The sequence below is a fragment of the Streptomyces sp. NPDC057963 genome (assembly GCF_042887155.1).
Taxonomy (GTDB): domain Bacteria; phylum Actinomycetota; class Actinomycetes; order Streptomycetales; family Streptomycetaceae; genus Streptomyces.
On sequence record NZ_JBHVPX010000001.1, the window covers coordinates 698,343 to 802,518 of the forward strand.

At 69.9% G+C, this 104,176-nt stretch carries 101 protein-coding genes and 2 pseudogenes (1 of these 103 running past the window's edge); 53 read left to right on the plus strand and 50 right to left on the minus strand.

Annotated features, from left to right (window positions below):
* Window positions 1-1,042, minus strand: the 5' portion of a protein-coding gene (mshA, locus tag ACFVT1_RS03220) for a D-inositol-3-phosphate glycosyltransferase (RefSeq protein WP_389792015.1). The gene continues 311 nt to the left of window position 1, outside the view; 1,042 of the gene's 1,353 nt are visible here — the first part of the coding sequence; its start codon is at window positions 1,040-1,042; the stop codon falls past the left edge of the window.
* Window positions 1,043-1,262: 220 nt separating this feature from the next.
* On the opposite strand from mshA, the gene ACFVT1_RS03225 reads away from it, so the two are divergent.
* The 3 genes from ACFVT1_RS03225 to ACFVT1_RS03235 all read left to right on the plus strand — a co-directional run bounded on the left by ACFVT1_RS03225 (window position 1,263) and on the right by ACFVT1_RS03235 (window position 5,357).
* Entirely contained in the window at window positions 1,263-2,054 is a 792-nt protein-coding gene (locus tag ACFVT1_RS03225; RefSeq protein WP_389792017.1) for a class I SAM-dependent methyltransferase, read from the plus strand.
* 284 nt (window positions 2,055-2,338) lie between these two features.
* Entirely contained in the window at window positions 2,339-3,427 is a 1,089-nt protein-coding gene (locus ACFVT1_RS03230; RefSeq protein ID WP_389792019.1) for an NlpC/P60 family protein, read from the plus strand.
* 517 nt (window positions 3,428-3,944) lie between these two features.
* Window positions 3,945-5,357: a PP2C family protein-serine/threonine phosphatase gene (locus ACFVT1_RS03235; protein ID WP_389792021.1), complete on the plus strand. Its 1,413-nt coding sequence runs from the start codon at window positions 3,945-3,947 to the stop codon at window positions 5,355-5,357.
* On the opposite strand, the gene ACFVT1_RS03240 is transcribed toward ACFVT1_RS03235, so the two are convergent.
* From ACFVT1_RS03240 to ACFVT1_RS03250, 3 genes are all read right to left on the minus strand, one after another.
* On the minus strand, window positions 5,339-5,674 hold the full coding sequence (locus tag ACFVT1_RS03240) for a DUF2516 family protein (protein ID WP_389792023.1): 336 nt from the start codon (window positions 5,672-5,674) through the stop codon (window positions 5,339-5,341). The genes ACFVT1_RS03235 and ACFVT1_RS03240 overlap by 19 nt on opposite strands.
* Before the next feature lie 123 nt (window positions 5,675-5,797).
* Window positions 5,798-6,466 (minus strand): hypothetical protein, encoded by a 669-nt coding sequence (locus ACFVT1_RS03245; protein ID WP_389792025.1) that lies wholly within the window; start codon window positions 6,464-6,466, stop codon window positions 5,798-5,800.
* Window positions 6,467-6,493: 27 nt separating this feature from the next.
* Window positions 6,494-6,979 (minus strand): helix-turn-helix domain-containing protein, encoded by a 486-nt coding sequence (locus tag ACFVT1_RS03250; protein WP_389792027.1) that lies wholly within the window; start codon window positions 6,977-6,979, stop codon window positions 6,494-6,496.
* A 347-nt stretch (window positions 6,980-7,326) separates the two neighbouring features.
* Between ACFVT1_RS03250 and ACFVT1_RS03255 the strand changes: the two genes are divergently transcribed.
* Complete coding sequence (locus tag ACFVT1_RS03255; RefSeq protein WP_389792029.1) at window positions 7,327-9,003, plus strand: CBS domain-containing protein; 1,677 nt, start codon at window positions 7,327-7,329, stop codon at window positions 9,001-9,003.
* Between the two features lie 380 nt (window positions 9,004-9,383).
* On the opposite strand, the gene ACFVT1_RS03260 is transcribed toward ACFVT1_RS03255, so the two are convergent.
* The 11 genes and pseudogenes from ACFVT1_RS03260 to ACFVT1_RS03310 form a co-directional block, all read right to left on the minus strand.
* A complete protein-coding gene (locus ACFVT1_RS03260; protein WP_389792031.1) occupies window positions 9,384-11,165 on the minus strand; it encodes a serine/threonine-protein kinase in 1,782 nt (593 codons plus the stop codon).
* A 122-nt stretch (window positions 11,166-11,287) separates the two neighbouring features.
* Complete coding sequence (locus tag ACFVT1_RS03265) at window positions 11,288-13,225, minus strand: AAA family ATPase (RefSeq protein WP_389792033.1); 1,938 nt, start codon at window positions 13,223-13,225, stop codon at window positions 11,288-11,290.
* 1 nt (window position 13,226) lies between these two features.
* A complete protein-coding gene (locus tag ACFVT1_RS03270; protein ID WP_057663940.1) occupies window positions 13,227-13,799 on the minus strand; it encodes a hypothetical protein in 573 nt (190 codons plus the stop codon).
* Window positions 13,796-15,175: a dsDNA nuclease domain-containing protein gene (locus ACFVT1_RS03275; RefSeq protein WP_389792035.1), complete on the minus strand. Its 1,380-nt coding sequence runs from the start codon at window positions 15,173-15,175 to the stop codon at window positions 13,796-13,798. The genes ACFVT1_RS03270 and ACFVT1_RS03275 overlap by 4 nt, the downstream gene beginning before the upstream one ends.
* Before the next feature lie 130 nt (window positions 15,176-15,305).
* Entirely contained in the window at window positions 15,306-16,475 is a 1,170-nt protein-coding gene (locus tag ACFVT1_RS03280; RefSeq protein WP_389792037.1) for a TniQ family protein, read from the minus strand.
* Window positions 16,476-16,477: 2 nt separating this feature from the next.
* Window positions 16,478-17,155: a hypothetical protein gene (locus ACFVT1_RS03285; protein WP_389792253.1), complete on the minus strand. Its 678-nt coding sequence runs from the start codon at window positions 17,153-17,155 to the stop codon at window positions 16,478-16,480.
* A gap of 129 nt (window positions 17,156-17,284) precedes the next feature.
* A pseudogene (locus ACFVT1_RS03290) lies at window positions 17,285-17,707 on the minus strand (TniQ family protein); the annotation flags it as partial.
* Entirely contained in the window at window positions 17,704-19,005 is a 1,302-nt protein-coding gene (locus ACFVT1_RS03295) for an ATP-binding protein (protein WP_389792039.1), read from the minus strand. The pseudogene ACFVT1_RS03290 and the gene ACFVT1_RS03295, both read right to left, overlap by 4 nt.
* A gap of 1 nt (window position 19,006) precedes the next feature.
* A complete protein-coding gene (locus tag ACFVT1_RS03300; protein ID WP_389792041.1) occupies window positions 19,007-21,307 on the minus strand; it encodes a transposase in 2,301 nt (766 codons plus the stop codon).
* Window positions 21,304-22,122: a TnsA-like heteromeric transposase endonuclease subunit gene (locus ACFVT1_RS03305; RefSeq protein ID WP_389792043.1), complete on the minus strand. Its 819-nt coding sequence runs from the start codon at window positions 22,120-22,122 to the stop codon at window positions 21,304-21,306. Before ACFVT1_RS03305 ends, ACFVT1_RS03300 begins: the two co-directional genes overlap by 4 nt.
* A 405-nt stretch (window positions 22,123-22,527) precedes the next feature.
* Window positions 22,528-23,145, minus strand: coding sequence for a TetR/AcrR family transcriptional regulator (locus ACFVT1_RS03310; protein ID WP_389792045.1), 618 nt, complete (start codon window positions 23,143-23,145; stop codon window positions 22,528-22,530).
* Window positions 23,146-23,214: 69 nt separating this feature from the next.
* Between ACFVT1_RS03310 and ACFVT1_RS03315 the strand changes: the two genes are divergently transcribed.
* From ACFVT1_RS03315 to ACFVT1_RS03330, 4 genes are all read left to right on the plus strand, one after another.
* Entirely contained in the window at window positions 23,215-23,616 is a 402-nt protein-coding gene (locus ACFVT1_RS03315; protein ID WP_389792046.1) for a hypothetical protein, read from the plus strand.
* A 100-nt stretch (window positions 23,617-23,716) separates the two neighbouring features.
* A complete protein-coding gene (locus ACFVT1_RS03320; RefSeq protein WP_389792048.1) occupies window positions 23,717-24,211 on the plus strand; it encodes a hypothetical protein in 495 nt (164 codons plus the stop codon).
* A 448-nt stretch (window positions 24,212-24,659) separates the two neighbouring features.
* Window positions 24,660-25,334, plus strand: coding sequence for a class I SAM-dependent methyltransferase (locus ACFVT1_RS03325; protein ID WP_389792050.1), 675 nt, complete (start codon window positions 24,660-24,662; stop codon window positions 25,332-25,334).
* Between the two features lie 184 nt (window positions 25,335-25,518).
* Window positions 25,519-27,336: a glycoside hydrolase family 15 protein gene (locus ACFVT1_RS03330; RefSeq protein WP_389792052.1), complete on the plus strand. Its 1,818-nt coding sequence runs from the start codon at window positions 25,519-25,521 to the stop codon at window positions 27,334-27,336.
* A 69-nt stretch (window positions 27,337-27,405) separates the two neighbouring features.
* On the opposite strand, the gene ACFVT1_RS03335 is transcribed toward ACFVT1_RS03330, so the two are convergent.
* The gene (locus ACFVT1_RS03335) at window positions 27,406-28,245 is read right to left on the minus strand and encodes an SDR family oxidoreductase (protein ID WP_389792054.1); all 840 of its coding nucleotides are present in this window, start codon (window positions 28,243-28,245) and stop codon (window positions 27,406-27,408) included.
* A gap of 435 nt (window positions 28,246-28,680) precedes the next feature.
* Here ACFVT1_RS03335 and ACFVT1_RS03340 point away from each other — a divergent pair, with 435 nt between their 5' ends.
* Genes ACFVT1_RS03340 through ACFVT1_RS03350 form a run of 3 tightly spaced genes read left to right on the plus strand, consistent with a single transcriptional unit; the run spans window position 28,681 to window position 31,550 of the window.
* Window positions 28,681-28,929, plus strand: a complete 249-nt coding sequence (locus ACFVT1_RS03340; RefSeq protein WP_389792055.1) for a ferredoxin — start codon at window positions 28,681-28,683, stop codon at window positions 28,927-28,929.
* Window positions 28,926-30,317 carry an NAD(P)/FAD-dependent oxidoreductase gene (locus ACFVT1_RS03345; RefSeq protein WP_389792057.1) on the plus strand — a complete coding sequence of 464 codons (1,392 nt, stop codon included), beginning with the start codon at window positions 28,926-28,928 and terminating at the stop codon, window positions 30,315-30,317. Before ACFVT1_RS03340 ends, ACFVT1_RS03345 begins: the two co-directional genes overlap by 4 nt.
* Window positions 30,318-30,329: 12 nt before the next feature.
* Window positions 30,330-31,550, plus strand: coding sequence for a cytochrome P450 (locus ACFVT1_RS03350; protein WP_389792058.1), 1,221 nt, complete (start codon window positions 30,330-30,332; stop codon window positions 31,548-31,550).
* A 236-nt stretch (window positions 31,551-31,786) separates the two neighbouring features.
* On the opposite strand, the gene ACFVT1_RS03355 is transcribed toward ACFVT1_RS03350, so the two are convergent.
* Window positions 31,787-32,464 carry a GAP family protein gene (locus ACFVT1_RS03355; RefSeq protein ID WP_389792060.1) on the minus strand — a complete coding sequence of 226 codons (678 nt, stop codon included), beginning with the start codon at window positions 32,462-32,464 and terminating at the stop codon, window positions 31,787-31,789.
* Window positions 32,465-32,697: 233 nt separating this feature from the next.
* Here ACFVT1_RS03355 and ACFVT1_RS03360 point away from each other — a divergent pair.
* A pseudogene (locus tag ACFVT1_RS03360) lies at window positions 32,698-32,799 on the plus strand (tyrosine-type recombinase/integrase); the annotation flags it as partial.
* A 187-nt stretch (window positions 32,800-32,986) separates the two neighbouring features.
* On the opposite strand, the gene ACFVT1_RS03365 reads toward ACFVT1_RS03360, so the two are convergent.
* On the minus strand, window positions 32,987-33,472 hold the full coding sequence (locus ACFVT1_RS03365) for a hypothetical protein (protein WP_389792062.1): 486 nt from the start codon (window positions 33,470-33,472) through the stop codon (window positions 32,987-32,989).
* Between the two features lie 79 nt (window positions 33,473-33,551).
* Between ACFVT1_RS03365 and ACFVT1_RS03370 the strand changes: the two genes are divergently transcribed.
* Window positions 33,552-34,460 carry an oxidoreductase gene (locus tag ACFVT1_RS03370; protein WP_389792064.1) on the plus strand — a complete coding sequence of 303 codons (909 nt, stop codon included), beginning with the start codon at window positions 33,552-33,554 and terminating at the stop codon, window positions 34,458-34,460.
* Window positions 34,461-34,687: 227 nt separating this feature from the next.
* Window positions 34,688-35,209, plus strand: coding sequence for a DUF2199 domain-containing protein (locus ACFVT1_RS03375; RefSeq protein ID WP_389792066.1), 522 nt, complete (start codon window positions 34,688-34,690; stop codon window positions 35,207-35,209).
* Between the two features lie 79 nt (window positions 35,210-35,288).
* Here ACFVT1_RS03375 and ACFVT1_RS03380 read toward each other — a convergent pair whose 3' ends face one another.
* From ACFVT1_RS03380 to ACFVT1_RS03395, 4 genes are all read right to left on the minus strand, one after another.
* Window positions 35,289-35,972, minus strand: coding sequence for a TetR family transcriptional regulator (locus tag ACFVT1_RS03380; RefSeq protein WP_389792068.1), 684 nt, complete (start codon window positions 35,970-35,972; stop codon window positions 35,289-35,291).
* A gap of 253 nt (window positions 35,973-36,225) precedes the next feature.
* Complete coding sequence (locus tag ACFVT1_RS03385) at window positions 36,226-37,476, minus strand: GNAT family N-acetyltransferase (protein WP_389792069.1); 1,251 nt, start codon at window positions 37,474-37,476, stop codon at window positions 36,226-36,228.
* A 128-nt stretch (window positions 37,477-37,604) separates the two neighbouring features.
* The gene (locus ACFVT1_RS03390) at window positions 37,605-38,579 is read right to left on the minus strand and encodes an asparaginase (protein WP_389792071.1); all 975 of its coding nucleotides are present in this window, start codon (window positions 38,577-38,579) and stop codon (window positions 37,605-37,607) included.
* Between the two features lie 47 nt (window positions 38,580-38,626).
* A complete protein-coding gene (locus ACFVT1_RS03395) occupies window positions 38,627-39,283 on the minus strand; it encodes an ABC transporter substrate-binding protein (RefSeq protein ID WP_389792073.1) in 657 nt (218 codons plus the stop codon).
* 131 nt (window positions 39,284-39,414) lie between these two features.
* Here ACFVT1_RS03395 and dtd point away from each other — a divergent pair, with 131 nt between their 5' ends.
* Entirely contained in the window at window positions 39,415-39,864 is a 450-nt protein-coding gene (dtd, locus tag ACFVT1_RS03400; RefSeq protein WP_389792075.1) for a D-aminoacyl-tRNA deacylase, read from the plus strand.
* A gap of 105 nt (window positions 39,865-39,969) precedes the next feature.
* Here the strand turns inward: dtd and ACFVT1_RS03405 are convergent, their stop codons facing one another.
* The 3 genes from ACFVT1_RS03405 to ACFVT1_RS03415 all read right to left on the minus strand — a co-directional run bounded on the left by ACFVT1_RS03405 (window position 39,970) and on the right by ACFVT1_RS03415 (window position 42,110).
* Window positions 39,970-40,935 carry a YgfZ/GcvT domain-containing protein gene (locus ACFVT1_RS03405; protein ID WP_389792077.1) on the minus strand — a complete coding sequence of 322 codons (966 nt, stop codon included), beginning with the start codon at window positions 40,933-40,935 and terminating at the stop codon, window positions 39,970-39,972.
* A gap of 53 nt (window positions 40,936-40,988) precedes the next feature.
* Window positions 40,989-41,459 carry a Fur family transcriptional regulator gene (locus ACFVT1_RS03410; RefSeq protein WP_389792079.1) on the minus strand — a complete coding sequence of 157 codons (471 nt, stop codon included), beginning with the start codon at window positions 41,457-41,459 and terminating at the stop codon, window positions 40,989-40,991.
* Window positions 41,460-41,537: 78 nt separating this feature from the next.
* Window positions 41,538-42,110: an FABP family protein gene (locus ACFVT1_RS03415; RefSeq protein ID WP_389792081.1), complete on the minus strand. Its 573-nt coding sequence runs from the start codon at window positions 42,108-42,110 to the stop codon at window positions 41,538-41,540.
* Window positions 42,111-42,546: 436 nt separating this feature from the next.
* On the opposite strand from ACFVT1_RS03415, the gene ACFVT1_RS03420 reads away from it, so the two are divergent.
* On the plus strand, window positions 42,547-42,909 hold the full coding sequence (locus tag ACFVT1_RS03420) for a DsrE family protein (RefSeq protein ID WP_362206411.1): 363 nt from the start codon (window positions 42,547-42,549) through the stop codon (window positions 42,907-42,909).
* Window positions 42,910-42,972: 63 nt separating this feature from the next.
* Here ACFVT1_RS03420 and ACFVT1_RS03425 read toward each other — a convergent pair whose 3' ends face one another.
* From ACFVT1_RS03425 to ACFVT1_RS03460, 8 genes are all read right to left on the minus strand, one after another.
* Entirely contained in the window at window positions 42,973-43,230 is a 258-nt protein-coding gene (locus tag ACFVT1_RS03425) for a DUF3099 domain-containing protein (RefSeq protein ID WP_362206410.1), read from the minus strand.
* Window positions 43,231-43,393: 163 nt separating this feature from the next.
* Window positions 43,394-43,681 carry a DUF1416 domain-containing protein gene (locus tag ACFVT1_RS03430; protein ID WP_030925040.1) on the minus strand — a complete coding sequence of 96 codons (288 nt, stop codon included), beginning with the start codon at window positions 43,679-43,681 and terminating at the stop codon, window positions 43,394-43,396.
* A 66-nt stretch (window positions 43,682-43,747) separates the two neighbouring features.
* Complete coding sequence (locus ACFVT1_RS03435) at window positions 43,748-44,593, minus strand: sulfurtransferase (protein ID WP_389792083.1); 846 nt, start codon at window positions 44,591-44,593, stop codon at window positions 43,748-43,750.
* 159 nt (window positions 44,594-44,752) lie between these two features.
* Window positions 44,753-44,860: a putative leader peptide gene (locus ACFVT1_RS03440; protein ID WP_353782750.1), complete on the minus strand. Its 108-nt coding sequence runs from the start codon at window positions 44,858-44,860 to the stop codon at window positions 44,753-44,755.
* A 253-nt stretch (window positions 44,861-45,113) separates the two neighbouring features.
* Entirely contained in the window at window positions 45,114-45,803 is a 690-nt protein-coding gene (locus tag ACFVT1_RS03445) for a DUF2993 domain-containing protein (RefSeq protein ID WP_389792085.1), read from the minus strand.
* 144 nt (window positions 45,804-45,947) lie between these two features.
* Window positions 45,948-47,597 (minus strand): hypothetical protein, encoded by a 1,650-nt coding sequence (locus ACFVT1_RS03450; protein ID WP_389792087.1) that lies wholly within the window; start codon window positions 47,595-47,597, stop codon window positions 45,948-45,950.
* Window positions 47,598-47,607: 10 nt separating this feature from the next.
* Window positions 47,608-47,862, minus strand: a complete 255-nt coding sequence (locus ACFVT1_RS03455; protein WP_389792089.1) for a MoaD/ThiS family protein — start codon at window positions 47,860-47,862, stop codon at window positions 47,608-47,610.
* Between the two features lie 41 nt (window positions 47,863-47,903).
* Window positions 47,904-48,812: an alpha/beta hydrolase family protein gene (locus tag ACFVT1_RS03460; protein ID WP_389792091.1), complete on the minus strand. Its 909-nt coding sequence runs from the start codon at window positions 48,810-48,812 to the stop codon at window positions 47,904-47,906.
* A gap of 313 nt (window positions 48,813-49,125) precedes the next feature.
* On the opposite strand from ACFVT1_RS03460, the gene ACFVT1_RS03465 reads away from it, so the two are divergent.
* The 6 genes from ACFVT1_RS03465 (at window position 49,126) to ACFVT1_RS03490 (ending at window position 54,674) form a co-directional block, all read left to right on the plus strand.
* Entirely contained in the window at window positions 49,126-49,929 is an 804-nt protein-coding gene (locus tag ACFVT1_RS03465; protein ID WP_389792093.1) for a winged-helix domain-containing protein, read from the plus strand.
* Window positions 49,930-49,953: 24 nt separating this feature from the next.
* Entirely contained in the window at window positions 49,954-50,997 is a 1,044-nt protein-coding gene (locus tag ACFVT1_RS03470) for a LacI family DNA-binding transcriptional regulator (RefSeq protein WP_389792095.1), read from the plus strand.
* Window positions 50,998-51,212: 215 nt separating this feature from the next.
* Complete coding sequence (locus ACFVT1_RS03475; protein WP_389792097.1) at window positions 51,213-52,235, plus strand: S1C family serine protease; 1,023 nt, start codon at window positions 51,213-51,215, stop codon at window positions 52,233-52,235.
* A gap of 10 nt (window positions 52,236-52,245) precedes the next feature.
* Window positions 52,246-52,476 carry a hypothetical protein gene (locus ACFVT1_RS03480; protein WP_389792099.1) on the plus strand — a complete coding sequence of 77 codons (231 nt, stop codon included), beginning with the start codon at window positions 52,246-52,248 and terminating at the stop codon, window positions 52,474-52,476.
* Window positions 52,477-52,518: 42 nt separating this feature from the next.
* A complete protein-coding gene (locus ACFVT1_RS03485; protein WP_389792101.1) occupies window positions 52,519-53,250 on the plus strand; it encodes a response regulator transcription factor in 732 nt (243 codons plus the stop codon).
* The gene (locus tag ACFVT1_RS03490; RefSeq protein ID WP_389792103.1) at window positions 53,247-54,674 is read left to right on the plus strand and encodes a sensor histidine kinase; all 1,428 of its coding nucleotides are present in this window, start codon (window positions 53,247-53,249) and stop codon (window positions 54,672-54,674) included. The genes ACFVT1_RS03485 and ACFVT1_RS03490 overlap by 4 nt, the downstream gene beginning before the upstream one ends.
* A gap of 104 nt (window positions 54,675-54,778) precedes the next feature.
* Here the strand turns inward: ACFVT1_RS03490 and ACFVT1_RS03495 are convergent, their stop codons facing one another.
* Together ACFVT1_RS03495 and ACFVT1_RS03500 are read right to left on the minus strand one after the other, a co-directional pair.
* Window positions 54,779-55,672, minus strand: coding sequence for a phosphatidylinositol-specific phospholipase C (locus ACFVT1_RS03495; RefSeq protein ID WP_389792105.1), 894 nt, complete (start codon window positions 55,670-55,672; stop codon window positions 54,779-54,781).
* A 439-nt stretch (window positions 55,673-56,111) separates the two neighbouring features.
* Entirely contained in the window at window positions 56,112-57,962 is a 1,851-nt protein-coding gene (locus ACFVT1_RS03500; protein WP_389792107.1) for a bifunctional metallophosphatase/5'-nucleotidase, read from the minus strand.
* A gap of 647 nt (window positions 57,963-58,609) precedes the next feature.
* On the opposite strand from ACFVT1_RS03500, the gene mshD reads away from it, so the two are divergent.
* The 11 genes from mshD to pstB all read left to right on the plus strand — a co-directional run bounded on the left by mshD (window position 58,610) and on the right by pstB (window position 70,370).
* Window positions 58,610-59,533, plus strand: coding sequence for a mycothiol synthase (mshD, locus tag ACFVT1_RS03505; RefSeq protein WP_389792108.1), 924 nt, complete (start codon window positions 58,610-58,612; stop codon window positions 59,531-59,533).
* A 153-nt stretch (window positions 59,534-59,686) separates the two neighbouring features.
* Entirely contained in the window at window positions 59,687-60,097 is a 411-nt protein-coding gene (locus ACFVT1_RS03510) for a GntR family transcriptional regulator (RefSeq protein ID WP_389792111.1), read from the plus strand.
* Window positions 60,094-60,996, plus strand: coding sequence for an ABC transporter ATP-binding protein (locus ACFVT1_RS03515; protein ID WP_389792113.1), 903 nt, complete (start codon window positions 60,094-60,096; stop codon window positions 60,994-60,996). Before ACFVT1_RS03510 ends, ACFVT1_RS03515 begins: the two co-directional genes overlap by 4 nt.
* Entirely contained in the window at window positions 60,993-61,967 is a 975-nt protein-coding gene (locus tag ACFVT1_RS03520) for an ABC transporter permease subunit (protein WP_389792115.1), read from the plus strand. The genes ACFVT1_RS03515 and ACFVT1_RS03520 overlap by 4 nt, the downstream gene beginning before the upstream one ends.
* Window positions 61,968-62,257: 290 nt before the next feature.
* On the plus strand, window positions 62,258-64,513 hold the full coding sequence (locus ACFVT1_RS03525) for an RNA degradosome polyphosphate kinase (RefSeq protein ID WP_389792117.1): 2,256 nt from the start codon (window positions 62,258-62,260) through the stop codon (window positions 64,511-64,513).
* Window positions 64,500-65,498: a CHAD domain-containing protein gene (locus ACFVT1_RS03530; RefSeq protein WP_389792120.1), complete on the plus strand. Its 999-nt coding sequence runs from the start codon at window positions 64,500-64,502 to the stop codon at window positions 65,496-65,498. The genes ACFVT1_RS03525 and ACFVT1_RS03530 overlap by 14 nt, the downstream gene beginning before the upstream one ends.
* Complete coding sequence (locus ACFVT1_RS03535) at window positions 65,495-65,947, plus strand: NUDIX hydrolase (RefSeq protein ID WP_389792122.1); 453 nt, start codon at window positions 65,495-65,497, stop codon at window positions 65,945-65,947. The genes ACFVT1_RS03530 and ACFVT1_RS03535 overlap by 4 nt, the downstream gene beginning before the upstream one ends.
* 187 nt (window positions 65,948-66,134) lie before the next feature.
* The gene (gene pstS, locus ACFVT1_RS03540) at window positions 66,135-67,271 is read left to right on the plus strand and encodes a phosphate ABC transporter substrate-binding protein PstS (RefSeq protein WP_389792124.1); all 1,137 of its coding nucleotides are present in this window, start codon (window positions 66,135-66,137) and stop codon (window positions 67,269-67,271) included.
* Window positions 67,272-67,487: 216 nt separating this feature from the next.
* On the plus strand, window positions 67,488-68,483 hold the full coding sequence (gene pstC, locus ACFVT1_RS03545; protein ID WP_389792126.1) for a phosphate ABC transporter permease subunit PstC: 996 nt from the start codon (window positions 67,488-67,490) through the stop codon (window positions 68,481-68,483).
* Window positions 68,480-69,565, plus strand: a complete 1,086-nt coding sequence (gene pstA / locus ACFVT1_RS03550; RefSeq protein ID WP_389792128.1) for a phosphate ABC transporter permease PstA — start codon at window positions 68,480-68,482, stop codon at window positions 69,563-69,565. Before pstC ends, pstA begins: the two co-directional genes overlap by 4 nt.
* 28 nt (window positions 69,566-69,593) lie before the next feature.
* Entirely contained in the window at window positions 69,594-70,370 is a 777-nt protein-coding gene (gene pstB, locus ACFVT1_RS03555; RefSeq protein WP_362206384.1) for a phosphate ABC transporter ATP-binding protein PstB, read from the plus strand.
* A 148-nt stretch (window positions 70,371-70,518) separates the two neighbouring features.
* On the opposite strand, the gene ACFVT1_RS03560 is transcribed toward pstB, so the two are convergent.
* Together ACFVT1_RS03560 and ACFVT1_RS03565 are read right to left on the minus strand one after the other, a co-directional pair.
* Window positions 70,519-71,517, minus strand: coding sequence for an inorganic phosphate transporter (locus ACFVT1_RS03560; RefSeq protein ID WP_362206383.1), 999 nt, complete (start codon window positions 71,515-71,517; stop codon window positions 70,519-70,521).
* 5 nt (window positions 71,518-71,522) lie between these two features.
* On the minus strand, window positions 71,523-72,143 hold the full coding sequence (locus ACFVT1_RS03565) for a DUF47 domain-containing protein (RefSeq protein ID WP_114245730.1): 621 nt from the start codon (window positions 72,141-72,143) through the stop codon (window positions 71,523-71,525).
* A 200-nt stretch (window positions 72,144-72,343) separates the two neighbouring features.
* Here ACFVT1_RS03565 and ACFVT1_RS03570 point away from each other — a divergent pair, with 200 nt between their 5' ends.
* A complete protein-coding gene (locus ACFVT1_RS03570) occupies window positions 72,344-72,703 on the plus strand; it encodes a metal-sensitive transcriptional regulator (RefSeq protein ID WP_362206382.1) in 360 nt (119 codons plus the stop codon).
* A gap of 15 nt (window positions 72,704-72,718) precedes the next feature.
* Here ACFVT1_RS03570 and ACFVT1_RS03575 read toward each other — a convergent pair whose 3' ends face one another.
* On the minus strand, window positions 72,719-72,913 hold the full coding sequence (locus ACFVT1_RS03575) for a hypothetical protein (protein ID WP_362206381.1): 195 nt from the start codon (window positions 72,911-72,913) through the stop codon (window positions 72,719-72,721).
* Window positions 72,914-73,169: 256 nt separating this feature from the next.
* Window positions 73,170-74,087: a hypothetical protein gene (locus tag ACFVT1_RS03580; protein WP_389792132.1), complete on the minus strand. Its 918-nt coding sequence runs from the start codon at window positions 74,085-74,087 to the stop codon at window positions 73,170-73,172.
* A 132-nt stretch (window positions 74,088-74,219) separates the two neighbouring features.
* Here ACFVT1_RS03580 and ACFVT1_RS03585 point away from each other — a divergent pair, with 132 nt between their 5' ends.
* Window positions 74,220-74,408, plus strand: a complete 189-nt coding sequence (locus tag ACFVT1_RS03585) for a hypothetical protein (RefSeq protein ID WP_389792133.1) — start codon at window positions 74,220-74,222, stop codon at window positions 74,406-74,408.
* A gap of 155 nt (window positions 74,409-74,563) precedes the next feature.
* The gene (locus ACFVT1_RS03590; protein ID WP_389792135.1) at window positions 74,564-76,195 is read left to right on the plus strand and encodes an FAD-binding oxidoreductase; all 1,632 of its coding nucleotides are present in this window, start codon (window positions 74,564-74,566) and stop codon (window positions 76,193-76,195) included.
* Window positions 76,196-76,340: 145 nt separating this feature from the next.
* On the opposite strand, the gene ACFVT1_RS03595 is transcribed toward ACFVT1_RS03590, so the two are convergent.
* The 7 genes from ACFVT1_RS03595 to ACFVT1_RS03625 form a co-directional block, all read right to left on the minus strand.
* Window positions 76,341-77,072 carry a phosphatase PAP2 family protein gene (locus tag ACFVT1_RS03595; RefSeq protein WP_389792137.1) on the minus strand — a complete coding sequence of 244 codons (732 nt, stop codon included), beginning with the start codon at window positions 77,070-77,072 and terminating at the stop codon, window positions 76,341-76,343.
* A gap of 354 nt (window positions 77,073-77,426) precedes the next feature.
* Entirely contained in the window at window positions 77,427-78,437 is a 1,011-nt protein-coding gene (locus ACFVT1_RS03600; protein ID WP_389792139.1) for an NlpC/P60 family protein, read from the minus strand.
* Window positions 78,438-78,674: 237 nt separating this feature from the next.
* Window positions 78,675-79,280 (minus strand): hypothetical protein, encoded by a 606-nt coding sequence (locus ACFVT1_RS03605; RefSeq protein WP_389792141.1) that lies wholly within the window; start codon window positions 79,278-79,280, stop codon window positions 78,675-78,677.
* On the minus strand, window positions 79,277-81,634 hold the full coding sequence (locus ACFVT1_RS03610) for an alpha/beta hydrolase (RefSeq protein WP_389792143.1): 2,358 nt from the start codon (window positions 81,632-81,634) through the stop codon (window positions 79,277-79,279). Before ACFVT1_RS03610 ends, ACFVT1_RS03605 begins: the two co-directional genes overlap by 4 nt.
* A 285-nt stretch (window positions 81,635-81,919) precedes the next feature.
* Window positions 81,920-82,387, minus strand: coding sequence for a hypothetical protein (locus ACFVT1_RS03615; RefSeq protein ID WP_389792246.1), 468 nt, complete (start codon window positions 82,385-82,387; stop codon window positions 81,920-81,922).
* Window positions 82,388-82,458: 71 nt separating this feature from the next.
* Window positions 82,459-84,249, minus strand: coding sequence for an alpha/beta hydrolase (locus tag ACFVT1_RS03620; RefSeq protein ID WP_389792144.1), 1,791 nt, complete (start codon window positions 84,247-84,249; stop codon window positions 82,459-82,461).
* Window positions 84,246-84,635, minus strand: coding sequence for a hypothetical protein (locus ACFVT1_RS03625; protein ID WP_389792147.1), 390 nt, complete (start codon window positions 84,633-84,635; stop codon window positions 84,246-84,248). The genes ACFVT1_RS03620 and ACFVT1_RS03625 overlap by 4 nt, the downstream gene beginning before the upstream one ends.
* A gap of 307 nt (window positions 84,636-84,942) precedes the next feature.
* Between ACFVT1_RS03625 and ACFVT1_RS03630 the strand changes: the two genes are divergently transcribed.
* Window positions 84,943-85,125, plus strand: coding sequence for a hypothetical protein (locus tag ACFVT1_RS03630; protein WP_389792149.1), 183 nt, complete (start codon window positions 84,943-84,945; stop codon window positions 85,123-85,125).
* 77 nt (window positions 85,126-85,202) lie between these two features.
* Here ACFVT1_RS03630 and ACFVT1_RS03635 read toward each other — a convergent pair whose 3' ends face one another.
* From ACFVT1_RS03635 to ACFVT1_RS03645, 3 genes are all read right to left on the minus strand, one after another.
* Window positions 85,203-85,838 carry a GNAT family N-acetyltransferase gene (locus ACFVT1_RS03635; RefSeq protein ID WP_389792150.1) on the minus strand — a complete coding sequence of 212 codons (636 nt, stop codon included), beginning with the start codon at window positions 85,836-85,838 and terminating at the stop codon, window positions 85,203-85,205.
* A gap of 71 nt (window positions 85,839-85,909) precedes the next feature.
* Complete coding sequence (locus tag ACFVT1_RS03640) at window positions 85,910-86,281, minus strand: iron chaperone (RefSeq protein WP_389792152.1); 372 nt, start codon at window positions 86,279-86,281, stop codon at window positions 85,910-85,912.
* 76 nt (window positions 86,282-86,357) lie between these two features.
* The gene (locus ACFVT1_RS03645; RefSeq protein ID WP_389792153.1) at window positions 86,358-86,867 is read right to left on the minus strand and encodes an ATP-binding protein; all 510 of its coding nucleotides are present in this window, start codon (window positions 86,865-86,867) and stop codon (window positions 86,358-86,360) included.
* Window positions 86,868-87,082: 215 nt separating this feature from the next.
* Between ACFVT1_RS03645 and ACFVT1_RS03650 the strand changes: the two genes are divergently transcribed.
* The 12 genes from ACFVT1_RS03650 to ACFVT1_RS03705 all read left to right on the plus strand — a co-directional run bounded on the left by ACFVT1_RS03650 (window position 87,083) and on the right by ACFVT1_RS03705 (window position 99,337).
* Window positions 87,083-87,934: a Scr1 family TA system antitoxin-like transcriptional regulator gene (locus ACFVT1_RS03650; RefSeq protein WP_389792154.1), complete on the plus strand. Its 852-nt coding sequence runs from the start codon at window positions 87,083-87,085 to the stop codon at window positions 87,932-87,934.
* Between the two features lie 11 nt (window positions 87,935-87,945).
* Window positions 87,946-88,137: a DUF397 domain-containing protein gene (locus ACFVT1_RS03655; RefSeq protein WP_389792156.1), complete on the plus strand. Its 192-nt coding sequence runs from the start codon at window positions 87,946-87,948 to the stop codon at window positions 88,135-88,137.
* Window positions 88,138-88,558: 421 nt separating this feature from the next.
* Window positions 88,559-88,900, plus strand: a complete 342-nt coding sequence (locus ACFVT1_RS03660; RefSeq protein ID WP_389792158.1) for a PadR family transcriptional regulator — start codon at window positions 88,559-88,561, stop codon at window positions 88,898-88,900.
* The gene (locus ACFVT1_RS03665; RefSeq protein ID WP_389792160.1) at window positions 88,897-89,859 is read left to right on the plus strand and encodes a hypothetical protein; all 963 of its coding nucleotides are present in this window, start codon (window positions 88,897-88,899) and stop codon (window positions 89,857-89,859) included. The genes ACFVT1_RS03660 and ACFVT1_RS03665 overlap by 4 nt, the downstream gene beginning before the upstream one ends.
* A gap of 129 nt (window positions 89,860-89,988) precedes the next feature.
* A complete protein-coding gene (locus ACFVT1_RS03670; RefSeq protein WP_389792162.1) occupies window positions 89,989-90,921 on the plus strand; it encodes a phosphatase PAP2 family protein in 933 nt (310 codons plus the stop codon).
* Window positions 90,922-91,027: 106 nt separating this feature from the next.
* Window positions 91,028-91,669: a DUF402 domain-containing protein gene (locus tag ACFVT1_RS03675; RefSeq protein ID WP_389792247.1), complete on the plus strand. Its 642-nt coding sequence runs from the start codon at window positions 91,028-91,030 to the stop codon at window positions 91,667-91,669.
* A 285-nt stretch (window positions 91,670-91,954) separates the two neighbouring features.
* Window positions 91,955-92,263, plus strand: a complete 309-nt coding sequence (locus ACFVT1_RS03680) for a hypothetical protein (RefSeq protein WP_018101695.1) — start codon at window positions 91,955-91,957, stop codon at window positions 92,261-92,263.
* 179 nt (window positions 92,264-92,442) lie between these two features.
* Window positions 92,443-93,318, plus strand: coding sequence for a hypothetical protein (locus tag ACFVT1_RS03685; protein WP_389792164.1), 876 nt, complete (start codon window positions 92,443-92,445; stop codon window positions 93,316-93,318).
* Window positions 93,308-94,669 (plus strand): hypothetical protein, encoded by a 1,362-nt coding sequence (locus tag ACFVT1_RS03690; RefSeq protein ID WP_389792166.1) that lies wholly within the window; start codon window positions 93,308-93,310, stop codon window positions 94,667-94,669. The genes ACFVT1_RS03685 and ACFVT1_RS03690 overlap by 11 nt, the downstream gene beginning before the upstream one ends.
* Window positions 94,666-96,216 (plus strand): SCO6880 family protein, encoded by a 1,551-nt coding sequence (locus tag ACFVT1_RS03695; protein ID WP_389792168.1) that lies wholly within the window; start codon window positions 94,666-94,668, stop codon window positions 96,214-96,216. Before ACFVT1_RS03690 ends, ACFVT1_RS03695 begins: the two co-directional genes overlap by 4 nt.
* A 42-nt stretch (window positions 96,217-96,258) precedes the next feature.
* Window positions 96,259-97,677: an ATP-binding protein gene (locus tag ACFVT1_RS03700; RefSeq protein ID WP_389792170.1), complete on the plus strand. Its 1,419-nt coding sequence runs from the start codon at window positions 96,259-96,261 to the stop codon at window positions 97,675-97,677.
* 1 nt (window position 97,678) lies between these two features.
* Window positions 97,679-99,337, plus strand: coding sequence for a type VI secretion protein (locus ACFVT1_RS03705; protein ID WP_389792172.1), 1,659 nt, complete (start codon window positions 97,679-97,681; stop codon window positions 99,335-99,337).
* A 156-nt stretch (window positions 99,338-99,493) separates the two neighbouring features.
* Here the strand turns inward: ACFVT1_RS03705 and ACFVT1_RS03710 are convergent, their stop codons facing one another.
* Window positions 99,494-100,102: a GNAT family N-acetyltransferase gene (locus ACFVT1_RS03710; RefSeq protein ID WP_389792174.1), complete on the minus strand. Its 609-nt coding sequence runs from the start codon at window positions 100,100-100,102 to the stop codon at window positions 99,494-99,496.
* A gap of 220 nt (window positions 100,103-100,322) precedes the next feature.
* Between ACFVT1_RS03710 and ACFVT1_RS03715 the strand changes: the two genes are divergently transcribed.
* Genes ACFVT1_RS03715 through ACFVT1_RS03730 form a run of 4 tightly spaced genes read left to right on the plus strand, consistent with a single transcriptional unit; the run spans window position 100,323 to window position 104,048 of the window.
* Window positions 100,323-101,261, plus strand: coding sequence for an ATP-binding cassette domain-containing protein (locus tag ACFVT1_RS03715; RefSeq protein WP_389792176.1), 939 nt, complete (start codon window positions 100,323-100,325; stop codon window positions 101,259-101,261).
* Complete coding sequence (locus tag ACFVT1_RS03720) at window positions 101,258-102,085, plus strand: ABC transporter permease (protein ID WP_389792178.1); 828 nt, start codon at window positions 101,258-101,260, stop codon at window positions 102,083-102,085. The genes ACFVT1_RS03715 and ACFVT1_RS03720 overlap by 4 nt, the downstream gene beginning before the upstream one ends.
* Window positions 102,082-103,386, plus strand: coding sequence for a sensor histidine kinase (locus ACFVT1_RS03725; RefSeq protein ID WP_389792180.1), 1,305 nt, complete (start codon window positions 102,082-102,084; stop codon window positions 103,384-103,386). The genes ACFVT1_RS03720 and ACFVT1_RS03725 overlap by 4 nt, the downstream gene beginning before the upstream one ends.
* Window positions 103,383-104,048: a response regulator gene (locus ACFVT1_RS03730; protein WP_389792182.1), complete on the plus strand. Its 666-nt coding sequence runs from the start codon at window positions 103,383-103,385 to the stop codon at window positions 104,046-104,048. Before ACFVT1_RS03725 ends, ACFVT1_RS03730 begins: the two co-directional genes overlap by 4 nt.
* The last annotated feature ends 128 nt before the right edge of the window (window positions 104,049-104,176 follow it).

Consider the following 104,176-nt stretch of genomic DNA (forward strand, 5'->3'; position numbering starts at 1 on the left):
CGCTGTGCGAGGGCATGACCAGCACGGACGCGGCCCGGAACCAGTCGGCGAGCCGGTCCTGTCCGACCGGCGGCTGGAACCGTACGACATCGGCGATGCCCAGCCGCGCCGCCAGCTTCTGCAGCCCCTCCGGTTTGGCGAGCCCGCTCCCGCTGGGGCCGCCGACGACCGGTACGACCGTTCGGGAGCGCAGCGAGGGATCGCGGTCCAGCAGGGCGGCGACGGCCCGCAGCAGCACGTCCGGGGCCTTCAGCGGCTGGATGCGGCCGGCGAAGAGCGGGACCAGGGCGTCCTTCGGCAGTCCGAGCCGTGCCCGGGCCGCGGCGCGGCCGTCGGCGGGGCGGAATCGGTCCAGGTTGACCCCGGGGTGGACGACGGCGACGGACCCGGGATCCGCCTCGTAGAAGCGGACGAGCTCGGCCGCCTCCTCGGCGGTGTTGGCGATCAGCCGGTCGGCCGCCTTGACGATCTGCGTCTCGCCGATGACGCGGGCGGCGGGCTCGGGGGTGTCGCCCTCCGCGAGCGACGCGTTCTTGACCTTGGCCATGGTGTGCATGGCGTGGACGAGCGGGACGCCCCAGCGCTCGGCGGCGAGCCAGCCGACGTGGCCGGAGAGCCAGTAGTGGGAGTGGACCAGGTCGTAGTAGCCGGGGCGCTGGCCGGCCCACGCCTGCATCACGCCGTGCGTGAAGGCGCAGAGCTGGGCGGGCAGCTCCTCCTTGGCCAGACCTTCGTACGGTCCCGCGTCGACGTGCCGGACCAGGACACCGGGGGCCAACTCGACCGCCGGGGGCAGCCCACCGGTGGTGGACCGGGTGAAGATCTCGACCTCGATGTTGATCGCGGCGAGACGCCTGGCCAGCTCCACGATGTAGACGTTCATGCCGCCCGCGTCACCCGTGCCCGGCTGGTGCAGCGGTGAGGTGTGCACGGAGAGCATCGCGATACGGCGGGGTTTGCGGTGGCCGCCGGGGAAGGTGGTGGGGAACCTGAGGCGCGGCGCGACGCGGCTGCTGCCGAGCCGGGAGACGTACTGGCTCACGTCGTCCGGTCCTCCTCACTCAGGGCATGACGGCGAAGGGACTCGAGCCCCTTGCAAGGGGCTGCAACAGTGGAATACCTCCTTTCATTTCCGCTTTACCAAATCATTACGGTGAAGGGGCCGCGCACCGGGGCGGGGCGGCGGGGCGCACGCCGGGCCGGGCGGCGGGGCCTGGCCCCGCACCGCCTCCCGCCCCCGCGGCATCGTTACGCTCGGTGTCATGCGCCCCATCGGCACCGCGACCCGCGGGACCACCAACCCGAACCGGCTCCGCCGCATGGACCGCTGGATCGCCGCCACCCACGGCCCGGCCCTGCGCCGCGCCGACGCCCCCGTCGCCGTCGACCTCGGGTACGGCGCCGCGCCCTGGACCGCCGTCGAGCTGCTCCAGCGCCTGCGCACCGCCGAGCCGCGCACGCAGGTGGCGGGCATCGAGATCGACCCGGAGCGGGTCGCGGCGGCGAAACCGTACGAACGCGAGGGCCTCACCTTCCTGCACGGCGGCTTCGAGATCCCGCTCCCCGTGCGCCCCGACCTCATCAGGGCGGCGAACGTGCTGCGCCAGTACGACGAGGACGAGGTCGCCGCGGTGTGGCAGCGGCTGTGCGGCCGCCTCGCGCCGGGCGGGCTCCTGGTGGAGGGGACGTGCGACGAGATCGGGCGCCGGCACGTATGGGTGGCGCTCGGCCCGGAGGGTCCGCGCACGGTGACGTTCGCGACCCGGCTCGGCTCCCTGGAGCGCCCCTCCGACCTCGCGGAACGCCTGCCCAAGGCGCTGATCCACCGGAATGTGCCGGGCGAACCGGTCCACGCCTTCCTGCGGGACTTCGACCGGGCATGGGCCACGGCCGCCCCGTACGCCTCACTGGGAGCCCGGCAGCGCTGGATCACCGCCGTGCGGTCACTGTCGGCCGACTGGCCGCTGGCGGACGGGGTACGGCGGTGGCGCCAGGGCGAAGTCACGGTGAAATGGGCCGCCCTCCAGCCCGACCGACAGCCCAACACGCGCTGAACAGGTCCGGCGAACCCCTGTACGAGGAGGCGGGCGGGAACGGGGACGCGGCATCGTTCGTCCAGACGAGGGGGAGCGATTCCCGGGGTGTGGCGAGCAATCCCCGGGGCATCGGCCGACCCGTGTGACCGTCAGGACAGCAGGAGTGCCCCTCTGTTGCTTTTCGGTACGGCATGGCACGATCTCGTCATCGGCAAAAGTTACTGACGGTAAATCAGATCTATTAGGTCCATCTGATCCATCGCATTCATAGGATTCATCGGATTCATTCGGAGGGGGATCTCGTGAACCGACGTCACTGTGCCGCAGCCGCGATCACTCTGGTCTGCGCACTGACCGTACTCACCGCGCCGGTGCAGGCTTTCGCCGCGCCCGCGCCCGCGCCCCCGGCCCCCTCCGCGTCGCAGCCCGCCTCCGGGTCCGAGGCGGCGAAGCCGAAGAAGACCCTCGAAGAGGTGCGCGAGGAGATCGACGCCCTCTACCGCAAGGCCGGGGCGGCGACCGATGCGTACAACCTCGCCGAGGAGAGGTCCAAGAAGCAGTCCGGCGAGATCGTCAAGCTCGCCCGCGCCATAGTCGAGGGCCAGGCGAAGATCGCCGAGCTCAAGAACCAGGCGGGCGCCCAGGCCCGCGAGCAGTACCGCAACGGCGGACTGCCGCCCGGCGCGCAGCTGATGCTCAGCGACGACCCGCAGCTGTTCCTGGACGGGGTGAACCGGGTCAGGGAGGGCCAGCAGGCCGCTCAGGGCGTCCTCGGCGAACTGACCAGGACCCAGCAGGACTTGGAGACGTACACCCAGGACGCGAGCACCAACTGGAAGAAGCTTGAGGCCGGCCGCCTCAAGCAGGCCGCGGCCAAGAAGGAGATCAACGCGCAGATCGCCGCGGCGAAGAAGCTGGAATCCCGGCTGAAGAAGGAGGAGCGGGCCCGCCTGCTCGAACTGGAACAGGAAGCCGAGTACAAACAGCAGACGACCTGGCTGAGTTCCGGTGCCCTGAAGGACATCAACCGCGAAGCGAGCGCGAGCGGGAAGAGGGCGGTGGACTTCGCGACCTCGCAGATCGGCAAGCCGTACCGCTGGGGTGCCGAGGGTCCCCGTTCGTACGACTGCTCGGGGCTGACGTCACAGGCCTGGGCGGCGGCGGGCCGGCCGATCCCGCGCACCTCGCAGGAGCAGTGGCGGCTGCTGCCGCACATCGCCATCAAGGACATGCGCCCCGGCGACCTGATCATTTACCACAGCGACGCCAGCCACGTGGGCATGTACGTCGGCGACGGCGCGATCGTCCACGCCCCGCGCCCCGGCCGCAACGTCACCCTGGCGGGCGCGGGCTCGATGCAGATCCTCGGAGTCGTACGCCCGGACAAGTAGGGGCACCTTCCGGGCGGGCGGACCGAGCCCGGAGGGGCGGACCGAGCCCGGAGGGGCGGACCGATCCCGGAGGGGCGGACCGATCCCGGAGGGGCGGACCGATCCCGGAGGGGCGGACCGATCCCGGAGGGGCGGACCGATCCCGCCCGGCGGTCGGCGATCGAGGACGGAGCGCCCACGCGGACGCCCCTCCTCCCGGTACCCCGGCGCCGGCGGCCAGGGACGCCCCTCCGCCCCCTCCGCCCCTGGCACCCCAAAGCCCACACCCCGCGGGAGTGACCCGCGCCACCCGCCCCCACCGCCCCGCGTGACCTTTGTCATGCCCGGACATCCGCCCCCGCCCCCGCGCATCTCGCCGGATCCGTGACCTGACGCGGCTTATGCCGGTGCATAGGACAGCGGCCGGCTGCGGTACGCCATTCCGTTCCCCCGCCGCGGACCGCTATGGTCCCCGTCTGGCGGATCGTCGATCGTCGTTCCGCCGCGCCCTCGGGGGGAGGGAAGGAAACCCGAACCGATGCCCGTACCCGTACCGCGGCAGCACGCCGGTCCCGCTGCGGAGACCTCCCACGGCGCCCACCTCACCCTCCTGGTGATCGAGGACGACCCGGCGGGCACGTTCACCGTTCCCGAGCTCCCGGCGGCGGCCGGCACGCGGGTCCGCGTCCGCACCGCCCGCAACCTCACCGAGGCGGGCCGGCTCCTCACCGACGACGTGGACTGCATCCTGCTGGACCTGGCCCTGCCCACCGGCAGCGAGACGCGCTCCACCGGGCCCGAGGGGGCGCAAGGAGCCGAGCGGGGCGACGGGCTCGCCACCCTCGAGCACGTGCTGCGGATCGCCCCGCGCCACGCCGTCCTCGCCCTCACCGCGCAGGACGACGCCGAGCTGGCCGCCGAGGCGGTGCGGGTCGGCGCCCAGGACTACCTCTCGCGCGGCGAACTCGACGGACTGCTCCTCAGCCGCGCCATCCGGTACGCCGTCGAACGCAAGCGTGCCGACATCGCCCAGCACCAGCTCACCGAGTCCCGGCTGCGCGCCCAGGAGAACGCCCGCCTCGAACGCGGCCTGCTCCCCACCCCGCTGCTCGACGGCTCCGATCTGCGCTTCGCGGCCCGCTACCGCCCCGGCCGCAGCCGCGCGCTGCTCGGCGGGGACTTCTACGACACGGTCCGCACACCCGACGGCACCGTCCACGCGATGATCGGCGACGTCTGCGGACACGGCCCGGACGAGGCGGCCCTCGGGGTGGAACTGCGCATAGCGTGGCGGGCGTTGACCCTGGCCGGGCTCTGCGGGGACGAACTGCTCTCCACGCTCCAGCAGGTCCTGGAGCACGAGCGGGAGAGCGAGGAGATCTTCGCGACGCTCTGCACCGTCGACATCGCGGCCGACGGCCGAAGCGCCGGCCTCTGCCTGGCGGGCCATCCCGCCCCGCTGATCGCCCGGCACGGACGGGCCGCGCACCTTCTCCCGCACGAGGACGGCGGTCCGGCCCTCGGTCTGCTGCCACGCGACGCGCTGCCCCGAGCTCTGCGGACAGGGGACACCCCATGGCCGCGCCGGCAGGTGGACCTCGGCGGCTCCTGGAGCCTGATGATGTACACGGACGGGCTGATCGAGGGGCGCGTCGGGCCCGACAGCACGCAGCGACTCGGCCAGGACGGCATGGTCGCGATGATCAACCGCCGGCTGACGGAAGGGCTCACCGGCGACGCCCTCCTGGACGCGGCGGTCACCGAGGCACGGGAGCTGAACGGCGGCGAACTGACCGACGACGTCGCGGTCCTGCTGCTCGACCGCGACCAGGAGCACGGCCGCCGGGGCACGAACGGCGAACGGGGCCGGAGCATCCCGCGCCCCCGCCCCGAACCGGCACCGCCGACGCCCGCAGCGAGCGCCGCGAGCGCTCAGCGCCCGCCGTTGTAGGGCCCGTACGGCCCGTCACTGCTGGAACCACCGCGTCGGCCGCCGCCACCCGAGACCGCCTGCAGCGCGGGCCGTACGTCCACCAGGAAGACGATGGACGCGACGGCTCCGGCGAGTTGCAGGAACAGCATCGGCACGAAGAGATTCACGGCGACGGTGATACCGAGGATGATCAGCCAGAAGGACTTCTTCTGCTTGTCCGCGGCCCGGTAGGCGTCCTCGCGGGCCATCGCCGCCATGACCAGTGCGACCACGGCCAAGACGAGCATGGCCATGTAGAGCAGCCAGACGAGTGTGCTGAATCCTGTGAGCAACATGGTGTGCACCGCCTAATAAGTGGATGAGCGCCTCGCGGCCAAGGTACCGGGACAACGAGCCGGGCACCCCGAAAGGTGCCCACCCTGCGCCCCGGTACCCACGTCGGCCGGGGCGCCGGGCCCCTACTTCGCGGTCGGCGGAATGGTCTTCTTCGCGGCAGGCTTGCGCGCGGGTGCCTTCTTGACGGGCGCGGCCGGAGCCTTGCTCTCCGGCTTGGCGGCCCTCGGGGCGGGCGCGGGCTTGGCCGGACCGGGCTTGGCCGCCGGACCGGGCCTCGCCGCCGGACCGGGCTTGGCGGCCGGAGCCGGCTTCGCGGTGCCCGTCGGCCGGGACTCCTTGCGCGGCTCGACGACGACGGCGATCTCCACGATCTCGTCGGCCGTCTCACCACGCCAGTTCTTCACGGTCTGCTCGCCGCGCTCGGCGACCTTCTCGTACGTCTCCCGGGCCCGCACCGCGTACTCCGCGGCCACGCCCAGACTCCGCAGCGCCAGGTCCTGGGCGCTCTCGCCCAGCTTCCGCAGATCGCTGTCGAACGACCCGATCACCTCGGTGACCTTGGCCTGCACAGTGGCCTGCGCCTCCTTGGCCTGCGAGGTCACCTTGTCCTGCACGGCCTTGGGGTCGGTGTTGCGTACCGCCTCGAAACGCTCCGGCGCCTCGGCCCGCAGCTGCTCGATCAGCGCCGGGACCTTGCGCGCCTGCTCGACGGCGATGTCGGCCGTACCGGCGGCGAAGTAGAGGGGGGTCGGGTCGGTGAGGGTCTTGCGCAGGTCATCGGTGATGGCCATGACTGTGGTCCTCCCGGATCATCAGACTCAGTGTGAGGGTTTTGAAGGCTTTGAAGCCGTGTCGGCGTCGCTGCCGCCGGCCTTGCGGGGGCCGTCGGCACCGGCACCCGATGCGGACTCGCCGCCGGTCTCCGATCCGGCTCCTTCGCCGGATTCCGGTCCGGGCTCGAACCCGTTCTCCTTGCGGAAGGAGTCGTAGATCTGCAGCAGAACACTCTTCTGCCGCTCGTTTATGGACGGGTCGGCCAGAATCACCGCCCGCGTCTCCAGCTCCTCCCGCTCCCGCTCATCCAGGATCCCGGCCCGCACGTAAAGGGTCTCGGCGGAGATCCGCAGCGCCTTGGCCACCTGCTGCAACACCTCGGCGCTCGGCTTGCGCAGCCCGCGCTCGATCTGGCTGAGGTAGGGATTGGACACCCCGGCGGCGTCGGCGAGCTGCCGCAGCGACAGCTGCGCGTTGCGCCGCTGCTCGCGCAGGTACTCACCGAGATTGCCGACGTTGAGGGATGCCATGCCCCGATGGTGCGCCACCCTTGCTAACTTTTGCAAGCACTCGCTTGCAAAAGTGCGCCACACCACTCGGACGGCCCCTTGAGCCTGAGCACGATAGGTGTCGTATTTGCAGGACATCTGTCGTGCCGCTGCTGCGGCCTCAAGGCGATGCGGGACGCCGGTTGCCTGGCGCACGTGAGCGCCGGGTCAGCGCGTCGGCAAAGGTTCCTTTCCTCTGTAGGCGACGGTCCAGTGAGGAGCATCCTGCCTTCCCGGCTACTCCCATAGCCCAAGTACCCTCCCCCTGGCCAAGCCCGCGATACTCAGACGAGTACGTTTTCCAGTGACCTGCCTGAGGGGGCTGCGTAGTGAAGGCATGGATGATCCGGGCCGGGGCTGACGGCGAACGCGAGGACGCCTCGCTCAGCGAAGGCCTAACTATCGCTGGCTGGCCCGAGGTCGGTGACCTCACCCACTGCTCATCCTGGGACGACCTCCGCACAGAGATCGACAAGGCTTACCCACGCGAAAACCCGCGGGTCCTGAGCAACTGGCAAGGCCAGTTGTGGCGCTTTCGTGCCGTTCTAACTCCTGGCGACATCATCGTGCTCCCTCTGAAGGCCGGCAGCGTTGCGATCGGGTACCTCACCGGCGACTACCAATACCGGGCTGACTCGCCCCCCGGGTTGCGCCACGTACGCACTGTTACCTGGAGCCGTACCGATGTGCCACGCTCCGAGTTTCGTGCGGACCTGCGTGCCACGCTCGGCTCACTCCTCACGGTGAGCGAGCTGCGCCGTCTCGACGCAGCATCCCGGCTCACCGCCCTTGCCAATGGCAGCCCTGATCCGGGAAACCCCGACGCTCCCAAGCACTTGAGGCTCCTGGAAGGCCCGGCTGCCCTGGCCGAGAAAGTGGCTGAAGCAGCCAAGGGCCGCCCCATAGAACTTGCCGTACGCGACTTCCTAAGCATCTGGGACGTCGTGAGCCGCTCGTCCAAGGCCATAGCCACCATCCGGCGTGATCTGGCTGAGTTCGGCCTCTCGACCGTCCCGCCTTTTACCGAGGTCCCGATCGACCACACCATCCGTGTCATCCCCATCGGGCAGGCCCCGGAAGCCGAGCGGCAGCTCCTGGGGCAAGAGACGGGTGCCCTCGAACTGGAAACCGTAGAACCTGACGATCCAGGACCTGAACTCCTCGACGTTCCCGACGAGGACACAGCGACCGACGCTGGGACGGCGATCGGCGCTGTGGAAGGGGACGAAGACGAGGACGGAGATGAGCAGCAGGCTTCGCGAACAGTCCCGGTGGTGGTGACGGTGGGACGGCTTCCCTCAGCCCGCAGTCGCCTGAAGTCGGTCCGCCTGTCCGACCCGCTGAACCTCGCTATAGAGATCATGTCCGAGCACTCCTTCGATCAGCTACCCGTTCTCGACGATGACGGTCACCTACGTGGCTCCATCACCTGGCGGGAAATCGGCGCGACGAATCGCCCCACGAACGCGCTGGTCAAGGATGCTGCTGTTCTGAAGGTCCGATCGGTACGTACTGACGACCCCCTGGTGGACTGCCTAGTCAACGTCGCGGACCACGGCTGCGTGTTCGTCGTCAACCCGGACGGGACCCTGTCGGGCATCGTGACAGGGCACGATCTAGCCCACCGATTCGAACAGGAGCTGCGGCCCTACGCCCTCCTGGAGGAACTGGAACGCCGACTGCGCCGCGCCCTCATCCTCGCCCTGCGCCGGATCAAGGAGACGACCGGCGAGTACGGCCTGCCGGGCGACCCGACCAAGATCCAGAAACTCGCGACGAAGGGGATGAACTTCAGCGACTACGTGCAGCTGTTGAAACGTTCCGACGTGTGGGAGGCGACGGGCTGGCAGTTCCCCCAGGTGCGCTTCACCGAGCGCTTGGACCGAGTCAGAACGATCCGCAACGAGACGATGCACTTTCACGAGATGGATGACGACCGCGCCAGTGCGGTCGAAGAAATCCGTGTCGCCCTGCAGATGCTCAAGACGGTTCAGCCACAGGCCTGAACGCCGCGTCGCACAGTCGCTGGACGAGTGGGTCAGACGCTTCCGCGCTTCGGGCAGGTCGGCAGCTTGGAGAAGCTGCGAGGCGATGGATGTCCAGGACGGCCCCGGCGCCAGATAGCCGCATCGTCCCCGGTCGGCTGGATCTTCGAACGTAGCAGCAGGTCCAGCCCACCCAGATCGAGCGCGGCCTGCGCGCTCGCCCGACCCTCCGCACACGCCAGCACGATCCTCGACCGCAACACCAACGCCTGAGACGCCGTCCGCTTACGCAACCGGCCACGCAGCACCTGTCGTTCGCGATCGGACAACTCCAGCGACAACGGCTTCGAACCAGGCACCACCCCGCCCTATGACCGCCCTTGAACTTTGGACTCAGGACACTAGCGCGTGAGGGCGCCGAGGACCTTCCCGAGCGTGGTGGCCACGTCGAAGTCCCGATCCCATGTGAGTGCGACGAGGTCGTCGAACTCGGCCTCAGGGCGGAGCAGATTGAGGACGTCGGCTTCGAATACTGAGCCCGGTTCCGCGAGGCTGAGCGCCACGTCGTGGAAGCAGCGGTACGTGTTGCGTGACCGGAACATGACCGAGTACTCACCGTCTACGAGCTCTCCCACGGAGACATCCCACTTAGCTTCAAGCACCTGCAGTGTGCCAGCGACCCTGTCGGCGTTGAGCGGCTCGGTCAACAGATCCACTCCCACCGCTTCTCGGGCCGAATCCAACGGAAGCGTCTCGTCCCAGACCACCGAGAGGTGGCGCTCGAAACCGATTTCCTCGCGAACTGTTTTGTTGAACTCCAGGTAGTCGGTGTCCAGTTTCGTACGCATCCAGCGGGTGATCCAGAGGATCGGGGCGCTGATCAGATTCGCCCGCAACGATCCATTGCCGTCACCGTAGACAGATTCGCGGATGCTCGTCAGCAGCTCTTTGCAGTGGTAGTCCTTGCAGAACCGGAACAAGTGAGCCGACCGCCGTGGCAGACCGCCCCAGAGGGAGGAGCGGGGGAGGGGGAAATCAGCCAGAATCGTCTCCAGTTCGCGTTGGAGTCCCGGCTTGGCGGCCGACAACACGAGGGCGTCGTCGTTCTCGTCCCACCGCCCGGCGCCCTCATAGTCGAACTTCGCCTTGCACGAAGCATATATAACGGCTTGAGCACATGTATTGAACAGCACCGTGCTCACCCGGTACGCAACCTCGCAGTGATAGTTGAGGTTGAATCGGTCGAGCTCTCCGTCGGCAACCCGCTCGAAGATATGCTTCGCCGACAGCACGTCTCTGGCGGCACGGCCGAGGATCCGCTCGACCTCGCCGGACGAGCTGTCGGCGGACGCTTCGTTGGGGCGCAGATCATCGGAGACCTCCTCGATTGCCGAGTCGAGCCGCTGGAGGGTTACCCGAAGCATGCCGCGTACGGTGTCGATGCGGAGCCGCTGCGCCTCATCTTGGAGCAGCATCTGTTCAATGATCAGGTCAAGGTCGGCCAGGAAGGGGTAGCGGTCACGCACAAGCGCGTGTCGTCGCCCTCGGGCGTTCTGCTTCGTGAACATCTCGGTTATGACGAGGCCAAATGCAAAGATGTCCGCCGGCTTACCGATACCCAGGGCGTTGTTCCTCACCATCTGCTCGGGAGCGAGGTAGTTCCGGTTCACTAGGAGGTCCCCGCGATTCGTGAGCGAGGAGTCCTTGAAATGTGCGATGCCGAAGTCAGCCAGGACGAGCCGACGCGCATCAGGATCGACGAGGACATTCTCAGGTTTGATGTCGCGATGCACTATGCCGTCACCGTGCACGTACGCGAGCGCATCGCAGAGCTGACGCGCGTAGTCGAGAAGCACGTCAGCATCGGTTTCGTCGTTGATCACGTTTCGCAGCGTCATAGGGTAGAAGTCCATGACGTAGTAGAAGAAGTTCGCGTCCTCGGAGCGCGCGTGGATACTCACGACGTTCGGGTGGCTCGATGTCTGCCCGTACTCGATCTCCTGCTTGAAACGCTTGTTACGAGCGGAGTCCGCGTCGCGGGCCTTCTTAATCCGTTTGACTGCGAACACCTGACCGTCCGGCTTACGGCGAGCCTTCCACACCACGGCCGATCCGCCCTCTCCCGGAGCTGAATCGCGCTCGTAAGTGACTCCGTCGATGATGAACGGTTCGTTCTTCGGCATGAAGCCACCCTACTGACCCTCGGGGCGGTGACGTCGGCCAATTGCCGCCAGGCTCTCCCGCCGGTTCGCGGCGAACCGGGGACCGCCACTTGCGTACCGCCTCTCGCGAGACACCCAGAACGTCAGCTATCTAGCTGGCTCTCGATGCGAGTGACCTGATCAGGGCCGGGATGATCCACACCGGGCACCATGGGGTTCTCGTAGTCGAACTCCACCTTGCCGAAGGAGTCGCTGGTGATGGGCGGGGGGTCATTGTCGGCGATGATCAGTTGCAAGCGTTCGCCATATGCGTCAGCCAGCGTGCTGAAGCGACTGTAGATCTCGGCTGCGCGTTGCCGGTCGGAGGCGTTGTTACCAAATGCCTTGCGCGGTGAATCAATCACGAGGAGCGATGGAACGAGGACGTCGGAGTGGTCGAGTCCGAAGGCAAGGAGCGTGAGGCTGTAGGCGAGGTTGACGGAGGTGGCGATGCCCCCGCCGGAAGCCTGCAGGGTCTCGAATGGCCGACCGTTGACCACCGGCAGGTAGGTGTCGCGGTCGATGACGGCCGTGTCGACCCACGGCAGGTTCCAGCTGGTGAGCAGTCGGCTGAACTCAGTGCTGAGATCACCGAGCAGAGTCTGGTTGGCCTTGAGCTGCTCGGACTTCTCCTTGATGTCTTTGTTCACCTGCCGGCGGTCGGCCTTGAGTGAGCGGATGTCCGCGTCGATGGTGCGCACCCGTGCCCAGGATTCGCGCAGTTGGGTGATGGCATCAATGCTGGCCTTGAGCGAGGCGACGCGGGAGCTGGCCTCGGCGATGGCGTCGAAGCGCGGGGCGACCGCATCACGGGTCTGGGCGTCGAGCTCTCGGCGCAGGCTGGTGACGGCGAAGCTGAGTTGCTGCGACCGCTCCTGGACGGTCTGCAGGTGCGCCTCGTCCGACTGCTGGATGCGCTGTGCGTCCTCAAGCTGCTGCTGCAGGGCCGTGCGTGTCTCTTCGATGGCAGCCGGGTCGATGTCGGCCTCGACGGGGTCGGGTTGGAGACAGACGAGGCAGTGACCGTCCTCGACGGCCCGGGCCGCCAGCGACTGCATGCACCGCGGGCAGACGACGAACTCGAAAGGGGAGAGCTGGTCGATGGCTGTGACCGACCGTGCGAGACGGGAGAGGTCGAGCTGTACCTGAGCAACGACGGCATGCCGCGCCTCCACGAGGTCGGCGGCCGCGGACACTTCTTCTTCGGTCTGCCGCGCGGCGCGGATGGCGTTCTGCAGCTCGTCACGCACCGCGGTGTCGGCGGCGGTCTGTTCCTGAAGTTCGGTGCGGAGGCTGGCCAGGGCGGACGATGCGCGCTCCAGGGTGTCGCGCAACTGAGTTAATTCGGCCCGCAGTTCGTCGTCACTGCGGTGGTCGGAGGCTGCCAGGAAGGAGCTGACGTTGCCGTGCTCGGCGGTTCTGGCCTTCAGTGTGTCCAAGAGCTGGTTCCTGGTGCGTTTGAGCTCCATGAGCGCACTGTCGGTGAGCCCGAACATCAGGCGGAAGAGCTCTCTGCGCTTGGTCTCAAACCAGCTGTCCAGGTGACCGACGACCTGGCGGTCGATCTCGCGTGCCTGGAGGTAGGCGTAGGCGTACAGGTCGTTGAAGGTGAGGTTCTGCGGCCTCGCTGCTCCTTCTCGCCGTGCGGCGATCTGTTCGCGCGGGAAGCCGAGCGCGTCCAGGAGGTGGTCGGAGAGCGTGGTGACGCCTTCCGAGGCCCGCAGAGGCAGGGTGCGTTCCAGCGCGAGGGAGTGTGGATCGAGGAGATCCACAGAGTCGGCGGTGTCTCCCTCGATGGTCCGCCGGAGGACGACACGTTCGTCGCCAGCCGCGACCTCGGCCTGGACCGACAGGACGTGGTCGCGGACCGCCGGGGTGAGCATGGCACTGCCGCCGAGGGCGTGCTTGAAAAGCATCAGCAGACTCGACTTGCCAGTGCCGATGGGGCCGGTGATCACTGTGGCCGGACGGTCGAAGCGGTAGGTCTGCTCCGCCTCGGCGGTCGTGACGGTCAAAGAGACGATGCGCAGGTGGACGGCCATGTCAGATCTCCGTCCGCCAGGGCCGGTCGACAGCGTCGGGCAGACGGTCGTAGATGAGGTTCTTCAAGGCCGATCCTGACTTGTTGAAATGCCGCTTGAGCAGCTTGATCCGGCTGGCGACAACGGCCCATTCCGGCGTCGTGGCAAGAGAGGCCGCGGCGGCGGCGCCCTGCGGCGTGGCGCGGAATTCGGCTCTGGCGCTGTTGCTGTAGACGATCAGGCCGCGGGCGGCGAGCGAGCCGAGGACGCTGTAGTAGCGCTGGTCCCAGGGACCGTACTTGTAGCGGGTCATACGGCTTTCGACCGCGAGGCGCTCGGGTGATGTGGGGGCGGTTCCTGCCGGCCACGACGCCTCGCCAGCGGGCAGGAGACGTTCCAGCATCGCTGGATAGCGCAGCAGGAAGTCGAGTTTAGCGAGCTTTGTCAGGCCGTCGAGCCCCCCTTTGGGGGTGGTGAACTGCGAGATGAGCAGGAGAATGCGCGCCTCGTGGTAGTGGACCTCACGCTGCTCTGCCTGCCGCCGCTGCGTCCGCATGCGCGCTACCGCGGTCTCGAAGTCAGCGCTGTGGGTCATGAGGCTTCCTCATCCGTGTTGAAATTCACGGAGAAGAAGAAGAGGCACTCGTCGCACAACTGGTAGGCCAGTCCCCGCAAATGCAGGTTGCTGAGCAGGAACGGCGGCGGCGACGGTAGAGCGTCGACCTTCAGTCTCTCGGCCAGCAAGTCGTTCATCTTGTTGCCGAACTCGCTGCCCTCGGCGACCTGAGCGCGCGCATGGCGTCGGCACTCGAAGGCCATCTCCAGCACGTCCATGGACAGGTTCAAAAGGTCGGTTTCATCCCCGACCAGGCCGGAGCGGCGCTCGGACCAGGTCGTGTACCACGCGGAGCGGAGCCGTTCGGCGAACGCCGCCTCGTCCAAGGGAACCAGGCCCCGGCGCAGCTTGCGGCCGAGCTTTGCCCCTCCCGGTGCGAGCACGGGCGTCTGACCTCGGGGGAACGTGGGCAGCTGAACCGTCGTGTACGCGATCGCCTGGCGGACGATCTCGCGGGTGATGCTGCGCCGGCCGATGCGCTGCTGCATCCGCGTGCTGTGACGGACGCGGCTCGGGTCGGCGATGTAGACAGCAAGTTGGCTGCGGTCGCTCTCATCACGGTTGGCACGCTCGATCCGGTCCACGACGGCCCGGTAGGTGCTCTCAAGGTCGACATGCACCAGCTGCAGTTGCTCGACGGCAGGTACCAGAAGCCGTTGGATGTTGACGTCGGTGATGTGCGCTCGCTGGGGTGGATCGCAAGAGATCTCCAGGACTGCGAGGAAGCGAAGGACCCTCTCCACGAACCCCGTTGGCACCTGGATGTCAGCGAGCTTGCTCACCTGGGGTGTGTCCGGGACATTGGGATAGGGCTGTTTCCAACGAACTTTGAGCATCTGGCGGGCGATTGTCTCCGCCATAGAGGACAGCCCATCCGTGAGTTCCGGCTCCGGGCCGCACATCCGAGCCAGCGTGCCGGCATTACCCTTGATCGGACTGAGCGCCGCGTTCGTCGCCAGTCTGAGTCGGACATTGGCGGCACACTCGCATGCGCACCAGCGGTCAAAGAGATGGGTAAGGCCGCCGCTCTTGCACAACTCCGTAAGCGACCAGGTGCCCTGATTTTCTTCGCGATGCTTGACCGATACCAGTTCCACCGAACCATCGGCCCACGCCACGACGAAGTCCTCGTGCCACTCGCAGACGACGAAGTCAATTGCGTCCTCCGTGAGCATGGCGAGACACTCTCGGGCGGCTACCTCCGCCTGGTACCGGTAACGGCCCAGCGTGTCCGAGCCACTGTCTTCTTCCGGAGCCAGTTCGAAGATGGCGTGCGGTGAACCGTCCGGACCCTCCGGCTCAGCGGACGCTCTAGCGCCTCCAGCCCCAACACCCGTGCCCGCCGTGTCGACCATCGACGCCCCCGATCCGGCCCCGTATCAGGGCACGTCCCCCGCCGCTTCCATCCCGGCACCGGGATTGAAGATCCCTACCTTTATCACACTCCAGCATCGCTACGTAACAGTCCGTCGCAATTTGGCGCCTTCAGCAGTCGCCGACCGCAGCCCTCATGGGCGTTGAGATCCAGGCAGCGCGGCACAAGTAGGCGCTGAGCGCACGGTCGGCATCGCGAAGTCTGTGAACGAGCGGGGTCATCGACTCTCGCGCCTCGCAGGGATCCGATGCTCGGAGCAACCGCGTCGCGATCTGCAGAACCGCGCCCGTTGCCAAGGAATCGGTCGGCGGCGCGGTGTAGGGCTTGGAGGTCTTCTTCTTCCCGGCGGTGTTAAGCAAGGGCTGAGCCTCCGCAGTGCGGGAAGCATGCTCGTCATCGAGCACGGCGGCCAGGAACGATGTGCCGGCGCACGGGCGTGCTTCGGGCCAGGTTCGGAAGATCATGGCGACCGTCGCGCGCAGATCTGCGAAGTAGTGGGCGACGGGAACGGGCGCCCCCGCGCTCGTCGTGCTCTCAGGGCCTGCCGCAGCGAGCAAGCCCGCAAGGTGTCGTTGAACTTGGACGAGCACGGCCATAGTGGCCGAATCGAGTTCCCCGACGGGGGCGCTTTCCCGGGTCAGGTCGGCTCCGCAGGCATGTGCGGGATGCTCGGCCGGTTCCGAACGCGCCTCAGCCGACCGGCATTGCCACGGGTTCAGAGCATCGTCCGACAGGCGGGCGATGGCGCTGCCTGCGTGGGGGGACTGCGCGAGTGCGCCGCAACCGGGGCACTGGTGGGCGAGGAGTCGTTGGTGTCGGACACATAGGAAGGTCATGGGAAGGCGCCACAGCCGTTGCCAAGGACCGCCGTGCCGGTCCTGGATGGGGGTGCCGTTCCCGGTGAGACAGGGAGGACAGTAGCGCGTGGAGCGGGTCAGCACCCACGGGTTGTCGTAGATCATCCGGGCTGGGGTGCTGCGTGGCGTGAACGCGGGGTTCAGTGGCCCATACCGCTGCCCGAGCGGCACGAGGAGCATGTCGGCGACCTCGGCGGGCATCAAGAGGGTGGCGCGGGCAAAGGCCGCGAGGTGGGCGTCGTCCAAGTGGTAATGGAAGCTCAAGGGCAGGCGGGTGGGCAGACCAGGACTGCCGCCGGGTGCCAGACCGGTGCGGAGCAGGATCTCCGCGGGGGTGGTGCCCAGTCGATGAGCCAGGCGAAGCACGAATCCGGTGAGCGTCTCGTCGTGAAGCGGATCGAGGCTGCGGGGCAGGGAGCGCATGGTCAGCCGTTTCGTGGGCCGCGGACGTGGATCTCGAGGTTCGGAGTGTCCGATGCCTCCTTTGCGACTCCAAGCACCTGCTGCAGCGCAAGGGATGTGCCGGGGAGGCGTGCGAGGCGTCGGAAGGTGTCGCGGTTCAATGCAAGGGCGGTGTCGTAGAACGGGCGTAGCACTCGCTGTGTCCAATTCTTGTCGCGGGCTTCGAGTACGGACACAGCGATGCCCAGTACCGCGCCCATGGTCTGGGCTGAGTCCATAGGTGAGAGCAGCGAGTTGATCCCGTATGGGCTCTTCGATCCGCCTCGCCGCGTGCGGCGTCGGCTGTCGCGCATCCGCTGCACCGCTTCCCGTTCGATCGCCTGCGCCAGGGCGGGTGTCGCTGCGAAACGGCTTGCTTCCGGCCAGGAGGCGAGGATCAACGTGGCCACCACCCGCAAATCGATAAAGTATTGGGCGACCGGCACGAGTCTGCCGCAACTGCCCACGCTCTGAGGCCCGTTGGTGGCCAGCAGTTCGTCGAGGCGGCCTTGGAGGGCCAGCAGCGCCTTGAGGGAGTCGGCGTCCTCCGGGATACAAGCTGGGTCGACGCGTGAGAGGTCGGCCCCGCAGACCGACAGGCGGATACCGCCCGAGCCCGGAAAGGATGGCGATCGGCACTGGGCCGGTTGGAGTTCTTCCATCCCCGGGCGAGCGATCAGGCCAGCGCGGGCGAACTGACCAGGGGTGCGGCAAGCAGGACAGACCCGATGGAGGAGCTGCCTGTGCCGAACGCAAGCGAAGACCACCGGCAGGCGCCACGACCGTCTCCAGGCACCGCCGTTCAGAGCCTCTTGCGGACTTCCATCGCCCGCGAGGCAGGATGGGCAGTACTGGGAGGTCCGTACGAGGATCCATCGATTGGGACGGTCCAGCTGCCGGGGACTCGTCCACGGCCGGTATCTCCTGCTCACCAGACCGTATCGATGCCCTATGGGGGCGAGCAGTAACTTGTCGGCCTCCGCCACGGTCAGATGTGCCGCGCGTGCCGCCCGGGCAAGGCGTGGCTTGTCCATGTCCACCAGCAGCCAGGGGGAGACGGCGCTGGGGGTCTCACCCAGCCCATCCATCAACCCCAAACGGGCTGCGACTTGCTCCGGGGTCGTGCCGTTGTGACGGGCGAGGCGGAGAGTGAAGCCAACTAGGGTTTCGTCTTCGAGTGGGTCGAGGCTGCGGGGCAAGGGACGCAGGGTCATGCCTCGGCCGCCGGAGGTGTGCCGCGGTCGTCGAGAACCGTGTTGCGCCCTTTCCGGGCCTTCGGGATCTTCCGGGCTGCTTTCGCCTTCGGCTGTGGGGCAGTGTCCACGTCGGGGATCTCTCCGGCTTCGGCGTCGCGTACGCCGTCCTTGCCGGGGACGTTGCCCAGGTTGATGGCGATCTCGTCGAGGAGGTCGATGGTCAGATTCTCCAAGCCGCTCTCCATTGCCTTGGTCAGCCCATCCTCGATCAGGCGCCGCAGGAGACCGACGATGCCGTGGGTTCGGCGGTAGAGGTACTCGGGCATCAGCCCCTGGGACAGCGTGCCGGGGCCGGCGTTGAAGAGCCGAATCTGATTCTCGACACCGACGAGGTGGTCGATGAAAGCCGCGATGCCCGCGTCACTGCTGTAGTCGAAGGGGTCGAGTGTGATCAGGTCGAAGCGGCGCTCAGTCTGGGTGGAGGCGTCGGGGTTGTAGCTCTTGCCCTTCTTCAGTGGTGCGTAGACCCACTGGTTGGTGCGGGGGTCGTGCCAGCCCTCCCTGAGCAGGCCGGAGCGGGGAATGTTCACGCCGATGAGGACAAGCGTGACGTCCAAGTCCATAAGGCCGCGGATCAGGTCGAGGGTGTCCTGGTCGTCTTCCCGGTGCATCTTCAGGCGGGTGATGTCGTCGATGATCAGGACGGTGGTGGCGTGCGCCTTGATCGATTCGCGGGCGTTGCGGATCATGCCGCGCAGGTTCTTGCCGTAGGGGGCACCGTAGTAGTCGAGAATTGCCTCGCACAGGCCGATCGGAGTGGCCTTCACCGGGGTCTGGCAGTAGGCGACCGGCGCGATCAGGTCCCGGGTGCCGGGCATTGGATCGAAGTAGCACTCGGGGTACTGCTCGAACAGGTCACGCCAGGTGTCCTCGAACTCGGTGGCGGTCCGGCAGGCGGTCTCCGTCTTGCCCTGGTAGCCACCGCCGTTGATCATCAGCCCGTCCAGGGTGCTCGGACCGATACGCATCGCGTTGTTCTGGATCCGTGAACGCATCAGCGTGGTGACCACCTCGCTCATCGGGGTGTCCAGCATCTGCATGTTGACGTGCGTGGCCGCGCGGTGCAGGTCATGCAAGGACTTCTTGCGCGGGCTCATCAGCCCGTACTCAGCCAAGGAGATCTTCCTGACCGGCACAAACAGATCCCGTGTCCGGCGGAACTCCTGCCAACCCTCATACCGGGTCCGGTCCGGCCTCGGGCCGAAGCGCAGGAACGGCACGGGAGCGTTCCGCGGCTCCGGGGGCAGGTTGCTCATCTCACGTCTCCTCCGTCGGCTGCGGGTCCGGTTCGTCGGATCCGTCATCGTCGTCGGCGATGACGAAGAGGTTGCGGCCGCGGCGGCTCGATCCCAGCGGAGCGGGTGCCGACGGCTGCTGCGCTGGCTTGGCCGTCTCACGCCGTCGGCGCCGGTGCGCGTCCAGGCTCTCGGTGGCATCCCGGGCCCGTTCCCGCCACGGAGGCTCCGCATCCGGTGCGCCGAGGGCAGCCAGGCGCGGTGGCTTGTTCGGCTTCGGCGGCTGTTGCGGTCGGTCCGCAGCTGCCGCCTGGGCCTGGGTGATCTCCCGCGCGTGCTGCGTCCGCTGGGATTTGGTCAGCTGGGACGGCCACTTCGCGACCGGATCGACGGCCCCCAGCATCTCCAGGAGTTTGGGGACGAGCTCTCTGTCAGAGCGCGGCTTGAGGCCTGCTTCCCGTACGCGGGTGAGGAGTTCCTCGACCCGGGCGTCACCGAAGGCCGGCATCTCGCCCTCCGGCGGCAGGCCCGTCCAGCGCAGTTCGTGCCATTCATGGGTGTCGGGATCCTGGAAGTACACCACCCGCCGGTCGCGGGGTTCGCGGTGGATGACCCAGTGCTGCTTGTAGCGGCCCCCGCGCGCGGAGTTCATGTCGGGCTGGTGCAGTAACTCGGCGTCGTACCAGAGCCCCTTGACCTTCACGCCCCGCCGGTGGATCCGCTTCACGTGGTGCTCGGGCAGGAAGCGGTAGTACGTCTCCGGGGAGGGAATGTCCAGGTCGAAGCCCTCCTGGGCGAAGGAGGCGGCGAACAGGGTGTTGGGGCTGTGTTCACCGCCGGGATCCCAGCTGGGCGCGAACTCGCCGAGCCTGCGGTTCTGCCAGACCTTCACAACCCAGGTCGCGATGAAGTGTTCCATCTCGGCCAGGGTCAGCACCGCGTCGCTCTCCGGGTCCGCGCCGCGATCGGAGACGTCAACCCCCGTGTAACCGGCCAGCTTCTCGAACACCAGCGAGCGGATACTGCCGAAGACGCGCTCCACCGCGCTCTTGTCCTGCGGGCGCAGCACGCGCGCCGGAAGAATCCGGCAGCCCATCGCCTCTTGGACATCCACCAGATGGTGATTGCGGTAGACGGAACCGTGGTCGGAGGTGACGGTCTCGGGGGTGAAGAACGGCAGCCCGGCCACCTCGCACCCGGCGAACTCGGAGACCATGGCGGCTGGCAGCCCCGGATAGGGCCACTCCATGTCCTCGCCCCACTCCTCCCGCATGGGCAGCGGCAGCATGACGTCGCGCAGCACCATCGCGACGTCCACCGAGGAGTCCGACACCAGAGTGAGCCGGAACGCGCAGATGGAGTGGGTGTAGACGTCCAGCGCCAAAGTGAGGTGGACGGTGACCGGGTCACCGAAAACGTTCTCGCGGACCATCACCGGCAGGATCGTCGTGTCCAGCGCGACGACCTGGCCGGGGCGGGTCACGAGCACATGCCCGTTCTTGGTGGGCAGTTCGGCCGAGCGTTCGTACTTCTGTCGGGCGCCGCCCGGCCCGAACCACTCCTTCCACACCCGCAGCAGCGTGTGGTAGCTGGGGACCTCGATCTTCTCGCTCTCGTCCCCGTCCTCGTCTTCGTTCTCGAATGTCTCCCGCACATAGCGACGGATCATGATCTCGCGAGTGCGTGCGCTCACCCGGGACCGGTGGTGCTGCGTCTCCGCCCTGACCGCGAAGATCGCCTCGCGAACCTCCTCGCTGACGCTCGGGTGTCCCCCACTCGCCCGCATCCACCGGTGATCGGCACAGCCCACGATCCCGTACTTCCTGCGCCTGCACTCCCAGCGCTCCAGCGTGCGCACCCCGACGTGCGCGACGCCCAGAAGCAGCTTGGCCTCTTCGGGCCTCAGCGCCGACAACTCAGCGGCCTTCGCCGCCCGCCGCTCACTCAGCGTCGTACGGTCCGGGTCGTACTCAGGATGCGGCTCCCCCGGCGCGGGACGGAACGGATCACCACTGCGGAAACCGCAGCTGACCTCCATCAGATGCGCGAAGCGCTGTTCCATCAAGGGCCGCTTCTCCGGCTTCACATCACTCCACGAAGCTGGCTGCCGACCACGGTTGGCGCCCTCCGCCGCTGTACGCGACGACGGCCGACAACGCGGGTAGTTGACCAGGAAGCGGAAGCTCGCCCGCTGGCGCTCACCGTCCGCACGCACCAGGTGGACCCGCCCCAGATGCGGCTCCTGCCGTTCGACCAGCCACTCCACCTCGTCGAGCACCACGCCCGCTCCGGGCGAGAGATCCAGTGCCGCCGCCCCCATCATGAGAAGCCTCCCGCCAGCACCACCCGCGAACTGTCCGTCAACGGCTGAGCAAGGTCGATCCCGAGCCTGCGATGCCACAACAGGTGCAGCAACTGAGCCCGTGCCACGGGCCAGTACGTCTGCGCGGCCGCCAACTCACCGAATGTGAGGCCCTCTTGGGCATGAGCAAGCAGATCGGCCTGAATGCCGAGCACGTCGTGTGTCGGACGGCGCTTCCCGTACAACGCGCCGAGCGTGGGCCGCACATGCGGACGCCACTCGGCCGCGACCGCGTAGTGCCATCCGCAGACCAACGCCACTTCCTCCGCGGCCGCGAACGACTCCAGGTCCTCGGGCTCGATCAGGTCTCGGGGCCGCACGTCGATCAGCCAGGCCCCCACCCGCGTGACTGCGAAAAAGTCCGGGGTGTGGTTGCGCCACTTCTCCGCCGTACGGAACCGGATACGCAACGGCTGCGACAGCACTTCCGCCAGATCACCGGCAAAGTCCAGAGATACCAGCAGCTGATCCTCTTCGAGACTTTCGAACCCATGCAGGCGCCCCGTCGACACCAGGGACTCCAGACCGGGCCTGTGCCGCTGCTCTCGCCGCCAGGTGAACCCCCGCATCGGCCCACGGCTCGCCACCGGCACCTGCCCCAGGTGCCGGACCGGCCCCGCAATCTCGTCCCCGGCGTACTTCCACGTTGCCGTCCACCGGTCCGGCCAGCCATCGGACAGGTCTAGGCCGCCCCGCCCCGCGTCCAGCGAGACAGGGACCAGCAGATCTGTCCACGTACAGCTATGGGACCAGAAGGAGCCCCGGGTATCGCTCATAGTCCCAGGTAAACCGCGCGCATCCCGCCGGAGGAGCGATCTTCGAAGTTTGCGACAATTTGCCTGCAAAAAGCGCGGAACACGTCAACAACGATGCGAATTCGGCGACAGATGTCCTGCTCCGCGCATCAAGAAAGGCCAGATCGGGGCGGGAGGTTAACGACAGCTATCGTGCTCAGTCTCACCCCTGCGCCTCACCACCGTCCGCTTCTCCGAAGGCGAAGCGTTGTCTCCGAAGGCGAGGCGGTTGTCCCGTCTCACGCCGCCTGCTCCGATGCCGCTGAAGCTGGACGCCCCTGAGCCCTGTGCGCCGTCCTGCCTCTGCCCCGCAGCCTCCCTCTCCGAGGGCGAGGCGGTCCGAGCCCGGTGAGGCATCTTCGTGAGGCATCCGGTCGTGCGTATCCGTCACGTCCCGATGTGATCGACGAGGGACATGTCGGATGCCAAGGCGCAGGCAGCGGCGGCGAAGTACTGCTCGTCGGCACCATCGGCGAGACCGAGAGTGACGCCCTGGCTGAGGCCGACGAACAGCGCCCTGAGTGCGGTGGCCAGGCGGTGCGCCTGAGGCGACGTCACGACGTCCCCGTTGTGCGGCCTCCCGGCGAACAGCGCGATCAGGTGGTTCTCCTGCGACCGGACGGACGCGGCGAGCCGGGCCCCCAGGTCCGGGTCGTGCAGGGCCATGCCCAGCATGGTGATCTGGAGCGACAGGCGGGAACGCGCGTCGGGGTCGTCACAACTACGCCGGTAGTACCGGGCAAAGGCATCGACCGCTTCAAGCAGATCCAGCCCGGCGGGAACCACCTGCTCGATCTCGTCGTAGTGCGGCCGCAGGTAGTCGGCGACCAGGGCGACGACCAGGCCGTTCTTGCTCCCGAACAGCGAGTACACGGCACCGGTGGTCAGGCCCGCCCGTTCGGCGATCTCTTCGAGCCTGGCCCGGTGCCCGTCCCGGGAGACGACGTGGAACGCGGCATCCAGCAAGGCTCGGCGGTTGCGCTCCTTGGTCTCTGCTCTCGACATTCTCATAATGAAATTATTACCGTAATCTCGTTATCGAAATGGTCGGGACGTGCTCAGGGAGGAACGCTCATGGCCCAGATCGTGGCACCAGCAGTGACACTCCGGACGGTGGGGATCATCGCCGATGGCGTGGTCAAGGTGGTACTCGCCGCTGTCTACATCGCCGGCGCCGCCCCGCTCGGCCGTCTGCTCGGCGTGCCCGGCTGGCTGATGATCGTCTCCGGCGTGGCCCTGCTGATCGGGGGCGGGATCGAGATCGGGTGTGCCCGCAGCCGCCCGATGCGCACCTGCACGCGGCTCATGGCCGCCTACGACGGCGGCTGGGTGCTGGCGGCCCTTGCCGGCCTCCTGATCGCGTGGCAGGGCGGCAGCGCCGGGGGTGAGGTGTGGATCGGGTACCAGACAGCTGCCCCCGTCCTGCTCGCCGCACTGCTGGTCGCCGCCAAGCCGGCGCGGACCGCCTCGGACTGAGCGGGACAGCCGGCCCGCCCCCGTCCCGCTCCACCCTCCGCGACTGCGAACCGTGTCTGATCTACTGCCTGGCGACGATCCGGAGACTGGGAGAAGAGCGATGGGTGTTCTGACCGACTACTTCCGCGCGGCGGATGCCGCCTCGGTCGTGCGGGCGCTGGAGCAGACGGATGGCGGGTCCCCCCTCTGCGCAGCGCCCGCCGTGTTCGACGGAGTCGAGGCCAAGCGCGTGGATCCGGACGTCGTCCTGGCGCAGCTGATCGCCGCCATCCACCGGGTGGAGTGGCGGGTGGACCTGGTGGAGGAGACGACCGTGTGGCCGACCTCCCCGGTCCCCGGCCCGGACGGCCCCGAGACCGAGGACGACCCGTGGGTGACGGGTCCGTGGGTGTCGGAACTCCGTCCCCCCGCACGGGACACGCTGGCAGGAGTACGCGACTCCGAAATACCGGCCGCCGTCGCCAGGTGGGTGCAGGCGGAGGAACTGGAGGGAGCACGCGCCGAAGACATGCAGCCACTGGCCGAAGAGCTCGTCCTGCTTGCCAGGCGGGCGCGCGACGCCGGCGATCAGCTCTACTGCTGGATGTCGCTGTAAGGCTGTCCGGCCTGACCGTCCGGTCTGACCGTCCCGTGTGGCTGTCCGGCCTGACCGTCCGGTCTGGCTGCCCCGTGTGACTGTCCGGCCCGGACGTCCGGTCTGGCTGCCCGGTCCGGACGTCCGCGTCTTCGCCACCTCACCTGCCTGCTCGCCGCAGTGCTCGGCTTCTGCGTCCCGGTGCTGCGGCGCGCCGGACTCCGGCCGCCCAGGTCCGCATCGCCGGCCGGACGGTGACCACCCTGCGGGTCCCGCACCGGTCGGCGACCACGGCAGGGCATGCGTCTTCGGACGACTTCCGCAACGCCTGCGGCCACGGAGAGGGGTGCCCGTGCCCAACTCCCGGGCCGAGCAGGGCAGACGGAGTCTCGCTCCACCCGCGCTTGGCCGGAACTGCTACCGGTGTCGAGCGGCGGGAACGGGGGGAACGAGGCTACCGTCATCGGTCATGACCGAGACCGAAGCGACCTATCTGCACGCCACACGGACGGCCTACGACATCGTCGCCGTCGACTACGAGAGACTCCTCCGCGACGAACTGGACGCCAAACCGCTGAACCGCGCGATGCTCACCGTCTTCTCCGAGTTCGTGCAGGCGCAGGCGCCGGGCACCGGGCCGGTCGCCGACCTCGGCTGCGGCCCCGGACGCATCACGGCCCACCTCCACTCACTCGGAGTGGACGCGTTCGGCATCGACCTGTCACCCGAGATGATCGCGGTCGCCCGCCGGACGTACCCGGGCCTCCGGTTCGAAGAGGGGTCGATGACCGGGCTGGACCTGAAGGACGGCTCTCTCGGTGGTGTCATCGCCTGGTACTCCACCGTCCACACCCCACCGGAGCTGCTGCCGACCGTGTTCGCCGAGTGCCACCGGGTACTGGCCCCGGGCGGCCACATGCTCCTGGCGTTCAAGGCCGGGGACCGACTGCGGCACCTGGACCAGGCATACGGACACGAACTGTCGCTCGACGTCTACTGGATGTCCCCCGATCATGTCGCCGGCCTCATGAGCGAAGCCGGCTTCGGCATGACCGCCCGGATGATCCGCGAACCCGACGAGAGCGAGAAGCCCCGGCAGGGCCGGCAAGCCTTCTTCCTCGCCCGCAAGCCCGAGGGACCGTGACGGGAAGCCCCGGGTCGAGCGAGCCGGGAGGCCGCCGCAACGGGTGCACGCCTGCGCGCGGCGCTCTCCGAGGTCTGAGCGGCCGAGGCGTCGTGGGCGCATCGCCCCTCGTGCCGCACCCCGTGGCAGCCTCGTCGCACAGGGCGGACAGTGGGATCAGGGGCATCAGGGAAGCGAGATGGTCATGGACCGTTACCCGCCCATTGCCGACCACGGCCTCGTCGGCGACCTTCAGACCGCTGCTCTGGTGTCGTCCCAGGGGGTCGTCGACTGGTTCGCGGCTCCCCGGTTCGACTCGCCCAGTGTCTTCGCCGCCCTGCTCGACCACGACCGCGGCGGCTACTTCCTGTTCGCGCCGGACAGCCGGACCACCACCTGCAAGCAGCTCTACTACCCCGACACCGCAGTCCTGGTTACGCGGTTCATGTCGCCGGACGGGGTCGGCGAGGTATTCGACTGCATGCCACCGGATCGTCTCGGCACCCCGACGGACCGGCACGTACTGATGCGCGGAGTGCGGGCGGTGCGCGGAACGGTGCGCTTCATTCTGGAGTGCCGCCCGCGCTTCGACTACAGCCGGGCCACCCACCGTCTCGACCTGCAGGACGGTACCGCCACGTTCCGCGCACCGAACGTCACCGCCTTTCTGCAGAGCACCTTCCCCCTGCAACAGGACGGCAGGGACGTGCGGGGTGCGGTGACCCTGAGGCCGGGTGAGGTGGCCGCAGCGGTGTTCACCGTCGGCGGACCGGATGGTGACCCTCCGCCGCCGGTCACCCCGGACTCGGCGATGGAGCAGTTCTGGGACGTGGTGGAATTCTGGCAGCGCTGGGTGCGCTCCTCCCGGTATCGCGGCCGGTGGCCGGGGGTGGTGCACCGCTCGGCCATCACACTCAAGCTGCTCACCTACGCACCCACAGGTGCTCCCGTCGCCGCCGCCACCATGGGCCTGCCCGAGCAGATCGGGGGTGAACGCAACTGGGACTACCGCTACACCTGGGTCCGTGACGGCTCCCTGTCCGTGCGGGCCCTGCTCGACCTGGGGTTCGCCGAGGAGGCCGCGCAGTTCACGCGCTGGCTGAGCGACCGCCTCCAGGACCGGGAGGGCGTCGAAGGCGAGCCGCTGCAGATCATGTACCGCGTCGACGGGGACCCCGAGCTGCCGGAAGAGGTTCTCTCGCACTTCGAGGGCTATCGGGGTTCGTACCCGGTGCGGGCCGGGAACGCAGCAGCCGATCAGCTGCAGCTGGACATCTACGGCGAGGCGCTCTATGCCCTGTCGGAAGGGCGTGAGATCGCCGTGGGAGGCAGCTATCACGGCTGGAAGAACCTCGCGCGGACCCTGGACTGGCTCGCCGATTCCTGGGATCGCCCCGACGCAGGCGTCTGGGAGACCCGTGGTGGGCGCCAGGACTTCACCTTCAGCCGAGTGATGGCGTGGGTGGCCTTCGACCGGGGGCTGCGCCTGGCGAGAGAACACAGCCGTCCCGCCGACGCTCCCCGTTGGACCGCGGCTCGCGACGCGATCCTCGAACAGGTGATGGAGCGGGGCTGGAACGAGACGGAGCAGGCCCTCGTCCAGCACTACGGAAGCGACGTCCTCGACGCTTCGCTGCTACTCATTCCGCGCGTCGGGTTCCTGGCGCCCAGGACGGTTAGCTGGCTGTCGACCCTGGACGCGATGGAGCGCACCCTGATATCGGACAGCCTCGTCTACCGCTACGACCCTGCGGCCTCCCCGGACGGTCTGCGGGGCTCCGAAGGCACGTTCAGTCTCTGCACCTTCCTCTATGTGGACGCTCTCGCCCGCGCCGGGCGGATTCGGCCGGCGCGCTATGCCTTCGAGAAGATGCAGACCTACGCCAACCACGTCGGCCTGTTCGCTGAGGAGATCGGACCCAGTGGCGAGCAGCTGGGCAACTTCCCGCAGGCTTTCACGCATCTGTCCCTGATCATGGCCGCCACCACCCTGGACAACGCCCTCGATCAACAGCGGGACTGAGAACGAAGGTCGCGGAACGAAGGCCGCGGAACGAAGGCCGTGCCTGCCGCTCGCGGCCGCCGTAGCGGTTCAGCCGCCGGTGGCGAAGCCGGGAAAGAGGGTCATGCCGCCGTCCACGTAGAGAGTGGTGCCCACCACGTAGTCCATGAGGTCCGAGGCAAGCCCGACGACCGCGTGGGCGATGTCCTCCGGATCGCCGACGCGTCCGTAAGGAATCAGCTGCAACAGGTCCTTTTCGGCATCAGGGGTGTTCCAGGCGCTGCGATTGATGGGAGTCCTGATGGCTCCTGGAGCAATCGCGTTGACCCTGATCCTGTGGGGCGCGAGCTCCTGGGCGAGCGTCTCCATCATCATCTGCACCCCGCCCTTGGAGGCCGCGTAGTTGACGTGGCCGGCCCAAGGGATGAGTTGGTGCACCGAGCTCATGCAGATGATCTTCCCGGCCGCTCGCGACACCTCGGGGACGACTCCCCTTCTCAAGAACTCCTTCGTCGCCTCCCGGGCGCACAGGAACTGGCCGGTGAGGTTGACGTCCAGCACCTTCTGCCACTGGGCCGTCGTCATCTCGGTGAACGGAGCATCGCGCTGCAGCCCCGCGTTGGCCACGAGGATGTCGATGGTTCCGAACTCCTGCACCATCCGTTCGACCATCGCGACGACCTGGTCCTCCTGTGACACATCGGCCTCGTACGCCTTCGCGCGCACGCCGAACCCGGAGATCTCCGCGACCACCTGCTCGGCCTCCTCGCGCCCGGCGACGTAGTTCACGACCACGTCGGCTCCGGCGCGTCCCAGGCCGATGGCCGTCGCCTTGCCGATGCCGGAGTTCGCGCCGGTGACGAGTGCCTTCTGGCCCTTCAGAAGATGCGAGGGAACGACGCCCTGCGGGGCCCCTTGAGTCACGCTCACGCCGGTTCTCCTCCTCGACCGGCCGACCTCATGACCGCATGCGGGTCAGGTCGGCTCCTGTCGACACCGAACCATCCGAAAGCCCAGCCCACACGTCGGGCACGGACGGATTGCGCCGATCGGTCGAACGCGACCGGGCCTCGGGGACATGGGACTCCGGAGCCGATCGGCAGCGCGGCCCTTCCCGGAGTGCGGGCAAAGTACGCGCGGGATACGCTGGTTGGCAGGAAGGTCAGGATCTCTGGGCGGTTCCACCCGCCAGTCGCCTTGTACGCGACGACCAGCCTTCTGCGGCGACCCGACGAGCGCGGTGCGTCTCCTCGCGTCCGCGGAGCCGGACAACGGCTCCATGCCTTCTCTCGCGCCGTGCGCTCCGTGCGCATCGAGTGGCGTCGGCTTCCGGGCCCGCAGCTTGTAGTCCCTGTGGAGGTCGGGATGAGAGTTGTCGTTGATCTTTCCCGATGTGAAGGGTATGCGCAGTGCGCCTTCCTGGCTCCGGACGTGTTCCGGATGCACGGCGAGGAAGCGCTGATGTACCACCCGAACGCCGACGACGCCCAGCGCGACCAGGTGCTGCGCGCCGCGGCGGCCTGCCCGGTCCAAGCGATTCTGGTCGACCGGCTGGAGGGACCGGACGTACCGCTGGAGGGACCGGACGCACCGGCGGAGGCGTCGCCGTCATGACCAGCGCCGACAATCTGCAAGCGTTCAAGCGCGATGGCCGCATCGTGGTCGTCGGGGCGTCGCTGGCTGGACTGCGGGCCGCGGAGGCGCTGCGCAACGAGGGTTTCACCGGATCGCTGACCATGATCGGCGACGAGCTGGGCGAACCCTACGACCGGCCTCCCCTGTCCAAGCAGGTACTGACCGGGTGGGTGTCCGCCGAAAGCACCACACTGCCGCGACGTCGTGACATCGATGCGGAGTGGCTGCTGGGTGTGCCCGCCGACGGGCTGGACCTGGGGACCAACCACGTGCGTCTCGCCGACGGGCGCGACGTCCCCTTCGACCGGGTGTTGATCTCCACCGGGGTCCGGGCCCGGCCCTGGTTCGTCGAGAGCGAGGCGACTCTGGACGGGGTCTTTGTCGTGCGTACGCGCGAACACGCCGAGGGCCTGCAGCGAGCCCTCGCCGCCGGCCCCTCCCGCGTCCTGGTCATCGGTGCGGGATTCACCGGCTCCGAGATCGCCTCGATCTGCCGCGAACGGGATATCCCGGTGACCGTCGCCGAACTCGCGCCGACCCCGCTGGTCGGGGCGCTCGGCGCCATGATCGGTGAGGTTGCGGCGGACATGCAGCGCGCTCACGGTGTGGATCTGCGCTGCGGTGTCAAGGTGACCCAACTGGAGGGCGACGCGCAGGGACGGCTTCGCCGCGCCCACTTCGACGACGGCACCACGATCGACGCCGACGTGGCGGTGGTGGCACTCGGAGGCATCCGCAACACCGAGTGGCTGCAGGGCTCAGGACTGGCGGCGGGCGTCTGGGGAATCGCCTGCGACACGGGCTGTCGCGCCCTCGACCTCAACGGCCTCGTCACCGACGATGTCTTCGTCGCCGGAGACGTGGCACGCTGCCCGAACCCGGTCTACGAGTACCGGCTCATCTCGCTGGAGCACTGGGCCAACGCAGTGGAGCAGGCCGAGGTCGCGGCGCACAACATGGTCAGCTCCCAGGCGGACCGCTGGCCCCACCTGTCCATCCCCGTGTTCTGGTCGATCCAGTTCGGCGTCAATATCAAGTCCGTCGGCGTGCCGACCTTCGCCGACGAGGTGGTCGTCACCCAGGGGTCGGTACCCGACCACCGCTTCGTCGCCGCATACGGCTACCGGGGCCGCGTCACCGCGGCAGTGAGCTTCAACAACGCGAAGTGGCTGGACCACTACCGGACGCTCATCGAAACGGCCGCGCCCTTCCCGCCTCCCTGTCCCACACCCGACCGGCCCGCCGACATGAAACCGGTGCCCGTCGACTTCCCTGGGCCCGTCCTGCTCGCCCAGGGCGCCACCGTCGTCGTCACCGGCCACGATCCGAGCGAGCGACGCGTAACGGCCGCGCGCCAGCATCGGTAGGAGGGAAGCGAGATGACCACGACCGAGACGTCCGACATGCTGCGCCGGGTCCTCGACCACTCCTCCCGGGCCGACCCGTATCCGCTGTACGCCGAGCTGCGCAGGACACCGGTGGCCCGGCAGGAGGACGGCAGCTACGTCATCAGTACCTATCGCGAGATCACGGATGTCCTGCACAACCCGCACCTGAGCTCGGACACTCGCAATCTTTCGCATCCGACGGCCGGAGCCGAGGAGCAGACCACGCCCGCGTTCATCAACCTCGACCCGCCCGAGCACGACCGCCTGCGGCGTATGGCGATGCGCCATTTCGGCCCCCCGCACACCCCGGGGCTGGTGACCGGCATGGAACCCTCCCTGACCGCCACCGTCAACGGCCTGATCGACGACTTTGCGGGCAAGGAGCAGATCGACGTCGTGGACGACTTCGCCTACCCGTTCCCCGTCACCGTGATCTGCCACCTGCTCGGCGTGCCGCGCGAGGACGAACCGCGGTTCCATCTGTGGGTGAACGACATCATCAACTCGATCGACTACGACCCCAGGACCGATCCGAAGGAAAAACTGGACAACGGCGTGCAGGCCCGCAAGGACTTGCGCCAGTACCTCGGCGGGCTGCTGGAGCAACGCCACGGCCGGCCGGGCGACGACCTGCTGTCACGGCTGGCCAACGACGACGGGCCCGACGGGCGGATGACCGACGAGGAAATCGTCAGCACCGCCAACCTGCTGCTGATCGCCGGCCATGAAACCACCGTCAACCTCATCACCAACGGCATGCTGACGCTGCTGCGCCACCCGCAGGTGCTCCAGCGCCTGCGCGACGAACCGGGCCTCGTCATACCGCTGGTCGAGGAACTGCTGCGTTACGAGCCGCCCGTGCACATCATTCCCTGGCGGGCGGCGTACAGCGACATCGCCGTGGCCGACACCGTGATCGCCAAGGGCTCGCAGATCATGCTGATGCTGGCCTCGGGCAACCGCGATCCGGACCGCTTCCACGATCCCGACCGCTTCGACCCCGATCGGCGTGACAACCAGCACCTCGGCTTCGGCAGCGGCATTCACCTGTGCTTCGGCGGCCCGCTGGCCCGGAGGGAAACCCAGATCGCACTGACCGAGCTGGTACGCCGCCTCACCCGGCCCAGGCTGGTCGCCGACCCGCCACCGTACCGGCGCAGCCCCATTCTGCGCGGGCCGATCCATCTGCACATCGAGCAGGGCGACGGCTAAGGGCTGTCCCGTAATCCCTGGTGGATCAGCGTGCGGCGTCAGATGCGGTGCATCGCAAGGCGGAGGGACGCCCTCATACTGGATGTATTCGGGCGTTCCGACAACGCGGCGAGGTGCCGTAGCTGGCGTCGCACGCCCGCCAGGGATTACGGGACAGCCCTTTGGGTCTTTCGTTCGGATCGGGCCGGACCCCGCGAGCCCGGCGTGATCCGAACGAAGACCCCAGCGCGACGTCCTCACATGGCGAGGATGCTGATGCCGTCGCCCAGGAGCTTGAGGCCGAGCACGAAGAACAGAACGGCCATGACGGCGACGTTGTGCTGCGCGGCCCAGTCTCGCCAGTTGCCGAGGATGCTTCTGGCACGTTCGCCCATGCCCAGGTAGACGGCGAGTGGTGCGAGCACTCCGAGAGAGGCGATGACCACGAAGATCGCGAGCGTTCCGATCTGCTGCGGCACGGGGAGCCCGGCAGAGCTGATCGAGGCGCCCGCGGCGATGGTCAGGGGCGCGTTCTTGAGATTGGCCGCCGAAAGCAACAGCCCCAGACCGAGGATCTTGGCGGGGGTGAAGCGGTCGATCGCCGCCATCCACTTCGGGAGCTGCGCCTGGGAGGCGTCTTTGGGGCGGCGCCGCCACTGACGGGCGCCGAAGAGGGCGAGGAGTGCACCCAGGGCGAGTTTGAGGGCTCCGACCCAAGTGGCGGGGTGCTTGTGGGCCGAGGCTCCGCCCGTGCCACCGACGGCCAGCATGATCGCGCCGAGCGCTGCGAGCCCCAGCACCCAGCCGAGGGCGAACAGCAGTCCGTTGAGGCGCCCCTGCGGGGTGGCCAGGATGAGGATGATCGCCACGATCGGAAGGGGGCTGACCGCGACACCTGCGGCCAGGCCCAGCACATCACCGACAGCGTGTCCCACTGCGGCCTCCGGGGAGAGAGACGGATGATCCGGAGCGGACTGCCCATGTCGGCCGACTGGAAGCCGGCATGCCCGGCCCTGGTACGGACGCAGCCCTCTTCGCCATCGTGAGGGTTTCCGGGCCCGGCATCCATCGGCCGGTGGCGAACGGGTGATCTCTGACCACCGGCCTGATGGCCCTGTGAAGTGATCCGCACGTCGGATGACCTCTTGCTGCCGGAGATCGGCCCCCACCGATCCGTCTCCACGACCTCCGTCACGGCGCCGCACCCCCGGCTCACGCGGCTGGCGCCGATCTCAAGGACATCCAGGAGATGCTCGGCCACTCCTCGATCACCATCACGTCGGACACGTGCTCGAGCCTGCTCCCCCGAGGCGGACAGCGCGCTCAACGCCGGAGCCGGCCAGGGCTCGCGAGGAAGCCGAAGCCCCGCGGGCGCCCGTGCGAAGACGCCGTCGGTCCGGTACAGGTGTACATCCCGTCTACAGGTGTGCGCCCCGTCTACGGTGTGCGCCCCGTCCTCATCCGCGGCGGCGCTTGGGCCTGGGCGGTGGCCCGTAGGCCCGCACCAGGGCGTTGCGTACGGCGACGCGTCCGGCTTCCCGGAACGCCCCTCGGTGGGAGTCGGTTTCGTGCACCTTGATGCGCCGCAGGACGACGGCCACCGCGACGACCGTTCCGGACTCGCGGCCGACGAGGCCGGCGAGCTCCTCGCGTACGCCTTCGACGAAGCCCTCGTGGAACGAGGCGATCTCCTCCGCCGACCAGCCGTTGACGGACGCGGTGTCGGCGGCCTCGCACGCGACCCCCTCCTCCCAGGGCTCGAAGTCCGCGACGACCTGTGCGAAGTCGGAGGGACAGCCGGCCTGACGGGCGTACGTCGCCTGGACGCCCCGGATCGGGTGGGGCGGGAAGACCCGCGGGACGGAGACCGGTGCGGGGATCGGAGCGGAGACCGGTGCAAGGATCGGTGCGGGGATCGGCTCGGGGACCGGTGCGGGGACCATTGCCTCACGGTAGTCCCGGCCCGAAAGCCCGGAGGAAATGAATGTGCTGGCCCGGTCCTTCGTCAGCCATGCTGCCCCCATGACCTCCTCACCGATCGGCTCCCCTTCCGGCTCTTCCTCCGCTCCCGCCCCCGGCCCCGGCACCTTCGAGCTGGGCGGCACGGTCACCGTCCCGCGACTCGGCTTCGGCGCGATGCAGTTGCCGGGGCGGTGGAGCGGGCCCGCCGGTGACACCGCGAACGCCGTGGCCGTGGCCCGCCGCGCCGTCGAACTCGGGGCGCGGCACATCGACACCGCCGCGTTCTACTTCTCCAGCACCCACCGCGCCAACGACCTCCTGCGCGAGGCCCTGCACCCGTACCCCGCCGACGTCACCATCGCCACCAAGGTCGGCCCGCTGCGGGACGAGACCGGTGAGATGTACGCCGAGGCCCGCCCCGATCAGCTGCGCGGGGAGGTGGAGCGGAACCTGGAGGATCTCGGGGTCGAGGCCCTCGACCTGGTGAATCTGCGGGTGGGGCGGCTGGGTTCGGAGGTCGCGGAGTCGATCGGCGAACGGTTCGCCGTGCTGGCCGCGCTGCGCGAGGAGGGGCTGATCCGGCAGCTCGGCGTCAGCAATGTGACGCGCGAGCAGCTCGCGGAGGCGCGGTCGATCGCGCCGGTCGCCGCCGTACAGAACCGGTTCGGTGTGCTCGACCAGGCGGACGCCGCACTCGTCGACGAGTGCGCGGACGCCGGCATCGCGTACATGCCGTTCTTCGCGCTCGGCGGCGGGCACACCGAGCTCGCCGGCGCGAACCTCCGGAAGGTCGCGGACCGGCACGGCGCGACGGCGTTCCAGGTCGCCATCGCGTGGGGGCTGGCCCGCTCGCCCTCGATCGTCCAGATCCCCGGCACCGCTTCGCTCGCCCACCTGGAGGAGAACATGGCCGCCGGTCGACTGGTTCTCGACGACGAGGACATGACGCTGCTCGGGCGTCGCGAGTAGCGCCATGACCGCGCAGGACGTCACCGAGCAGAAGCCGGGTACCGGTCCCGCCCGCGCGTACTCACCGACCGGGAGCCGTCGCGACTGCTCGGGGAGCGGCGGTCGGGAACCGGCCGGACGCCCCGGTCGCCCCCGTACGTCCGTCACCGCGCGGCGCCCGCCGTCCCCCTGCGGCCGGGTGCGGAACGCCCGGCATCCCCGGGACCGCAGGGCCTAGGATCCCGCCCATGGCTATCGACCCCGGCTACACCTGCACCTGCTGCGGCGAACACCACGCGGAACTCCCGATGGGGTACTCGACCATGGCACCCGACGTCTGGGACGCGAGCCTGGAGAACGATCCCGACAGCATGCTCTCCTCGGACCAGTGCATCGTCAGACACGAGCACTACTTCATCAAGGGCCTGATCGAGATACCCGTCCTCGGCAGCGAGGAGCCGTTCTCCTGGGGCGTCTGGGTCTCGCTCAGCCGGGAGAACTTCGGCCGCGCCCTCGACGTGTGGGAGACCCCCGGCCGGGAGTCCGAGCAGCCGTACTTCGGGTGGCTCAGCACCGAGTTGGGGCTCTACTCACCCCGCACGACCAACCTCAAGACGAACGCCCACACCCGCCCGATCGGCCTGCGCCCCCGGATCGAACTGGACCCCACCGACCACCCGCTCGCCGTGGAACAGCGCACCGGCATCACGCGCGACCGCGTACGCGAGATCGCCGAGGCGGTGCTGCACGCCCAGGACGCTCGCCCCTGAGCAGCCCGGCGCCCCACGCCCCGCCGATCACTTGGCGGATCAATTGGCGGATCACTTGAGCCGCCCACCGTTCCGCCCGCTACTCCGCCCCGAGCCCCGACCGCAGCTGCACGAAGGCCAGCTCGGCGGCCTCGACCGCGCTTGCGTACACCTGGTCCGCGGTCTCCCCCGCGTCGATGCGCCGCCAGTTCTCCAGGGCCAGGATGCGCAGGACGGCGATGATCTGGCCCGCGGCCAGTCTGTCCCGCACCCGGTCGCCCAGCGCGCGGGCGAGCACCGCCTCCGAGCGGCCCTGGTAGGCGTACATGCGGGCCACCAGGGACGGCGTCCCGTACAGCAACCGCATGAACGCCAGCACCTGAGGCGCGTCGCAGAGCCCGGTCACCGGGTCGCGCCGTTCCAGGCCGTCCAGGTAGTGGCGGCGCAGGGCGTCCAGGGGGGATTCGCCGTCCGCGCGGGCGGCGACCACGCGGGCCGCCTCGTCCTCGTGGTCGGCGAACCGGTGCAGGGCCAGGTCCTCCTTGGCCGGGAAGTACCGGAACAGCGTCGGCTTGGAGATGTCCGCGGCGGCCGCCACCTCCGCCACCGAGACCTTGTCGAAGCCCCGCTCCAGGAACATCGCGATCGCGGCATCGGACACCGCCTGGTACGTCAGCTGCTTCTTCCGCTCACGCAGGCTCATCGGCGCGTGCGGCACGGGGTCCGCAGCGTGCGCGGGGCCCGCGTGCGGGGCCGTCCCGGGGCCGGGTGTCTCTCCGCTCATGACCCTGAAGCGTACGCCTTGACCTCAACCGGACTTGACGTCCCAGAGCGGACACACGGGCGCCGGACGGGGCCGGACGCCGGCGGCCGGAAGGGCACGGTGCCCGCGCAGAGGGTGCCGGCCGGCGAGCCGGGCGGGCCGAGCCGTCACCCCCCGCTCCCTCGGCCTCCGCGCCCCGGCCCCGTGCCCGTTCCCGCGCGTACCGCGTCCTGCTCACCCGACGTCGGGCGGAAACGGGCAGCCCCGGCTCGCCTCAGAACACGTCCGGGCACCAGGCCCGCCGAGCCGCCCGGAACATCCCCTCCGCCAGCGTCACGGCACCCGGCGTGAGTTCCTCGATCCGGCCCAGGGCCGCCAGCCGGACCGGAGACTCGTCACCCAGATAGAGCGTCCCCAACTCCCGTATGTCCAGGGCGAGATCGGCTTCGGCCGAGGTGGGGACGCAGGACGCGCCGGACGGGGAGGCCTCCAGGCGGTAGCGGCCCGCGGTCAGGCCGGTGGCGTCGTGGATGTCCAGGGTCAGCGCGCCGGATGCCGCGTAGGTACGCGCTTCCAGTGCGCGTACGACGTCCAGGACGCGCACCCACAGCCAGTCCGCCTGCGTCACGGTGCGGGCCGCGCGCGGGTCCGGGAGGAGGAGGGGCAGCAGGTCGTCGGGGGCGCGGCTGCCGGACCGGACCGTGGTGATCCAGTCGATCGAGCAGACGAAGTGCCACAGCGCGCGCTCCGCAGCCGGGGTGACGGCGATCTGCCCGAGCACCGTGGCCCGGTTCAGCGGCTGCTTGGCGTCACCCCAGTTGTCGTCGGCGCGGTAGGCGATCAGGCCGTCGGGCTCGCCGTCCGCGTTGTTGTAGACGGCGTAGAAGGGTTCCGTCCAGGTCGAGGGTCCCGGCAGGTTCTCGCCGGTGTTCAGTTCCCACCAGCGTGCGTCGCGGCTGACCACACCGTGCTGCCGGGCGCGCAGCCGGTCGTGGAGGGCCGGGCCCAGCTTGCGTACGTCCGCGCCGGTCACCAGGTCGATCCGGCCGCCGTCCTGCGCGGAGGGGCCCGACCAGCGCGGGTCGAGGCCCGCCCTCGGTACGTCGATCTCCCACTCGGTGGCCCATGCCGCCGGGCCGAAGCCGTACCGCCCGTAGATCGGGTACTCGGCGGCGATCAGCGTGGCGACGACCTCGCCGCGCTCCTTCGCCGCCGCCAGATCCGCGGCCATCATCCGGCTGAGCAGCCCGCGGCGGCGGTGCGTCGGCGACACCGTGACGTTGGAGACCGCGTCGGCCTGCACCGTGGCACCGCCGACGACCGTCAGCTCCTGCGCGAACGAGCGGAACGTGGCCACACACCGCCCGCCGTCGAACGCACCCTGCGCCCGGTCCAGGTCGTTGTGGGGGAGGCGGTTGGCGACCTCCTCGTCCGTCACCGCCGGCGGACGCAGAAAGCCGGTGTTCAGGGACCGCAGCCAGTCGGGGAATTCGGATTCGGTGATCGTACGGACGTCAGGACGCATGCACCCCACGCTAGGCACCGGCCCGCCGGATGTCGTCCGATTTTCTTGCGCCGCGGAATCCGGCTCCCCCGCCGCACAATCCGGTTTCCCGCGCCGCGGAATCCGGCCTCCCCCACCGCAGAATCCGGTCAGAAGGCCGCCCGGATCTCGCCCACCTCACCGTCGCCGCCCAGCAGCGGCGCGCGTCCGATCCGGGAGACCACCGGGGCGTCGATACCGAGCAGACGCAGCGACTGGGCCAGCACCGGGCCGAGCGCCCGCGTGGCTCCGTCGTCGATCTTGAAGGCCAGCGCCCGGCCGTCCGCCAGCGCCACCGCCTGCACCGCCTCCGCACCCATCTTCGAGAGCGTGCCCGGCACCTCCCGCATCAGCCAGGTGTCGGGGCGCCGCGTTCCGGCCACGTACTCGGGGTGGGCCCGCATCGCGTCCCCGACCCGGCGCTCCGCCGTCCCCGGTTCCGCCCGCACGAACGAGCGGAAGGCCCGTGCCAGGCCCACCAGGCTGATCGCCATCAGCGGCGCCCCGCACCCGTCCGTACCGACCGCCGCGACCGGCTCGCCGGCCGCCTCCTCGACCACCTGGTGGACCAGCTGCTGGAGCGGGTGCGCGGGGTCGAGGTAGGACGCCCGGTCCCAGCCGTTCAGCGCGCACACCGCGAGCATCGCCGTGTGCTTGCCGGAGCAGTTCATGGTGATCCGGTCCCGGACGTGGCCGGCGGCGAGATACGCCTCCGCCTCCGCCGGGTCCAGCGGCAGATCGGGCGGGGTCTGCAGATCATCCGGCGTCAGTCCGTGCTCGGCCAGCATCGTGCGGACGAGTTCGAGGTGGAAGCCCTCGCCGGAGTGGCTCGCGGCGGCCAGGGCCAGCCGCTGCCCGGACAGATCGAGGCCGGCCCGCAGCACGGCCGCGGCCTGCATCGGTTTGTTGGACGAACGCGGGAAGACCGGCGCCGCCGGATCGCCCAGGACCCGCTCCACACTGCCGTCGGCGGCCAGGACGACCAGCGAACCCCGGTGGCGGCCCTCCACGAAACCGGACCGTACGACCTCGGCCAGGACGGGGTGGGCGGGGGATATGGCGGAGGGGGCGGCGCTGGAGGTCATGGTGGCCTTCCGGGGACGGGTGGGAACCCGCCCCCGGAAGGATCGCTTCAGGCGAGCAGGTCGTCTACTTGTGCTTCACCGTCACGGTACCTGCGCGCGATCTCCGCACTGCAATCGTCAGCGGTGCGTTGCAGCTGGTGACGGCGCCGGGAGACCTGCTGCTCGGAGCGGACCAGGCGCCCCATCGCGGCGTGCAGCTCCTCGTCCGTACGGGCGTCGAGGTCGGAGAGCTCGACCTCGGCCAGCGTCTCGGCCGCCAGCCGGCGGTACTCGTCGCTGCGCGGCGTGGTGAGCGTGACGTGCCGGGCGGAGGAGCGGTGCCGGGACGGGGTGTCGGCGAGGATCTCCGAGAGCCGGTCCACCACCGGTGTCTCCGGATCCCGCCTGCGGGCCAGCTCGGCCCGCAGGATGTCGATCCGCCCCTGCACCAGCCGCCGCACATAGCTGAGATCGGCCTCGTCGCGCTGCGAATCGCGGCGCAGGGTGCGCAGCTCCGGCAGGCGCAGGCCGCCCAGCTCCGGCTGCGATCCCGCGGACAGGCCGTCCACACAGCCGTGGCCGGTTCGCTGCACGGGTGGGCGCATGATGCCGGTGCTGGTGCCGGTACTCGTACTGGTACTGATGCCGGTGCTGGTACTCGTACTGGCGCCGGTACACGTGACCGGCACGGCGCCGGGGGACTGCCCGGTTCCATAGGTACTCATGCTGGTGTCCATCCCCTCGACCGGTGCGTCGGCACACCGCCTTCCGAGCATGGTGCCACTCCAGTGGGGCATATGTGGATGCTCTGTACCCGTTCAGCCCAAGACAGGTTCGCCAGGATAGGTTGGGCCATATGCGTGCAGTGGTGCAGAGGGTGGACGGCGCGAGCGTCACGGTGGCCGACGGCGCGAGCGCGTCGGGCGGACCCGAGGTCGTCGGCGAAATCGTCGGCGAAGGACTGTGTGTGCTGGTCGGAGTCACTCATGGGGACACGCCGGAGAAGGCCGCGCAGCTCGCCCGCAAGCTCTGGTCGGTCCGCATTCTGGAGGGCGAGAAGTCCTGCTCCGATGTGAATGCACCGCTTCTGATGATTTCGCAGTTCACCCTCTACGGGGACGCCCGCAAGGGGCGCAGGCCCACCTGGAACGCCGCGGCGCCCGGCGAGATCGCCGAACCGCTGGTCGACGAGGTGGTGGCGCAGCTGAGGGCGCTGGGGGCGCAGGTGGAGACGGGCCGGTTCGGGGCGGACATGCGGGTCTCGCTCACGAACCACGGCCCGTTCACCGTCATCGTCGAGGTCTGAACCCGGTTCCGGCCCGCACCGGACCCCGGCCGCGCCGGGTACGGGTCGGAACGAGCCGTCGGTGCAGACGGGGCAGACGCTCGCGCGTAGGGAATCTGCGCAGAGCTACGGCTCCACGACCGTCTCCTGGGCGGCGGCCGTATCCCCCGCGAGCAGCTCCGCGTCCACCGCCACGTTCCGCTTGACCAGGGCCAGCGCGATCGGCCCCAGCTCGTGGTGGCGGGCGGAGGTCGTGATGAAGCCCAGCTGCCGGCCCTCGGCGCCGTCCGCGGCGAGCCGTACCGGTGTGCCGTGTCCCGGCAGCACGACCTCGCTGCCGTCGAGGTGCAGGAAGACCAGCCGCCGCGGGGGCTTGCCCAGGTTCTGCACCCGGGCCACGGTCTCCTGGCCCCGGTAGCAGCCCTTCTGGAGGTGGACGGCGGTGCCGATCCAGCCCAGCTCGTGCGGAATGGTCCGGTGGTCGGTCTCGAAACCGAGGCGCGGGCGGTGCGCCTCGACGCGCAGGGCCTCGTACGCCAGGATGCCGGCCACCGGGCCGTGTGCGGTCGCGTACGCCTCCAGGTCGGCGCGGGGCAGGAACAGATCCCGCCCGTACGCCGTCTCCCGCACCGTCACACCGTCCGGGACCTCCGCGATGGAGCCGGCCGGCAGGTACACGACGGCGAAGTCCTCGGTGCGGTCGGCGACTTCGACCCGGTAGAAGAACTTCATGGACTCCAGGTAGGCGACGAGATCGCCCTGCGTGCCCGGTTCCGCGTGCATCCACACGGTCTCGCCGTCGTCGACGAGGTAGAGGGCATGCTCGATGTGTCCGTGCGCGGTGAGGATCAGAGCCTCGGTGGCCTGTCCCGGGGCGAGTTCGCTGACGTGCTGGGTGAGCAGCAGGTGCAGCCAGGCCAGCCGGTCGCTGCCGGTGACGGTGACGACGGCGCGGTGCGAGAGGTCGACGAGACCGGAGCCGTCGGCGAGGGTGCGCTGTTCTCGGAACAGATCACCGTAGTGCGCGGCGACGCCTTCGTCGCGGCCTTCGGCGGGGACGGCGCCGGGCAGGGACAGCAAGGGGCTCTTCATGCGACCAGCGTACGACGCGATTTACGGCTCCGGCCCGGCCGCCTACCGCTCGCCTACGGCTTGGGACCGGCGGCGTCGGCCGGCCGTGCCGCGGCTTCGGACGCCGCCTTCGCCGTGCAGTCGGCGCAGCGGCCGAAGATCGCGAAGTGCTTCATGTCCGTCTCGAACCCGAAGCTGTCCTGCAGCTTCGCGGTGAATTCGGCGACGACGCCGACATCGGCCTCGATGACGTTCGTGCAGTCGCGGCAGACCAGGTGGATGTGGTGGTGGCGGTCCGCCAAGTGGTACGTCGGCGCCCCGTGCCCCAGGTGGGCGTGGCTGACCAGCTCCAACTCCTCCAGGAGTTCGAGCGTCCGGTAGACGGTGGAGATGTTCACGCCGGACGCCGTCCTGCGCACCTCGGCGAGGATGTCGTCGGGTGTCGCGTGTTCCAGCGTGTCGACGGCTTCCAGGACAAGCTGCCGCTGCGGCGTCAGCCGATAGCCGCGCTGTCGGAGATCGGTCTTCCAGTCGGTGCTCACCACAGGCCCAGTGTAGGACCGGGTGAGCACCTGACCGCAGTTGTGTGCGAGAGGAACCCGTGAACTGCTCGCATCCAGGAATTACTTGAAGAAGGCGATGCCGTCGTCCGGGAGGTCGCCGAGGCCCTTCGCCATCGCCTCGACCTCTTCCGGGGTGACGACCTTCTTCAGGTGCGCCGACATGTACGGGCGCAGCTCCACCTCGGGGGTGGCCTTCTCGCCGACCCACATCAGGTCGCTCTTCACATAGCCGTAGAGACGCTTGCCACCGCTGTACGGGCCGGAGGCCGCGGTGCGCGCCACCGCGTCGGTGACCAGGTCGATCTGCGGCTTCTGGTCGGCCAGCTCGCCGTACCAGATCTCGACGACGCCCTGGTCGCGGACCATGACGACCTCGACCTTGCGGTCCTTGTCGATGCGCCAGTAGCCCGACTCGGACTCCAGCGGCCTGACCTTCTCGCCCTCGGAGTCGAGTACCCAGGTGTGCGAGGTGTACTCCAGGAAGTCCCGGCCGTCCTGGCTGAAGGAGACCTCCTGGCCGAAGTTGCACTGCTCGGAACCCGGGAAGTCGGAGACACCCGCGCCCGCCCAGTTGCCGAGGAGGAAGGCCAGCGGGACGAGGTCCGGGTGGAGGTCGGACGGGATCTCGATCATGAACGGCTCAGACGATCTGTGAGGTGGGCGAGGGAAGGAGGGGTCAGCGCTGACCCTGGTAGAGCTTCTTCACGGTCAGGCCGGCGAAGGCGAGAACGCCGACGCAGACCAGGACCAGCAGGGCGGAGAAGAATGCCTCAAGCACGGGAACTCCTTGGAACGAGCGGTAGGGCAGCAGTACGGGGCCCGGCCCCAGCCTAATGGGTGGGGGCCGGGCCCGCCGTTTCGGGGCTTGCGCCGGGAACGGCGGGGTGCGGGACGGCCCGGCGGCCGGTTCCGCGGGGCCGGCGTCCGGTGGAACGGCGCGCCGGTCCCCCGGAACCGGGACGGCGGACGTCCACCGGGCGACGGGCGGCATCGCGCGCCGAGGCGGCCCGCTTCCGCGAGGCGTTCCCGCTGGGCGTCGGCAGGCCGCCCGGCGATTACAGTTCGGCACATGCCGAAGAAGCTCGTGATCAAGGTGACTGCCGGTGCCGACTCAGCCGAGCGCTGCTCGCAGGCGTTCACGGTGGCCGCGGTCGCCGTGGCCAGCGGGGTGGAGGTCTCGCTCTGGCTGACCGGGGAATCCTCCTGGTTCGCCCTGCCGGGGCGCGCCGCGGAGTTCGAGCTGCCGCATGCCGCGCCGCTGCCGGATCTGATCGAGTCGATCCAGGCGGGCGGGCGGATCACCCTCTGCACGCAGTGCGCGGCCCGTCGCGACATCACCGAGCAGGACGTCCTGGAGGGCGTACGGATCGCGGGCGCCCAGGTCTTCGTCAGCGAGATCATGGCCGAGGGCGTCCAGGCCCTCGTCTACTGACGCACCACGCGTACCCGCTCCCCGCGGCCCGTAGGGGGACAGCCGTCGGTGCCGTCGGTGCCGTCAGTGCCGTTTCTTGCCGTCGAGTTCGTCCCACCACTCGTCGGACTGCGGGTCGCCCGACGGGTCGTCCCACCAGCGGTCCTCCGGGCCCCGCCGGTTGGCGACCATGGCCGCGAAGGGCGGGATGACCATGGCGACGACACACATCGCTATCGCGGCGGGCATCGACCACAGCCGGACGAAGGCCCAGGCCGACACGAAGAGGACGATGCAGCCGCCCATCATCAGGAAATAGCCACGACGGCGTCGGGCGTACATACGTCAAGCGTAGGCCCGTTCCGTACCCACGCGAACGGCACGAAGGGCCGTACCCCGCTTCAGAAGGCGTCCAACCCCTGGGGTACGGCCCTTCGGCCGGTGAGGTGTCGCGGGAGCACCGGGCCGGTCGGCCGGACGGGCTCCCGCGTTCGGTACGAGAGCCCTAGACGGCGATGGCGACCTCGGAGAGGCCACCGGTCTGCGCCACGACCGTGCGGTCGGCGCTGCCGCCCGGGACGAGGGCGCGGACCGTCCACGTGCCCTCGGCCGCGTAGAAGCGGAACTGCCCGGTCGCCGAGGTCGGGACCTCCGCGGTGAACTCGCCGGTCGAGTCCAGCAGGCGCACGTAACCGGTGACGGGCTCGCCGTCGCGGGTCACGCTGCCCTGGATGGTGGTCTCACCGGGCTTGATGGTCGAAGCGTCGGGGCCGCCGGCCTTTGCTCCACACATGGTGTTCTGTCCTTCTGGGTCGGGGGTCGTCCTGGTCCGGATCGTGCTGGTCCGGGTCGTACGGAGTTACTTGTTGGCGCCGAGCTCGATCGGCACACCGACGAGGGAGCCGTACTCGGTCCACGAACCGTCGTAGTTCTTGACGTTCTCCTGGCCGAGCAGCTCGTGCAGCACGAACCAGGTGAGCGCGGAGCGCTCGCCGATGCGGCAGTACGCGATGGTGTCCTTCGTCAGGTCGACCTGCTCGTCCTCGTAGAGGGCCTTGAGCTCGTCGTCCGACTTGAAGGTGCCGTCGTCGTTGGCGTTCTTCGACCACGGGATGTTGCGGGCGGTCGGCACGTGGCCGGGGCGCTGGGACTGCTCCTGCGGGAGGTGCGCCGGGGCGAGCAGCTTGCCGCTGAACTCGTCGGGCGAACGCACGTCGACCAGGTTCTGGTCGCCGATCGCCTTCACGACGTCGTCGCGGTAGGCGCGGATCGACTCGTCCTGCGGCTGGGCCTTGTACGCGGTGGCCGGGCGGGACGGGATCTGGTCGCCGTCGACCAGGTCGCGGGAGTCGAGCTCCCACTTCTTGCGGCCGCCGTCGAGCAGCCGGACGTCCTGGTGGCCGTAGAGCTTGAAGTACCAGAACGCGTAGGACGCGAACCAGTTGTTGTTGCCGCCGTACAGGACGACCGTCGTGTCGTTGCCGATGCCCTTCTCGGACAGCAGCTTCTCGAAGCCCGCCTGGTCGATGAAGTCGCGGCGGACCGGGTCCTGGAGGTCCTTGGTCCAGTCGATCCGGATCGCGTTCCTGATGTGGTTCTTCTCGTACGCCGAGGTGTCCTCGTCCACCTCGACAAGGGCGACCTGCGGGTCCTCGATGCGGGCCTCGACCCAGTCGGCGTCTACCAGGACGTCACTGCGGCTCATTCTGTTCTCCTCCGGGGCAGTCTGCGGCGAGATGGTGCGAGAGGGTGCGTGATGCGTATGTACGGCGGCGCAGGGTGCGGCGCACGTGCGACATGCGATCGGGATGGGCCCTGAATCGGTCCGAAGGGCCGGGAAATACGGGGTGCCGAAGGCTCCCGCTCAGACAGTGCGACAGAGCATGGCGGCGACGCGGCACAGGTCCACTGCCCGCCGCTTCGTGAGATCCGCCCGTCCCCGCTGCGGGAGACCGCCCATAGAGCACTGCATGGGACCGATCGTAGGGAGGTACGGGCGGACATGTCACCGCCGTGTCGCATCCTGAGACTCGATCGTCCGCGATGCGAGACGTGAGCCGGATGGCGGTACCTCTCGCGGAGCTCCCCCGCCGTCCGTGCCCGTCGGCCATCTGCGGATCGGACACGGCCGTCTCACTATGTGGCGCGCCGGGCCCTGGCAGCGCCCGGGAAGGCCGGGGCCCCGCCCCGGCGGGATCTGTCCGGCAGGATCTGTCCGGCGGGGCCTATCCGGCGAGTCGTACGTCCGTGCCCGCCACCGAGATCTCCAGACCGTCGGCGGTCGGCTGGATCTTCCGCAGCTTCAGACCGCTGGGCAGCCCGCCGACCTCCAGCGCGAAGTCGGTCTTCTGGCGCACCGCGCCCTCCAGCCCGGGAATGCCCTTGCCCGGCACCTTGTCCGCGTGCGCCTTGAGGGTGTGGCCGTCGACGAGGGTGACGGTGGAAAGCACACTGCGCGACAGCGGGTTGCCGAGGATGTCGACCGTGCCGGTCACCTTCACCTTGCTGTTGCCGCCGTACTCGACGGCGACGCCGTCGCCGGCCGCCGCGGTCAGGTCCCGGTACGAGATGACGGCGGTGCCGGTGGCACGCGCGGCGGTGGCACTGGAGTACCCGTCGGCCAGCTTCACCTCGTGCAGCGCGGCGTTCATCCTGCTGATCCGGACCCTGCGGCCGTTGGTGTCGGTCTCGATGCCGGTGATCTCGACATCGACCTCGTCGAGCTGCGAATTGGCGATCTGTGTCAGGAACGGAAATCCCTTGATGGAGATGTCCGTGGAGCCGATCGTGGCGCCGGTGACCTGGATCCGGTCCGCGGCCTCCGACTCCGCGAAGTACACCGCCGCCCGGTCGACGGCGACGAAGATCCCACCCAGGACCACCACTGTGACCAGCAGTATTCGCAGTGCACGCACGCCCGCTCTTCCCCCACCCTGCATCCGGTCGGACCCCCGGCGCCCGTGCGTCCGTCATGAACACACAGCCCGCCCGGGTTGATCGACGAGCGGTGACCCCCCTTCGGTTCCCGTTCGGCTCCCGAAGGGGGTGGCCGGTCCGCGTTACGAGAGCGCGCGGCCGAGCAGGTAGACGGCGGGGGCGGCGGCGGTGAGCGGCAGCGCCACACCGGCGGTCATGTGCACGAACCGGGACGGATAGTCGTAGCTCGCCGCCCGCAGCCCGATCAGTGCGCAACCGCCCGCCGCGAGGCCGAGCAGCGCGCCCTTCGTGCCGAGATCGGTGAACGCCCCCGCCGCGGCACCGGCGCCCGCGGCGGCGAGCAGCGCCACCACGACCGAGGCCGGACCGGGCAGCGGCAGCGCGCGGACGAGCACGGCGACCGCGACGGCCACCGCGCCCGCCGTCACCGCGTCCGGGACCGCCGCGAGGTGCCCGGCGGCCAGGACCGAGAGCGCGGCCGAGGCGACGGTGGCCATCAGCCCCTGCATCCGCTCGTCGGCGCTCGCGTGGCTGCGCAGCTGGAGGACCACGGTGAGCAGCACCCAGATCCCGAGGGTGCCGAGAATCGCGGCCGGCCCGTTCTCGCGGCCCGCGGCGAGCAGCGCGACATCGGCGACGAGGCCACCGGCGAACGCGAGCACGATGCCCTGCCGGGCCGGCCACATGCCGTTGAGCCGGAACCACCCGGCCGCGGTCACGGCCTGGAGCAGCACCAGCGGTACGACCAGGGCGTACGAGCCGATCGCGGCACCGAGGGCGAGCAGCAGCCCGAGTCCCGCGGTGAGGGCGGCGGGCTGCATGCCCGGCGCGATGATCGGCGAGCGGCCCTCGGCGCGGGCACGCTGGGCGTCGGTGACGCGGCTGTTGCCCAGGGTGGTGGGCGCGCTGTATCCGGCGGCGTCGAGTGCGGACGCGGCGGCGGCGGGGGGCGCGTCCGCGGGTACGGCCGCCTGGTCCGGCTCGGCGGCGGGGGGCGCGGCCTGGGCGGGGGCCTGGGCCTGGGCCGGGGCCTCGGGAGGCAGCGGGTAGGAGCCGGAGGCGCCCTGCGGCTGCGCGTGCTGCGGAAGGGGCGGCGGGGAGGCGGTCCCCGCGGTGGCCGGAACGGGCTGAGCGGGTTGCGCGGGCTGAGCGGGCCGGATGGTCGGCTGGTACTGGGTGTCCCAGGTCTGGCCCTCCCAGGTCTGCGTGACGCCGAGATCCTGCGGGCCGTGCGCCGCAGGCGCGTCGCCCTCCCGCGGTTGCCCGGTCGGCCACGCGGGCGCGGGGCCGGCCTGAGGCGCCTGGTTCGGGTCGTGCGTGCCGTACGCCTGCTGCGGGGCTCCGTACGCCGCCTGCTGACCGTGGGTCCGGCCGCCGTACGACTGGTCGCCGTAGACCTGGTCACCGTACGACTGCGCACCATGGGTCTGGTCGCTGTAAGGCTGCGCACCATGGGTCTGACCGCCGTACGACTGAGCACCGTAGGGCTGCGCGCCATGGGCCTGGTCGCCGTAGGACTGCGCGCCATGGGCCTGGTCGCTGTAGGGCTGCGCACCATGGGTCTGGCCGCCGTACGACTGCTGGCCATAGGGCTGCTGACCGTACGCCTGGTTCCCGTACGCCTGGTTCCCGTACGTCTGGTTCCCGTACGTCTGGTCAGGCTGCGGCTCCGGCTCCCGGCCGCTCAGCGGATCGTGCCCCGGCTCGTGCCCGTAGCCGTAGCCGTGGCTCGGGTCCTGTCCGTATGGATGCTGTTGATCGTTGCTGCTCATGTTCTGCGGTTCACCCTCCTGCGAACGGCGGGAGCACCTCGACCGTGCCGCCCTCGGCAAGGCGTACGGTCTCATGACTGCGGGTCCCCACGGGATCACCGTCGACGAGGAACGAGCACCTTTGCAGCACTCGGGTGAGCTCACCGGGGTGCCGCTCGCGCACCGTGTCGAGCGCCTCGGCGAGGGTCGCGGCGGCGTACGGCTCCTCCGCGGTCCCGGCGGCGGCCTTCGCGGCGGCCCAGTAGCGGATCGTTCCCGCAGACATGGCGGAGTTCCTCTCGTCTCGCATCAGCTGTCCATCATGAATCACCGCGCCGCCGCCCAGTCGCCGATGCGGGTGAGCAGGCTCTCGTCGGCGGCGTTCTCGGCGTGGCCCATGCCCCGCTCCAGCCACAGCTCGGCGCCGTCGCCCGCCGCTTCGGCCAGCATCCGGGGGTGGTCCAGCGGGAAGTACGGGTCCCGGTCGCCGTGCACGATCAGCAGCGGGGCCGGGGCGATCAGCCCGGCCGCCCCGACCGGGGAGAGCGGGACCGGATCCCAGTCGTCGCGGTCGATCCGGGTGCCGAACCCGTAGCGGCCGACCAGTCGGCCGACGGGCCGGGTGACCATCCAGTGCAGGCGGCGCATCGGGGCCGTGCCCCGGTAGTACCAGCGGGCGGGGGCGCTCACGGCCACCACCGCATCCGCGTGCCCCTCCACATGCGCCCCCGCGCACGCCTCGATGCGCCCCTCCCGCTCCGCGCCCCCACCGTCTTCCGTGCCGGCCGTTGACCGGCCCGCGTACAGCGCCCCGTGCCGCAGCACCACGGAGCCGCCCATCGAGAACCCGACGGTCACGACCCGCCGGTGTCCGAGCGCCCGCGCCCACCTCACCGCCGCCGCCAGATCCAGCACCTCGCGATCCCCGACCGTCGACCGCCCGCCCGACCCGCCGTGCCCCCGGAACGAGAAGGTGACGACCGCCGCGCGCCGGCCGAGGACCCCGGCGGCACGCCGCACCGCGGGACGGTCCACCGATCCGGTGAACCCGTGCGCGATCACGATCGCAGTACCGTCGAAGGATGTTTCCGCAACGGCTCCGGCACCCGCCGTGCACGGCTCGTACACCGCCTCGATACGCACCCCGTCATCGGTCCGCAATGCGGTGCGCAGAGGACCGGGCGTGATCAAGGGAACAGAAGAACTCCGAAATCGTCCCTCGGACACAGAACTCATGTGGGCTATTCTGCTGGGAAGAGGATCCGGGCAAAGCAGCCCCCGGGTCCTTTTGCGCTTTTCAAGCGTTGTTACGGCGACGTTTCCACAAGCTCAGCGGTCCCGGGGCGCGGGGCCGCATCCGTAAAACCGTGTGACGAATGTCGTACGGCGAGCAGTGCGAAAGCCAGCACGAAACGTACGAAGAAGTGCCGCATACTCCCCCGGGCCGGAGCCCGGGAGTGCCCCTCTCGCAGGGAACGAGGAGGACCGACGTAATGGGCGAGCGAACTGTGCACGATCATCGACCGACGACCCAGGCAGGTGGGCGGCGATGAGTTCACTGCTGCTCCTGACGAATGCCCTTCAACCGTCGACGGAGGTGCTTCCGGCCCTCGGTCTCCTGCTGCACAGCGTGCGGGTGGCGCCGGCCGAGGGCCCCGCTCTCGTCGACATCCCCGGTGCCGATGTCATCCTGATCGACGGCCGCCGCGATCTGCCGCAGGTGCGGTCGCTGTGCCAGCTGCTGCGGTCCACCGGACCGGGCTGTCCCCTGATCCTCGTCGTGACGGAGGGCGGGCTCGCGGCCGTCACGGCCGACTGGGGCATCGACGACGTACTGCTGGACACGGCGGGACCGGCCGAGGTCGAGGCGCGGCTGCGGCTGGCCACCGGTCGGCGGCAGATCGGCTCCGACGACTCCCCGATGGAGATCCGCAACGGCGATCTGTCGGTCGACGAGGCGACGTACAGCGCGAAGCTGAAAGGCCGGGCCCTGGACCTGACCTTCAAGGAATTCGAACTGCTCAAATATCTGGCGCAGCACCCGGGCCGGGTCTTCACCCGTGCCCAGCTGCTCCAGGAGGTGTGGGGCTACGACTACTTCGGCGGTACGCGGACGGTCGACGTCCATGTGCGGCGGCTGCGCGCCAAGTTCGGCCCGGAGCACGAGTCGCTGATCGGCACGGTCCGCAACGTCGGCTACCGCTTCGTCGTACCGGAGAAGGTGGAGCGTGCGGCCGAGGAGGCCAAGGCCGAGGCCGCGTCGAGGACGGCCGCCGAACCCGTAACCCGTTCGGAGCAGTCGAGGGCGGCCGGAGCCGCGCAAGAAGCCCCGGTCCAGCCTGCCAAGAGGTAGGTATATCCGCGTAGACTGCCGCGCGTGGCCAAGGTGACGCGGGACGATGTGGCGAGACTGGCGGGTACGTCGACCGCGGTCGTCAGCTACGTCATCAACAACGGACCCAGGCCGGTCGCCCCGGCCACGCGCGAGCGGGTACTCGCCGCGATCAAGGAGCTGGGGTACCGGCCCGACCGGGTTGCCCAGGCGATGGCCTCGCGGCGGACCGATCTCATAGGGATGATCGTGCCGGACGCCCGGCAGCCGTTCTTCGCGGAGATGGCGCACGCGGTCGAACAGGCCGCCGCCGAACGCGGAAAGATGGTGCTCGTCGGCAACTCCGACTACCGCGACGAGCGCGAGGTCCACTATCTGCGGGCCTTCCTCGGCATGCGGGTCTCCGGGCTGATCCTGGTCAGTCAGGGCCCCAGCGAGCGGGCGGCGGCGGAGATCGAGGCATGGGACGCGCGGGTCGTGCTGCTGCACGAGCGGCCCGAGGCGATCGACGACGTCGCCGTCGTCACGGACGACGTCGGCGGCGCCCAGCTCGCCACCCGGCACCTGCTGGAGCACGGCAACGAGTACGTGGCGTGCCTCGGCGGCGTGGAGTCCACACCTGCGGTCGGTGACCCGGTCGCCGACCACGTCGAGGGCTGGCGCCGTGCGATGCACGAGTCGGGGCGCTCGACGGAGGGCCGGCTCTTCCAGGCCCCGTACAACCGTTACGACGCCTATCAGGTGGCGCTGAAGCTGCTCGCGGGGCCGGACAGGCCGCCGGCCATCTTCTGCTCGACGGACGACCAGGCCATCGGCGTACTGCGGGCCGCGCGCGAGCTGCGGATCGATGTACCCGGGGATCTCGCGGTGGCGGGCTTCGACGACGTGAAGGAAGCGGGGCTGACCGATCCACCGCTGACGACGGTCTTCTCGGACCGCCCGGCGATGGCACGGGCGGCCGTGGACCTGGTGCTCGACGACTCGTTGCGGGTGCAGGGGTCGCGGCGGGAGCGGCTGAAGCAGTTCCCGTCGGCGCTGGTGGTGCGGCGGTCGTGCGGGTGCGGGGAGCCCACGGTCGGGACGCGGTAGCGAACGGGGCGGGGCAGAGGCGGTAGCGAACAGGGCGGCGGGACGCGGTAGCGAACGGGGCGCCGGGACGGGCGCGTCGGGGCCCGGTCGGCACCGCTCGGTTCTTTCCGCGCACAACGGGCGGCCGTACTCCTTATATCGGGCATACGAGGTTCTGTCGGGCTTCTCAGCGCGTGCTCAGGTTTCTCTCATCTTCGGCGGCCAGGCTCGTTTTCATGACAGAGAGCCAGCGCCCGAGCGGCGAGTACCCGATGTACCCCTCGTACGGCAACGGTGACGCGTCCTACCCGCCGCCGCCGTCCTACCCGCCCGTCCCCGAGGCGGCCACGCACCGGCGCCGGGCCAAGCGGCCGGTGGCCCTCCTGGCGGCCGTGGCCATCGCGGCAGGCGTCGTCGGCGGCGGCACCGCCGCCTTCGTCGGCCGGCTCACCACCGGCGACACGACCAGCACGGGCGGCGGCGTCGTCCCCGGCACCACCGTCTCGCAGAGCAGCAAGGGAACCGTCGCCGGTGTGGCCCAGGCCGTCTCGCCGATGATCGTCGAGATCAACGCGACCTCGACCGCGGGCAAGTCCACCGGTTCCGGCGTGGTCATCACGTCCGACGGCGAGGTCGTCACGAACAACCACGTCATCTCCGGCGCCTCGTCGATCAAGGTGACGCTCAGCACCGGCAGAACGTACACCGCGAAGGTCGTCGGCACCGACGCCGACAAGGACCTCGCCCTCATCAAGCTCCAGGGCGCGAGCGGGCTGAAGACGGCCACGCTGGGCGACTCGTCGGCTCTCTCGGTCGGCGACCAGGTCGTCGCGATCGGCTCGCCGGAGGGCCTGACCGGCACGGTCACCAGCGGCATCGTCTCCGCCCTCGACCGCGACGTCACGGTCGCCAAGGAGGACGGCAACAGCCAGGGCCAGGGCCAGGGCCAGGGCGGGCAGAACGGCGGCGAGCAGTGGCCGTTCGAGTTCGGCGGCCGGCAGTTCAACGGCGACACCGGCGACTCCACCACCACGTACAAGGCCATCCAGACCGACGCCTCGCTCAACCCCGGCAACTCCGGTGGCGCGCTCATCAACATGAACGGCGAGATCATCGGCATCAACTCCGCGATGTACTCGGCGAGTTCGTCCGGCGGATCCGGCGGATCCAACGCGGGCAGCGTGGGTCTCGGCTTCGCGATCCCGGTGAACACGCTCAAGGCCGACCTCGACACCCTGCGGTCCGGCACCGGCTCCTGAGGAGGCACCCATGCACCATCCCGCGCGAACCCCCACCGGCCCGGCCGACCTGGCCCTGCCTCTCGCCCTCGTCGCGGAACTCCTGACGGGACCCGCGACGCGCCCTGCGACGGAACCGGCGACCGGACTCCTGACGGACGGCGCTCCGGAACGTGTCCCGGGACGCGCTCCGGAGGTCCGTGCCGCCGCAGCCCGCAAGCGCCGGGCCGCGCGACGGCGGGCGGCGGCCGTGCGAGGCTGACAGCACAACGGTACGCACGGAACGAGAAGAGGACACCGAGCGATGAGCCCCGCCGAAGACGATCCGCAGCGCATCCTGATCGTCGACGACGAGCCCGCCGTACGCGAGGCCCTGCAGCGCAGTCTCGCATTCGAGGGGTACGGCACCGAGGTCGCCGTCGACGGTCTCGACGCCCTTGCCAGGGCCGAGGCGTACGCCCCCGACCTCATCGTCCTCGACATCCAGATGCCGCGGATGGACGGCCTGACGGCCGCCCGTCGGCTCCGCTCGGCAGGCACCACCACGCCCATCCTGATGCTCACCGCCCGCGACACCGTCGGCGACCGGGTCACCGGCCTCGACGCGGGCGCCGACGACTACCTGGTCAAGCCCTTCGAACTGGACGAGCTCTTCGCCCGTATCCGGGCCCTGCTGCGCCGCAGCTCGTACACGGCCGCGCCGGGCGGCGGCCTCCCCGACGACGACGTGCTGGCCTTCGCCGATCTCCGGATGAACCTGGCCACCCGCGAGGTCACCCGGGGCACCCGCCGGGTCGAGCTGACCCGTACCGAATTCACCCTCCTGGAGATGTTCCTGGCACACCCGCGGCAGGTACTGACCCGTGAGCAGATCCTCAAGGCGGTGTGGGGCTTCGACTTCGAGCCGAGCTCCAACTCGCTGGACGTGTACGTGATGTACCTGCGCCGCAAGACGGAGGCGGGCGGCGAACCGCGCCTCGTGCACACGGTGCGGGGGGTCGGTTACGCGCTCCGCCCCGGCGGTGGTGACGGATGACCGGGGCCCTGCACCGGCTCCGCGCCCTGCCGCTGCGGACCCGGCTCGCCCTGCTGGTGGCCACGGCGGTCGCGGTCGCGGTCGCGGCGGTGGCCGCGGCCTGCTGGTTCGTGACGAAGGCGCAGCTGGAGCAGCAGATGGACGACTCGCTGCGCAACGTCCAGGTCGACGCGACCTATGTGCAGACCTTGCTCGTCGCCTGTACGCGCCCCGATCAAGCGGCCGCACCGCAGCTCCGGGGAACGTACACCGTGCAGCTCGTCACCGTGTCCGGGAGCACGTGCGGCGCCGCCGAGGCGTCACCGATCGGCGTGACCGCCGCCGACATCGCCGTGGCCGCCCACCTGCGCGACAGCGCCCTTCACTCGGCCAGGGCCAAGAACGGCAAGGTGATGCGTGTCTACACCTACGCGTACGAGCCCCGCAGCCAGGTCCCGGGCCTGCTGCAGGGAAACTTCGCCGTCTCCATCGCCCGCCCGATGAGCGATGTCGACGACCCGCTCTCCACCCTCGCCTGGGTGCTCCTGATCGTCTCCGGCATCGGCGTCCTCGGTGCGGGCGCGGCCGGTCTCTGGGTCGCCCGCACCGGCCTGCGTCCCGTCGACGAACTCACCGAGGCGGTCGAGCACGTCGCCCGCACCGAGGATCTCACCGTCCGCATCCCGGTCGAGGGCGAGGACGAGATCGCCCGGCTGTCCCGCTCGTTCAACTCGATGACCGCGTCCCTCGCCAGCTCCCGCGACCGCCAGGCCCAGCTGATCGCGGACGCGGGCCACGAACTGCGGACCCCCCTCACCTCGCTCCGTACCAACATCGAACTCCTCGCCCGCAGCGACGACACGGGCCGGGCCATCCCGCCGGACGACCGCAGGGCCCTGATGAAGTCGGTCAAGGCGCAGATGACCGAGCTGGCCTCGCTCATCGGCGACCTCCAGGAACTGGCCCGCCCGGACGCGGCGAACCCCGGCCCGCTCCAGGTCGTCGCCCTGCACGACATCGCGGACACCGCCCTGGAACGCGCCCGGCTGCGCGGCCCCGAACTGACGATCAGGGCGGACCTGACCCCCTGGTACGTGCGGGCCGAACCGGCGGCACTGGAGCGGGCGGTGGTCAACATCCTGGACAACGCGGTCAAGTTCAGCCCGCCCCACGGCACGATCGAGGTCGCACTGCGCGACGGCGAACTGACCGTACGGGACCACGGCCCCGGCATCCCCGCGGAGGAACTCCCCCACGTCTTCGAACGATTCTGGCGCTCCCCGTCCGCCCGCCAGCTCCCCGGCTCGGGCCTGGGCCTGTCGATCGTCGCCCGCACGGTCCAGCAGTCGGGCGGCGAAGTGGTCCTGCGCCCGGCGGCGGAGGGGGACGGCACCGAGGCGTCCATCAGGCTGCCGGGAGCGCCGCAGCCACCGCCGGAGCTCTGAGGGGGAGCCGTCAGCCCCTGTTCGACGGGCCGCACGGGAGGAAGCAGCCGCCGCCGGCGGCCCGCCTCCTCCGTGCATGGCGGCGTGAAACCCCGCCGGGCCGGTCACCTCCCGGGGTTGTGCCGGATCAGCGATTCCACCAGGCCGGACCGGGTGGCGGGGAAGTCCAGCGGGACGATGCCGAGCCCGGTCCAGCCCGCCGCCTCGGAGCCGTCCAGGAACGACTGCACCTGCGGGTTGAGCCGGTCCGCGTTCCAGCGCGGCGGCATCAGGGCCGCGGTGCTGACGTAGTTCATGTACAGCTTCCCGGGCTGCTGGGCGGCCTTGCGGAACTGGGACTCGATCTTGGGGTACTTGGCGAACGGCTCCGCCATGTAGTCGTCCTGGATGTCGAAGAGTTCCGGGTCCGCGTAACGGACGCCGGGCAGACCGCCGTTGTCGGCGAGCAGCACGACCTTCCCCCGCGCCTCGCCCAGCGAGGGCAGCGCCGGGTCGATGCGGAACAGCGGCCGCCACCCCTTGCTGTCGAGGTAGAGGTCGAAGATCCGCCGGAACTCCGCGTCGCTCTCCTCGGAGTACTCCTGCTTGACCCGCATCAGCACGGTCTCGGCGGGATGAGCCGCCAGGAAGTCCCAGCAGGCGCCGAGCACGTCGCCGAACATCAGGTTCTGGTACGAGGCGCCGTGGTGGATGGCGAACGAGTCACCGGTGATCCGGCACCGTACGTCCAGGAACCGCAGCCCGCTGTCCAGCTGTGCGGCGACGGTGGTGTTCTGGCACTCCGTCCAGGGACCGCCGTAGCGGGCACCGGAGTCGTGCGAGCCGGGGATCGTGAGGTGGTGCAGCGCGGTGGCGTCGGGGAGGGCGCCCATCCAGTCCTGGGTGGCGAGGGCCTGCCGTGGCGCGGCGCCCGCGGGGGCCGCCCCGATGACGACGGTGGCGGTGGCGGCGAGGGCGCCGGCCAGGAAGTTCCGGCGAGTGGCGGTGTACGGGCTCATACGGGGAGTGCCTCCGTCTGCCGTGGGGGGTCAGCCGTCAGATTATGACGGGTGCACGTCATTACAGGAACAGCGCGGACGGTTCCCGTCACGGGGACGCGGCGGAGCCGGTCAGCAGGTCCGGAGCGCCGCACCGAGCCGCGCGGAGATCGCCGTCGCCGCGGCCGACATCTCCTGCGAACTCGCCCCGGTCGCCCCGACGTGAGCGGCGGCACGCTCAACCCCTGCGGGAGAGACCTCGATGGAGATGTGGACGTGACAGTTGCGGGGGTAAGTGTCACGTTGCACGGAGGGGTAACCAGCGCGGGGTGGGGCGGCCGGGGGGCACCGAGGGGGTGGGGCGCAGGCCACGCCGTGCCCCGGTCCCCTCGCCCCGCGGAAACACGCAGCGGGGCGGTGGGCCCGCCGGCCCACCGCCCCACTCACCCGCGTACGGGAGTTACTGGATGACCGTGATCCGGTCCGTCGCCGGCGGGGCCAGCGGCGCGGCGGCCGACGAGTGGGCCGCCAGGTAGGCGTTGAAGACGTCCAGGTCGGACGGGCCGACCAGCCTGTTGGTGCCCTGGCCGAGCGCCGCGAAGCCGTCACCGCCGCCCGCCAGGAACTCGTTCATCGCGACGCGGTAGGTCTTCGCCGGGTCGATCGCCGCACCGTTGAGCTTGATGGTGTCGGTGACCACGCGGGCCGCGCCCGTCTTCGTCATGTCCAGGGTGTACGTGAGGCCCTTGGACACCTGAAGGATCTTCGGGCTGGCCTCGTTGGAGCCGCTGACCTGCTGCTGGAGCGCGGTGATCAGCTGGGCGCCGGTCAGGTCGACGACGTTCATCATGTTGGTGAAGGGCTGGACGGTGAACGACTCCCCGTACGTCACCACCCCGTCGCCCTCGTTGCCGGTCGCCTTGTGGACCAGGTCCGCCCGGATACCGCCCGGGTTCATGAAGGCGACGACGGCCCCGCCCTTGTCCGCCGGGGCCAGGCCCTCCAGCTGGGCGTCCGCGATCAGGTCGCCGAGCGGCTTCTCGGGAGCCGTGGAACCGCGGCCGTTGATGTCGGCGGTGATGTAGCCCTGCGGCTTGTTCGCGATGGGCGCCGCGAGGGTGTTCCAGCGCGCGATCAGCTCCGTCATGTCGGTGGCCTTGGGCTGGTCCCGGCTGACGATGTGGTTCGCCGACCTGGGGTTCGAGGCCCCGGCCGACTTCACCGACGTACGGACGATGTCCTTGGTGCGGCGGTCGTAGGTGAGCGTCGTGTCGGTGTAGAGCTTGCCGAACGACGACGCCGAGGTGACCATGCGCGGGTTGCCCGCCGGGTCCGGGATCGTGCAGACGTACGCCTGGTGGGTGTGGCCCGTGACCAGCGCGTCGACCTTGGGTGTGATGCCCTTGGCGATGTCGACGATCGGCCCCGAGATGCCGTCACCGGCGCCGGAGCTGTCGCAGTCGTAGTTGTACGAGGAGGAGGCCGGAGCCCCGCCCTCGTGGATCAGCGCGACGATGGACTTGACGCCCTGCCGGTCCAGTTCCTTGGCGTACTTGTTGACCGTCTCGATCTCGTCGTGGAACTTCAGGCCCTTGACGCCGTTGGCCGTGACGATGTTCGGCGTGCCCTCCAGGGTCACTCCGATGAAGCCGATCTTGACGCCGTTCTTCTTCCACACCGTGTACGGCTTGAGGATCGGCTTGCCGGTCTTCTCGTTCGTCACGTTGGCGGCGAGGTAGGGGAAGTCCGCGCCCTTGAACTTCTTGCCCTTCTCGTAGCACCCCTCGACCGGATGGCAGCCACCGTTCTGGAGGCGGGCCAACTCGACGGCCCCCTCATCGAACTCGTGGTTGCCGACGCTCGTGACGTCGAGGTCGAGCTTGTTGAGGGCCTCGATGGTCGGCTCGTCGTGGAAGAGACCGGACAGCAGCGGGCTGGCGCCCACCATGTCGCCACCCGCCGCGGTGATCGAGTACGGGTGCCCCTTGCGCGCGGTGCGCAGCGAGGACGCGAGGTACTCGACGCCACCGGCCGGAATCGCCTTGGTCGTGCCGTCGGCCTGCGTCTCGTTGACCGTGCCCGCCGAGCCGGCCGGCGGCTCCAGGTTCCCGTGCAGGTCGTTGAAGGACAGCAGCTGTACGTCGACGGTACGGGCCGGCTTGTGGTGGCCGTGGCCGCCGTGGCCGTGCCCGTGGCCACGGTCCTGGGCGCCGGCCGGCATCGCGGCGACGAGCGCGCCGACGGTGGCGAGCCCGGCCGCGGCGGCGAGCACCCGCCGGGGCGCGCGGTTCTTCTGCGGTGTCGCTGGCATCGGTCCCCTTGTGAGTTCAGCGGGAGGTTTGAGGGTGATGACGAGTCTGGAGACTTCGTGCCGCAGCCTAGGGTCAACGCGCGTAGCGCGACAGATGTCCAGGGTTACGAACTGGTTGCCATGCGGTCGGAATCGGGGGCAACTTCCGCACATCGCCCGCTTGGCGTACATACACGGGCAGAAGCGGACCCGCCCGGTTCCGCGACCGCCCGGATCCGCCCCGGTCACCGATCCCGTCAGGTCAGGTCAGGCCGGGCGGGTCGGGTCGGGTCGGATCAGGCCGGGCCGGATCAGGCCGGGCCCGGGTCCCGCCGCTCCGCACGCGGCCGGCCGACGCAGTCCGCCGGCGCCACCGGCATGGTGTCCCGCCCCGCCGATCCGTCAGGCGCGGTCGACCGGACGACAGCTCTCCGCGCCGCGATGGGCCTCCACCGGATCGGGTCAGGACGCCCTCGTGCACACCGGAAGGAGCGAGCGGCCCAGGAGCGCCGCTCGATCACCTCGCGATCCGGGCGGGGAGCCGAGCACCTCGGCCCGAACGCCGCTCGAACAGTCCACGCGGCGGCCTGCCGCCCAAGCCGTCCGGCAGGCCGCCGGACCCCGTGCGCACCCCCACAACGCCCCTCGCCCCCCGTACGCTCGTACACATGACGACTGACGTACCTCTCCCCGCCCCCGGACGTGAGATCCAGACGCTCGACGCGCTCTCCCCCGAGCAGGCCGGAGCCGTGTCCGACCTGCTCGCCGAGGCGGCCCGGTCCGACGGCCGGCAGGCCGTGTCCGAGCAGGGACGGCTGCAGTTGCGGGGCGGGCGGCGCGAAGGAGTGCGGCATCTGCTGCTCACCAGCGGGTCCGTCCTGGTGGGGTACGCACAACTGGAGGACACCGACCCGGTCGAGGCACCGGCCGCCGAACTGGTCGTGCACCCGGCGTACCGCGGGCAGGGGCACGGCCGGGCGCTGGGGGCGGCGCTGCTCGCCCTGACCGGGAAGCGGCTGCGGGTGTGGGCGCACGGCGGGAAGTCCGCGGCGCGGCACCTCTCGCAGGTCCTCGGCCTCTCCCTCTTCCGTGAACTGCGCCAGCTGCGCCGCCCGTTGAGCCCGCCGGACATCGCCGAGCCGGTACTGCCGCCCGGCGTCACCGTCCGCACCTTCCTGCCCGGTGAGGACGACGCCGCCTGGCTCGCCGTGAACCGCGCCGCCTTCGCCCACCACCCCGAACAGGGCTCGCTGACCCAGCGCGACCTGGACGACCGCAAGGCGGAGCCCTGGTTCGACCCGAAGGGGTTCTTCCTCGCCGAGCGCGACGGGGAGCTGATCGGCTTCCACTGGACGAAGGTGCACGCCGAGGAACACCTCGGCGAGGTGTACGTCGTCGGCATCCGGCCCGACGCGCAGGGCGGCGGGCTCGGCAAGGCACTCACCGCGATCGGGCTGCGCCACCTGGCCGCCGAGGGGCTGCCGACGGCCATGCTCTACGTCGACGCCGACAACAAGGCGGCCCTGGCCGTCTACGAGCGGATGGGCTTCACGACGCACGAGGTGGACCTGATGTACCGCACGGAGACCTGAGCAGCCACGACGCGCAACAGGGGCGGTGTCGGCCGACGCCACCCGCACAGGGGCGGTGTTCCTCGACGCCACCCGCACAGGGGCGGTGCCGCTTGACGCCGCCCCTTTCCTGCGTCACCCTTTCACTACTTAATTAGTGAAAGGGGGGTGAGCATGGCAGGGACCGCAGCGGTCGAGTACCGCATCGACCGGCGCAGCGGCGTCGCCACGTACCTCCAGATCGTCCAGCAGACCAAACAGGCCCTCCGCCTCGGCCTGCTGGAGCCCGGCGACCGGCTGCCCACCGCGCGCGAGGTCGTCGAGGCCACCGCCATCAACCCGAACACCGTGCTCAAGGCCTACCGCGAACTGGAACGCGAGGGTCTCGTCGAGGCCCGGCGCGGGCTCGGCACCTTCGTCACACGGACCCTCGGCGGCGCGGCGGCCGTCGACGACGCGCCGCTGCGCGCCGAGCTCGCCGACTGGGCCCGCCGGGCCCGCGCGGCAGGGCTGGAGAAGGACGATGTGAGCGCGCTCTTCACCGCCGTACTGGACAAGACCTTCGAGGGGGATCAGGCCGGATGACAGGCGCTGCGATCGAGGCCTTCGGCCTCGGCATGAAGTACCGGAACAGAGGCGGGGGCTGGGCGCTGCGCGACTGCTCGTTCCGGCTGCCCGCCGGGCGCGTGTGCGCCCTCGTCGGCCCCAACGGTGCGGGCAAGTCCACCCTGCTCGCCCTCGCGGCGGGCTTCCTGCGGCCGGTGAAGGGGACGGTACGGGTCCTGGGCACGACGCCCGGGGAGGCACGGGCCCGGATCGCCTTCGTGGCCCAGGACAAGGCGCTGTACCCGCAGTTGACGGTCGCCGGGACCCTCTGGGCGGGCGCCGAACTCAACCCCGGCACCTGGGACCGGGACACCGCCGAACGCATCGCCGGGGAGCTCCCGCGCGACGCCGCGGTCCGCACCCTCTCCGGCGGTCAGCGCACCCGGCTCGCGCTGGCCCTCGCCCTCGGCAAGCGGCCCGAACTGCTCCTGCTGGACGAACCGATGGCCGATCTCGACCCCCTCGCCCGCCACCAGCTGATGGGCGCGCTGATGGCCGAGGCCGCCGAGCACTCCACGACCATCGTGATGTCCTCGCACATCCTCACCGAGCTGGAGGGCGCCTGCGACTACCTCCTGCTCGTCGACGGCGGCCGGGTCCGCCTGGGCGGCGAGACGGACGACCTGCTCGCCGCGCACGCCCGGCTCACCGGTCCCGTACGGGACACCGCACCGCACACCGTCGTCGAGTCCCGCACGGCGGGGCGCCTGCAGACCACGCTGGTACGCAGGGAGGGCCCGGTGGACACCACCGTCTGGGAGGCCGCGGAGCCTTCACTGGAAGAACTGCTCCTGGCCCATCTGCGTTCCCCCGGGGCGCCCGCTCTGCTGACGCCGAGCGCGGAGGTCCGCAGCCTTGAGGCGGTGGCGGCCGTATGAGCGCGATCGCCCTGCGCGGCCCGGCCCGCGTCGTCCTGGCCCAGCACCGGCGGCCCCTTCAGCTCCTGGCCGCGCTCCCCGTCCTGGTGGTCGTCGTGCTGGCCGGCGCCTGGCTGTGGACCGACCACGTCATGGACACCTTCGCCGCGACGGGCTGCTCGGTGCAGCACACCACGCCCGGCTGCGGCGACACGGTGCGCGAGTTCCTCGACCGCCGGCAGTGGATGCGAGACGTCCTCGACTGGTCCGGCCTGCTGATGATGGTCCTGCCCGCGTTCGTCGGGATCTTCGTGGCGGGCCCGGTGATCGGCCGCGAGATGGAGAACGGCACGTACCGGCTGGCGCTGTCCCAGTCCGTGGCACCCGCCCGCTGGCTCGCCGCCAAACTCGCCGTGCCCGCCGTCGTGACGCTGGCCTCCGTCTCCGTGCTGTCGGCCGCCTGCGCCTGGGCCCGGGACCGGGCCGACCGGACGCACCAGGGGCAGGAGTGGTACGAGCGCACCGTGTACGGCTCGATGGGCACCGTCCCCGTCGGCTACGCCCTGTGCATGCTGGCCCTCGGCGGCCTCGCCGGCCTGGTGCTGCGCCGGACCGTGACCGCGATGATCGTGACGGTGATCGGGTACGGCGCACTGGTGGCGGCCGTCAACTCCGTGCGCGACCATCTGTGGCCGACCCTGACGGACACGTTCAAGCAGGGGAGCGGCTACCGGTTCCCCGACGGGGCGGTCGGCGTCAGGACGGGCTGGCTGACCCACTCCGGCCGGCGGCTGCCCGACAACGCGTGCCTGGACTGGGCCTCCGACTTCAAGCAGTGCCTGAACGAGAAGAACATCGACCTCCGCTTCCGCGACTACCACCCCGCCTCGCACTTCTGGCCGCTCCAGCTCGTCGAGACCGGGATCCTGCTCGCCCTGGCCGCGCTCGCCGTCGCCGTCGCCTTCCGGGTGCTGCGCCGCCGCCACGGCTGAAACCCCGCTGCCCGTTCCTCCGTTCCGGGCCCCTCCACGGGGCCCGGAACGGTGCGTACGACGCATCCGCGCACCCGCACACCGCTTCCTGCACGTCATGTCGCCGTTACCGGCCATTCAGAAGGGCTTGCGACCCTTTCAGGATGCAGCCAGCTGTGCCGACCCCCCGCGACGGGAGAATTCCCGGTGGCGACCGTGCGAACCCCACGAACCACACGGACCGCGTGTTCCCCGCGATCTCCGCGCTCTCCGGCGCGCCCTCGGGCCCCCCGGCGCGGAAGAATGGGTTCATGAGCCAGCAGCCCAGCTCCGAGGTCCCGGTCCAGGCACCTGTCCAGCCGTCGGTCGGCTCGCTCGCCGCGCACCGGCCGCGCGCCGTCGCCGCCGCGTCGCCCAACGGCGCCGCGCTGTCGACCCGGGCCGACCTCGATCCCGACATCGACGCCGACGTCGACGCGTACGAACCCGACGTCGACGGCGACGAGCTGCCGCGCGGCCGTTTCCTGGACCGGGAACGCAGTTGGCTCGCATTCAACGAACGGGTGCTGGAACTGGCCGAGGACCCCGCGACCCCCCTCCTCGAACGGGCTAATTTCCTCGCCATCTTCGCCTCCAACCTGGACGAGTTCTTCATGGTCCGGGTGGCCGGACTGAAGCGCCGTATCGCCACCGGCGTCGCCACCCGCTCCGCCTCCGGACTCCAGCCCCGCGAGGTCCTCGACCTGATCTGGACCCGCTCGCGCGAACTCATGGCCCGGCACGCCGCCTGCTACCAGCAGGACGTCGCCCCCGCCCTGTCCGACGAGGGCATCCAGCTGATCCGCTGGCCCGAGCTGACCGAGAAGGAGCAGGCCCGCCTGTTCACCTTCTTCCGGCAGCGGGTCTTCCCCGTGCTGACCCCCCTCGCCGTCGACCCGGCGCACCCCTTCCCGTACATCTCGGGCCTCTCGCTCAACCTCGCCGTCGTCGTGCGCAACCCGGTCAGCGGCCACCGCCACTTCGCCCGGGTCAAGGTGCCGCCGCTGCTGACCCGCTTCCTGGAGGCGTCGCCGCAGCGGTACGTGCCCATAGAGGACGTCATCGCCGCCCACCTCGAAGAGCTCTTCCCGGGCATGGAGGTCCTCGCCCACCACATGTTCCGGGTCACCAGGAACGAGGACCTGGAGGTCGAGGAGGACGACGCCGAGAACCTCCTCAAGGCCCTGGAGAAGGAACTCATGCGGCGCCGCTTCGGCCCGCCGGTCCGCCTGGAGGTCGAGGAGTCCATCGACCCGTACGTACTGGACCTGCTGGTCCGCGAGCTGAAGGTGTCCGACGCCGAGGTCTACCCGCTGCCCGGCCCCCTCGACCTCACCGGGCTCTTCGGCATCGCGTCCCTGGACCGGCCCGAGCTGAAGTTCACCAAGTTCATCGCGGGCACCCACCGCGAGCTCGCCGAGGTCGAATCCGCCTCCGCGCCCGACATCTTCGCCGCCCTGCGCGAACGCGACGTGCTCCTGCACCACCCGTACGACTCGTTCTCCACCTCCGTCCAGGCGTTCCTGGAACAGGCCGCGAGCGACCCCGACGTCCTGGCCATCAAGCAGACCCTGTACCGGACCTCGGGCGACTCACCGATAGTGGACGCCCTCATAGACGCCGCCGAGTCCGGCAAGCAGGTCCTCGTACTCGTCGAGATCAAGGCCCGCTTCGACGAGCAGGCCAACATCAAATGGGCGCGCAAGCTGGAGGAGTCCGGCTGCCATGTCGTCTACGGGCTCGTCGGCCTCAAGACCCACTGCAAGCTCTCGCTCGTCGTGCGCCAGGAGGGCGACACGCTGCGCCGCTACTCGCACGTCGGCACCGGCAACTACCACCCCAAGACGGCCCGGCTGTACGAGGACCTCGGCCTGCTGACCGCCGACCCGCAGGTCGGCGCGGACCTCTCCGACCTCTTCAACCGGCTCTCCGGCTACTCCCGCCGCGAGACCTACCGCCGCCTCCTGGTCGCGCCGAAGTCCCTGCGCGACGGGCTGATCGCCCGGATCAACAAGGAGATCACGCACCAGCGGGCCGGGCGGACCGCCTACGTCCGCATCAAGGTCAACTCCATGGTCGACGAGGCGATCGTCGACGCCTGCTACCGGGCCGCGATGGCGGGCGTACCGGTGGACATCTGGGTACGCGGCATCTGCGCGATCCGCCCCGGCGTCCCCGGCCTCTCCGAGAACATCCGGGTCCGCTCGATACTGGGCCGCTTCCTCGAACACTCCCGGGTCTTCTCGTTCGGCAACGGCGGCGAACCCGAAGTATGGTTCGGCAGCGCCGACATGATGCACCGCAACCTCGACCGCCGGATCGAAGCACTGGTCCGGGTCACCGACCCCGCCCATCGCGCCGCGCTCAGCCGTCTCCTGGAGACCGGCATGGCCGACACCACCTCCTCCTGGCACCTGGGTCCCGACGGGAACTGGACCCGGCACGCCACGGACGCGGACGGCCAACCGCTGCGGCACGTACAGGAAATGCTCATTGACGCCCGGAGGCGCCGGCGTGCGACGCCATGACCACCAGACGACGCAGGCGGACCTTACGGCAGGGGCGGTGCTCGCGCCCTACCTGCAGGAACAGGCCGCCGAATTCCTGCGCAGCCTGCGCCTGCACCACGAGAACAGCGCCCCCACGGACGCCGGAAGCCACGCCGCCGACGAGGCCGCAGCCGCGCTGCGCCGCTCGTCCCGCCGGATCGGCGGCACGCTGCACACCTTCCGGGCGGCGCTGGACGCGGCCTGGGCCGAGCAGCTCCGCACCGAACTGGCCTGGCTCTCGGGCACCCTGGCCCGGGAGCACGCCTACGCGACTCGGCTGACCCGGCTCCTCGAAGCGCTGCACGCCCTGTCCGGCACCTCGCTGCCCGCCGCCCGTACGGGATCCGGCACCGACTCCGCCGGCGACAAGGAACGCGCCGCCCTCGGCGTCGGCGCGGCCCGCGCCGGGGCGCTGCTCGAACGGCAGCTGACCCTCGCCCGGACCCGCGCCCACTCCGCGGCGCTCCAGGCGCTCGGCTCCTCCCGCTTCCACGCGGTGGCCGACGCGATCGCGCTGCTCGCCTCCGACGTCCCGCTCGCCGCGTCGGCCGGGGCCCCCGCCGAGGAGATGCTGCACGGGCCCGCCGACCGCGCCGAGCAGCAGCTGCTCGGCGCGGTGGCCGCGCTCCCCTCGGACAAGGCGGTCGAGCCGTACAACGAGGCGCAGGACGCGCCCTGGCACCGGACCCGGCTGCTGCTGCGGCTGCACCGGTACGCCCACGAGGTGGTACGGGGCGCCCCCGACCCGGTCCTGGCCGCGCCGGGCCACGCGCTCGATCTGCACCGGGACGCTTCGGAGGCGGCCGCCGCGGCGGCGTCGGCGGCCCGTACCCCCCGGATCGCGCCCGCGACCGCGTACGCCCTGGGGGTGCTCCACGCCGACCAGCGCCATGAGGTGGAGGCGGCCCGCAGCGTGTTCCGGGCGAACTGGCCGTTCACCGCCGCAGCCGTGATCGCGCCATGAGCGGGGCGGTGGGCGCCCGCGGCGGCAGGCGCACCGTGAAGAACGGCCCGGTGCTCGCCGCGGGGTGTGTGCTGTGGCGCCGTTCGGAACGCTCCGGCGAGCTGGAGATATGCCTGGTCCACAGACCCCGTTACGACGACTGGTCGCATCCCAAGGGCAAGCTGAAGCGCGGCGAGCCGGCGCTGGACGCCGCCCGGCGCGAGGTCCTGGAGGAGACCGGCCACCGCTGCGCGCCGGGCTCCGCGCTCCCCACGGTCCGCTATCTCGCGAACGGCCGCCCCAAGGAGGTCGCCTACTGGGCGGCCGAGGCGACCGGCGGCTCCTTCGTGCCCGGCACCGAGGTCGACCGGGTGAGCTGGCTCTCCCCGGCAGCGGCCCGTACCCGGCTCACCCAGGACCGCGACCGGGACCTGCTGGACGCCTTGCTCGCCGCCCTGCCGAGCGCCTGAGCGAGGGCCGGAACCGCACCGTCCTGCACGGTTCACCTTCCGTTCACTCTCTCCCGTAGGCCGCTTCACCTGTTCTGCCTAACTTCGGCAGTGCACGGTGCACGGCGCAACGCCGGAGCACCCACCCCATCGCACGCCGTCGTAGAACGAAGAGACCTCGGCGGCTCCTGGAAGGAACACCCGAAAAGTGAAGCTTCAGCGCAAGAACCGGCTTCGTGCCACCGCGCTCGGTGCCCTCGCCGTCTCCGGCGCCCTGGTCCTCACGGCGTGCGGTTCGGACGACAACAGCGGTGGCACGACCGGCGGCAACGGCGGCAAGACGAGCGCCGCGTCGAACATCAAGTGCGACGACGCCAAGGGCCAGCTGCTCGCCTCCGGCTCCAGCGCGCAGAAGAACGCCATGGACCTCTGGGTCAAGAACTACATGGCAGGCTGCTCGGGCGCCGAGGTCAACTACAAGTCGTCCTCCTCCGGTGACGGCATCATCGCCTTCAACCAGGGCACGGTCGGCTTCGCCGGCTCCGACTCGGCGCTGAAGCCCGAAGAGGTCGCCGACTCGAAGAAGGTCTGCAAGGGCGGCCAGGGCATCAACCTCCCGATGGTCGGCGGCCCGATCGCCATCGGCTACCACCTGGAAGGCGTCGACAGCCTCACGCTGGACGCCCCCACCCTCGCCAAGATCTTCGACGGCAAGATCAAGAAGTGGAACGACCCGGCGATCGCCAAGCTCAACAGCGGCGCGAAGCTCCCGGACAAGGCCATCCAGGCCTTCCACCGCTCCGACGACTCCGGCACCACCCAGAACCTCGGCAGGTACCTGGGCGCCGTCGCCCCGGCCGACTGGAAGTACGAGGCCGAGAAGAAGTGGCTGGCCCCCGGTGGCCAGGCCGCGTCCAGCTCCTCCGATGTCGCCGCTCAGGTGAAGCAGGTCGACGGCGCGATCGGCTACTTCGAGCTCAGCTACGCCACCTCGCAGTCGATCTCCACCATCGACATCAACACCGGCGGCTCCGCCCCGGTCAAGGCGACCCCGGAGAACGCCTCCAAGGCCATCGCCGCCGCCAAGGTCAAGGGCACCGGCAAGGACCTGGCGCTGGAGCTCGACTACGCGACCAAGGCCGAGGGCGCGTACCCGATCGTCCTGGTGACGTACGAGGTCGTCTGCGACAAGGGCAACAAGGCCGAGACCCTGCCCACGGTCAAGTCCTTCCTGAACTACACCGCCAGTGACGAGGGCCAGAAGCTCCTCACCGACGCCGGCTACGCCCCGATCCCGACCGAGATCAACGCGAAGGTCCGCGAGACCATCGGCTCCCTCTCGTAACCGAGAACGGAACGCACAGGCAACACCTGCAACACCAGCTTCATCAGCTTCATCCAGCCACACCAGCTTCATCAGCTTCATCAGCCACACCAGCTTCACCCAGCCACACCCAGCAGGCCGGTCCGGTGCACCCCTCCGGACCGGCCCGCGAACCACCCATCCGGTGCACCGCCGCCAGGGGAGCCGCGCCGCTCCCCCACACAGACCGGAAAGACCATGGCTTCCACCACACCGATAGAAACGCCGCCGGCACCGCCGGTGGCGCGCAAGCGCGCCGGGACCAAGTCCGGGCGCGTGGGCGACAAGGTCTTCCTGGGCCTCTCCAGGGGCTCGGGCATCCTGCTGCTCGTGATCATGGCGTCGATCGCCGCGTTCCTGACCTACCGCGCCTCGCTCGCCGTGTCCAAGGACGAAGGCAACTTCTTCACCACCTTCGACTGGAACCCGGCCGGCGACCCGCCGGTCTTCGGCATCGCGGTCCTCCTCTTCGGCACGGTCGTCAGCGCGGTCATCGCGATGGCCATCGCCGTCCCGGTCGCCGTCGGTATCGCCCTGTTCATCTCGCACTACGCGCCGCGCAAGCTGGCCGCACCCCTCGCGTACGTCGTCGACCTCCTCGCCGCAGTGCCGAGCATCGTGTACGGCATCTGGGGCGCCCTCGTCCTGGTCCCGTACCTGGAGGGCACGAACCTCTGGCTCGACCAGTTCTTCGGCTGGACGTACCTCTTCGAGAAGACCGAGGTCGGCGTCGCCCGCTCGCTCTTCACCGTCGGCATCCTGCTCGCGATCATGATCCTGCCGATCGTGACCAGCGTCAGCCGCGAAGTCTTCCTCCAGGTCCCGAGGATGAACGAGGAAGCCGCCCTCGCCCTGGGCGCCACCCGCTGGGAGGTCATCCGCCTCTCGGTGCTGCCCTTCGGCCGCTCCGGCGTGATCTCCGCCTCGATGCTGGGCCTGGGCCGCGCCCTCGGCGAGACGATGGCCGTCGCCACGGTCCTGTCGCCGAGCTTCCTCATCTCCGGGCATCTGCTCAACCCGGGCGGCGGCACCTTCGCCCAGAACATCGCCGCGAAGTTCGGCGAGGCCAACGAGCTCGGGCGCGACGCCCTGATCGCCTCCGGCCTCGTGCTCTTCGTCCTCACCCTGCTGGTCAACGGCGCGGCCCGGCTGATCATCGCCCGCCGCAAGGAATACTCGGGGGCCAACGCATGAGCCAGGCAGCGAACACCGGCATCCAGGAGCGCCCCGCCCCGGAGGCGCCCGCACGCCCGACCAGCCTGAGCAGCCGGGCACTCCCCCGCTGGGCCCCCTTCGCCTTCGCGGCCGTCGCGATCGTGCTGGGCGTGGGCACCGGCGCGGCGGCGGGCTGGCAGAGCCGCACCCAGTGGGGGCTGTTCTCCGCCCTCCTCTTCGTCGTCATCTCGTACATCACGACCTCGGTCGTCGAGAACCGCCGCCAGGCGAAGGACCGGCTCGCCACCAGCATCGTCTGGGTGTGCTTCCTGCTGGCCGTCGTGCCGCTCGCCTCACTCCTGTGGACGACGATCAGCCGGGGCGCGGAGCGCCTGGACGGGTACTTCCTGACCCACTCGATGGCCGGCGTGCTCGGCACCGAGCCGACCGGCGGCGTCTATCACGCACTGATCGGAACGCTGGAGCAGGTCGGCATCGCCACCCTGATCTCCGCCCCCATCGGCATGCTGACCGCCGTCTACCTGGTGGAGTACGGCAAGGGCGCCCTGGCGAAGACCGTGACCTTCTTCGTCGACGTCATGACGGGCATCCCGTCCATCGTCGCCGGTCTCTTCATCCTCTCGATCATGCTGATGACGAAGACCGCCCCGTCCGGTCTGATGGGTGCGCTGGCACTCACGATCCTGATGATCCCGGTCGTGGTCCGGTCCACCGAGGAGATGCTCAAGCTCGTCCCGAACGAGCTCCGCGAGGCATCGCTCGCCCTCGGCGTCCCGAAGTGGCGCACCATCCTGAAGGTGGTCCTCCCGACCGCGATCGGCGGCATCACCACCGGTGTGATGCTCGCGATCGCCCGGATCGCCGGTGAGACCGCGCCGATCATGCTGCTGGTCTTCGGCAGCCAGCTGATCAACACCAACCCGTTCCAAGGCGCACAGTCCTCGCTCCCGTTCTACATCTACGAGCAGTACAAGGTCGGCACCGATCAGTCGTACGACCGTGCCTGGGCCGCCGCGTTGGTCCTGATCGCCTTCGTCATGATCCTCAACCTGGTGGCCCGCGGCATCGCCCGCTGGAAGGCCCCGAAGACCGGCCGCTGACCGCGGCACGAAAGAAGCAGTGATTCAGATGGCCAAGCGCATCGACGTCAGCGGCCTGTCCGCCTACTACGGCTCCCACCTCGCCATCGAGGACATCTCGATGACCGTGGAGCCCCGCTCCGTGACCGCCTTCATCGGCCCGTCCGGCTGCGGCAAGTCCACCTTCCTGCGCACCCTGAACCGCATGCACGAGGTCACCCCCGGTGGCCGCGTCGAGGGCAAGGTGCTGCTGGACGACGAGAACCTGTACGGGGCGAACGTCGACCCGGTCACCGTGCGCCGCACGGTCGGCATGGTCTTCCAGCGCCCGAACCCGTTCCCGACCATGTCGATCTTCGACAACGTCGCGGCGGGCCTCAAGCTGAACGGCTCGTACAAGAAGAACCAGCTGCCGGACATCGTCGAGAAGTCCCTGCGCGGCGCCAACCTCTGGAACGAGGTCAAGGACCGGCTGAACAAGCCCGGCTCCGGTCTCTCCGGCGGCCAGCAGCAGCGCCTGTGCATAGCCCGCGCGATCGCGGTCGAGCCGGACGTGCTGCTGATGGACGAGCCGTGCTCCGCCCTGGACCCGATCTCCACCCTGGCCATCGAGGACCTGATCGGCGAGCTGAAGGAGCGCTTCACGATCGTCATCGTGACGCACAACATGCAGCAGGCGGCCCGCGTCTCGGACCGCACGGCGTTCTTCAACCTCGCGGCGGTCGGCAAGCCCGGCAAGCTCGTGGAGATCGACGAGACGGAGCGCATCTTCTCCAACCCGTCCGTCCAGGCGACCGAGGACTACATCTCGGGCCGTTTCGGATAACCCCAAGGATGGCCTTGAGGTGCTGCATGGCGGTGCCACCGCAAGGCGAAGGGGCCGCCCCCACTCCCCGCAAGAGGGAGTGGGGGCGGCCCCATTTCCGTACGCACCGCCCGCCCGGTCACCCGACGAGCAGCGCCACCGGTCCGGGTCACCCGAAGAGCAGCGCCACCAGCCCGTAACTCGCGGCAGCGACCAGCGCCGCGGCCGGCATCGTGATGAACCACCCCAGGATGATGTTCTTGGCAACGCCCCACCGCACCGCGTTCACCCGCTTCGTGGCGCCCACACCCATGATCGCCGAGGTGATCACATGCGTCGTGGAGATCGGCGCGTGAAACAGGAACGCCGAGCCGAACATGATCGACGCACCCGTCGTCTCGGCGGCGAACCCCTGCGGCGGGTCCAGCTCGATGATCTTCCGGCCGAGCGTCCGCATGATGCGCCAGCCGCCCGCGTACGTACCCAGCGAGAGCATCAGCGCGCAGACCAGCTTCACCCAGACCGGAATCGGGTCGCTCGGGCTCTCGACATCGGCGATGACCAGGGCCATCACCACGACACCCATCGTCTTCTGCGCGTCCTGCAGACCGTGGCCGAGCGCCATGCCTGCGGCCGAGACCGTCTGGGCGATCCGGAAGCCGCGCTTGGCCTTGTGCGGATTGGCCTTCCGGAACATCCACATGATCGCGACCATCACGAGGTAGCCGACGACGAGGCCGATGACCGGCGACAGGAACATCGGGATGACGACCTTGTCGAGCACCCCGTCCCAGTGCACCATCGTCCCGCCGGCGAGCGCCGCCCCGACCATGCCGCCGAACAGCGCGTGCGAGGACGAGGAGGGCAGCCCGAAGTACCAGGTGACAAGGTTCCAGATGATCGCGCCGACGAGCGCGGCGAAGAGGATCCCCATCCCCTTGTGCCCCTCGGGGGTCGCGATCAGGCCCTCGCTCACGGTCTTGGCGACACCGCTGCCGAGGAACGCACCGGCCAGGTTCATCACCGCGGCCATCGCCAGCGCCGCGCGCGGTGTGAGCGCACGGGTGGAGACGGACGTGGCGATGGCGTTCGCCGAGTCGTGGAAACCGTTCGTATACGTGAAGCCGAGCGCGACACCGATGGTCACGATCAGCGCAAAGGTGTCCACGTGGTTCAGGACTCCTTGACCGCGATGGTCTCCACCGTGTTGGCGACATGCTCGAACGCGTCGGCCGCCTCTTCCAGCACGTCCACGATCTGCTTGAGCTTCAGCACCTCCATGGCGTCGTACTTGCCGTTGAAGAGGTGGGCGAGCAGTTTGCGGTGGATCTGGTCGGCCTGGTTCTCCAGGCGGTTGACCTCGATCCAGTACTCGGTGAGATTGTCCATCGTGCGCAGACCCGGCATCGCCTCGGCGGTCAGCTCGGCCGCCCGGGCCAGCACCTCGATCTGCTGAGCGACGCCCTTGGGGAGTTCCTCGACCTGGTACAGCACGACCAGGTCGACGGCCTCCTCCATGAAGTCCATGATGTCGTCGAGCGACGAAGCGAGGTTGTAAATGTCCTCGCGGTCGAAAGGCGTAATGAAAGAGGAGTTCAGCTGGTGGAAGATCGCGTGGGTGGCATCGTCCCCCGCGTGCTCCGCTGCCCGCATGCGCTCCGCGATCTCGACTCGGGAGGCAGAATCCGCCCCGAGCAGTTCCATCAGGAGTTTCGAGCCCGTGACGATGTTGTCCGCGGATGCGGAGAACATGTCATAGAAGCTCGTCTCCCTGGGGGTCAGACGAAAGCGCACGTGGGGTCCTCGGGGTGCTTTGGATTCGGTCAGGCTGATGCTAGGTGCATCATCCGGCCACGGCTAACCGGCGTTCTTCAGTGTCGCGCATCGGGCACGGCGATCGGCACGGGCCCCCGGTCACGTTTCAGCAGAATTCGTTAGGATATACCCACCAGGGGTATATAAACGGCAGGGTAATGGGAAAACGGGAGGCAGTAATGACCACCACCGAGGCCGCCGGTTCCACCGCCGCCACCCCGGCGACGGAACCGGTCGTCACCGACCACGACCGGGGTATACACGGCTATCACCACCAGAAGGCCGAGCACCTCAAACGGCTGCGCCGGATCGAGGGCCAGATCCGCGGTCTGCAGCGCATGGTCGACGAGGACGTCTACTGCATCGACATACTCACCCAGGTCTCGGCGTCCACGAAGGCGCTCCAGTCCTTCGCCCTCCAGCTTCTGGAGGAGCACCTGCGGCACTGCGTGGCCGACGCCGCGGTCAAGGGCGGCGAGGAGATCGACGCCAAGGTCGAGGAGGCCACGAAGGCCATCGCCCGCCTGCTCCGCACCTGATGCGGGGCTCCGTCCTCACCCCCGGTGGTCGGCCTGCCGGGGGACGGCGGTCCGTTCCGCGATCACCCGGACGTTCAGCACCTCGTCGATACGGTCCGCGCTGAGCCGTTCCCCGATCGCGGCCGAAGCGGCGATCATCAGCTCGCCGCAGAGCTCGATCTCGGCGAGGGCCACATGGTCGGATACGGTCCGCGTGCCGAGCATCACCATGTCACTCACCTCTCACTGCCGCCGCCGACTTCCTAGCGTAGGGAGCGGACCACACGCCGCGCATGGCACGGACGGACCATTTCGCGCCCGCCGCCCTGCCTACGCCCCGCCCCGTCCGTCCACCGCCCGGCCGCCTCCGCCGATTGCCTCGGCCGACGTCCACGGCCGACATCCTCTGCCGGTCGCCGATCGCGGTCCACTGTCTGCTGTCCACTGCCCGCTACTTGCTGCCTGCTGCCTGCTGCCTGCTGTCCGGCTATCTCTGCTGGATCTTCCCGGTGTAGATGTCGCGGTCGTCCGGCAGCCGTACGGAGACCGGCACACCGAATCCGTAGAGCAGCGTCGTCGACACCACCTCCACCGCCGGCCCCTTGTCGGCGAAGGTGAAGCGGTGGCGCACCTTGCGCAGCCGCCCCTGTTCGTCGAGATACGCGTCGAACGGCACCGCGTGCGCACGGAACCCTTCTGCCGCGGCGGTCAGTGCACCGCGCGATTCCGGCGACGCCTCGCGCGCCGCCCGGCCGATGTCCACGACACCCCGGTAGTGCCGGACAGCCACCCCGGCGAGCTCGGTCCGTCCCAGGTACGTCACCTGCCGCGCCCCGCACAGCAATTCGGCGGCGGTCATCGGATCGGTCACGCCGCCGGTGACCAGATTGCCGTCATCCAGGGTCGTCGTGTCGACCCTGACCCACTTGTCCTCGGGCACTCCGGCGCCGCGGTTCATCATGTAGAGCGCGCCGGGGGCGAGCAGCTCGGTGAGGGGACGGTGCTCGTCCGCCCCGGCGGCGTCTGCGGGCAGCACGACCGTGAGCCGGCCCGTCCGGTGCCGGAAGTCGTACGTCCCCCGGCCCCTGATCGTCACCCGCGTCCCGCCCGCCGCGGTCTCCATCGACGTGCGCACCTCGGCGCTTCCGGCGACGGTCCGGTCCCCGGCCCCCGTCACCGTCATCGTGCCCGTCCCCCTCACCGTCCTCGGGCCCGTACCCGCAAGCACCGCGGCCGCGCGGCGGACCACGTAGAGGGAATCGGCACTGCCCCGTTCATCGGCCATGGCACGGTCACCGCCGCCACCGCCGCCCGAGCATCCGGCGGTCGCCGCCATCACGCCCACCACGGCAAGGGCGCAGACAGCGCGCGCCCCGCCTCCGGACCTGTGCTGCCGCACCACCATCGCCTGCCAACCCCCAACGACGTACCGCTTGTCCGAGCCCCCCTCCGCTCCGCATAACGACGGCCCGTGTCCCCCGTCACGCCGCTCCCTTACGCCACACCGCCGGGTGGCCGTGCCCAGTACCGTGGACAGGTGTACGTCCAACACACCGAAGAGGTACCGCAGACTCCCCCTGCCCGCGCGTCCGCCGGGCACGATCCCACGACCGTGGAACGCGGCTCGTTCTGCACCGCCCGCTGCAGTTGCGGCTGGTCCGGGCCGGCCCGCCGCTCCCGGGACCGGGCCCGCACGGACGCCGCGGAACACCGCGCCGCACCCTGACCCTTCCCCCTTCCCCCTTCCTCTCTGTCCTCTCCCCCTCCCGCGCCGGTCCCCCTTCCTCTTCCTCCTCCTCTTCCTCCTCCTGCGCCGATCCCCCCCCCTTTCTCCCGGCGTCCCCCACCGAACGGCCCATGAGCGCCCGATCCGGAGGTCCGATGAACCCGCTGCCCCTGCCCGACCGGCGCACCCTGCTCCTCGCGGGGGCCGCGGCAGCCCTCACCGGCACCACGGCGACCGCCTGCAGCGACCCGTCCGGCTCGGGTACCGACTCCGGAGCAAGTTCCGGCTCCGGCCCCGGCGGAAACGCATCGGGCACAACAGGTGCCACCCCCGCCTCACCGGCCCCGTCCAAGCCCGCCCCGTCCGGCCCGGCGGACTGGTCCGCCCTGGCCAGAAGCCTCGACGGCACCCTCATACGCCCCCAGGACGCGGCCTACCCGACCGCCCGTCAGCTCTACAACACCCGCTTCGACGGTCAGAAACCCGCCGCCGTCGCCTATGTCAGCCACGAGGCGGACATAGGCGAGTGCCTGGCCTTCGCCCGGCGCACCGCCACCCCCGTGTCCATCCGCAGCGGCGGCCACTCCTACGCCGGCTGGTCCAGCGGCGACGGGCGGCTCGTGCTCGACGTCTCGTCGCTGTCCCGCGTCGAGGGGAACGGCACGATCGGCGCGGGTGCCAAGCTCATCGACGTCTACCAGGGCCTGGCCCGCAACGGCCTGACGATCCCCGGCGGCTCCTGCCCCACGGTCGGCATCTCCGGCCTCACCCTCGGCGGCGGTCACGGCGTCGCCTCCCGCGCGTACGGCCTGACCTGCGACAGTCTCACCGCGGCGACCGTCGTCACGGCCGACGGCAAGACCCTCACCGTGGACGCCAAGCACCATCCGGACCTCTTCTGGGCGCTGCGCGGCGCCGGCAACGGCAACTTCGGCGTGGTCACCGCCCTGACGTTCCGCACCCGCCCCGCTCCGCAGACCGTCACCGCGTACATGTCCTGGCCCTGGTGGCGTGCCCGCTCCGTCGTCACGGCGTGGCAGGAATGGGGGCCGTCGCAGCCGGACGAGATCTGGTCCTCCGCGCACCTCGACGCGGGCCCCGGCGGCCGCAACCCGACCATCTCGGTGGCCGCGTTCAGTCTCGGCACCTACGGCGACCTGCAGAACGCCGTCGACCGCCTCGCCGACCGGATCGGCGCCCCGGCCTCCTCTGTATCGCTGCGCCGCCGCAGCTACCAGGAGTCGATGCTCGTGTACGCGGGCTGCTCGGGCATCACCGACGCCCAGTGCCATCTGCCGGGCACGACGCCCGGCCGCACCCCGCAGGGCGCCCTCCAGCGCGAGACGTACGCCGCCGCTTCCGACTTCTACGACCGCTCCCTGTCCCCGGCGGGCGTGCAGGCCCTGCTCGACCGGGCCGAGGCATTCACCCGGATCCCGGTGAGCCAGGGCGGAGGCAGTGGCTCCATCGCGCTCACCGCACTCGGCGGGGCGATCAACCGGGTCTCTCCGGAGGCGACGGCCTTCGTCCACCGCCGCTCGCGCGTACTCGCCCAGTACATCGGTTCCTGGCGCCCCGGCACAGCGGGCAACGCCTCACAGGACTGGCTGAAAAATACCCATGCGGTGATGCGTCGGTACGCGTCCGGAGCGGCGTACCAGAACTACACGGACCCGACGCTGACCGACTGGCGCCAGGCCTACTACGGCTCGGCGGCCGACCGGCTCGCCCGTCTGAAGGCGCAGTACGACCCCGGGCGCCTCTTCGCCTTCCCGCAGGCGCTCTGACGCGCGGTCACGCCCGTGACGCGCGGTCACAGTCGTGACGCCGCACCGCGCCGCACCGTCCGATCGCCGCCGCCGCCGGCCTGCGTACCCGCGCGTCTCCTGGACGCTGTCCACACGGCCGGTGAACGCTTCCGGTGAACGCTTTCTACGCGGCCAGGTCCTTCTCGCCGTCCCCGCCGGCCGTGCCCGGTCGCGGCTCCGGAATCCCGAACGCTCCGGCCCGCCCGCCGGACGCCGCCGACGGCACCGGCCGGCGCGACCGCACAAGCCGGCCGAGCCGGTCCGAACGGAAGACGGCCGCCGTCAACGGAGTCAGCAGCATCATCGCCAGCGGGGCGAGCAGCAGGGCGACCGCCGTACCCAGTGCGAATCCACCGATGACGTCGGTCGGGTAGTGGACACCCATGTAGATCCGGCAGAACCCTTCCAACAGGGCGAGGGCGATCGCGGCGATGCCGAACTTCCGGTTGGCCACGAAGAGCCCGACGGCCAGAGCCATCGCCATGGTGGCGTGGTCGCTCACGAAGGAGAAGTCGTTCTTCCCGTCCACCAGGACGTCCAGCCCCTGGTGGTCCTTGAACGGGCGCGGCCGCTCCACGAAGCCCCGGATCGGGATGTTGATCAGCAGCGCGATCCCGGCGGCGAGCGGCGCCCAGACGATCCCGGAGACCGCCGTCACCGAATCATCGGCCGTGCCGCGCCGACGCACACTCCACCAGCACCACAGGACCACCAGGACCATGCCGAGCATGATCCCGTACTCGCCGACGAACTCCATGACCCGGTCGAACCAGGCGGGAGCGGACTTCGCCAGTCCGTTGATGTCGTAGAGCAGGCTGACGTCGGGGTTCGACCCATCCAGTGCGAGTCCAGCCATCTGCTGCGGCCCCTTGCCTTGTCTGCTGCCGCGGGGCACACCCATGTGCACCGCTTTGACGAACCCCCGTGTCGGTTCGATCACTGCGTGGATCGGTAAATCGGTCATGCGTGGATCGGCACCGCGTGGTTCGGTACGGCATGGCGGCTCCGCCCGTGAGGGCTTTCCCCGGTCGACGACACATGGTCGATGCACCGCTGACCCGGTTCATCCGGTCCACCCAGGGAACGACGTGCTCCGTGCGTGCGTTCCACTCTCCACCGAATGATCACCATGACGTTATCGAAGAGTGACTCATCGTCGCAGCTCAGGGCCCAGGCTTCACGGAGAGTTCCGGCCACCGCCGACCCCGCGTCATGCCGCCGGAAGGGCGGTCGGAAGAGCCGCGGCCCCGTCCTTGGTCACGCGCGTCGCACCGAAGTAGTCAGGCGCGTCGATCTTGTCGAACCGGATCACGGCCCCGGTGTACGGCGCATTGATCATGTACCCGCCCCCGACGTAGAGCCCCACGTGGTGGATGGCCCGCGAGTTGTTCAGGTCGTCCGAAAAGAACACCAGGTCACCGGGGAGCAGCTCGTCCCGCGAGGGGTGCGGGCCGGCGTTGTACTGGTCGTTCGCCACCCGGGGCAGCTCGATGTCCACGGTCCGGTACGCGGCCTGGGTCAGCCCGGAACAGTCGAATCGTCCGCCCTGCTCGGCCGTGCCGTTGCCGCCCCACAGGTACTTCGTACCGAGCTTCTTCTGCGCGAAGTAGATGGCCCCGGCCGCCTGCTGCGAGGGCTGCACCCGTCCGACCGGCCGGGCGAAGCTCTTCTCCAGGGACCGGATGATGGTGACGTAGTTCTTCGTCTCCGTGATGTCCGGCACCCCGCCCGACCGGATCACCCGGTACGCGCCGGCGTTGTACGCGGCCAGCATGTTGTCCGTCTGATCCCCGGGCACCTTCTTCACGTACCCGGCCAGTTCGCAGTCGTACGAGGCGGCGGACGGAATCGCGTCGGCCGGATCCCATACGTCCCGGTCCCCGTCGTTGTCCCCGTCGATCCCGTGCCCGGCCCAGGTGCCCGGGATGAACTGGGCGATGCCCTGAGCCGCGGCGGGACTCTCGGCACGGGGGTTCCACCCGCTCTCCTGATACAACTGGGCGGCCAGGAGAGCCGGGTTGATGGCGGGGCAGAGGTTGCCCCACTTCTGCACCAGCGGCTGGTACTTCGCGGGCACGGCCCCCTTCGCCAGCCCGACGGCCCCGCTCATGCCCGAACCGGCGAGTCCCGCAGCGGCGGAGTACGTACCGACGACGAGCAGCCCCACGAAACACATGGCCATGCCGACGCCGATGCCACCGATCACCCAGAATTTACGCACCCCTCAACCATCCCCCATCGAGGCCGGGTTCATGGGCGGTTTCGCGGGTGTGTACGAATCAGCCGGGTCATCGGGGGCGCGGACCGGTCACTTCGACGCACCGGCCGGGCACTCCGGTGCGCCGATCGGACGCCCCTGTGCACCGACCGGTCGTTCCTGTGCAACGACCGGTCGCTTCTACGCACTGCGCAGCTGTTCCTCCGTACTGCGCAGTCCTTTCTCCGTACTGAACAGCCATCAGGATGCCCCGGTGGACCAGTAGTCCGAGTGCACGTTCGGTCGAGGGAGGGGATAGACCCCCTCGTACGCCGGTCCGTTGGGCTTGGACGCGGAGTCGGCGACCTTCGACTCCTTCACGCAGGGGCTGTCCGCCTCGAAGAAGGCCTGGCCCTTGCCGCGGAAGCTCACGCTGATGCCGAAGCCCGCCTTCGTCTGCGCGTAGACCGCCGGGAACTCCTCGTCGTTGTTCTTGGCCTTGATGCGGTAGTCGCTCTTGCGCCAGAACTTCTCGACCTGGTCCAGGAAGTTCTGCCGGCGCTCCGCCGACACGATGGTCATCACGGTGCGCCTGCGCGTCACGTCGCAGCTGCCCGTCGTGGTCGGCCCGTGCGCCCACTGCACCTCGGGGTTGATCTCCTTCAGCACGGCGTCGAGCATGCCGTCGGACCGTTCGGCGGCCTCCTGCATGTTCATGCCGTTCCCCTTCGTGCTCGTGGCGCTCTTGGCGCTTTTGGTGGAAGCCTTCGTACCGCTCCCGCCCGATTGTCCGTCGTCGCTGCCGCAGCTGGACAGCGCGAAGCCGGCAGCCAGGGTCACCGCAACGATCTGGAACCTTCGCTTCATCGCTGTTCCTCCATCTTGAGCCTGTCGGAGTGTCCCGACACGATCAGAGCGATGCTGTCCGCCGACATAGCGTCTCGTACCGGATCGAAGTAGTTGGAGTGCGCGTCGAAGCTCACTCCGCCGGTGCTGATCAGGGGCTGGCCGGGGGCCACCGGGAATCGCCTGGCTCCGAAGGCCTTGCTCGCCGGGTCCTTGCCGAACCAGAGGTCGTCGTCGCCCGGATCGGCCAGGTCCCCCGCGATGTACGCCCCGGCGGGGCCTCCCAGGATCATCCCCACCGTACCCACCACGACCTGTGTCTTGGACGGGAGCTTGGTCACCGGGTCGTTGGCCGCGGCACCGACGAAGACGTGCCCGCTGCCGACGCCGAGGTCCACGGCGCGGTCCACGCCCACCCCCGGGCTGCCGACCAGGATGATGTCGTCCACCCCCGGTATACCGCCGTCGCGCTGCGTCGCGGCGCCCACGGTGCGTGAACCGTAGGAGTGTCCGATGGCCGTGATGTGCGGGTCCCTGTTCTGGTTGGTGGCCACGATGCCGCCCATGAAGTCGTCATAGGCCACGCCGCCCTTCTCCGCCCGGCCGGTGCCCGCGACCGCCAGGCTGTGCAGCCCGTCGGGCGTCTGCGGTGCGTCGTATCCGAGCCAGACGATCGAAGCGGTGGACGGGTCGTACCCCTGGGCGCCGATCGCCGTGTCACGGGCCCGCTTGAGGTCGTTCTTCGCGAATTCCTCGTCGAGGGACGTGTTCAGCCCCGGCACGTAGGCCGACACGTTCTTCGAGGTGTCGGGGTTGCCGTAGGAGACGATGGCCCGCCCGTTCCCCTCGTCGCTGATGCCGATCAGGTACATCGGCGGCTGGCTCCCCTCCTTCAGCTGCCGGTCGATCTCCTTCAATCCCGCCAGCTGGTCCTTCGACTTGGAGTCGGTCTTCCCCTCCAGCTTCGAGATCAGGTCCGGGAGATTCTTCCGGTTGGCGGCGTCCCTGTCGGCCACCGGGATGCCGTCCAGGTTGCCGATCTTGTCCGGGGAGAGGTCGAGGTACTGATCGCGCTGCTGCTGCGTCAGCCCCTCCCACCAGCTCTTGCGTTGGGCCGGGGTGGCACTCTGCGGGATGCGGTCGTTGAGGTAGTCGCGCTCCTTGTCCCGTACCGCCGCCTCGACGCGCGAACCGGAGCCGGGCAAACCGGCGAGTGCGCCGCCGCCTCCACCGGATGCCTTGGCCATGTCCCAGGCGGCACCCGCGTGGTCGCCCTTGCTCCACTTCTCACCGGCGCCCCGTGCGGCCTGGGCGTACTGGTCGACGATGCCCTTGGCGCTGTCGCCCGGGTGGATGACCGTGTCGACGGCGCCGCTGACGTCGCCCCACAGGCCGTCCTTGCCGATGACGCCCGTGACGAAATCGCCGTCCGAGGAGTGGGAGGAGCCCGGCTTCTGCTCTTGTCTACCCGCGTCGACCTGCGTAGAAGAATCACCACTGGTCGAGCCGCCGGCACCGCTGGAGGAGCCCGTACCACCGGAGGTGTCCGTACCACCGGAGCCGCCGGAGGATGCGGAACCGCCAGAACCGGAACCGGAACCGGAACCGCCGGAACCGGAACCGCCGGCGGCGCCGGATCCGCCGGACGCGTCGGAGCCTCCCGAAGCCGTCGATCCGCCCGAGCCCGAACCGCCACCAGACGTGTCCGACCCGCCGGAGCCCGTGCCGCCGGTCACCGTAGAGCCGTCGGAGCCCGTCCCACCGGTGGATCCGGATCCTCCGCCGCTGTCCGCGCCCTTGCCGGCGACCACGTCGACGTCGGGTGCCGGGCAGGCGCTTCCGGTCAGTTGGCAGATGGCGTTCCGGATCTCCCCGGTCAGCTGCCCGCCGATCCCCGTCGCCACGAGCCCGCCGATGAGGGCCACGACCACGAGGATCATGCCCAGGTACTCCATCGCGGTCTGACCGGCGTCCCTACGCCACTTGATCATCCGCGCGATACTGAACGGCCGGTGCTCGGCACGCTGTTCGGGGCTGAGCCCGAACCATTCACGGGAGCTGGGCCGGAACAGCAGGACGACGACGGCGACCGGCATCACCAGCTGCGTCACACCCTGCCCGCCGGTGCCCTCGCCCAGCGTCGCCAGGGCGCCGACGGTGAGCCAGGCGTGTACGGCGAGAAGCCCGCGCCAGATCCAGACGCCGCCGGTCCGCATGTACAGCGACAGCACGAATCCGGTGACGCCGGGCAGCGCCGCGTACAGCAGCATGCCCAGCAGCCGTCCGTCCACGGCGTCGACGGACGAGGCCACGACGAGCGCGTCCAGCACACCCACGACGGTGACGACGAAGAGCAGCCGGACGAGAATCAGCACCGCCTGCAGAGGACGCGACAACGACCGCCTGCCCGAAGGGGCTTCGGCAGCACTCAAGTCGGCGCCACCCGGAATCGCTAATTCTCGTATGCCAGACACGACGGGTCTCCCAGCTTGGTGAGTGGGCGCAGTGACAGTTCAACCGGTCTCTGTATGCGACCACACCCACACCGGGCCCGGCATGGGCCCCAGGGCCCAATGCCAGACTCAAAGTCCCTGGTGGCCAGCCTGTCCCTTACCCCCACCGACTGGCTTGATATGGGTCATTGGGGCGGAGACGGGGCGTCAGGGGGCTCCGGCGGACCAGAAGTCGGAGCGGACGTTGGGGCGGGGGAGGGGGTAGATGCCCTCGTAGGCGGGGCCGTTCGGTGGAGTGGCGGATTCGGCAACCTCCGATTCCTTCACACAGGGGCTGTCCACCTCGAAGAAGGCTTGCCCCTCGCCCCCGATGATCAGAGTGACGCCGAAACCATCCCCTGTCTGGGCGTAGATGGCCGGGGAGTCTACGTCGTTGTTGACACCCTTGATCCTGTAGTCACGATTCCGCCAGATGCGTTCCACCAACCCCAGAAAGCTCCCCCGGCGCGCCGCAGACACAACGGTCATCACCGTGCGCCTACGTGTCACAGCGCAGCTTCCCGTGGTTGTGGGCCCGTGAGCCCATTGCACCTCCGGCTTGATACCCCTCAGCGTCGCATCCATGATGCCGTCTGCGTGATCTGCTGCTTCCTGCATATCCACGCCAGTTCTCATTCCGCCATTCACACATCCAGCGATTGGCACACAAAAAAGGAGCACCACAAACAGCATTCGGAACCGAATTCTCACCGATGCTCCTCGTTCTTGAGCCTCTCGGATCTACCTGCAGCAATCAGAGCAATACTGTTGGCCGATGAGGCATCCCTATCCGGATCGAAGTATTGACCATGCGCATCGAGCGAAATCCCCTTGCCGCTAATAAGGCTCGGGCCCTCATCCACAGGAAAGCGTCTCGCACCGAATGCAGCACTTGCCGGGTCCTTGCCGAACCAGAGGTCGTCATCCCCCTGATCCGCAATGTCTCCCGCGACGTAGGAGGCTGCCGGCCCGGCAGCGACGAGCCCCACAACACCGGCGACACTCTGCTGCTTTGACGGGAGTTTGGTCACGACATCGTGTTCAGCAGCCCCGACGAAGACGTGATCTTTCCCAACCCCGAGGTCCTCTGCATGCTCGACGCCTACGCCGGGGCTACCAACGAGGACGATGTCATCAACTCCCGGAATCCCACCATCTCGTTGCGTGGCAGCACCAACGGTGCGCGAACCATAGGAGTGCCCAATAGCAGTCAGATGCGGATCCTCGTTCTCATTCGTTACTTTCACACCTTCCATGAACTTGCCGTAGGCCAACCCTCCTCTCTCAGCTCTCTCTTCACCCATTACGGCAAATGATCCCAGCGGGTCGTCTAGAGGTGTTTGAGGTGCGTCGTATCCCAGCCAGACGATCGCCGCACTCGATGGGTCGTGCAATTGAGTTCCGATAGCCGTATCTCGAGCACGCTTGAGATCGTTCTTAGCGAAATCTTCGTCGAGCGCAGCACTCAGCCCCGGCACATACGCCGAAACATTCCTAGCCCTATCCGGATTCCCGAACGAGACAATCGCCCGGCCATTGCCCTCGTCCCCGATGCCGAGGAGAAACATGGGAGGCTGTCGCCCCACCCGCAGCTGTCGGCCGATCTCCCGCAACCCCGCCAGCTGCGTCTGCGACTTCGTGTCGTCCCGGCCCTCCAGCTTCCCCATCAGCAGCTGCAGGTTGTCCCGGTTCGCCGCGTCCCTCACCAGGGCCGGAATGCCGTCCAAGTTGCCGATCCGGTCCGGGTACACCGCGAGGTACTCCTCGCGCTGTTCGTCCGTCAGGCCGGCCCACCAGGCCTTCCGCTCGGCCGGGGAGGCGTCGAGGGGGATGCCGTCTTTCAGGTAGCCGCGTGCCGCGTCCCGTACCGCGGCCGCGTCGCCCGCCGCGTCGGTCCAGGTGGTGCCGGGGACCTTCAGGCCCTCCTCTGCCTTCAACCTGCGCAGGATCCGGGCGTACCGCCAGTCGATCTCGCCCGCCGTCCGTACCGCCTTCGCCACCCGGTCCGCGATGTCCTGCGCCTTCGCCGCGTGGGGGTTGGGCGCGACCAGGCCAGAGGGCGGCAGGAGGCCCGGCGCCGCCGCCACCGACGCCGTCCCGCCCGGCAGCGGTCTGCCGTCGATCAAGCCCCCGTCCGCCGCCGGGTACGTCACCGAACCGTCCGCGTGCACGGCGAACTTCAGGGACTCCGCGTCGTCCAGCGCCTCCCGCAACGCCCTCTGCTGGGCGCGCAGCTCATGGGCCATGCTGTTCAGCGTCGTACGGAGCAGGCCGCACTCCGTGTAGACATAACTCAGGTTCAGGCTCAGCTGTTTGAGCCTCCCGGCCGCCGCCTCCGCCGCCTCGCCACGCTGCGTGCCGCGCAATCCGTTCAGCAGTTGCGTCTCGATCCGGTCCCGGCCCGCGTCGGCACGATTGCTCGCCTTTCCCCAGCCGTCGGCCGCGCCCTCCAGCCCGCCGCACTTCAGGTCCCGCAACTGCGCCCAGGTGAGGGTCATCGCACCCCACCCGCCACCGGCGCGAACGACGCCCTCACCGTCTCGTCCGCCTCGCCCTGGGCCCGCACAACGGCCCTGAGCTTTCCGGCCAGGGCGCCGCACTCCCCCCGCGCCGACTCGAACCGCCGCTCCCACGACTCCCGTACGGCTCCCAGCTCCGCCAGCGCGGTCAGGCCGGCGGTCCCCGCGAGCAGCCCCTCGTGCGCGGTCTCCAGCTCCGACTTCACCGGGCCCAGATGCGTACGCATCCCTTCCGCACCGGCGGCGGCCCGCAGCCAGGCTCCGTCGCTGTGCTTCAGCACGTCCCCGCCGCCACCCGCCTCGGCCGCCGGATCGCTCAGCCGCTGACGGCTCCCCGGCTGTCCCATCACTGCCACTCCGGCCACCCCGCTCCGTCCTTGATCGTGGAGCGGCACTGTGCCAAACCTCGGGTCGGCGACACGCCGCACCCACACGCGCCCCACGGCGTATCGCCCCGCAGGCCCGGCGTACCAGGCCCTCACGGTTCACCCGAACGAGCTGCGCCCCGGGCCCGCACACGAGGCCGCCGACCGGATCCGACAACGCGAGCGGTCGCTTCATGTCATCGATTTCCAGAGCGAGTTGGCGTGCCACGGACACGCACGCGCAACACGGGGAACAGCCAACGGGGAACAGTCAGCCGAAAACAGTCAGCGGGGAACGGAGAACGGGATGACACGGGTTGTGGGCGTGCACGGTGCCGGCAAGCAGCTCATGGGCAGCGTGATGCTGCGCGGCGATTGCTTTCCGGCCCTCTCCGGCGGCCTTCGCCATGCTGGCCAACCGACCCTCTCCGAAGGGGCGTTGACCCAGGCGCTGCACGAAGATCTGTTCCGGCCACCGGGGCGCCCCTGACCGTGGGCGACCCCATGTACACCGCGTCCGACATCACCGACGGCTTCGGGCGGCCGGGATGAACCGGCCGTACGGGGTCAGACCGCGAGGCCGGCCGGTGCCGGGTCGGCGGCCAGGCGGGCGTGCAGATGCTCGTCGTGGTACACACCGTCGCCGTATCGGTGGGACTCGCGCAGCGTGCCCTCGGGAAGGTAGCCACAGCGGTGGGCCACCCGGCAGGAGGCCTCGTTCTCCACGGCGTGGGCGATCTCGATCCGGCGGGCGTCGGCCGTGGCGAAGGCCCAGTCGGTCACCGCGCACGTCGCTCTGGTGGCCACGCTCCGTCCCCGGGCGGCCGGAAGCGTCCAGTAGCCGATCATCGCGAGGCCGTCCGCGCGGTCGGCCCAGCGCAGGCCGATGGCGCCCAGGAGGGTGCGGTCGGCCGCGCCCAGTACCGCGAAGGAGGCGGCGTCACCACGGTCCCAGCCGCCCTCGCGCAACTCCAACCAGGTCATGGCCTCGGTGCGGCCGGCTGCCGGGAAGGGGTTCCAGCGGGCGATCAGCGGATCCCCGGCCGCGGCGACCAGGCCGTCCAGCGTCGCCTCCAGCTCTGCGGCCTCCCGTCCCCACGGGCGCAGCAGTACGTCCCCCAGATCGAGCGTGGCGCGAACGAAGGTCCGCCGGTCGGCGGGGTTCCGGACAACAACCGGGGGTACGGGGGCGGAGGCACTCATAACCCCCTTCCTACGCGGCCTTTCACCCGACCGCCAGCGATTTTCGCCGGTCACGGGCCTGCCGGCACCGCTCAGCAGACCGCGCCCGGCCCCGCCGCCGTGGCCGTCGCCCGGAGCAGGTCCCGCACCAGGTCGTAGTCGATGGACTCCGCCTTGCGGAAGCGCAGGCAGCCCTTCCCCATGTCCTGGCCGGCCAGCCGCTCCGCGAACGCCTCACGCACGTCGCCGCGCATCAGGTAGAAGGAGATGTACTGCTTCTGGGCGGCGAACGCGATCTCGACGGCGCCGTCCCGCTCGTACGCGGGCATCCCGTACGCCATGACCTCGCCGAACCCGGCCAGCTCCGCCCGGCACAACTCCCGCAGCCGCGCCAGGGCGTCCCTGCGTTCCTCGGGCACCTCGGCCAGATACCCGGCCACGTCCTTCGCCTCGCTCCGCACCATGCGACGAGGCTATGCCCGCCCGGTACGTCTGTCGCCCGGTACGGCCCCGGTCCCGTCCTTGTCCTTCTCCCTGTCCTTACTCCCTGTCCTTCCCCTTCCCCTTCTCCTTCTCCTTCTCCTTCCCCTTCTCCTTCTCCTTCTCCTTCTCCTTCTCCTCCTTGGCCTCGCATTCCACCCAGAGCAGCTTCCCGCCCTGTCCAGGCAGCCCGCCACGCAGGGGGTATGCACCCCAGCTCGCCGCGTAGAGGGTGACGAGATACAGCCCCCGCCCGCGGTCGGCCAGTTCCGTCGGCACCTCCGCGCTTCGGTGGAAGGGGGCGGGGACACGCGGGTCGGTGTCCCACACGCTCAGCCGGACGCGGCCGGGCCCGGCGTCGCGCAGGCTCAGGGAGTACGCCCCTGAGGAGTACAGGTACGCGTTGGTGACCAGCTCGCTCGCCACCAGCTCGGCAACCTCCGTGAGTTCACGCATACCGTGCACGCGCAGGACGGTGCGGAGGGTGGCACGGGCCACGCCCGGGGCGCGGGGATCCCGCGGGAGTTGGAGGGTGTACGTCCAGGGCGGCGATACCGTGGCACTGACCATGGAAGTCTCCGTTCACGGAGGGAAGTCGGAAGATGCGCTTCGGGTTGCCCGGTGACGAGGCCGCTCCGTCGAGCGGGGTACTTCCGGGCACGTGGCCTGAGTCAGACATTAAGTCGCCACAAGGAATCCTTGCTTCGGTTGACCGGAATCCTTGAGCTGAACCACTCGTGTGAGTGACACACTCCAACTCGGCTGTCTTCAGGGGAGAGTTCGACATGGCAGGCAGGGCCGCCTCCACCGCGCGCCGCGCTCGGCTCGGCGCCGAGCTGCGCAAGCTGCGGGAACGTGCCGGGATGACCACCACCCAGGCGGCCGGCCTCCTGGGTACGAGCTCGGGGCAGCTCAGCAACATCGAGGTGGCGCGCTTCGGCGTGAGCGCCGACCGCGTGCGGGTCGCCGCCCACGCGTACTCCTGTACCGATCAAGCGCTGATCGATGCGCTGGTCGCGATGACAGGTGACCGCAAGCGTGGCTGGTGGGAGGAGTACCGGGAGATCCTGCCGCCCAAGCTGCTCGACCTGGCCGAGATCGAGCACCATGGCACCGCCCTCCACGCGGCGTACAGCATGCACATCCCCGGCCTGCTCCAGACCGTGGATCACGCCCGGGAAATCTACCGGCAGGCCGTTCCCGAGCTGTCACCGCCGGAGATCGAGCACCGCGTCTCCTACCGCGTCAAACGGCAGGAAGTGCTCTACCGCACACACCCCGCTCCCTACCGGGCCGTCCTTCACGAAGCCGCTCTGCGCATGACGTTCGGCGGTCCGGATGTCGTCCGGGGGCAGCTCCAGCACCTGCTCAGGATGAGCGAGCTGCCCCACGCGACCATCCGCGTGATCCCCTTCGCCGCCACCCGCTACCCGGGCTCGGGGCAGTCCGTGTACTACGTACGCGGACCGGTTCCCGCGCTCGACACGGCGCAGCTCGACCAGTTGCACGGGCCCGTCTTCATCGACGCGGAGGCCCAGTTGGCCCAGTACCGCCTGCTGCTGGAACGGCTCGACGACACGGCTCTGAACGTCGAGCGGTCCCGAGAGCTCATCCACAAGGTCGTCCAGTGCCGGTGAAGGGAACCACGATGTCCGCGCCCACCTGGCAGAGGTCGTCCTACTGCGCGCAGGGCGAGGCCTGCGCGCACGTGGCCGCGGCAGGGACCGGAGCAGTGGAACTGACCGAGAGCGGCGACCCGACCGGCGCGGTACTCCGCACCACGCCCGCCGCCTGGTCGGCCCTCGTACGCGCCCTCAAGGACAGCCGCACCCAGGACTGACACCCCCGCCTGCCTCATCCGACGGGTGCGCCTCCGCCCAGGATGTCCGGGCCGGCGCATTCGACCACTTCGTCGAGCGCGCGGCCAACAGCTCTACCCCCGCGCGAAAACGTGACACCGCATGGGTCAACCGTCACGTTCGCGCACCATGCGGGATGGTCCTCGGGCCGCCAAATGCCGAATGCCCCTCCCTCCCTGCCGAAGAGATGACGGCACCCCCGCCGCCCCACAGGGCGTCCGGACGGCCGCACCCAGCGACTCGTTCGCCGTGCGCTTCAGCGACGGCCGCGCGAGCGAATCCCCTGGGAACACAGGAACCTCCGGCGGTTCGCCGCCGACGTCGTGCCACACCGAACCGCGAAGTCCGGCCGCACGGCACCCACCGAACCGCATACTTCGCGTGCCGATATATGCTTCCGGCGTGGAGAAACGCCAGCCGCCCCCGACCGAACCGCAGTACTTCATCCTCGCCGCCCTTCTGGACGGGCCGCTGCACGGGTACGGCATCATCAAGGCCACCGAACGCGCCACGGACGGACGGCTCAGGCTCGCCGTCGGCACCCTGTACGGGGCGCTGGAGCGAATGGAGCGGTCCGGCTTGGTGGCCGTCGACCGCGAGGAGGCCGTGGACGGGCGGCCGCGCCGGTACTACCGGCTCACGCAGGACGGCACCGGCACGCTTGAGCGGGAAGCGCTGCGCATGCAACAGGCGGCAGCCGTCGTCACCGGACGGCTCGGGACCCTCAAGGCGGCCCAGGCATGAACCGTCTGCTGCTCGCCGCTTATCCCAAGACCCACCGCGACCAGTACGGGGACGAGCTGCTGGCCTGCCTCGCCGAGGCGCACCCCGGCCGCGACTGGCCGCCGCCCCGCGAGATCGCCGCCCTGCTGCGCGGAGGGGCGCAGGCACACGCCCGGACCGCCGCCGACGACCCCGCCCGGCCGTGGTGGCTGGACGGCATTCATCTGGCCGCCCTCTCCCTGGCCGTGCTGGCGCTGGTGCCGTATCTGCAGGACGTGTGGGACTGGACGCTGCGCATCGACCCCGGCAGCCGCGCCATCGGCTTCCACGCCACCGGCTGGTATCCGTGGGCGCAGGGGCCCGGCACGCAACCGCGGATGCTGCCCTACGGACTGCTCCCGCTGGTCGCCGTAGTCGCGTTGCTGCGCGGCAAGCCGCGGATCGCGCTCCCGGCCTCGGCTGCGATGGTCTACGCCGGAGGCACGCTCGGCAGCTCGACGCTCTTCGGCGACGAGGGCGTGGTGGGCACGGGCTACTACGGGCTGGCCGCTCCGGTCCTGGCCGGCGACCTGGTCCTGTCGGTGACGCTGCTCGTCGCCTGCGGGGTGCTGGCGGTCCGTGGCCCCGGCCGGCTTCGCCGCCGCTCCTACGGCTGGCTCGTCCCGGTCGCGGGCGCCATGTTCCTGGCCGGGGGCCTGCACATCGTCTCGTACGATCCGTGGTTCCAGCGCGGTCAGTTCGCGCTGGAAGCCGCCGCGCTGATCGCCGCGTGGTGGGCGACGAGCACCACCGGCGACTACCGGTGGACGATCCCCGTCGCCGCCTTCGCACTCGTCCGCACCCACCTGATCCTGACCGGGGCGACACCGCTGGACCTGCGGCACGTGTCGAGCGCGGCCGTTGTCCTCGTCCTGACCGCCACACTCCCGGTGCTGGTCGTCGCCGCACGGGACAAGCGAAGCCACGGCCGCCTCGGATAGCGCCGGGTGTCCGGCGCGGACACCTCGGAGCCCCGGCGTCCAGCGCAAGCGCCCGCCCCACAGACCGACAAACCCACAGACCCACAGACCCACAGACCCACCGACCCACCGACCCATGGAACGAGACCGATGAAACCGCGAGACCTTCCGGCCGCAGCAGAACCCCGGCCGGAAGCCGAGGCGGCCGGGGCCGGGCAGGGGCCGGCCCCCGCCCCCGGGGCGGTACGGCGCCTCACCCGCCTGACGGCTCGCGCGACCCCGGCCGCGCTGTTCCTCCTCGCGTTCACGGCGGTCTACCTGCTCGCGGTGTGGACGCCGATCGGGCAGTCGGCGGAGAACGCTCTGGTCGTCGGGTTCGCCGATCAGGCGCGCATCTTCGAGTGGAGCCAGTCGGTGGGCCCGCCGCCGCTGACGGCGGAGTACGCGACCGTCGCCGCAGGGATCGCGCTGATCGCGGTGGTCGCCCTGGTACGCCGGTGCCTGCGTGAGTGCTGCGCGGCCGTCGGGGTCGCGGTGGCCACGATCGCGGGTACGGAAGTGCTGAACAGGTTCGTCCTGCCCCGTCCCGACCTGGTGGACGCGCCGAGCAATCTCACCGCGGTGAGTTTCCCGAGCGGTCACGTGGCCATCGCCGCCGGACTGGCCCTCGGCGTCGTTCTCGTCGCCTCCCCGCGCACCCGTCCCTACGTCGCCGCCGCCGGTGCCCTGTGGCTCGCGGTCACCGCCGCCGCCGTACAGGCGCTCTACTGGCACCGGCCCAGCGACGTTCTCGGTGCCACGCTGCTGGCCTGCGCCGCGTACGCCGTCGCGACCCGGCTGCTTCCGCCCACCGTGCCGAGTGCCGCGCCGGGTGCTGCCGCGCCGGATCCCCTCCCGCGCCGCCGCGCACTGCCGGCTTCGGCCCTTGCCCCGGCGGCGGTCGGTGCGCTGCTGGCCGGCGCACGGGAGGATGCCCTCGCACGTCCGTTGGTGTTCGCCGGGGCGGCGTTCCTGTGCGCGGTACTGCTCTGGGCCACGGCGACGCGGCGGACCGGAAGGCCGGCACCGCCCCCTCAGCGATGACTTGCCGAAGCGGACCGGCGAAACCGGGACCGCGGACCGGCTCACCCGGGTTCCCGGCCCGCCGGCTCCCACCGACGGCCACGTGTCCCCCTCCTCCGTCGCGGGCATGATCGACGGCATGAACGACGCCCCGGGCCGAATACTCCACTGGAACTTCTTCGTCGGCGGCCACCTGAGCGCCTCGGTCCCCGTACGCCTCGTCGAACGCACCGAGGCGGGCCAGCTGGTGTGGATGGAGACCGGCACGCCGATGTGGCGTACGAAGCTGCCGCGCGGGACTTCGCACCTGCGGGACATCGCCCCGCACGCCCGCCCGCCCGGCGGATTCCCGGTGGTCGCCGACCGGTGGCCGATGGGCAGCGCGCTCTTCTACCAGCCGGCCGATGCCGCGCACTCCGTCCTCTGGCTCTTCGGCCGCAGACAGAAGTTCCGTGGCTGGTACGTAAATCTGGAGCGCCGGGTCCACCACGGGGACGACATCGACATCGCCGACCACGAACTCGACATCAACGTGGCGCCGGACCGGAGCTGGCGGTGGAAGGACGAACAGTCCTTCACCGAGAAGACCGGCGACCCGGCCTACTGGTCGCCCGACGAAGCATCAGCCATCAGGAGCGAGGGCAGGTCCGTCGTACGGCTCGCCGAGGCCGGAACGTTTCCCTTCGACGGCACCTGGTGCGATTTTCGGCCACCGCCGACCTGGACGACACCGCCCCGCCCACCCGTCCCGCGCCACCCCTTGCTCTGACCAGGCCCGGCGCTGACCAGGCGCTGCGCGATGGTCTCGGCCAGGGTGGCGGGATGACAGTCATTGCCCGGGGTCACCCTCCGTGATACACAGAGTAACCATATGTATTCGGTCATCCCCCGATTCGATCCGCAGGTCAGGGGGGTCGGACCGGTCAAACGTACGAGATCCGGGTAAAGAGAGCCGTCAAGTCGTCGTACGAGACCACTTTCATCAGCGAAGATAGAGAGCGACCCATGTCACGTGACAGGGGCAACGAACTACCCAACAGGGGCGGTGACTTACATGATCCTGGCAGCTGAAAAGGGCGACATCACCACCATCATCGGCGGAATCGCCCCGAACTGGGGGCCGTTCGGGACCTTGGGCAACGAGGCCCGCGTAATGATCGAGGTCGTGATGGCCATTGCCATCCTGCTCTGCCTCGGCATCGCGGTCTGGGGTGCGGCAAAGCAGCGCATCGGCGCCACGGCACTGCGTGACACATTCAGCGCGGAGCAGGGCAAGGGTCTGATTGTTGCCGGTCTGACCGGTGTGTTCATCATCGGATCGCTGGGAACTCTGTTCACCATCGTCTACGGGATGGCCGTCTGACCGGCTGCCATCCCGCGCCAGGGGCAGTCCCGCCCACTCCCACACCATCCGTCCGTCGTGCCCACCGGCAGAGGTTGCGTCTCCCTGATGTCGAGTCACCACACCGCGCCCGCGCGGGAACCCGCACGGCTACCGTCGTACTACCCGGTTCAGGAAACGGTTGAGGGAGCGTACGCGGCATGAGCCCCGGCGACGAGAAAGGCTACGGCAGCGGCCCTGGCCGTACGGACGACGGCTACAGCACCATCGGCGGTACGCGCCAGACCCGTACCCGCCTCCCCGACGGCGAGGGCGGCGACAGCTACGGCACCCCCCGCCGCCCCGCCCGCAGCTCCCGCTCCCTCGTCACGGTGGTCGGCGTCGTCGTCCTCCTGATCGCGGCCATCGCCTTCGCGAACATGGGCGGAGGAGGCGGGAACGGCAACAACGGCGGCTCGGGGAAGACGGGGAACAAGCCGGATTCGTCGTCCACGGCGGCCACGGGGACGAAACCGGTGACAGGGAAGAACGGCTCGATCCCTTCGGGCTTCGCCCATGACGAACAGGGGGCGCAGAGCGCGGCGGCGAACTATGCGGTGGCGCTCGGCTCTGCCGACATGTTCGACAAGGACCGTCGCCGCACGGTCGTCTCCGCCGTATACGCCCCCGCGGCCGCCGCTGCCCGTCAGGGAGATCTCGACAAGGTTTACTCCGGTCAGGACTTCCTCACCAGCATCGGACTGAACGCTGACGGCACCCCACCGGCCGGCCTGACCTTCATCTCGCGCTCCAACCCGGCCGGCACCAAGGTCGTGAAATTCCACGGCGACACCGCAAGCGTCGCCGTTTGGTACTCAGCCCTGTTCGGGCTTGCCGGCGAAGGTTCCAAGAACCCCGTCTCCGAGAGCTGGTTCACCAACACGTTCGACCTGGCGTGGATCAACGGAGACTGGAAGGTCACCGACTTCACGCAGAAGGACGGCCCCACACCCGTCGGCCGCGACCAGGCCGCTTCTCCCGCCGAGGAAATGGCTGACGCCGTCGAACAGTTCGGAGGGTTCACATATGCCCGGTAAACGATCCAGCCGAGCCCTTTCACTCACGGCGGCAGCCACCAGTCTGCAGGTCGCTCTCGTCATGCTGGCCAGCCGCGCATTCGCTGAGCCTTCTCCGAGCCCGACGCCCAGCAAGACCAACAACGCGTGCGACCTGATCCGCGGCCCCGCAAAGGACTACTGCGAGAAGGGCGACGCAGGCGCCCCCAAGACCAACGCCCCCTCCGGCCTCGACAACTCCCTGGACCCCCTCTCCTCCCTCGCCCGCGGCTGCGCCGACGCCGCCGCATGGATCGTCGGCAAGCTCAGCGAGGCCGTGAAGGGCACCGCGAACGTCGACTTCACGAACACCAAGTTCCTCCAGCAGTACGCGATCGTCTTCGCCGCCTCCACCGTCCTCACCCTCGTCCTGTGGCTGCTCGCCGTGGCCAAGCGCGCCATCCGCGGCGTACCGCTGACCACCGCGATCTCCGAGGCCGTCGGATTCCTGTGGCTCACGGTCCTCGCCTCGGCGTTCACCCCGCTGATCCTCTACACGGTCGTCTCCGCGACCGACGGCGTCACCGAGATCATCGCCACCTCCTCGGGCGGCCAGACGGACGTCTTCTTCGGATCGTTCGCCGAAGCCCTCAAGAAGGGCTCCGACATCGGCGGCGGCCCGATCATGCTGATCGTCGTCTCGCTCGTCTCGATCCTCGCCGCGGGCATCCTCTGGCTGGAGCTCGTCATCCGGGCCGCCCTGCTCTACGTCGGCGCCCTCCTCGGCACCGTCGTCTACGCAGGGCTCGTCGACAAGAACATGTGGGGACACGTCCGGCGCTGGGCGGGCATCATGATCGCGGTGATCATGGTGAAGCCGGTCATCGTCGTCGTGCTCGGACTGGCCGGCGCGCTCGCCGAGGACGACGGGCCGAACGCGTTCTCCGCCGTCGTGTCCGGTCTCGCCATCATCCTGCTCGCGATCTTCGCCTCCGCCCTGATCTACCGTTTCGTCCCCGGCTTCGGCGACGAGATCCAGGGTGCCCGCACCAACCGCAAGCAGGCCACCGACGGCTCCCAGGCCGCCGCGATGATCAGCTCCCCGGCCGCCCTCGTCTCCCAGGGCATCAAGACCCACAGCAGCCGCAGCGGCCAGAACGGCGGCGACAGCGGCAGCGGCGGCGGCCGGCCCGCCAACCCGATCAGCGGCGGTGTCGCCGCGCACAGCTCCCGCAACCCCGGCGGCGGAGCCGGTGGCGGAGCCGTCCCCGCCGCGCCCCCGCCCCGCAGCGGCTCGGGGCCGACCTCCGGCACCCCGCACGGCAGCCGCTCCCCCCGAGGTGGCGGATCAGGCAGTTCAGGTAACAACAGCACGGGAGGTGGAGGGCGTTGACGACTCCGTCCCACACAATCGCGCCCCGCCGTACGTATCTCATCGGCCGCGCCCGGCCGAACGCGATCGTCGGCAAGAACCGCGAGACCGGCGAGATCACGCTGATCATCGCCGGTGCGTTCCTCGGCATGATGAGCGGACTGGCCGTCCCCTATCTGGGGCCGCGGATCATCCTGCTCGTGGGCTTCCCCCTCCTCGCCCTGGCGATCGTGTACCTCCCGTACAAGCACCGCACCATCTACAAGTGGTTCGAGATCAACCGCAGCTACAAGCGCACCCTGCGCCGCGGGACGACCTACCGCTCCGCCGCCATGGAAGCCGGCATCGGCGCCGACGGCCGTGAGGTCGAGATCGGGCCGCCCCCCGGCATCGGCCGGATCAACTGGCTCGCCGCCCCTTTCGGCCCGGACGAGATCGCCGTACTCCTGCACGCCGACCGCCGCACCGTCACCGCCGCGATCGAGATCGAGGGCCCCGGCGTCGGCCTGCGCGACAGCGAGGACCAGGAGGCGCTCGTCGACCGGTTCGGCACGCTGCTGAAGCATGTCGCCAACGGCGACGGCTTCGTGACCCGCATCCAGATGCTGGCCCGCACCCTCCCCGCCGACCCCGACGCCCACGCCAAGGACGTCGCCCAGCGCGGCGACAAGACGTCCCCGGGCTGGCTGCAGGAGTCGTACGACCAGCTCCAGTCCATGGTCTCCACCTCCAGCGAGCAGCACCGCGCCTACCTCGTCGCCTGCATGCACTACACCCGCGAGCTGGCCGCCGAGGCCAACGCCATGGCCCGCGCCGCCCGCCCCGAGGCCGGCCGCAAGCTCGACCGGGACGCGGGCCTCGCCGTCGTCATGGCCCGCGAACTCACCGACATCTGCGCCCGCCTCGCCGAGGCCGACATCCGGGTGCGCCAGCCGCTCGGCCAGAGCCGGCTCGCTTCCCTCGTGCACTCCATGTACGACCCCGACCACCCCATCGACCACATCCAGGCCATGACCAAGCGCAATGCCTGGCCCGCCGAACTGGACGCGGTCGAGCCGACATTCCTCCAGGCCAAGACCCGCGAGTCGGCCACCCGCGCGCCCTGGTGCCACTCCACAGCCTGGGTGAAGGAGTGGCCGATGACGCCCGTCGGCGTCAACTTCCTGGCCCCGCTCCTCGTCCACACACCCGATGTGATCCGCACGGTCGCGGTCTGCATGGACCTCGAACCCACCGAGGTCGCCATCGAGCGGATGCTCACCGAGAAGACCAACGACGAGGCGGAAGCCAGCCGCCAGGCCAAGATGAACCGCACCGTCGACCCGCGCGACATCGCCGCGCACGGCCGTCTCGACCAGCGGGGTGAAGATCTCGCGAGCGGCGCGGCCGGGGTGAACCTGGTGGGGTACATCACCGTGTCCTCGCGTTCGCCCGAATCCCTCGCCCGCGACAAGCGGACGATCCGGGCCTCGGCCGGCAAGTCGTATCTCAAGCTGGAGTGGTGCGACCGCGAGCACCACCGCGCCTTCGTGAACACCCTGCCGTTCGCCACCGGCATCCGTCGCTAGCCGCACACAACCGAGAGAAACGAGAGGGAGGTCGGTCACGCCATGCGAGATCCGCTGTCCGCACTGTCGGATGCCTTCACCGCCTTCCTCTTCGGGAAGGTGGAGACGACCAGGCTCCCCGTCCGTACGTCGACCGGACAGGCCCAAGCCGTCTACCTGCCCACCGCGGCCCCCGGCCTCGGCGACTCCGGCGTGATCATCGGCCGTGAGGTCTACTCCGGCAAGGGCTACATCTACGACCCCTTCCAGCTGTACGGACAGCAGCTCCCCGCCCCGCACTGGCTGGTGCTCGGCGAGTCCGGCAACGGCAAGTCCGCGCTGGAGAAGACGTACGTGCTCCGCCAGCTCCGCTTCCGCGACCGCCAGGTCGTCGTCCTGGACGCCCAGGGCGAGGACGGCGTCGGCGAGTGGAACCTCATCGCGCAGGAGCTCGGTCTCACCCCGATCCGCCTCGACCCGACCGCCGCCCTCAACGGTGGCATCCGGCTCAACCCGCTCGACCCCGCGATCACCACGACCGGCCAGCTCGCCCTGCTCCGCACGATCATCGAGGTCGCGATGGGGCACGGCCTGGACGAGCGGTCCGGCTTCGCCCTGAAGGTCGCCCACGCCTACGTCAACGAGACGATCAACGACCGGCAGCCGGTCCTGACCGACATCGTCGACCAGCTGCGCCACCCGGAGCCCGAGTCCGCCGAGGCGATGAACGTCGACATAGACGACGTACGGGCCTGGGGCCTCGACGTCGCCCTCGTCCTGGACCGCCTCGTCGACGGCGACCTGCGCGGCATGTTCGACGGGCCCACGAGCGCCGGCATCGACCTCGACGCCCCGCTGATCGTCTTCGACCTCTCGCACATCGACCGGAACTCGATCGCGATGCCGATCCTGATGGCGATCGTCGGCGTATGGCTGGAGCACACCTGGATCAGGCCCGACCGGAAGAAACGCATCTTCCTGGTCGAAGAGGCCTGGCACATCATCAACTCGCCCTTCGTGGCCCAGCTCTTCCAGCGCCTGCTGAAGTTCGGCCGACGGCTGGGTCTGTCGTTCGTGGCCGTCGTCCACCACCTCAGCGACGTCGTCGACGGAGCGGCGGCCCGCGAGGCCGCGGCGATCCTCAAGATGGCCTCCACCCGCACGATCTACGCCCAGAAGGCCGACGAGGCCAGAGCCACGGGCCGGGTGCTCGGCCTTCCCCGATGGGCGGTCGAGATCATCCCGACCCTCACCCCCGGCATCGCGGTCTGGGACGTCAACGGCAACGTCCAGGTGGTCAAACACCTGATCACCGAGTCGGAACGCCCCTTGGTCTTCACCGACCGCGCGATGACCGAGTCCTCCGCACCCGAGCTCGTCCCGGAGGACGTACGCGCCGCCGACCTGGAGGCGGAGCAGCGCGCGGCACGGATCGAGCACCAGCAACGACTGAACGAGTCGTCCGAGTCAACGGTGGCCTGACATGGCGGGGCGCGGCGAGGTACGTACCGACGGCGGCGGACGTGGCGGCGGCGGAGGCGGCGGCATCCCGGACGGCCTGCTGATCGGTCTGCTGGCCTTCCTGCTCGGGCTCATGCTCCTGGCATGGACGGCCACCGGCCTGGCCGGACTGTTCGCGCACGGCGCCTGGCCGGAGGGCGTCTCCCTCACCGAGACCCCCCTGGCGATGCGCCGGCTCGTCGCCGCACCGCACGACCTGCCGTCCGCCTGGCCGAACACTCCGGCGGACGCGCTCTCCGGGTACGGGCTGTTCTGGGGCCTGTTCATCGGCGAACTGATGGTGCTGTTCGTGCTGACGGTGTTCGTGCTGGGAGTGGTGGCCCGCTGGCGCGCGGTACGGGCGCGGCAGCGCAGCGAACGGTACGGGGACAAGGGCGGCTCGCCCGTACGGTCCCCGCTGCACGAGCCCCGGCCGGAGGCGCAGACCCCACCGCAGCAGCAGCCAAACCTGGAGACACAACCGCAATTCCAACCCCAACCGCCCCCACCCCAACTCCAGCCCCAGCCCCAGCCCCAGCCCCAGCCCCAGCCGACGCTCCAGCACACAGCGGTCGCACCCGCCCCACCGGCGCCCCATACCCCAGAACCGAGCCCCGCCACCTCCATCCCCACCCCCACCAACATCCCCACTCCCCTCCCCACGGGGCACCCCCCGCCCGAGACCACAGCCCTCCCCACGCTGCCTGCCCCCCGTACCCCCCTCGTCGTCTACGGGCCAGCCGCCACCCGCCGCCCCACCGTCCTCCAGGCGATCCAGGAGGCCGACGGGCCCGCGCTCGTCCTCACCTCCGACCCCACGGTCTGGGCGGAGACGAAGGACGCCCGCGCCAAGCTCGGCCCGGTCCTCGTCTACGACCCGGGCCACTTCTGCGACACCCCGGCCCGCCTCCACTGGTCCCCCACCACCGGCTGCGAGGAGCCCGACACCGCCGCCGCCCGCTCCACCGCGCTGCTCGCCCCGGTCCGTCCGCAGGCCCGCATCGACGCGACGACGGCCGACACCGCGGAAACGCTCCTGAAGTGCTGGCTGCACGCCGCCGCCATCGACGGCAGGCCCTTCCGCCAGGTCCACCGCTGGGCCCTCGGCGGCAGTGCCCACGAACCGGTGCGCCTCCTCCGTACCCACCCCAAGGCGGCCTCCGGTTTCGCCGGGCTGCTGGAGTCCGCCCTCACCGCACACCCCGAACGCCGGGAGGTGGCCCAGGAGTTGACCGTACGAGCCTTCGCCGCGCTCTCCTCGGTCCACATCCGGGAGGCCTGCACGCCGAACCGGGCCGATTCGCTCGCGCTGGAATCTTTTGTCCGCGAAGGGGGCACCCTCTATGTGGTGGGCGAACCCATCGAGGATCCCCGCTCGGGCCCCGGAGCAATGCCCCTGCTCACGGCGCTCGCCTCACACGTGGTCGAGCACGGCCGCCGCTTGGCCGCACGGTCAACCGCCGGTCGGCTCGACCCACCAATGACGCTGGTACTCGACGATGTCGCCGCGGTGGCGCCCCTGCCCCGGCTCCCCGAGCTACTGTCGACCGGCCATGCCCAGGGCCTGCCGACCCTGGCCCTCCTCCGCTCCCGGGAACAGGCCCGCGCCCGCTGGTCCCAGGAACTCACCGACCCACGCTAGCCAGGCCCCCGGCCCACACAGGCCACGAGACCACCCGGGCCCACGCCCGCCCGGCGACCGCGGCGACCCCGGCCACACACCCACGGCAACCGCCCCGTCCGCTCCCGCCACTACGCCAGCCCCACCAACAGCCGCCCCATCTACCAGCCGCCCCGCCTACAGCCGCCCCACCGCGTACTCGATCTCCCGCGCAGACGGATCGCTCGGCACCGGCACCGACTGCCCGGTGGGCGCGAACCCGATCCGCCGATAGAACGCCGCGGCCCGCACGTTGTCCTCGTGCACATACAGCCGTACACGCTCGATCCGGGGCTCCCCCAACGACCACGCCCAGTCCGTCCCGGCCCGGAACAACTCCTCGGCCAGACCAGCGCCCCGCGCCTCCGGCCGTACGAACACACCGACCGCGTGCGCCTGGTGGAGGCCGGCCGGGGCCCCGAACGGCACCACGCCACCACCGCTGTCCCCGACCCCATCCGCGTTCTCGCCCTCACCCTCGTCCCCGTCAGGCCGCTCGATGAGCACGGTGACGCTGCCGTCCCAACGCCCGTCGGGGGCGACGGCGACGAACTGCCGCACCTCACCGCCCCCGGCCTCGGACGCGCCGAGCGCCCAGTCCCGCCAGAACTCGTCGGAGTGGGCCGCGCTCTGCGCGTAGGTCTCCAGAAAGGCCATCGGCGCCACCGGGTCCCGCAACGCTGCCAGCCGCAACTCCTTGACCAGAGACCATTCGTCGGCGCACACAGCACGAATCACGTGTTCCATTCGCCGATCCTGCCTCTCCGCGCCGGACCTGCGCAAACACCATCCCGCTCACCACCCCGCTCACGGCCACGGACACCCCGGCCCGCCCCGCCGCCGACCGTCCCCGACCGGCTCCAACCAGCCTCGACCGGCCCCGCGTCGTACCCCGGTACTACACCACCCGCCACATCCCGCCCCTGGTCCGACGCCCGCCACGCGCCGTCTCCGTAGCGTCGACCGCATGATCAGGGCATACGAACTCACCAAGAGGTACGGCGACACCACCGTCGTCCAGGACCTCGACTTCACGGTACGGCCCGGCACCGTCACCGGATTCCTCGGTCCGAACGGCGCCGGGAAGTCGACGACGATGCGCATGCTGCTCGGCCTGGACGCGCCCACCTGCGGTCGCTCGACGATCGGCGGACGGGCGTACGCCGCCCACAGCGCACCGCTCGCCGAGGTCGGCGCGCTTTTGGAGGCCCGCTCCGTCCACCCGGGCCGGACCGCCTTCAACCACCTGATGGCACTCGCCCACACCCACGGCATCGCGCGCCACCGCGTCGAGCACGTCCTCGACCTGGCCGGCCTCACCGCGGTCGCCCACAAGCGGATCAAGGGCTTCTCGCTCGGCATGGGCCAACGCCTCGGCATCGCCGCCGCGCTGCTCGGAGACCCGGCCACCCTCATCCTGGACGAGCCGGTCAACGGCCTCGATCCGGAGGGCGTGCTGTGGATCCGCAACCTCCTCAGGTCCCTTGCCCAGCAAGGCCGTACAGTCTTCGTCTCCTCGCACCTGATGAGCGAAATGGCCCTCACCGCCGACCATCTGATCATCATCGGCCGGGGCCGGCTCCTCGCCGACACGACGACCGCCGACTTCGTGGCCACGGCGGGCGGCGCCTCGGTCAAGGTCGTGACCCCGCAGGCCCACGCCCTGCGTGCGCTCCTCACCGGCCCCGGCATCGAGATCTCCACCGGCCCGGCCGCGCCCCCCGACGAGCTGGAGATCCACGGTACGGACGCGGCGCACATCGGCCGCACCGCGGCCGCGCACGCCATCCCCCTGTACGAACTCACCCCGCGCACCGCCTCCTTGGAACATGCCTTCATGGACCTGACCCAGGAGTCGGTCGAGTACCGGATCACCACCCCCGAACCGACCGGAGCCCTCACATGACCACCACAGCCGACCGCCCGGCCCGACTCCCGGACCAACTCCCGACTCCACGCCAGCACCAGCACCGAATCACAGCCACCCGCGTCCTACGCTCCGAATGGCACAAACTCCGTTCCCTGCGGTCCTCCTGGATCACCCTGGCCTCGGCGTCCGCCCTGGTTCTCGCCGTCGGTCTGGTCATGGGCGCGACCTACACCTCCGACGGCGGCGACTCCGACGTCGACACGGTCGTCCTGGTCCTCTACGGCTCGGTGCTCGGTACGCTGTGCACCGTGGTGCTGGGCATCCTGGTGACCGCGGGCGAGTACTCGACGGGCCTGATCCGCGCCTCGCTCACCGCGGTCCCCCGCAGGCTCCCGGTCCTGTGGGCGAAGGCGGCGGTCTTCACCGTCACCGTCTTCGTGGTCATGTTCACCACCGACCTGCTCACCTTCGTCGCCGCCCAACTCCTCCTCCACGACACCGACCAGGCGGCCTCGCTCGGCGACCCGGGCGTCTTCCGCGCCGTCGTCGGCAACTCCGCGGGCGTCACCCTGCTCAGCGTGATCGCGCTCGGTCTCGGCGCCCTGATCCGCTCGGTGCCGGGCGCGATCGGCGCCTTCATCGGAGGCGTCATGGTCCTGCCGGAGATCCTCACCATGCTCCCGTACGACGCCGTGAAGAGCGCCGTCGCCTACTTCCCGACCCAGGCGGCCGGCACCCTCGGCTCCGCCACCCCGCTCCCGGGTGAGGCCCCCGTGGGCGGGGCCCTGCTCGCCCTGTGCCTCTGGGCCGCCACGGCCCTGGGCGCGGCCGCCGTGCTGCTGCACCGGCGCGACGCATGACGAAGGGGCCGCCCGGACGCGAGGATGGGCGTGTGACGGATGACGACGAGAACCGGCCCCCGGGTCCGGGCGGCTCCCCGCTCACCGGCCACCTCCAGCGCCTGCTCCGGCGCGTCCGGGCATTCGACCTGCGCCGGCCGGTGGTCTGGAACGGGCTGCTCACCACGTTCTGGGTGATGTTCGCCGTACTCGACTTCACCTCCGGCGGCTGGCGCACCGTGGCCGCCGACCCGCGGGCGCCCGAACCACTGGTGCTGCTGACGAGCCTGGCACTCTCCGTACCGCTGCTGTGGCGCCGCACGCATCCCCTGGCCGTGCTGGCGTTCATGACGCCGTTCGCCCTGGTCAACGTCTGGACGGGGGCGGTCGTCCAGGCCGCCTACCTCCAGGACATCGCCGTCTTCAACATCGCGCTGCGACTGTCGATGCGCACTCTGGCCTGGGCGGGCGCCCTGGTGGCGGCCCCGCTCGCCATCGGCATGCTGCGCTTCCCGCACACCTGGGACCTGCTGTTCGTCCCTCACCTCTGGGCGTTCGCACTCTCGTCCCTGCTGGGGATCGTGGTCCGTACGCGCAAGGAGTACACGGCAGCCCTCGTCGACCGCGCCCACCGGCTGGAACTCGAACGCGACCAGCAGGCCCGGCTCGCGGCGGCCGCCGAACGCACCCGTATCGCCCGCGAGATGCACGACATCATCGGCCACAACCTCTCCGTCATCACGGGCCTCGCCGACGGTGGTGCCTACGCGGCGGCCAAGAGCCCGGACCGGGCCGCACAGGCTCTGGAAGCCATCGGCACCACCAGCCGCCAGGCCCTCACCGAACTCCGCCGGCTGCTCGGCGTCCTGCGCGACCACCCCGCCGAGGCCGACCGCGCCCCGCAGCCGACCCTCGACGACATGGACGCGCTCCTCACCGGCGTACGAACGGCGGGCCTCCCCGTACGCCTCCGCGTCCACGGCTCACCTCCGACGCCCCCGCCCACCGCGGGGCGCCAGTTGACGGTCTATCGGGTGGTCCAGGAGGCTCTGACGAATACGCTGAAGCACGGCGGCACGGCCCCGTCACCGACAGCGGAGGTCACTCTCACCTACCGGGCGACGGAGCTGGAAGCCCTGATCACCGACACGGGTGCCAGCGGCGGCGGGCCCGAGGGCGGCGGGCAGGGAATCACCGGGATGCGCGAACGGGCATCCCTCTACGACGGCACACTCGAAGCAGGCCCGCTACCGCAGAAGTCGGCCTCCGCAGCCGGCTGGCGGGTCCGGCTCCGGCTTCCCCTGGAGGACACACTCTCGTGACGACCGTGCTCATCGCGGACGACCAGCCGATGCAGCGCTTCGGCTTCCGCATGCTGTTGGAGAGCCAGGACGACATGACCGTCGTCGGCGAGGCCGCCAACGGTCACGAAGCCCTGGACCTCGTCTCCCGGCACCGCCCGGACGTGGCCCTGATGGACATCCGCATGCCGCTCCTGGACGGCATCGAGGCCACCCGGCGCATCATCAGGGCCGGTTCCCGTACCCGCGTCCTCATCGTCACGACATTCGATCTCGACCGGTACGCGTACGACGGCCTCCGCGCCGGCGCCAGCGGCTTCCTCATCAAGGACGCGCTGCCGGAAGAGCTCCTCTCCGGTATCCGAGCCGTGGCGAGCGGCGACGCAGTGGTCGCCCCCGGCCTCACCCGCCGCCTCCTGGACGCGTATGTGCAGCATCTGCCGACCGTTCCCGGTGGCCCTGCCACCCCGGACGCACGTATCGCGACCCTCACCGAGCGGGAGAGGGAGATCCTCACGGTCATCGGCCGGGGCTGGACCAACACGGAAATCGCCGAACGGCTGCACCTCGCCGCATCGACCGTGAAGACACACGTCACCCGCATCCTCGCCAAAACAGGGTCCCGCGACCGAGTCCAGGCAGTGATCCTGGCGTACGACACGCACCTGGTCACCCCCGCCTGAACAGCAGCCATCACCCGGGAAAAAGAAGGGGTAAACGCAGAAAAGCCCCGTGCCACAAGGGCACGGGGCTTCTCACAAAAGGAGTTCGGCGGCGTCCTACTCTCCCACAGGGTCCCCCCTGCAGTACC

Coding starts and splice junctions, on each gene's coding strand:
- ACFVT1_RS03675 (WP_389792247.1), top strand. CDS start 91,028: ATGATCGACGGCATGAACGACGCCCCGGGCCGAATACTCCACTGGAAC.
- ACFVT1_RS03485 (WP_389792101.1), top strand. CDS start 52,519: ATGAGCCCCGCCGAAGACGATCCGCAGCGCATCCTGATCGTCGACGAC.
- ACFVT1_RS03495 (WP_389792105.1), bottom strand. CDS start 55,672: ATGAGCCCGTACACCGCCACTCGCCGGAACTTCCTGGCCGGCGCCCTC.
- ACFVT1_RS03380 (WP_389792068.1), bottom strand. CDS start 35,972: ATGAGCGGAGAGACACCCGGCCCCGGGACGGCCCCGCACGCGGGCCCC.
- pstB (WP_362206384.1), top strand. CDS start 69,594: ATGGCCAAGCGCATCGACGTCAGCGGCCTGTCCGCCTACTACGGCTCC.
- ACFVT1_RS03320 (WP_389792048.1), top strand. CDS start 23,717: ATGGGTGTTCTGACCGACTACTTCCGCGCGGCGGATGCCGCCTCGGTC.
- ACFVT1_RS03455 (WP_389792089.1), bottom strand. CDS start 47,862: ATGTCTGCGGGAACGATCCGCTACTGGGCCGCCGCGAAGGCCGCCGCC.
- ACFVT1_RS03670 (WP_389792162.1), top strand. CDS start 89,989: ATGAAACCGCGAGACCTTCCGGCCGCAGCAGAACCCCGGCCGGAAGCC.
- ACFVT1_RS03330 (WP_389792052.1), top strand. CDS start 25,519: ATGGACCGTTACCCGCCCATTGCCGACCACGGCCTCGTCGGCGACCTT.
- ACFVT1_RS03720 (WP_389792178.1), top strand. CDS start 101,258: ATGACCACCACAGCCGACCGCCCGGCCCGACTCCCGGACCAACTCCCG.
- ACFVT1_RS03705 (WP_389792172.1), top strand. CDS start 97,679: ATGGCGGGGCGCGGCGAGGTACGTACCGACGGCGGCGGACGTGGCGGC.
- ACFVT1_RS03385 (WP_389792069.1), bottom strand. CDS start 37,476: ATGCGTCCTGACGTCCGTACGATCACCGAATCCGAATTCCCCGACTGG.
- ACFVT1_RS03575 (WP_362206381.1), bottom strand. CDS start 72,913: ATGGTGATGCTCGGCACGCGGACCGTATCCGACCATGTGGCCCTCGCC.
- ACFVT1_RS03630 (WP_389792149.1), top strand. CDS start 84,943: ATGACACGGGTTGTGGGCGTGCACGGTGCCGGCAAGCAGCTCATGGGC.
- ACFVT1_RS03480 (WP_389792099.1), top strand. CDS start 52,246: ATGCACCATCCCGCGCGAACCCCCACCGGCCCGGCCGACCTGGCCCTG.
- ACFVT1_RS03265 (WP_389792033.1), bottom strand. CDS start 13,225: ATGGCCGTCCACCTGCGCATCGTCTCTTTGACCGTCACGACCGCCGAG.
- ACFVT1_RS03580 (WP_389792132.1), bottom strand. CDS start 74,087: ATGGTGGTGCGGCAGCACAGGTCCGGAGGCGGGGCGCGCGCTGTCTGC.
- ACFVT1_RS03615 (WP_389792246.1), bottom strand. CDS start 82,387: ATGAGAACTGGCGTGGATATGCAGGAAGCAGCAGATCACGCAGACGGC.
- mshD (WP_389792108.1), top strand. CDS start 58,610: ATGACGACTGACGTACCTCTCCCCGCCCCCGGACGTGAGATCCAGACG.
- ACFVT1_RS03680 (WP_018101695.1), top strand. CDS start 91,955: ATGATCCTGGCAGCTGAAAAGGGCGACATCACCACCATCATCGGCGGA.
- ACFVT1_RS03595 (WP_389792137.1), bottom strand. CDS start 77,072: ATGGCTGGACTCGCACTGGATGGGTCGAACCCCGACGTCAGCCTGCTC.
- ACFVT1_RS03365 (WP_389792062.1), bottom strand. CDS start 33,472: ATGGTCCCCGCACCGGTCCCCGAGCCGATCCCCGCACCGATCCTTGCA.
- ACFVT1_RS03235 (WP_389792021.1), top strand. CDS start 3,945: ATGCCCGTACCCGTACCGCGGCAGCACGCCGGTCCCGCTGCGGAGACC.
- pstC (WP_389792126.1), top strand. CDS start 67,488: ATGGCTTCCACCACACCGATAGAAACGCCGCCGGCACCGCCGGTGGCG.
- ACFVT1_RS03690 (WP_389792166.1), top strand. CDS start 93,308: ATGCCCGGTAAACGATCCAGCCGAGCCCTTTCACTCACGGCGGCAGCC.
- ACFVT1_RS03315 (WP_389792046.1), top strand. CDS start 23,215: ATGGCCCAGATCGTGGCACCAGCAGTGACACTCCGGACGGTGGGGATC.
- ACFVT1_RS03635 (WP_389792150.1), bottom strand. CDS start 85,838: ATGAGTGCCTCCGCCCCCGTACCCCCGGTTGTTGTCCGGAACCCCGCC.
- ACFVT1_RS03370 (WP_389792064.1), top strand. CDS start 33,552: ATGACCTCCTCACCGATCGGCTCCCCTTCCGGCTCTTCCTCCGCTCCC.
- ACFVT1_RS03300 (WP_389792041.1), bottom strand. CDS start 21,307: ATGATGGGGGCGGCGGCACTGGATCTCTCGCCCGGAGCGGGCGTGGTG.
- ACFVT1_RS03350 (WP_389792058.1), top strand. CDS start 30,330: ATGACCACGACCGAGACGTCCGACATGCTGCGCCGGGTCCTCGACCAC.
- ACFVT1_RS03295 (WP_389792039.1), bottom strand. CDS start 19,005: ATGAGCAACCTGCCCCCGGAGCCGCGGAACGCTCCCGTGCCGTTCCTG.
- ACFVT1_RS03570 (WP_362206382.1), top strand. CDS start 72,344: ATGACCACCACCGAGGCCGCCGGTTCCACCGCCGCCACCCCGGCGACG.
- ACFVT1_RS03725 (WP_389792180.1), top strand. CDS start 102,082: ATGACGAAGGGGCCGCCCGGACGCGAGGATGGGCGTGTGACGGATGAC.
- ACFVT1_RS03645 (WP_389792153.1), bottom strand. CDS start 86,867: ATGGTCAGTGCCACGGTATCGCCGCCCTGGACGTACACCCTCCAACTC.
- ACFVT1_RS03245 (WP_389792025.1), bottom strand. CDS start 6,466: ATGGCCATCACCGATGACCTGCGCAAGACCCTCACCGACCCGACCCCC.
- ACFVT1_RS03345 (WP_389792057.1), top strand. CDS start 28,926: ATGACCAGCGCCGACAATCTGCAAGCGTTCAAGCGCGATGGCCGCATC.
- ACFVT1_RS03460 (WP_389792091.1), bottom strand. CDS start 48,812: ATGAGTTCTGTGTCCGAGGGACGATTTCGGAGTTCTTCTGTTCCCTTG.
- ACFVT1_RS03490 (WP_389792103.1), top strand. CDS start 53,247: ATGACCGGGGCCCTGCACCGGCTCCGCGCCCTGCCGCTGCGGACCCGG.
- pstA (WP_389792128.1), top strand. CDS start 68,480: ATGAGCCAGGCAGCGAACACCGGCATCCAGGAGCGCCCCGCCCCGGAG.
- ACFVT1_RS03415 (WP_389792081.1), bottom strand. CDS start 42,110: ATGATCGAGATCCCGTCCGACCTCCACCCGGACCTCGTCCCGCTGGCC.
- ACFVT1_RS03280 (WP_389792037.1), bottom strand. CDS start 16,475: ATGCGCTCCCTGCCCCGCAGCCTCGATCCGCTTCACGACGAGACGCTC.
- ACFVT1_RS03620 (WP_389792144.1), bottom strand. CDS start 84,249: ATGACCCTCACCTGGGCGCAGTTGCGGGACCTGAAGTGCGGCGGGCTG.
- ACFVT1_RS03425 (WP_362206410.1), bottom strand. CDS start 43,230: ATGTACGCCCGACGCCGTCGTGGCTATTTCCTGATGATGGGCGGCTGC.
- ACFVT1_RS03475 (WP_389792097.1), top strand. CDS start 51,213: ATGACAGAGAGCCAGCGCCCGAGCGGCGAGTACCCGATGTACCCCTCG.
- ACFVT1_RS03375 (WP_389792066.1), top strand. CDS start 34,688: ATGGCTATCGACCCCGGCTACACCTGCACCTGCTGCGGCGAACACCAC.
- ACFVT1_RS03515 (WP_389792113.1), top strand. CDS start 60,094: ATGACAGGCGCTGCGATCGAGGCCTTCGGCCTCGGCATGAAGTACCGG.
- ACFVT1_RS03275 (WP_389792035.1), bottom strand. CDS start 15,175: ATGGTCGACACGGCGGGCACGGGTGTTGGGGCTGGAGGCGCTAGAGCG.
- ACFVT1_RS03435 (WP_389792083.1), bottom strand. CDS start 44,593: ATGAGCCGCAGTGACGTCCTGGTAGACGCCGACTGGGTCGAGGCCCGC.
- ACFVT1_RS03685 (WP_389792164.1), top strand. CDS start 92,443: ATGAGCCCCGGCGACGAGAAAGGCTACGGCAGCGGCCCTGGCCGTACG.
- ACFVT1_RS03655 (WP_389792156.1), top strand. CDS start 87,946: ATGTCCGCGCCCACCTGGCAGAGGTCGTCCTACTGCGCGCAGGGCGAG.
- ACFVT1_RS03270 (WP_057663940.1), bottom strand. CDS start 13,799: ATGACCCACAGCGCTGACTTCGAGACCGCGGTAGCGCGCATGCGGACG.
- ACFVT1_RS03465 (WP_389792093.1), top strand. CDS start 49,126: ATGAGTTCACTGCTGCTCCTGACGAATGCCCTTCAACCGTCGACGGAG.
- ACFVT1_RS03260 (WP_389792031.1), bottom strand. CDS start 11,165: ATGCCGAAGAACGAACCGTTCATCATCGACGGAGTCACTTACGAGCGC.
- ACFVT1_RS03700 (WP_389792170.1), top strand. CDS start 96,259: ATGCGAGATCCGCTGTCCGCACTGTCGGATGCCTTCACCGCCTTCCTC.
- ACFVT1_RS03250 (WP_389792027.1), bottom strand. CDS start 6,979: ATGGCATCCCTCAACGTCGGCAATCTCGGTGAGTACCTGCGCGAGCAG.
- ACFVT1_RS03225 (WP_389792017.1), top strand. CDS start 1,263: ATGCGCCCCATCGGCACCGCGACCCGCGGGACCACCAACCCGAACCGG.
- ACFVT1_RS03405 (WP_389792077.1), bottom strand. CDS start 40,935: ATGAAGAGCCCCTTGCTGTCCCTGCCCGGCGCCGTCCCCGCCGAAGGC.
- ACFVT1_RS03710 (WP_389792174.1), bottom strand. CDS start 100,102: ATGGAACACGTGATTCGTGCTGTGTGCGCCGACGAATGGTCTCTGGTC.
- ACFVT1_RS03605 (WP_389792141.1), bottom strand. CDS start 79,280: ATGAAGCGAAGGTTCCAGATCGTTGCGGTGACCCTGGCTGCCGGCTTC.
- ACFVT1_RS03340 (WP_389792055.1), top strand. CDS start 28,681: ATGAGAGTTGTCGTTGATCTTTCCCGATGTGAAGGGTATGCGCAGTGC.
- dtd (WP_389792075.1), top strand. CDS start 39,415: ATGCGTGCAGTGGTGCAGAGGGTGGACGGCGCGAGCGTCACGGTGGCC.
- ACFVT1_RS03450 (WP_389792087.1), bottom strand. CDS start 47,597: ATGAGCAGCAACGATCAACAGCATCCATACGGACAGGACCCGAGCCAC.
- ACFVT1_RS03590 (WP_389792135.1), top strand. CDS start 74,564: ATGAACCCGCTGCCCCTGCCCGACCGGCGCACCCTGCTCCTCGCGGGG.
- ACFVT1_RS03395 (WP_389792073.1), bottom strand. CDS start 39,283: ATGAGTACCTATGGAACCGGGCAGTCCCCCGGCGCCGTGCCGGTCACG.
- ACFVT1_RS03650 (WP_389792154.1), top strand. CDS start 87,083: ATGGCAGGCAGGGCCGCCTCCACCGCGCGCCGCGCTCGGCTCGGCGCC.
- ACFVT1_RS03325 (WP_389792050.1), top strand. CDS start 24,660: ATGACCGAGACCGAAGCGACCTATCTGCACGCCACACGGACGGCCTAC.
- ACFVT1_RS03640 (WP_389792152.1), bottom strand. CDS start 86,281: ATGGTGCGGAGCGAGGCGAAGGACGTGGCCGGGTATCTGGCCGAGGTG.
- ACFVT1_RS03420 (WP_362206411.1), top strand. CDS start 42,547: ATGCCGAAGAAGCTCGTGATCAAGGTGACTGCCGGTGCCGACTCAGCC.
- ACFVT1_RS03500 (WP_389792107.1), bottom strand. CDS start 57,962: ATGCCAGCGACACCGCAGAAGAACCGCGCGCCCCGGCGGGTGCTCGCC.
- ACFVT1_RS03285 (WP_389792253.1), bottom strand. CDS start 17,155: ATGGAAGAACTCCAACCGGCCCAGTGCCGATCGCCATCCTTTCCGGGC.
- ACFVT1_RS03535 (WP_389792122.1), top strand. CDS start 65,495: ATGAGCGGGGCGGTGGGCGCCCGCGGCGGCAGGCGCACCGTGAAGAAC.
- ACFVT1_RS03525 (WP_389792117.1), top strand. CDS start 62,258: ATGAGCCAGCAGCCCAGCTCCGAGGTCCCGGTCCAGGCACCTGTCCAG.
- ACFVT1_RS03390 (WP_389792071.1), bottom strand. CDS start 38,579: ATGACCTCCAGCGCCGCCCCCTCCGCCATATCCCCCGCCCACCCCGTC.
- ACFVT1_RS03430 (WP_030925040.1), bottom strand. CDS start 43,681: ATGTGTGGAGCAAAGGCCGGCGGCCCCGACGCTTCGACCATCAAGCCC.
- ACFVT1_RS03520 (WP_389792115.1), top strand. CDS start 60,993: ATGAGCGCGATCGCCCTGCGCGGCCCGGCCCGCGTCGTCCTGGCCCAG.
- ACFVT1_RS03440 (WP_353782750.1), bottom strand. CDS start 44,860: ATGCAGTGCTCTATGGGCGGTCTCCCGCAGCGGGGACGGGCGGATCTC.
- ACFVT1_RS03665 (WP_389792160.1), top strand. CDS start 88,897: ATGAACCGTCTGCTGCTCGCCGCTTATCCCAAGACCCACCGCGACCAG.
- ACFVT1_RS03305 (WP_389792043.1), bottom strand. CDS start 22,122: ATGAGCGATACCCGGGGCTCCTTCTGGTCCCATAGCTGTACGTGGACA.
- ACFVT1_RS03310 (WP_389792045.1), bottom strand. CDS start 23,145: ATGTCGAGAGCAGAGACCAAGGAGCGCAACCGCCGAGCCTTGCTGGAT.
- ACFVT1_RS03510 (WP_389792111.1), top strand. CDS start 59,687: ATGGCAGGGACCGCAGCGGTCGAGTACCGCATCGACCGGCGCAGCGGC.
- ACFVT1_RS03240 (WP_389792023.1), bottom strand. CDS start 5,674: ATGTTGCTCACAGGATTCAGCACACTCGTCTGGCTGCTCTACATGGCC.
- ACFVT1_RS03715 (WP_389792176.1), top strand. CDS start 100,323: ATGATCAGGGCATACGAACTCACCAAGAGGTACGGCGACACCACCGTC.